Origin of the sequence: Rhodocyclus gracilis (assembly GCF_009617575.1) — a bacterium.
GTDB lineage: Bacteria > Pseudomonadota > Gammaproteobacteria > Burkholderiales > Rhodocyclaceae > Rhodocyclus > Rhodocyclus gracilis.
In genome coordinates, this window is record NZ_WIXJ01000007.1 from 1 (window position 1) to 112,514 (window position 112,514).

General features: G+C 64.9%; 112 protein-coding genes and 1 tRNA gene (1 of these 113 running past the window's edge). 66 read left to right on the forward strand and 47 right to left on the reverse strand.

The window, feature by feature from the left end; translation table 11 throughout:
- Positions 1-75: 75 nt before the first annotated feature.
- From pufA to bchC, 5 genes are all read right to left on the reverse strand, one after another.
- Positions 76-291: a light-harvesting antenna LH1, alpha subunit gene (gene pufA / locus GHK24_RS09990; RefSeq protein ID WP_153472741.1), complete on the reverse strand. Its 216-nt coding sequence runs from the start codon at positions 289-291 to the stop codon at positions 76-78.
- A 32-nt stretch (positions 292-323) separates the two neighbouring features.
- Positions 324-548, reverse strand: a complete 225-nt coding sequence (pufB, locus tag GHK24_RS09995) for a light-harvesting antenna LH1, beta subunit (protein WP_209022638.1) — start codon at positions 546-548, stop codon at positions 324-326.
- 142 nt (positions 549-690) lie between these two features.
- Positions 691-909 carry a light-harvesting protein gene (locus GHK24_RS10000; RefSeq protein WP_153472742.1) on the reverse strand — a complete coding sequence of 73 codons (219 nt, stop codon included), beginning with the start codon at positions 907-909 and terminating at the stop codon, positions 691-693.
- 10 nt (positions 910-919) lie between these two features.
- On the reverse strand, positions 920-1,111 hold the full coding sequence (gene pufB / locus GHK24_RS13820) for a light-harvesting antenna LH1, beta subunit (protein WP_167681969.1): 192 nt from the start codon (positions 1,109-1,111) through the stop codon (positions 920-922).
- Between the two features lie 287 nt (positions 1,112-1,398).
- A complete protein-coding gene (bchC, locus tag GHK24_RS10010) occupies positions 1,399-2,331 on the reverse strand; it encodes a chlorophyll synthesis pathway protein BchC (protein WP_153472743.1) in 933 nt (310 codons plus the stop codon).
- A 269-nt stretch (positions 2,332-2,600) separates the two neighbouring features.
- Here bchC and GHK24_RS10015 point away from each other — a divergent pair.
- From GHK24_RS10015 to GHK24_RS10030, 4 genes are all read left to right on the forward strand, one after another.
- A tRNA-Met gene (locus GHK24_RS10015) sits at positions 2,601-2,677 on the forward strand.
- Between the two features lie 165 nt (positions 2,678-2,842).
- Positions 2,843-4,054, forward strand: a complete 1,212-nt coding sequence (locus tag GHK24_RS10020) for a tyrosine-type recombinase/integrase (RefSeq protein ID WP_153472744.1) — start codon at positions 2,843-2,845, stop codon at positions 4,052-4,054.
- A 588-nt stretch (positions 4,055-4,642) separates the two neighbouring features.
- Positions 4,643-4,831: a hypothetical protein gene (locus GHK24_RS10025; protein WP_153472745.1), complete on the forward strand. Its 189-nt coding sequence runs from the start codon at positions 4,643-4,645 to the stop codon at positions 4,829-4,831.
- Positions 4,824-5,201, forward strand: coding sequence for a hypothetical protein (locus GHK24_RS10030; RefSeq protein ID WP_153472746.1), 378 nt, complete (start codon positions 4,824-4,826; stop codon positions 5,199-5,201). Before GHK24_RS10025 ends, GHK24_RS10030 begins: the two co-directional genes overlap by 8 nt.
- 100 nt (positions 5,202-5,301) lie before the next feature.
- On the opposite strand, the gene GHK24_RS10035 is transcribed toward GHK24_RS10030, so the two are convergent.
- The 8 genes from GHK24_RS10035 to GHK24_RS13985 form a co-directional block, all read right to left on the reverse strand.
- The gene (locus tag GHK24_RS10035; RefSeq protein ID WP_153472747.1) at positions 5,302-5,655 is read right to left on the reverse strand and encodes a hypothetical protein; all 354 of its coding nucleotides are present in this window, start codon (positions 5,653-5,655) and stop codon (positions 5,302-5,304) included.
- Positions 5,656-5,660: 5 nt separating this feature from the next.
- Complete coding sequence (locus GHK24_RS10040; protein WP_153472748.1) at positions 5,661-7,493, reverse strand: phage tail tape measure protein; 1,833 nt, start codon at positions 7,491-7,493, stop codon at positions 5,661-5,663.
- A 237-nt stretch (positions 7,494-7,730) separates the two neighbouring features.
- Positions 7,731-8,054, reverse strand: coding sequence for a hypothetical protein (locus tag GHK24_RS10045; protein WP_153472749.1), 324 nt, complete (start codon positions 8,052-8,054; stop codon positions 7,731-7,733).
- Positions 8,051-8,560, reverse strand: a complete 510-nt coding sequence (locus tag GHK24_RS10050; RefSeq protein WP_153472750.1) for a hypothetical protein — start codon at positions 8,558-8,560, stop codon at positions 8,051-8,053. The genes GHK24_RS10045 and GHK24_RS10050 overlap by 4 nt, the downstream gene beginning before the upstream one ends.
- Before the next feature lie 61 nt (positions 8,561-8,621).
- Positions 8,622-9,224, reverse strand: a complete 603-nt coding sequence (locus tag GHK24_RS10055; protein WP_153472751.1) for a phage scaffolding protein — start codon at positions 9,222-9,224, stop codon at positions 8,622-8,624.
- Positions 9,221-10,627, reverse strand: coding sequence for a replicative DNA helicase (gene dnaB, locus GHK24_RS10060; RefSeq protein ID WP_153472752.1), 1,407 nt, complete (start codon positions 10,625-10,627; stop codon positions 9,221-9,223). The genes GHK24_RS10055 and dnaB overlap by 4 nt, the downstream gene beginning before the upstream one ends.
- Positions 10,624-11,376, reverse strand: a complete 753-nt coding sequence (locus GHK24_RS10065; RefSeq protein ID WP_153472753.1) for a helix-turn-helix domain-containing protein — start codon at positions 11,374-11,376, stop codon at positions 10,624-10,626. Before GHK24_RS10065 ends, dnaB begins: the two co-directional genes overlap by 4 nt.
- A 163-nt stretch (positions 11,377-11,539) precedes the next feature.
- Complete coding sequence (locus tag GHK24_RS13985; RefSeq protein WP_153472754.1) at positions 11,540-11,740, reverse strand: helix-turn-helix transcriptional regulator; 201 nt, start codon at positions 11,738-11,740, stop codon at positions 11,540-11,542.
- Between the two features lie 701 nt (positions 11,741-12,441).
- Here GHK24_RS13985 and GHK24_RS10075 point away from each other — a divergent pair.
- From GHK24_RS10075 to GHK24_RS10085, 3 genes are all read left to right on the forward strand, one after another.
- Positions 12,442-12,747 (forward strand): hypothetical protein, encoded by a 306-nt coding sequence (locus GHK24_RS10075; protein WP_153472755.1) that lies wholly within the window; start codon positions 12,442-12,444, stop codon positions 12,745-12,747.
- 71 nt (positions 12,748-12,818) lie between these two features.
- Complete coding sequence (locus GHK24_RS10080) at positions 12,819-13,394, forward strand: helix-turn-helix transcriptional regulator (RefSeq protein WP_228384656.1); 576 nt, start codon at positions 12,819-12,821, stop codon at positions 13,392-13,394.
- Between the two features lie 604 nt (positions 13,395-13,998).
- Positions 13,999-15,456 carry a glycosyltransferase family protein gene (locus GHK24_RS10085; RefSeq protein ID WP_153472756.1) on the forward strand — a complete coding sequence of 486 codons (1,458 nt, stop codon included), beginning with the start codon at positions 13,999-14,001 and terminating at the stop codon, positions 15,454-15,456.
- A gap of 20 nt (positions 15,457-15,476) precedes the next feature.
- On the opposite strand, the gene GHK24_RS10090 is transcribed toward GHK24_RS10085, so the two are convergent.
- On the reverse strand, positions 15,477-16,433 hold the full coding sequence (locus tag GHK24_RS10090) for a helix-turn-helix transcriptional regulator (RefSeq protein WP_153472757.1): 957 nt from the start codon (positions 16,431-16,433) through the stop codon (positions 15,477-15,479).
- 119 nt (positions 16,434-16,552) lie between these two features.
- On the opposite strand from GHK24_RS10090, the gene GHK24_RS10095 reads away from it, so the two are divergent.
- On the forward strand, positions 16,553-18,001 hold the full coding sequence (locus tag GHK24_RS10095; protein ID WP_153472758.1) for an MFS transporter: 1,449 nt from the start codon (positions 16,553-16,555) through the stop codon (positions 17,999-18,001).
- On the opposite strand, the gene GHK24_RS10100 is transcribed toward GHK24_RS10095, so the two are convergent.
- Positions 17,970-18,437, reverse strand: coding sequence for a hypothetical protein (locus GHK24_RS10100; RefSeq protein ID WP_153472759.1), 468 nt, complete (start codon positions 18,435-18,437; stop codon positions 17,970-17,972). The two genes, GHK24_RS10095 and GHK24_RS10100, sit on opposite strands and share 32 nt — an antisense overlap.
- A gap of 93 nt (positions 18,438-18,530) precedes the next feature.
- Here GHK24_RS10100 and GHK24_RS10105 point away from each other — a divergent pair, with 93 nt between their 5' ends.
- Together GHK24_RS10105 and GHK24_RS10110 are read left to right on the forward strand one after the other, a co-directional pair.
- Positions 18,531-19,715 carry a UbiH/UbiF family hydroxylase gene (locus GHK24_RS10105; protein ID WP_153472760.1) on the forward strand — a complete coding sequence of 395 codons (1,185 nt, stop codon included), beginning with the start codon at positions 18,531-18,533 and terminating at the stop codon, positions 19,713-19,715.
- A gap of 53 nt (positions 19,716-19,768) precedes the next feature.
- Positions 19,769-20,488, forward strand: coding sequence for a DsbC family protein (locus GHK24_RS10110; RefSeq protein ID WP_153472761.1), 720 nt, complete (start codon positions 19,769-19,771; stop codon positions 20,486-20,488).
- A gap of 28 nt (positions 20,489-20,516) precedes the next feature.
- On the opposite strand, the gene GHK24_RS10115 is transcribed toward GHK24_RS10110, so the two are convergent.
- Positions 20,517-21,518 carry an alpha/beta fold hydrolase gene (locus tag GHK24_RS10115; protein WP_153472762.1) on the reverse strand — a complete coding sequence of 334 codons (1,002 nt, stop codon included), beginning with the start codon at positions 21,516-21,518 and terminating at the stop codon, positions 20,517-20,519.
- Between the two features lie 221 nt (positions 21,519-21,739).
- Here GHK24_RS10115 and msrB point away from each other — a divergent pair, with 221 nt between their 5' ends.
- Complete coding sequence (msrB, locus tag GHK24_RS10120; RefSeq protein WP_153472763.1) at positions 21,740-22,288, forward strand: peptide-methionine (R)-S-oxide reductase MsrB; 549 nt, start codon at positions 21,740-21,742, stop codon at positions 22,286-22,288.
- A gap of 30 nt (positions 22,289-22,318) precedes the next feature.
- Here msrB and GHK24_RS10125 read toward each other — a convergent pair whose 3' ends face one another.
- Complete coding sequence (locus GHK24_RS10125) at positions 22,319-22,750, reverse strand: helix-turn-helix domain-containing protein (protein ID WP_153472764.1); 432 nt, start codon at positions 22,748-22,750, stop codon at positions 22,319-22,321.
- Between the two features lie 823 nt (positions 22,751-23,573).
- Between GHK24_RS10125 and GHK24_RS10130 the strand changes: the two genes are divergently transcribed.
- The 4 genes from GHK24_RS10130 to pepN all read left to right on the forward strand — a co-directional run bounded on the left by GHK24_RS10130 (position 23,574) and on the right by pepN (position 33,268).
- On the forward strand, positions 23,574-27,326 hold the full coding sequence (locus tag GHK24_RS10130; protein WP_194286412.1) for a response regulator: 3,753 nt from the start codon (positions 23,574-23,576) through the stop codon (positions 27,324-27,326).
- Positions 27,323-28,375 carry an HD-GYP domain-containing protein gene (locus tag GHK24_RS10135; RefSeq protein WP_153472766.1) on the forward strand — a complete coding sequence of 351 codons (1,053 nt, stop codon included), beginning with the start codon at positions 27,323-27,325 and terminating at the stop codon, positions 28,373-28,375. The genes GHK24_RS10130 and GHK24_RS10135 overlap by 4 nt, the downstream gene beginning before the upstream one ends.
- 57 nt (positions 28,376-28,432) lie before the next feature.
- On the forward strand, positions 28,433-30,334 hold the full coding sequence (locus tag GHK24_RS10140; protein ID WP_153472767.1) for a diguanylate cyclase: 1,902 nt from the start codon (positions 28,433-28,435) through the stop codon (positions 30,332-30,334).
- Between the two features lie 141 nt (positions 30,335-30,475).
- Positions 30,476-33,268 (forward strand): aminopeptidase N, encoded by a 2,793-nt coding sequence (gene pepN / locus GHK24_RS10145; protein ID WP_153472768.1) that lies wholly within the window; start codon positions 30,476-30,478, stop codon positions 33,266-33,268.
- 257 nt (positions 33,269-33,525) lie between these two features.
- On the opposite strand, the gene GHK24_RS10150 is transcribed toward pepN, so the two are convergent.
- Together GHK24_RS10150 and leuA are read right to left on the reverse strand one after the other, a co-directional pair.
- Complete coding sequence (locus GHK24_RS10150; protein WP_153472769.1) at positions 33,526-33,948, reverse strand: YchJ family protein; 423 nt, start codon at positions 33,946-33,948, stop codon at positions 33,526-33,528.
- A 21-nt stretch (positions 33,949-33,969) separates the two neighbouring features.
- Positions 33,970-35,694, reverse strand: coding sequence for a 2-isopropylmalate synthase (gene leuA, locus GHK24_RS10155; RefSeq protein ID WP_153472770.1), 1,725 nt, complete (start codon positions 35,692-35,694; stop codon positions 33,970-33,972).
- Positions 35,695-35,871: 177 nt separating this feature from the next.
- Here leuA and GHK24_RS10160 point away from each other — a divergent pair, with 177 nt between their 5' ends.
- Positions 35,872-36,345, forward strand: coding sequence for an Lrp/AsnC family transcriptional regulator (locus GHK24_RS10160; protein WP_153472771.1), 474 nt, complete (start codon positions 35,872-35,874; stop codon positions 36,343-36,345).
- On the opposite strand, the gene GHK24_RS13825 is transcribed toward GHK24_RS10160, so the two are convergent.
- Positions 36,342-36,971 carry a TetR family transcriptional regulator gene (locus tag GHK24_RS13825; protein WP_153472772.1) on the reverse strand — a complete coding sequence of 210 codons (630 nt, stop codon included), beginning with the start codon at positions 36,969-36,971 and terminating at the stop codon, positions 36,342-36,344. The two genes, GHK24_RS10160 and GHK24_RS13825, sit on opposite strands and share 4 nt — an antisense overlap.
- A gap of 169 nt (positions 36,972-37,140) precedes the next feature.
- Between GHK24_RS13825 and GHK24_RS10170 the strand changes: the two genes are divergently transcribed.
- The 3 genes from GHK24_RS10170 to GHK24_RS10180 are packed head-to-tail and all read left to right on the forward strand — an operon-like array spanning position 37,141 to position 43,184.
- Positions 37,141-38,472, forward strand: coding sequence for an efflux RND transporter periplasmic adaptor subunit (locus GHK24_RS10170; protein WP_153472773.1), 1,332 nt, complete (start codon positions 37,141-37,143; stop codon positions 38,470-38,472).
- Between the two features lie 12 nt (positions 38,473-38,484).
- On the forward strand, positions 38,485-41,634 hold the full coding sequence (locus GHK24_RS10175; protein WP_153472774.1) for an efflux RND transporter permease subunit: 3,150 nt from the start codon (positions 38,485-38,487) through the stop codon (positions 41,632-41,634).
- Positions 41,631-43,184 (forward strand): efflux transporter outer membrane subunit, encoded by a 1,554-nt coding sequence (locus tag GHK24_RS10180; RefSeq protein WP_340666167.1) that lies wholly within the window; start codon positions 41,631-41,633, stop codon positions 43,182-43,184. Before GHK24_RS10175 ends, GHK24_RS10180 begins: the two co-directional genes overlap by 4 nt.
- 174 nt (positions 43,185-43,358) lie before the next feature.
- Here the strand turns inward: GHK24_RS10180 and GHK24_RS10185 are convergent, their stop codons facing one another.
- On the reverse strand, positions 43,359-45,008 hold the full coding sequence (locus tag GHK24_RS10185; protein ID WP_153472775.1) for an ABC-F family ATP-binding cassette domain-containing protein: 1,650 nt from the start codon (positions 45,006-45,008) through the stop codon (positions 43,359-43,361).
- Positions 45,009-45,251: 243 nt separating this feature from the next.
- Between GHK24_RS10185 and GHK24_RS10190 the strand changes: the two genes are divergently transcribed.
- The gene (locus GHK24_RS10190; RefSeq protein WP_153472776.1) at positions 45,252-46,067 is read left to right on the forward strand and encodes a PEP-CTERM sorting domain-containing protein; all 816 of its coding nucleotides are present in this window, start codon (positions 45,252-45,254) and stop codon (positions 46,065-46,067) included.
- Between the two features lie 92 nt (positions 46,068-46,159).
- Here the strand turns inward: GHK24_RS10190 and GHK24_RS10195 are convergent, their stop codons facing one another.
- Complete coding sequence (locus GHK24_RS10195) at positions 46,160-46,528, reverse strand: S4 domain-containing protein (RefSeq protein ID WP_167681999.1); 369 nt, start codon at positions 46,526-46,528, stop codon at positions 46,160-46,162.
- A 143-nt stretch (positions 46,529-46,671) separates the two neighbouring features.
- Between GHK24_RS10195 and GHK24_RS10200 the strand changes: the two genes are divergently transcribed.
- From GHK24_RS10200 to GHK24_RS10220, 5 genes are all read left to right on the forward strand, one after another.
- Positions 46,672-47,118 carry a PGDYG domain-containing protein gene (locus tag GHK24_RS10200; protein WP_153472778.1) on the forward strand — a complete coding sequence of 149 codons (447 nt, stop codon included), beginning with the start codon at positions 46,672-46,674 and terminating at the stop codon, positions 47,116-47,118.
- Between the two features lie 243 nt (positions 47,119-47,361).
- Complete coding sequence (locus GHK24_RS10205) at positions 47,362-47,829, forward strand: MarR family winged helix-turn-helix transcriptional regulator (protein WP_153472779.1); 468 nt, start codon at positions 47,362-47,364, stop codon at positions 47,827-47,829.
- Positions 47,816-48,259: a hypothetical protein gene (locus GHK24_RS10210; protein ID WP_209022639.1), complete on the forward strand. Its 444-nt coding sequence runs from the start codon at positions 47,816-47,818 to the stop codon at positions 48,257-48,259. Before GHK24_RS10205 ends, GHK24_RS10210 begins: the two co-directional genes overlap by 14 nt.
- A 147-nt stretch (positions 48,260-48,406) precedes the next feature.
- A complete protein-coding gene (locus GHK24_RS10215) occupies positions 48,407-48,844 on the forward strand; it encodes a cytochrome c (protein WP_153472780.1) in 438 nt (145 codons plus the stop codon).
- A 5-nt stretch (positions 48,845-48,849) separates the two neighbouring features.
- Positions 48,850-49,500, forward strand: a complete 651-nt coding sequence (locus GHK24_RS10220; protein WP_153472781.1) for a cytochrome b/b6 domain-containing protein — start codon at positions 48,850-48,852, stop codon at positions 49,498-49,500.
- Between the two features lie 302 nt (positions 49,501-49,802).
- Here GHK24_RS10220 and GHK24_RS10225 read toward each other — a convergent pair whose 3' ends face one another.
- The gene (locus GHK24_RS10225; protein WP_153472782.1) at positions 49,803-51,002 is read right to left on the reverse strand and encodes an ammonium transporter; all 1,200 of its coding nucleotides are present in this window, start codon (positions 51,000-51,002) and stop codon (positions 49,803-49,805) included.
- 172 nt (positions 51,003-51,174) lie between these two features.
- A complete protein-coding gene (gene mltA, locus GHK24_RS10230; protein WP_153472783.1) occupies positions 51,175-52,563 on the reverse strand; it encodes a murein transglycosylase A in 1,389 nt (462 codons plus the stop codon).
- A gap of 62 nt (positions 52,564-52,625) precedes the next feature.
- Between mltA and GHK24_RS10235 the strand changes: the two genes are divergently transcribed.
- Together GHK24_RS10235 and GHK24_RS10240 are read left to right on the forward strand one after the other, a co-directional pair.
- Positions 52,626-53,543, forward strand: coding sequence for an ATP-binding protein (locus tag GHK24_RS10235; protein WP_153472883.1), 918 nt, complete (start codon positions 52,626-52,628; stop codon positions 53,541-53,543).
- The gene (locus GHK24_RS10240; RefSeq protein WP_153472784.1) at positions 53,540-54,604 is read left to right on the forward strand and encodes a Nudix family hydrolase; all 1,065 of its coding nucleotides are present in this window, start codon (positions 53,540-53,542) and stop codon (positions 54,602-54,604) included. Before GHK24_RS10235 ends, GHK24_RS10240 begins: the two co-directional genes overlap by 4 nt.
- A gap of 7 nt (positions 54,605-54,611) precedes the next feature.
- Here GHK24_RS10240 and GHK24_RS10245 read toward each other — a convergent pair whose 3' ends face one another.
- Complete coding sequence (locus tag GHK24_RS10245) at positions 54,612-54,827, reverse strand: DNA gyrase inhibitor YacG (protein ID WP_153472785.1); 216 nt, start codon at positions 54,825-54,827, stop codon at positions 54,612-54,614.
- A 371-nt stretch (positions 54,828-55,198) separates the two neighbouring features.
- Between GHK24_RS10245 and nifV the strand changes: the two genes are divergently transcribed.
- The 4 genes from nifV to nifM all read left to right on the forward strand — a co-directional run bounded on the left by nifV (position 55,199) and on the right by nifM (position 58,121).
- Positions 55,199-56,389 carry a homocitrate synthase gene (nifV, locus tag GHK24_RS10250; RefSeq protein ID WP_153472884.1) on the forward strand — a complete coding sequence of 397 codons (1,191 nt, stop codon included), beginning with the start codon at positions 55,199-55,201 and terminating at the stop codon, positions 56,387-56,389.
- A gap of 85 nt (positions 56,390-56,474) precedes the next feature.
- On the forward strand, positions 56,475-56,825 hold the full coding sequence (gene nifW / locus GHK24_RS10255) for a nitrogenase-stabilizing/protective protein NifW (protein ID WP_153472786.1): 351 nt from the start codon (positions 56,475-56,477) through the stop codon (positions 56,823-56,825).
- Positions 56,822-57,289: a nitrogen fixation protein NifZ gene (locus GHK24_RS10260; RefSeq protein ID WP_153472787.1), complete on the forward strand. Its 468-nt coding sequence runs from the start codon at positions 56,822-56,824 to the stop codon at positions 57,287-57,289. Before nifW ends, GHK24_RS10260 begins: the two co-directional genes overlap by 4 nt.
- On the forward strand, positions 57,270-58,121 hold the full coding sequence (gene nifM / locus GHK24_RS10265) for a nitrogen fixation protein NifM (protein WP_153472788.1): 852 nt from the start codon (positions 57,270-57,272) through the stop codon (positions 58,119-58,121). The genes GHK24_RS10260 and nifM overlap by 20 nt, the downstream gene beginning before the upstream one ends.
- 178 nt (positions 58,122-58,299) lie before the next feature.
- Here the strand turns inward: nifM and pntB are convergent, their stop codons facing one another.
- Genes pntB through rsxG form a run of 10 tightly spaced genes read right to left on the reverse strand, consistent with a single transcriptional unit; the run spans position 58,300 to position 67,254 of the window.
- Positions 58,300-59,709: a Re/Si-specific NAD(P)(+) transhydrogenase subunit beta gene (gene pntB, locus GHK24_RS10270; RefSeq protein WP_153472789.1), complete on the reverse strand. Its 1,410-nt coding sequence runs from the start codon at positions 59,707-59,709 to the stop codon at positions 58,300-58,302.
- Positions 59,710-59,721: 12 nt separating this feature from the next.
- Positions 59,722-61,302: a Re/Si-specific NAD(P)(+) transhydrogenase subunit alpha gene (locus GHK24_RS10275; RefSeq protein WP_153472790.1), complete on the reverse strand. Its 1,581-nt coding sequence runs from the start codon at positions 61,300-61,302 to the stop codon at positions 59,722-59,724.
- A gap of 22 nt (positions 61,303-61,324) precedes the next feature.
- Entirely contained in the window at positions 61,325-61,603 is a 279-nt protein-coding gene (locus tag GHK24_RS10280; protein WP_153472791.1) for an RnfH family protein, read from the reverse strand.
- Positions 61,604-62,722 (reverse strand): RnfABCDGE type electron transport complex subunit D, encoded by a 1,119-nt coding sequence (locus GHK24_RS10285; protein WP_153472792.1) that lies wholly within the window; start codon positions 62,720-62,722, stop codon positions 61,604-61,606.
- Entirely contained in the window at positions 62,719-64,212 is a 1,494-nt protein-coding gene (rsxC, locus tag GHK24_RS10290) for an electron transport complex subunit RsxC (RefSeq protein ID WP_153472793.1), read from the reverse strand. The genes GHK24_RS10285 and rsxC overlap by 4 nt, the downstream gene beginning before the upstream one ends.
- 18 nt (positions 64,213-64,230) lie before the next feature.
- Positions 64,231-64,758, reverse strand: coding sequence for an RnfABCDGE type electron transport complex subunit B (locus tag GHK24_RS10295; RefSeq protein ID WP_153472794.1), 528 nt, complete (start codon positions 64,756-64,758; stop codon positions 64,231-64,233).
- Between the two features lie 16 nt (positions 64,759-64,774).
- Positions 64,775-65,356 carry an electron transport complex subunit RsxA gene (rsxA, locus tag GHK24_RS10300; protein ID WP_153472795.1) on the reverse strand — a complete coding sequence of 194 codons (582 nt, stop codon included), beginning with the start codon at positions 65,354-65,356 and terminating at the stop codon, positions 64,775-64,777.
- Between the two features lie 9 nt (positions 65,357-65,365).
- Positions 65,366-65,971 carry a SoxR reducing system RseC family protein gene (locus tag GHK24_RS10305; protein WP_228384657.1) on the reverse strand — a complete coding sequence of 202 codons (606 nt, stop codon included), beginning with the start codon at positions 65,969-65,971 and terminating at the stop codon, positions 65,366-65,368.
- A 4-nt stretch (positions 65,972-65,975) separates the two neighbouring features.
- On the reverse strand, positions 65,976-66,653 hold the full coding sequence (locus tag GHK24_RS10310; RefSeq protein WP_153472796.1) for an electron transport complex subunit E: 678 nt from the start codon (positions 66,651-66,653) through the stop codon (positions 65,976-65,978).
- Position 66,654: 1 nt separating this feature from the next.
- A complete protein-coding gene (gene rsxG / locus GHK24_RS10315; protein ID WP_153472797.1) occupies positions 66,655-67,254 on the reverse strand; it encodes an electron transport complex subunit RsxG in 600 nt (199 codons plus the stop codon).
- A gap of 376 nt (positions 67,255-67,630) precedes the next feature.
- Between rsxG and nifL the strand changes: the two genes are divergently transcribed.
- The 9 genes from nifL (at position 67,631) to GHK24_RS10360 (ending at position 77,991) form a co-directional block, all read left to right on the forward strand.
- Positions 67,631-69,169, forward strand: coding sequence for a nitrogen fixation negative regulator NifL (gene nifL / locus GHK24_RS10320; protein WP_153472798.1), 1,539 nt, complete (start codon positions 67,631-67,633; stop codon positions 69,167-69,169).
- An 11-nt stretch (positions 69,170-69,180) separates the two neighbouring features.
- On the forward strand, positions 69,181-70,788 hold the full coding sequence (nifA, locus tag GHK24_RS10325; protein ID WP_153472799.1) for a nif-specific transcriptional activator NifA: 1,608 nt from the start codon (positions 69,181-69,183) through the stop codon (positions 70,786-70,788).
- Between the two features lie 244 nt (positions 70,789-71,032).
- Positions 71,033-72,598: a nitrogenase cofactor biosynthesis protein NifB gene (nifB, locus tag GHK24_RS10330; protein ID WP_340666168.1), complete on the forward strand. Its 1,566-nt coding sequence runs from the start codon at positions 71,033-71,035 to the stop codon at positions 72,596-72,598.
- Between the two features lie 2 nt (positions 72,599-72,600).
- Positions 72,601-72,954, forward strand: coding sequence for a 4Fe-4S dicluster domain-containing protein (locus GHK24_RS10335; protein WP_153472801.1), 354 nt, complete (start codon positions 72,601-72,603; stop codon positions 72,952-72,954).
- Positions 72,954-73,385 (forward strand): ArsC/Spx/MgsR family protein, encoded by a 432-nt coding sequence (locus GHK24_RS10340; protein ID WP_153472802.1) that lies wholly within the window; start codon positions 72,954-72,956, stop codon positions 73,383-73,385. Before GHK24_RS10335 ends, GHK24_RS10340 begins: the two co-directional genes overlap by 1 nt.
- A gap of 9 nt (positions 73,386-73,394) precedes the next feature.
- The gene (locus GHK24_RS10345) at positions 73,395-74,660 is read left to right on the forward strand and encodes an FprA family A-type flavoprotein (RefSeq protein ID WP_153472803.1); all 1,266 of its coding nucleotides are present in this window, start codon (positions 73,395-73,397) and stop codon (positions 74,658-74,660) included.
- A 14-nt stretch (positions 74,661-74,674) separates the two neighbouring features.
- Complete coding sequence (locus tag GHK24_RS10350; RefSeq protein ID WP_153472804.1) at positions 74,675-74,962, forward strand: 2Fe-2S iron-sulfur cluster-binding protein; 288 nt, start codon at positions 74,675-74,677, stop codon at positions 74,960-74,962.
- A gap of 120 nt (positions 74,963-75,082) precedes the next feature.
- Positions 75,083-76,042: an ADP-ribosyl-[dinitrogen reductase] hydrolase gene (gene draG / locus GHK24_RS10355; protein WP_340666169.1), complete on the forward strand. Its 960-nt coding sequence runs from the start codon at positions 75,083-75,085 to the stop codon at positions 76,040-76,042.
- Positions 76,043-76,350: 308 nt separating this feature from the next.
- Positions 76,351-77,991 (forward strand): methyl-accepting chemotaxis protein, encoded by a 1,641-nt coding sequence (locus GHK24_RS10360; protein WP_153472805.1) that lies wholly within the window; start codon positions 76,351-76,353, stop codon positions 77,989-77,991.
- Here the strand turns inward: GHK24_RS10360 and GHK24_RS10365 are convergent.
- Both GHK24_RS10365 and GHK24_RS10370 read right to left on the reverse strand, forming a co-directional pair.
- Positions 77,988-79,046 carry an SIR2 family protein gene (locus tag GHK24_RS10365; protein ID WP_153472806.1) on the reverse strand — a complete coding sequence of 353 codons (1,059 nt, stop codon included), beginning with the start codon at positions 79,044-79,046 and terminating at the stop codon, positions 77,988-77,990. The two genes, GHK24_RS10360 and GHK24_RS10365, sit on opposite strands and share 4 nt — an antisense overlap.
- A gap of 293 nt (positions 79,047-79,339) precedes the next feature.
- On the reverse strand, positions 79,340-80,320 hold the full coding sequence (locus GHK24_RS10370; protein WP_153472807.1) for an NAD(+)--dinitrogen-reductase ADP-D-ribosyltransferase: 981 nt from the start codon (positions 80,318-80,320) through the stop codon (positions 79,340-79,342).
- A 100-nt stretch (positions 80,321-80,420) separates the two neighbouring features.
- On the opposite strand from GHK24_RS10370, the gene nifH reads away from it, so the two are divergent.
- The 24 genes from nifH to nifS all read left to right on the forward strand — a co-directional run bounded on the left by nifH (position 80,421) and on the right by nifS (position 100,395).
- Complete coding sequence (nifH, locus tag GHK24_RS10375; protein ID WP_153472808.1) at positions 80,421-81,311, forward strand: nitrogenase iron protein; 891 nt, start codon at positions 80,421-80,423, stop codon at positions 81,309-81,311.
- Positions 81,312-81,400: 89 nt separating this feature from the next.
- On the forward strand, positions 81,401-82,873 hold the full coding sequence (nifD, locus tag GHK24_RS10380; RefSeq protein ID WP_153472809.1) for a nitrogenase molybdenum-iron protein alpha chain: 1,473 nt from the start codon (positions 81,401-81,403) through the stop codon (positions 82,871-82,873).
- A gap of 100 nt (positions 82,874-82,973) precedes the next feature.
- Positions 82,974-84,542, forward strand: a complete 1,569-nt coding sequence (nifK, locus tag GHK24_RS10385; RefSeq protein ID WP_153472810.1) for a nitrogenase molybdenum-iron protein subunit beta — start codon at positions 82,974-82,976, stop codon at positions 84,540-84,542.
- Between the two features lie 61 nt (positions 84,543-84,603).
- The gene (nifT, locus tag GHK24_RS10390; protein ID WP_153472811.1) at positions 84,604-84,825 is read left to right on the forward strand and encodes a putative nitrogen fixation protein NifT; all 222 of its coding nucleotides are present in this window, start codon (positions 84,604-84,606) and stop codon (positions 84,823-84,825) included.
- Between the two features lie 20 nt (positions 84,826-84,845).
- Entirely contained in the window at positions 84,846-85,043 is a 198-nt protein-coding gene (locus GHK24_RS10395; protein ID WP_153472812.1) for a 4Fe-4S binding protein, read from the forward strand.
- Between the two features lie 13 nt (positions 85,044-85,056).
- Positions 85,057-85,782, forward strand: coding sequence for a dinitrogenase iron-molybdenum cofactor N-terminal domain-containing protein (locus tag GHK24_RS10400; protein WP_153472813.1), 726 nt, complete (start codon positions 85,057-85,059; stop codon positions 85,780-85,782).
- On the forward strand, positions 85,779-86,063 hold the full coding sequence (locus GHK24_RS10405; protein WP_153472814.1) for a DUF6129 family protein: 285 nt from the start codon (positions 85,779-85,781) through the stop codon (positions 86,061-86,063). Before GHK24_RS10400 ends, GHK24_RS10405 begins: the two co-directional genes overlap by 4 nt.
- Positions 86,064-86,214: 151 nt before the next feature.
- Positions 86,215-87,228 (forward strand): hypothetical protein, encoded by a 1,014-nt coding sequence (locus GHK24_RS10410; protein ID WP_153472815.1) that lies wholly within the window; start codon positions 86,215-86,217, stop codon positions 87,226-87,228.
- A gap of 204 nt (positions 87,229-87,432) precedes the next feature.
- Entirely contained in the window at positions 87,433-88,041 is a 609-nt protein-coding gene (locus tag GHK24_RS10415) for a nitrogen fixation protein NifQ (protein ID WP_228384658.1), read from the forward strand.
- Between the two features lie 20 nt (positions 88,042-88,061).
- Positions 88,062-88,484, forward strand: a complete 423-nt coding sequence (locus GHK24_RS10420; protein ID WP_153472816.1) for a hypothetical protein — start codon at positions 88,062-88,064, stop codon at positions 88,482-88,484.
- 99 nt (positions 88,485-88,583) lie between these two features.
- Complete coding sequence (locus tag GHK24_RS13910) at positions 88,584-89,399, forward strand: TOBE domain-containing protein (protein ID WP_340666170.1); 816 nt, start codon at positions 88,584-88,586, stop codon at positions 89,397-89,399.
- 111 nt (positions 89,400-89,510) lie between these two features.
- Positions 89,511-90,293, forward strand: a complete 783-nt coding sequence (gene modA, locus GHK24_RS10430) for a molybdate ABC transporter substrate-binding protein (RefSeq protein ID WP_228384659.1) — start codon at positions 89,511-89,513, stop codon at positions 90,291-90,293.
- A 78-nt stretch (positions 90,294-90,371) separates the two neighbouring features.
- On the forward strand, positions 90,372-90,755 hold the full coding sequence (locus tag GHK24_RS10435; protein WP_153472817.1) for a NifB/NifX family molybdenum-iron cluster-binding protein: 384 nt from the start codon (positions 90,372-90,374) through the stop codon (positions 90,753-90,755).
- Positions 90,755-91,612 (forward strand): ModD protein, encoded by an 858-nt coding sequence (gene modD, locus GHK24_RS10440; protein ID WP_153472818.1) that lies wholly within the window; start codon positions 90,755-90,757, stop codon positions 91,610-91,612. Before GHK24_RS10435 ends, modD begins: the two co-directional genes overlap by 1 nt.
- Positions 91,606-92,277: a molybdate ABC transporter permease subunit gene (gene modB / locus GHK24_RS10445; protein WP_153472819.1), complete on the forward strand. Its 672-nt coding sequence runs from the start codon at positions 91,606-91,608 to the stop codon at positions 92,275-92,277. Before modD ends, modB begins: the two co-directional genes overlap by 7 nt.
- Positions 92,274-93,344 carry a molybdenum ABC transporter ATP-binding protein gene (gene modC / locus GHK24_RS10450; RefSeq protein WP_153472820.1) on the forward strand — a complete coding sequence of 357 codons (1,071 nt, stop codon included), beginning with the start codon at positions 92,274-92,276 and terminating at the stop codon, positions 93,342-93,344. Before modB ends, modC begins: the two co-directional genes overlap by 4 nt.
- Positions 93,345-93,630: 286 nt before the next feature.
- Positions 93,631-95,040, forward strand: a complete 1,410-nt coding sequence (gene nifE / locus GHK24_RS10455; RefSeq protein WP_153472821.1) for a nitrogenase iron-molybdenum cofactor biosynthesis protein NifE — start codon at positions 93,631-93,633, stop codon at positions 95,038-95,040.
- Positions 95,041-95,241: 201 nt separating this feature from the next.
- Positions 95,242-96,615 carry a nitrogenase iron-molybdenum cofactor biosynthesis protein NifN gene (gene nifN / locus GHK24_RS10460; RefSeq protein ID WP_153472822.1) on the forward strand — a complete coding sequence of 458 codons (1,374 nt, stop codon included), beginning with the start codon at positions 95,242-95,244 and terminating at the stop codon, positions 96,613-96,615.
- Between the two features lie 13 nt (positions 96,616-96,628).
- Positions 96,629-97,126 (forward strand): NifB/NifX family molybdenum-iron cluster-binding protein, encoded by a 498-nt coding sequence (locus GHK24_RS10465; protein ID WP_153472823.1) that lies wholly within the window; start codon positions 96,629-96,631, stop codon positions 97,124-97,126.
- Between the two features lie 92 nt (positions 97,127-97,218).
- Entirely contained in the window at positions 97,219-97,683 is a 465-nt protein-coding gene (locus GHK24_RS10470; RefSeq protein WP_153472824.1) for a NifX-associated nitrogen fixation protein, read from the forward strand.
- Positions 97,684-97,690: 7 nt separating this feature from the next.
- Positions 97,691-97,909 (forward strand): CCE_0567 family metalloprotein, encoded by a 219-nt coding sequence (locus GHK24_RS10475; protein ID WP_153472825.1) that lies wholly within the window; start codon positions 97,691-97,693, stop codon positions 97,907-97,909.
- A gap of 3 nt (positions 97,910-97,912) precedes the next feature.
- Entirely contained in the window at positions 97,913-98,188 is a 276-nt protein-coding gene (fdxB, locus tag GHK24_RS10480) for a ferredoxin III, nif-specific (protein WP_153472826.1), read from the forward strand.
- A 93-nt stretch (positions 98,189-98,281) separates the two neighbouring features.
- Entirely contained in the window at positions 98,282-99,190 is a 909-nt protein-coding gene (nifU, locus tag GHK24_RS10485) for a Fe-S cluster assembly protein NifU (protein WP_153472827.1), read from the forward strand.
- Positions 99,187-100,395 carry a cysteine desulfurase NifS gene (gene nifS / locus GHK24_RS10490; RefSeq protein ID WP_153472828.1) on the forward strand — a complete coding sequence of 403 codons (1,209 nt, stop codon included), beginning with the start codon at positions 99,187-99,189 and terminating at the stop codon, positions 100,393-100,395. Before nifU ends, nifS begins: the two co-directional genes overlap by 4 nt.
- Positions 100,396-100,675: 280 nt before the next feature.
- Here nifS and zapD read toward each other — a convergent pair whose 3' ends face one another.
- The 10 genes from zapD to glnA form a co-directional block, all read right to left on the reverse strand.
- Positions 100,676-101,431: a cell division protein ZapD gene (zapD, locus tag GHK24_RS10495; RefSeq protein WP_167682048.1), complete on the reverse strand. Its 756-nt coding sequence runs from the start codon at positions 101,429-101,431 to the stop codon at positions 100,676-100,678.
- Positions 101,432-101,489: 58 nt separating this feature from the next.
- Positions 101,490-102,113: a dephospho-CoA kinase gene (gene coaE / locus GHK24_RS10500; protein ID WP_153472829.1), complete on the reverse strand. Its 624-nt coding sequence runs from the start codon at positions 102,111-102,113 to the stop codon at positions 101,490-101,492.
- Complete coding sequence (locus tag GHK24_RS10505; RefSeq protein WP_194286413.1) at positions 102,110-103,084, reverse strand: SPOR domain-containing protein; 975 nt, start codon at positions 103,082-103,084, stop codon at positions 102,110-102,112. Before GHK24_RS10505 ends, coaE begins: the two co-directional genes overlap by 4 nt.
- Before the next feature lie 10 nt (positions 103,085-103,094).
- Positions 103,095-104,453: a TrpB-like pyridoxal phosphate-dependent enzyme gene (locus GHK24_RS10510; RefSeq protein WP_153472831.1), complete on the reverse strand. Its 1,359-nt coding sequence runs from the start codon at positions 104,451-104,453 to the stop codon at positions 103,095-103,097.
- A 127-nt stretch (positions 104,454-104,580) separates the two neighbouring features.
- Positions 104,581-105,303 carry a type III pantothenate kinase gene (locus GHK24_RS10515; protein ID WP_153472832.1) on the reverse strand — a complete coding sequence of 241 codons (723 nt, stop codon included), beginning with the start codon at positions 105,301-105,303 and terminating at the stop codon, positions 104,581-104,583.
- The gene (locus GHK24_RS10520) at positions 105,300-106,109 is read right to left on the reverse strand and encodes a biotin--[acetyl-CoA-carboxylase] ligase (protein ID WP_153472833.1); all 810 of its coding nucleotides are present in this window, start codon (positions 106,107-106,109) and stop codon (positions 105,300-105,302) included. Before GHK24_RS10520 ends, GHK24_RS10515 begins: the two co-directional genes overlap by 4 nt.
- Before the next feature lie 197 nt (positions 106,110-106,306).
- Entirely contained in the window at positions 106,307-107,734 is a 1,428-nt protein-coding gene (gene ntrC, locus GHK24_RS10525) for a nitrogen regulation protein NR(I) (protein ID WP_153472834.1), read from the reverse strand.
- Between the two features lie 78 nt (positions 107,735-107,812).
- Positions 107,813-108,886 carry a nitrogen regulation protein NR(II) gene (glnL, locus tag GHK24_RS10530; protein WP_153472835.1) on the reverse strand — a complete coding sequence of 358 codons (1,074 nt, stop codon included), beginning with the start codon at positions 108,884-108,886 and terminating at the stop codon, positions 107,813-107,815.
- Between the two features lie 79 nt (positions 108,887-108,965).
- A complete protein-coding gene (locus tag GHK24_RS10535; RefSeq protein ID WP_153472836.1) occupies positions 108,966-109,445 on the reverse strand; it encodes a DUF4124 domain-containing protein in 480 nt (159 codons plus the stop codon).
- A gap of 127 nt (positions 109,446-109,572) precedes the next feature.
- Entirely contained in the window at positions 109,573-110,988 is a 1,416-nt protein-coding gene (gene glnA / locus GHK24_RS10540; RefSeq protein WP_153472837.1) for a type I glutamate--ammonia ligase, read from the reverse strand.
- A 352-nt stretch (positions 110,989-111,340) separates the two neighbouring features.
- Between glnA and GHK24_RS10545 the strand changes: the two genes are divergently transcribed.
- Together GHK24_RS10545 and nadA are read left to right on the forward strand one after the other, a co-directional pair.
- On the forward strand, positions 111,341-111,790 hold the full coding sequence (locus tag GHK24_RS10545) for a rhodanese-like domain-containing protein (RefSeq protein WP_153472838.1): 450 nt from the start codon (positions 111,341-111,343) through the stop codon (positions 111,788-111,790).
- Positions 111,791-111,953: 163 nt separating this feature from the next.
- Positions 111,954-112,514, forward strand: partial view of a quinolinate synthase NadA gene (gene nadA / locus GHK24_RS10550; protein ID WP_153472839.1) — the 5' portion only. Its footprint extends 549 nt past the window's final position; only the first 561 of its 1,110 coding nucleotides appear in the window; the start codon lies at positions 111,954-111,956; its stop codon lies off the right edge, out of view.

Genomic DNA, 112,514 nt, shown 5'->3' on the forward strand with positions numbered 1-112,514 from the left:
AGCGTCCCCCGGAAACGAACGGGCGCAGGCCAACCACGCCCGCCCCCGCCCGATTCCTTCGGCAAACGACTCTTACTAGGCAACCAGCGAAGCCGGCGCCGGCGTTGCCGGAACCTGTAGAGCAGCGACCTTCTTGTTCGGATTCGGGCCGGTATCGATCCAGTTGAAGCGTTCCGTGCCGAGCAGCAGGAAGTGAATCAGCAGCGCGAGAACGCCCAGCCAAACCGCCGTGCCGATCATTACCGTGCGCGGATCCAGAACCAGCCAAAGTTTCCATTGAGCAGCAGCCATGTCCATACCCCTTTCTGACAGATGTCAAAACCTTATTGAAGCCACGGACGCCACGCCCAGACCAGCGCGTGTGCAAAGATCGCGACCACCGTAACGAACGCGAAACCCTGGGTGTAAAGGGTGCCGAATTCCTGGGCTTCCTGTTCCGTCAAACCGGACAGAGACTTTCTTTCTTCAGCCATTTGTTTAACCTCCTGACGAGCCTTGCGGCCGTTACCGCGCACATCCCGCGCGGCGGGGATTTCCGTGGAAGCCATCCCACGGGAAACTCAACATCGGGCAAAAGCCCAACCAACAACCACTCAAATCTTGTATCCGACTCGCCACAGAGACCGGGCAAAGGGCGAAAAAAAAGGGCGAGGTGGCGATGCCAACCCACCCTTTTTAGGGCTAACGCAATTACTTAACGTCAGCAGCCGGGGCAGCAACCGGGGCCGGAGCAGCTTGAACAGCAACGGCAGCCGGCTTAGCCAGCGGAACTTCACTCCACCAAGCCGTCAGACGGCCATTGGCGAGCAGAGCCGCGTGAATGGCGAGAGCCGTCAGAGCGACCGTGAAAAGGAACACGGGCAGGCCAACAGTGGGCTTAACCACCAGCCAGATTTTTCCATTCGTCATGCTCTATCTCCTAGCTCAGAAACGGCAACACGGACTGGGCGAGGACAGCGCCGCCCTTGCCCCACGGATGCGCCGCGAAAACCAGCACGTGCGCAACAATAGCAATAGCACCGAAAGTGCGGGTGCCATTGATGACATACCCGTGCAGTTCGAGCGCTTCCGCTTCCGTCAGACCCGACGGATAAACTTTAGCATCAGCCACAGTAATACCTCCTGATTTGCCTTTCGGCCGTTACCGCGCACCTCCCGCGCGGCTGGGATTTCGCAAGTTCGACCTTGCGAAGACTGCCATTCAGCATCGCACCCCGACACTGAATGTAACGCTGTTCCACACGATTTGTGTCGTTTGTGTAACAGACGGTGCCAGTCTACTCTTCGACTTACGAAAGTCAAATACTTTTTTCAGACGAAACTCATGCCTCTTTTCGGGCATTGCCGGGGGGGCAAATCAACTGCCCAATCCCTTGATTTACGGGACTTCGAGCCAAATCAGCGGGCACCGCGCCAGTCGAGAACCATCTTCAGGCAGGCGGCGTCGGTGAAGGCGGTGCGGTACGCCTGCTCAGCATCTGGCGCGGCGACGCGGTGCGTAATCAGGCCATCGAGCGAGAGCCGTCCGTCTTCGGCGTAAGCCTTGACGGCGGCAAGGTCCGGATCCTTGAACTCCGCCGCGATCCGCAGGCGGGCCTCGCGCATGAACGCCGGCGGAAAACTGAACGAGAGCGGCTTGTCGTAAAAACCTGCCAGCACCACCTCACCACCGCGCGCCAAGCGGCTAATCAAGGTATCGAGCAAAGTCGGATCGCCGCTGACGTCGCAGATCACGCGGTAGTCGCGCTTCTCATCCTGCGCCGGATCGATGACAGCGTAGCCCTGCGCGCCATCCATTCGTTGCGGGTTACGCTCCCACACCACCGGATGCCCGCCTTCCAACACCGCGAGCCGCGCCAACAGACGCCCCAGCACACCGTGCCCGACGATCAGGTCCGGCAATTCGCCGCCTGTCAGTGCGTGATACGCCGTCGCCGCCAGGGCCAACAGGACGCCCTGCTCTCCCAAGGATTCCGGAAAGGGAATGACGCGAGCACCGGCGACTACGACACGCCCCGCCGCACCACCAAACAGCCCCCGCACCTCCCCGTAACACTTGGCACCCGGCACGAACACATAGTCGCCAACGGCACGCCCTGAGCCTGCTCCCGCCGCCACGATGCGGCCGACCGACTCGTAGCCAGGAACCAGCGGATAGCCCAAACCGGGAAAGGGCGGCATGCGCCCGGTCCACAGGAGCTTCTCGGTGCCGATACTGATACCGCTGAAGTCGATCTCGACGACGATCTCCTCGTCGGTCGGCGGAGTCAGATCAAGGCGGCGCACGGTCAGTTGTTCGGGAGCTTCGAGTACGACAGCAAGGGTATCCATGGAGCCTCTTCTATTAGGTAAAGGAAACAGGGGCACATCGCGCCGAACACGACGCCGCCCAACAATCTTCACCGAGTCTACCGGGCACCCACCCCAAGTCAATCACGACCGACATCTTTCGCCTATAGAACATGGCACTACGCCCCCCCCAGAGCGAGCCGCTGCGCCTTGGCCGGTCTCGCGCGCGCGAACAGAGGCCAGCACTCACGCCACCTCGACGGCGATTGACCCGGGCCACGCTCCCCCACTATAATCTCGCGCCCTACACCGGTGATGTAGCTCAGTTGGTTAGAGCGATGGATTCATAACCCATAGGTCGGCAGTTCAATTCTGCCCATCACCACCAAAGAACAATTTAAAGCAGCTCAAAGAAGGCCGGACACACTAGAAAAAAACTAGTGATCCGGCCTTTTTGTTGTTCAAAGTTGTACGACGGCGTGTATTGAAATCCGGGGGCATGTGGGGGCATGATCTGGGGCATCGCCCATATCGTTCAGATTGGATGCCCCCAATGCCCCTAACTGACACCGCAATCCGTAACGCGAAACCGGCCGAAAAGCCCGTCCGAATGTTCGACGCTGGCGGCCTGTACCTTGAGATTTCGCCAGCTGGGGGCAAGCTCTGGCGCCTGAAATACCGGTTTGGGGGCAAGGAAAAGCGGCTCGCGCTGGGGGCATACCCTGAAGTTGGCCTCAAGGAAGCAAGGGGAAAGCGAGACGACGCCCGCAAGCTCTTGGCGGCCGACATTGATCCAGGCGAACACCGCAAGGCACAGAAGGAGGCCAAGCTGGAGAGGGCGTCCAATTCGTTCGAGATCGTCGCCCGTGAGTTCTTCTCCAAGAATAGGGCAACCTGGGCGGCGAGCCATCACAACAAAATCATCCTGCGCTTCGAAAAAAACGTCTTTCCATGGATAGGCGACAGGCCGATAGCAGAAATATCCGCCCCCGAGATATTGACCATCCTCCGCCGGATTGAAAGCCGGGGCGCGGTCGAGACGGCACACAGAACGCGGGAAAATATTGGACAGGTGATGCGCTACGCCATTGCGACCGGCCGGGCAGAGCGCGACCCTGCCGCCGACCTTAAGGGGGCGCTAGCGCCGATCAAAAGGGAGCACTTCGCGAGCATCACCGATCCCGCCAAGGTGGGCGAGCTCTTGCGGGCACTGGATGCCTTCCAGGGGACGTTCATCGTCAAGTCGGCTCTGTTGCTGGCGCCGCTGCTGTTTGTCCGACCTGGCGAGCTGCGAAAGGCCGAGTGGTCGGGCTTCGATCTGGGAAAGGCCGAATGGCACTATCTGGTGACAAAGACCAAGACGGAACAGGTCGTCCCCTTGTCGAGCCAGGCCGTGGACATTCTCAAGGAGCTGCAGCCGCTGACTGGTCATGGCCAGTACGTTTTTCCGGGCCGCGATCCGCAGAAACCCATGAGCGAGGCCGCGGTGAACGCTGCCCTGCGGCGCATGGGCTACGACACCAAGACCGAGATTACCGGGCACGGCTTCAGAGCCATGGCGCGGACCATCCTGCACGAGGAACTGCACCAGAAACCCGAAGTGATCGAGCACCAGCTTGCGCACAAGGTGCCCGACGCTCTGGGCTCCGCCTATAACCGGACCAAGTTCCTGAAGGAGCGCCGAGCCATGATGCAGCTCTGGTCTGACTACCTAGACAAGCTGAAGGCCGGCGCCGAAGTGATCAGATTGCACCCTGCAGCCTGACCGCTCCCTCGCGCTCCCTTTTTTATAGCCGAAAAAAATAAGGCGGCACCCGCCCAAAACCCTGCGCCCGTAGGCGTTTCGACGAATCGGCGGCTGGCTTATTTTCCCGGAAAGCTGTGCGTGAAGTGTGCCGGGCGCCGCCAAAACCCGCTCCAGCGCATGGGAATCTCCCGCGAAACTCCTTTTTTATAGTCGGGAAAAATACCCGGAACTGCGAAAGGAGGGGCTGAATCGCCCGCGGGAACTGCTTCACAGCCCCGAGAACCATCGGCCCTATCGAGCGCCCGTGATCTACGAGTGCGACCTCGACGCCGACGGGAAGACTGTCCTTGATGTTTGCGTCCGCGAAGGGCGGCAATCTCGAGGTCGCGAAGCCTCGTTGAGAACGTTCAAGGCCTAGCGCTGTCGGAGACTTGAGCAGGACGAAAGATGGCTGCAAAATTGGCCCTGTGGATAACTTTGGCTGGCGTCAAATTGTAACTATCTGAAATCTGTGGATAAGTCGCTTTTTTGTGGGCGGCTTATTTCCTATACTTCGTCCCAACAAAAAGCCGCCCATGGAGCGGCTTTTGTCACGAGGAGAGATTCATGAAATCTCGTCAAGCTAGATCAGTGTTCAGCGAATTCCTGCGCGGCATCGGGAGTTCTCTTGAGGTCGCGCCGCGCGCTTCCTACATCAGGCCGACGGGCGGCTTCAAACGTGATGCCAAAGCGCTGAATGGCGACGTCCGCCAGGTCGGCAACAGCATGCGCCGCGCCTTGGCTTCTCATGGGTAGTCGTCAGACGGCAGGACGGCTCAAACGAGGCGACGGCGAGCTGACATTTCAGCAGCAAGAAACCGACAGCCCGATTTTGCCGGTTCCACACCTGGAGCGGCTGCACGCATTTCGCCCTGACGCGGTCGACCTGGTTCTCGAGCAGACCAAGATTGAGGCAGAGCACCGCCGAGCCCAGAACGCAAGAATCAACGGCTACATCTTCATGGAGCGCATCGTTGGGCAGATTTTTGGCCTGGTGATCGGCGCGGGAGGCATTGCCGGCGGCGTGTACGCTGCGGTTAACGGTCAGCCATGGGCGGGCGCAACGATTGCCTCCGCAGCAATTGGCGGCTTGGCAGTGGCTTTTGTTGTAGGACGCAAGAAGTAGCAACCAACTGACAGTACGGTCAGCACAAACCGCCTTCGGGCGGTTTTTTTCGCCCGAAGGTTGCGCGTCCTCGGCCTTCCGCTGGTGTTCGGCTTCTCCCTCAAAAAAGCAGTGCTACCCCGTTCTTTCTGGCCATTGCCCCCCACTGCTCAGCAGTCATGGAGAGTATCCGGATGACGAACTCCATAGGGTTCTCGCCGGCGGCCGGCCGCTCTCCAAGGAGGTCCATGGTTGCCTTCTGGAATCCTTCGGTGAGGCGTTGGTACTCGGTGGTCATGAAGTCGAAGGCGGTCACCGAAGCAGCGACCGCGCCGTCGAGGTTCCCAGCCTCCACGTTGTGTTGCGTGATGGCCAGGGTGTTCTCGCCGAGGGCCGCGTACTTCGGCGCCAGTGCGACGAGTTCGGAGGCGATCTGCTGGAATGCCTCGAAGTGCTGAAGCGTTGCTGTCCGCATGCCTGTTACCTCCCGGATGCGCCGACCGGCGTCAGTGACATGCGGCCGTCCGGACGAGAGGTGCCGGCCATGGGGCGGCGCAGGTCTTTGTCCATTTCCTGGGTCACCACCGAGTAGAGAACTCGCCCGTCAGGCATGACGATCGTGTTGTTGATCATCTTCGGCTGTTGCTGTGCCTTGCTCCGCACATAGTTGGAGCTTGGCGCTTGTTGGAAATGCAGCGATTCGTCCTGTCCGTACTTGAACCATCCGGTCGATTTTCCAAGCCACGTCTGATCCAGATAGGAACGCAGCGAACCGTGAGCACCACCTGAGCTTTTTTGGACGCTTTGGTCGATCTTGTCCCCGACGACGTCGCCAATCTTCCAGCCGGCGTAGAGCGACATGAAGGCGGCAGCCTGCAAGCCGACCGACTTCAGGCCGCCAGCGACGCTTTTCAGGTTTGCGCCGAGGCCGCCACTCGCTCCCAAGACGAGGCCAAGAGACTTGAAGGCGGTTTTGGTGAGCAAGATCGTGCCACTGATGGCCATTGCTGCGCCCAGACCGACGAAGCCATAGGTCAGCCCCTTTACAAGGAGAGGGAAGCGCTGAAGCGTCTCGAAGAACTTGCTCAAGTCCTTGATTAGCGGGGTCAGCACGGGCAGCACGGTTTTCCCAACAACGAGGCCGAGGTCATCCATTGCGGCGTGGAATTTCTCGATAGCCATCATCGGGCTTTTGGCGTTGTCCCGGTTCGTCTGGGCTATTCCGCGCGCCTTGTCGTAAGCAAGCAATGACTCCTCGATGACAGGCATTTGCTGCATGAGCTTGTTGTAAATCTTCGCGCCAGTGGTGTTGAAGAGGAGCGCGTTTGTCCGCTCTCGGTCTAGCTGGCTGGCAATGCCGTGCGTCTTGTAAATCTCCATCAGCTGCTTGGTGAATTCCACCGTATCGGACTGCATCAGGCGCAACAGCCCGTCCGTCATGCGCACCTGGCCGTGATCGATCTTGCCGATGCCAAGCTCGGCGAGCGTGCTCTGCATCTTCTTCGGTGGCAACGCCATGCCACCGCTCATGCGTGTAAAGGCGGTTCGCAGCCCGGTGGCGACCGTGCTTCCGCCAAATTCGCCGATGATCGGTTCGAGGCCGCCAAAGATCGCGCGCATCGAAAGAGAGTTGGTGGCGCTGCTACCGTAGGCGACGAACTGCTTGAGTTGGCGTTCATCGACCATCTTGCCGCTGGATTGCACTGCCTTGAAAACGCCGTCGGCAATCTCTTCCGCTCGCTTTGGATGGCCAATACCGCCCATGATTTCCACGGTTTTGTTGAGGTTTCGCATCGCCATCTCGTGCATCGCCATATGCGGGCCACCAAGCAGCTTCATGGCCGTTTCGTATTGCGCCATGACCGGCATCATTGTTTTGGCTGCCTCCAGCGCTCGCTCCCCGTCCATGCCGCTTTCACGGAAGGAGCCCTGTGCTTCGGCAAACAGACGCATGCGCTGCTGCATCGAAGTGCCGATGATGGTATTGGCCTGAACGAATTTTTGGGCGTCGCGAATCTGGGCCTCGCCGATGCCCATTTGGCGCAACTTGGCCGCTTCGCGCTCCCACTGCACGGCCTGGTCAAACGGACCTTTGAAGCCCATCAAAATGCCGGCTCCGGCGCCAGTCATCGCTCCACCAATCAACAGGGATCGCTTGATTTGTGCCAGCCGGATCTCCATCGTCATGAGACCGGCGTTTGCCTTGTCGATGTGCTTTTGGGTCGACATCAGGCCCATCGATATGGCCGTCAGCCCGCTGCTCACGTTGTTGATGAGCGAAAGCCGGATGGCGACCTTGTAGGCTTCAAACATGGTCGTTTGCCCTCCTGAAACAGGGATGTGTTGGTTGGCCGCTTGGCGGCCGCATTGAACATAGGGCCACGGCTTGCGCCGTGGCCCTACGCCGCTTTATTTCGACGTGGGTGGGGCGTGAGGTTGTCCGGGGCGATTTCAGGCGCTTGTGGCGCGAACGCTCGTTTCTGCCCATGCCCTACCTACGTGCGATTGGCTGAGCCGGGGGCGACCCCGGCTTCCGGTTGAAATTGACCATCAGATCAAGAAGGAGGACCGCCCGATGCCGGAAAGGCGCCGCCGTGCTTCTTCGTAATCCGCGTCCGACATTTCCTTTGCAGACTTCTTGAAGAGATCGGGGCGACGGCGGCGCAGCTCCTCGACAACCTCGCGGGCGTTCGTGACTTCGCCGCGACCGTCGATCTTGACCAGGCTGGCGTCGATCGCGGTCAGCGATGCCGTGTCGATGATGCCGGCCGCAACGGCGGCAGCTGCGATCAGTCGGGGGATGTCGCCGCGGGCGCTGGCCGCCTCGTTGTCCTCGATGTACTGGCGCTTGAGGGCGGCGGACTCGGTGCTCATACTGCACCTCCTTGTGCGGCGCCGGTCTCGGTGACGGAGAGCATTTCCGCCAGTGTCGGAGCCGGCATCAGGGGGAAGGCGTTCTTGGCTGCGGTGACGAAGCGCTGGGCCGCAGACTTCAACTCCGGCGTGAGAAGGGCCTGGAACGCAGCGCGAGCGGCTTCCAGCTCGTTCGTGTTGGCCGTGCCGACAGCGGATGCATCGCGATGAATGAGGGGGTGTAGTTCGTGGTGATTGCCACTAAAGACGAGAGCCAGCTCCAGATCGATCTCCCGAATCTCTGCTTTGGCGGCGCGGATTTCCTCCGAAAGCTGGCCAGCTCTCCGCGTCGCGTAGTGGGCGCCATCGCGATCCTGCATGCTGCCGCGCTCGTTTGCTTCGCGCTTGGCAGCGATAACGCCATGTTCCTTCTCGGCGACGGCCTGTTCCAACTCGCCACGGCGCTTTGCCAAGCGTTTTTGCAGCTCGTCGCGCTTCTCGAAAAAGCTCTGACGGTATTCGTTCATAGGTACCACTCCTTCATCAAAAAGCCCGGGCGGTTGCTCCGGGCCGGGTTATGAGGGGCGCTCACGCTTTCCCCTCGAAAAGAAAAGGTTTTGCTGCTCGGAGCCGCTCGATCGCGGCGTCTATGCCGCAGAGGTTGCCGGCCTCATCCAGCGTGACGCCCGCCAAGTCGAGGAAAACCGCCCAATCAGGATCAATCGCGCCGGCGGCGATCAGGGCAACCTTCGCCTCTGCCTGGATGACGCGTCGGGTCATTGCGTCGACCTGACTTTCTGCTGCAATCGACGCGAGGCGGCGCTTCTGGCACTCACGGCGCAGCAGTCGCAGCTTTGCCAGCAGCGATCGAGTCCCGGGCAGTTCGGCACCGTCGTCCTGATCGGCCGGAGCGGCGACACGGCGCAACTGCCAAAGGAGGCCGAGGGCGTCGGCCGCGTGCGTGATCTGCAGGGCCTTCACGGCCTCCAGGGCGCCTTCTTCGGCAGACATGCCGAGGGCGGCGTAGCAGTAGGGCGGAACTTCGTCCAAGCGCACCGCCTTCACCTGTTTGCCGGCCTTGACTCGCTTTTCCTCGGATGTTTTCCGCTCGACCATCGCGGCGTGCGAGGCCGTTGCCGCACGGCGCCCCTTCTCGCTCGTGTTGCGCTCTGCCAATGTGCTGACCTTCATTCGTCAAACCCCCTTCGCTGGAATCGTGGTTTCTGGGCTTCCGATGCCCGCGCCGCGGCCTCGGCAAATTCGCGCCGGTCGGCATCGCAGAAGCGGGAGAACTCACCCTGGAACACCAGCGGAATCTCGCCGAGCGGCCCAAGGCGCTGCTTGCGGATCAGGATTTCCGCGTAGCCCTTCAGGTGGGTTTGCGGGTTGTAGTAGTCGTCGCGGTAGCACATCAGCACCACGTCGGCGTCCTGCTCGATGCTTCCGGAGTCGCGCAGGTCGGACATGACCGGGCGCTTGTTCGGGCGCTCCTCAACCTTTCGCGAGAGCTGCGAGAGAAGGACTATCGGGCAGGAAATTTCGCGGGCCAGGAGCTTCAGGGCGCGCGTGATTCCGCCCAGCTCCTCGTTCTTCGTGTTGCCATCGCCACGCATCAGCTGCAGGTAGTCGATGACGATCAGATCGAGGCTGTCGAAGCGCTGGCGAACCTTGCGGGCGGCGAGGCGGACCCGGGAAACGTGCGAGAGATACGGGTCGTCGGAGATGACGAGCCGCTTTTCGTAGAGCTTGGCCAGTGATGCCGAGATTCGGTTGTAGTCCTCATCATCGATCTGGCCGGAGCGCAGTGCCGTCGTGCTGATGCTGCCGAAGCGGGCCATGGAGCGCTCGGCGAGCTGGTCGGCGCCCATCTCCAGGGACGCTACGAAAGCGGTCCCGCCCGCCATCGCCACGTTCTCGGCGATATTCACGGCCATCGTGGTTTTGCCCATGCTCGGGCGCCCGGCGACGATGACCAGATCCCCGGGGTGCAGCCCGTTGGTCAGCTTGTCGAGGTCGCGGAAGCCGGTCGGCAGACCTGAAATCTGGCCACCCTTCTCAGCACGCTGGTCAAGCGCATCAAGGACGCCGGGGAGCAACTCCGATATCGTTTTCGGCTCCTTGCCTGCGTGCTTCGTGTCGGCGAGGCCCATCACCAGGCCGGTGACTTGCTCCAGCAACTCGGCGGTCGTGCTGCCGGCGCTCTCCGCAAGCTCGGCGACTTGGCGCCCCATGGCCAGCACATCGCGCCGGACGCGACGCTCCCGCACGATTTCGGCGTAGCGGCGGATATTGGCGGCGCTGGGCGTGTTGGCCGCCAGATCGCCGAGGTACGCGAGACCTCCGGTCTGTTCGCCCTGGCCGGCTCGCTCAAGCGCCTCGGCGACGGTGACTGCGTCGACCGGCTTGCCGTTCTCGAGAAGCATGCTGATCTGGCGCCAGATACGGCGGTGTTCGTCGCGGTAGAAATCGCCCTCGGAGAGCAGGTCGGCGATGCGATCCCATGCCGAGTTGTCGAGCAGCAGCCCGCCGAGCACCGACTGCTCGGCATCGATCGAATGCGGAGGCAGGCGAAGTTGTTTGGCAGGGGCGTTCATGCTGCGGCCCTCCGCGCTTGCTCGCCGGCCGTGGTCCAGCGGGCCGGCTCTCCTTCCTTGAGATACCAGAGGCTGGCGCGGTTCTGGCGGACAGCATTACGGAACGTGCCCGGCCAGTCCCTTTTCCGGTTCTGGGTCGGCAGCCAGTAGCTCTTGAACTCGCGCCACGCGATGGCCAGCATTTCGGATTCGATGCCGACTTTCTCCGCGTAATCGAAAATCGGGTCGTCGTCAGGTATCGGCTTCATGCCTCTTGCCTGGCATTGCTCGATGAAGCACTTCAGAGTGATGCCTGCCGTTCTCGCTTTCGAGTCTGCCGACTGATCGGGCAGCGCTTGCGCGCCCCCTTTGACGGGTATTGGCGGTTCAATGACGGTTCGGCTCCCATGGGCGGGAGGGGTGGGCTCCCGTCGGCGGGAGGGGGAAGGGACACTGGCGGGAGGGCTCCCGTCGGCGGGAGGGGTGACACTGGCGGGAGGGGTCAGACGGTCGAGGGCGATTTGGTACCGGCGACTCGTGGCGCCGCCCGCCGCGTTCGCGGTCACCTTCAGGTAGCCGGCTTCCTCCAGTGCGTGAACAACTCGCCGGGCCTGCTTCTCGCTCAGCCGGATTTTTGTGGCGATCGAGGCCATGGACGGCCAGCAGCGGCCCTCGTCGTCGGACCAGTCAGCCAGGGCGAGCATGGTCAACAGATCGGACCCGCCCCCCGGAAAACCGCCCCAGACCATGGACCACACGCGGACGGCCATCTCACTGCTCCTTCAGTGCCCGCAGAAGCGCGGCCAAGAAAGCGCGGATCAGCTTCTGCTTGTCAGGGGCGCGACACGTGGGGATGGCTGCCGCCAGCCGGTGGGCGCGAGGCCACAGGGGGCCGGTGCGCCGATTGCGATGCGTGCGCATGGGACCGCCCAACTAGCCTTTGGCGATCAAAGCGCGGATGTCGTCGACCTTCCATGCGGTAGTACGGGGACCGAGCTTTACCGGCTTCGGAAAGCGCCCCGTCTTTACCCCGTTCCACCAAGTAGTGCTGCAGACAGGAATCACGGAAAGGACCTGGCGCAGTCGGCAATAGCCTTCGCTTGGTAGGCTTTGTTTCTGTGTGTTGGTTGTCATTTGTGGCCCTCGCTGAACGAATACGAATAACTGCGAGCGAAGGCTAAAACGCACCAAGAAATCATTCAACACAATGATTTTCTGCGTTTTTTTCCAATTTCATCCGCTGACATCCAAGGCGGTCCGCCGAAGTGTTGCGAATATTTTTTCATTGGAAATCGATTTGCAATAGTCTCTAGCTATAATCTCCGCATCTCATGGCCTGAAATGCTGCGATGGCGCTTATTGGATGTAAGCGGCATATCGCCGGCATGCCTTTGATTCGATTGCATGTCGATTTGTTGGGACATGATCGTTATCCGGCTGCTTATCCTGAATTGCGCGCTGCTCGCCGCATGACCTTCCGATTGCCATAAGAGATTGACCGCGAGGAAGTCACGCTAGATACTTGGCCCGTAGCTGAGACAACAGCGAACGGGCTTGGCGGCCCGAATTACATCGGCGGACAACCGCCGCAAGTGCGGTTTTTTTTTCGTCCGTTGCATGGCCTCGTCTATGGGCGGGCCGTGCGGGAGGGCTTCGGCCCTGCCGGTTCCGATGTACCGGTCCGCCAACCTGTACGGTCTGCCCACCCCCTCTTGGCGGAGGGGCGGCAGGAAAACAGCCGCTTACATCGGAGTCACCATGCAGAAAATCACCACGCCGCCCGGAGCGGCAACCCGGCAGCAACTTCACTCGACCTCCAGAACGGGGGGCGAACAATGAGCACCGGCAAAATCATCGCTACCTTGTGGGAAGCCTGCCAGGACACGCTGACGGACGAGCAGCTGAGTTCCTTGAGTTGCGGCGAGGAGATTGTCGCGAATCTTTCGGCGCTGTCTCAGATCATGGATGGCTTGGCTACGCTCGTGGCAAATGATGAGGACACCGGGAGATTCCGCAGCAGCCCAGAGGTTGCCGACATGCTTTGGGGGTTTTCCTGGGCCGTCAGTGCCGCCGCCCAAGCCGCCCGCGTGGCCAACGAAGCCAGCGCCATCAAAAAACTGAGGGCAGCCGGGGAGTTGTGATGCCTTCAGCTTGCCTGCCATTCCGCGCCCCCCCCGGCCACGCGCCGGGGTTTTTGTTCGACGAGGTAGAAATGGAGCAAACCCAGCCCTTCAATCAGGCGGCCTTGCTCGATGTCGCTTTTCAGGCTGTCCGCATTTACGCCGAGACGCATCCGCGTCCGCTGCACGTCACGCTTGAGCAGGCCGCCGAAATGCTCGGGATCACCGTGGAGTCGTTGATGAAGATGATGAGCAGCAAGAAACTCCGGATCAACGAGTGCGGCCTGATACCGATTGGCGACATTGATCGAGCACTAGCGTCGCGCGCCAGTCGACCGGGCGTCGAGCTGCAGAAGGCCGCAGCGAAGAAGGCCAGCCCTGTCCGCGAGGGAGGAAAAACAGGACTGGATCGCCCCCGCAGCCATTCGCCGGAGCACGTTGTGATTCGTTTGGCGCAGGTCGAGGAATCGGTCGGCCTGAAGAAGTCGGCCATCTACAAGATGATCAAGACCCAAGAGTTCCCGGCGCCGATCAAACTGGGCAAGCATGCTTCCGACTGGCTGGAGTCATCGGTGCAGACCTGGATCAGGAATAAGGCCGAGCGAGATCCGGCGTTTCTCGAAACTAGGGGTGACACCAGCAGAATGGGGGCATTTTTGGGGGCATAATCGAAAACAACATCTGCCCAAAGCTTGCCAATTGGTAGATTTCTGGCGTTGTTTGGTTGTGCCCATCCCACCAAAATTCAAGTAAAAAGCCCAGCCTCCGCGCTGGGCTTTTTACTTTTCAGACGCCGACACGCTGCCAGGCCACGCCAACTGTGCCGACGAGCGACCGCCGATCCGATTACTTCGCGGGGCGCACTCAGAAGCACCGCCGAGCCGCGTTGCGCCGCCGTTGCGCCAACCAGTGTCCGTCATCGCTCTCGCCAGATACCGCCCCTCGACGCACAGCCCCTCCACAGATCCCGTTTCAGCTCGCGGATTGGCAAGGGCGGCGCGCGTAGTCCGCAGTACTCACTCAACCACGGGCGAGGCAGCGACAATGCCCCTTGATCACCCCCCCGTACCGTGACGTTTTCGCTAGACTCATTGCGCCAATATGCAGCGGCCTGAGCGGCGACCCTCTCGACGGGTCGAGCGCCGAGTTACCTCCACTAGAGGCACACTCGGTACTGACGACGCTCTTTATGCAGCAGAATCCCTTACGGAACATCAGGCTGAGCGACCAAGCCAACAGCTGCCGCGAACGCCCTCTGACGCCGAGAGAAATATGTCCGACCAACTGATCCACGCTAACGACACGGTCAATCTCGTACTCATCCAGCCGGAGGGGTACGCGCATAGTGGCGCATTGGCAGAACTGGTGGAAACGCTCATCTACGGTTTGTACGAAGCGGGCGTTGCGCATCACTTCTCGTTTAATGAATTAAACCCGCTGTGCACCAATATCGTTATTGGTGCACATTTGCTGGACGAAAAAAGTCTGCACGACCTGCCGGCCGAGACGATCATTTACAACTCCGAGCAGATCGACGAAAAATCCACCTGGATAAATAGCGACTATCTCGGAGTTTTACGGCGGTGCCGCGTCTGGGATTACAGCGACGCCAATATCGAAAAACTCCGGTCACTCAGCGTTAGCCGCATTCAACTCCTCCCCGTCGGTTACGTGCCGCAACTTACCCGAATCCCCAGGCTCGCTCACCAGGATATCGACGTACTTTTCTATGGCGCCATTAATGAACGGCGAAAAAATATCCTCGAAGCCCTGATTTCGCGAGGCTTACGCATCGAGTTCCTGTCGGGCGTCTATCGTGAAGAGCGTGACCACTACATCGCCCGGGCGAAGCTGGTAATCAACTTGCACTATTACGGCGCCGCCGTCTTTGAAACTGTTCGTGTTTCCTATCTGCTTGCCAACGAAGTCGCCGTCGTCGCCGAACTCGATGATTCCACCAAAATCGATCCCGATCTGCGCGAAGCTGTGTGTGGCGTCCCGTACGAACGGCTCGCGGACGCCTGCGTCGAACTGATTAATGACACGGAAAAACGCGCCGCCCTCGCTCGTCGCGGATTTGAACTATTCTCCCGACACAAAGAAACTGCAATCCTTCGACGCGCACTGGGAATGAGCGATGAGATACCGCCGCATTACATCCCAAAAACCCTCAACCTGAGCAACGAAAAAAACTGGCGCGACGACTGCCTGAATCTCGACCCCACTAAAACCGGCACCCCGGACGCGCTGTTCGATATTACACGACCGCTCGATGAAATCTCGCTGCTCGACAGCGCACGTTTCGGCCCGATTTTTCTCAAGGAAAACACGTTTGACGCCATCATTGCCGATGATGTTTTCGGCAACATCCCCGACCTCGTCACGACGATAGGCAACTGCCTGTATTTACTCAAGGCGGGCGGCTATTTCCATATTCACGTCCGTCACGAGCTTTCGCAGGCCGCCGAGCAATCAGCGGCAACGCACGCCTTCAATGAGCACAGCTGGCGTGCGCTCACCGACGAGCATTGGCACTATGCATGGACGCAAGCGCGCTTCGAGCAAGTCGCCCTTGATTTTCACTTGAGCGAATCCGGGCAGACGCTGCACACGGTAGGCCGACCTCTCGCCGAGATTCTGCGTACGCCGCGCGCCGTCGACGGCATGAGCGTAACCCTGCGTAAGCGCTATCTTCTCGAGTCGGAGATGGCGCAAACCGCTGCGGCATAAACGCCAGCCCACCGCCTGCCTCAGCCCCGCCCGGCATCGACCTTATCGCCGACGCCCGCGCCCTCCGCCGTCATCTTGCCGAGACATCGCAAGGACTCTGCGCTGGCTTCGTCGGCGGGCAGATAGACCAACAGACGGTCGCCATTTTTCGGCGCTGACCACCAGTTCGTTTGTTGCAGGTTGAGCACACCGAGCTGCGGGTGCTGGAAACGCTTGCTCTGGTTTTCAATGCCGCGCACTTCGTTGCGTTGCCACACATGCTGGAACTCGGCCGATATCGCAAAGTAGCGCTGCAGTTGCTCCTGCCAACGCGGATCGTCGGCGTGTTCCGCCATGGCCGCGCGAAACATCGCCACCATGCGCGGCATGACCTCGTCCCAATCGAGAATGCGCGCACGCCAGACAGGATGAGCAAGCGCCAAGTAAAGGCAGTTGCGGTCCTCCTTCTCAAGCGCCGCGATATCGACGCCGACAAGCTGCTGGTACGCCGCATTGAAGCCGATGATGGAAAAGCGCGCGTTCTGAATGACCGCCGGAAAAGGGTTGAGCTGATCGAGGATCGCCTGACTGCTGTCGCTCAGGTGCTCGCACGCCGGCGCCAAGGCAGCGCCCGAGGCTCGCTCGATACCGGCGAGGGTGAACAGATGCCGGGTTTCAGCCGCGCTGCATTGGAGCGCCGCCGCAATCGCATCAAGCACCTTGCTCGACGCGCGCGGCGAGCGCCCTTGTTCGAGGCGCGTGTACCAGGTGACGCTGATGCCCGCGAGCTGCGCGACATCATCGCGCCGCAGGCCCGGCGTCCGCCGCCGGCCAAGGCGTGACACGCCGACGCGGGCGGGATCAAGGCTTTCCCGCCGGGCTCGCAGAAACGCGCCCAAGGCTTGCGCACGTCCCGGATTGCCCGATGTCGTATCGCTTGAGCTCGTTGAGCTGATTGAGCCAGGCGCCGGTAATTGGCGCGCGTCACCCCCGTTCATGGCATTCCCCCGAAACGAGACAGGCAGCCTTTATACCAGGATAAGCAGATTCTGGTACCCGTCTAAAGAAGAGGACATCCTAGCGCCGCTCCCGCCCATTTGATAGTGAAAGCAGCCTCATGACGACTCCGACGGCACCCGCGCGCTTAGGTAACGCTGGCTTGTACGTATTGCTGGCCGGGCAACTGCTCCCGCTGATCGATTTCTCCATTGTCAATGTCGCGCTGGCAACCATTGCCGAATCGTTTGCCGCCAGCGCCAGCGAGCTTGCGCTACTGGTGGCAGCGTATGGCGTCGCCTTCGCGGTCTGCCTGGCGCTGGGCGGCCGTCTCGGCGACCGACTCGGGCGCCGCCATGTCTTTCGCCTCGGCATCGCGCTCTTCGGCGTGTCTTCGCTGATGTGTGGACTGGCCGATTCACTGACCATGCTACTGGGCGCGCGAACCTTGCAGGGCGTTGCAGCCGCACTGATCGTGCCGCAGGTGCTGGCAACGATCCACGCCGGCTTGACGGGGGCGGCGCATTCACGCGCCATCGGCTTCTTTGGCGCCATCGGCGGCCTCGCCTTTGTTATTGGTCAAGTCCTTGGCGGCTATCTTGTTTCTGCCGATATCGCGGGGAGCGGCTGGCGCAGCGTCTTTTTGATCAATCCACCGCTCTGCCTTCTTGTTCTCGCCGGAACGACCCGCTTTTTGCCGGAAAGCCCGCGCACGCAGGCTATCCACATCGACGTACCGGGCACGCTACTGCTGACGGCCACTGTCCTCTGCCTGTTGCTGCCGCTGGCGCTCGGACCGGCAGCGCATTGGTCATGGCCCTATATCGCCCTGCTGACGGCGGTTCCGCCCCTGCTCGCCGCCCTGTGGATCGCCGAGCGCCGGCAGGAACAACGTGGCCTCATGCCGCTGCTGCCCCCGGCCTTGCTGCGTCTGCCGAGTATCCGCTTCGGCATCTGGCTCGGCCTCGTGTTTTTTTCGTGCTGGAGCGGCTTCATGTTCGTACTCGCTCTGGCGCTGCAAGCCGGCGCGGGACTGGAGCCACGGCAATCCGGTGACGTCTTCATTGCGCTGGGGGCGGCCTATTTTGTCGCGTCGCTCCGTAGCGCCTGGCTCGTCGGGCGAATCGGCGTTCTACCGACGCTGCTCGTCGGCTGCCTGATCCAGATGTCCGGTCTGCTCGCCCTGATGACGACACTGCATGGCGTCTGGCCGCATCCGGGCGTGCTCAACCTGATGCCATCGACGATCATCATCGGTATCGGTCAAGCGTTCATCGTCAGCAGCTTTTTGCGTATCGGGCTGGCCGACGTCGCCATCGAGCACGCCGGTGCTGGCAGCTCACTCTTGAGCACCGTGCAACAAACCGCGTTCGGCCTGGGCTCCGCCCTCCTTGGTGCGCTATTCGCCCATCAATTGCAGCTCGCTGGCAGCCACCTTGACGCCCTACTCGCTGGGCTCACCGGCGAGCTTTGCCTGATGCTGCTGCTAAGTGCTGGCACGCTGCTGTATTACCGGCGACACCAGCGGCTACGGCGACTCACACGGCATCGCCGAGTGTGTACCGAATAACAGCGGGGGCGTCGAGGCGAACCACGCAGCCCCGGCGCGGCCCCTTGAGCAGGCGCTGCAAGTAATGCTCGGCCGCGAGCCGGCTGTGGCAGGGCGGCTCCGGAAACGCATTGCAGGCCAGCCAACGCCCGCCATCGCTGGCCGCCGCAGCGACACAGCGCCCGCCATCGATGCGTGCCAGAATGAGATCGCTGCCAAGCCCCCACGACGCCACGACCAGATCGAGCGCCTCATCGCGGGGCACCGTCAGCGCGACGAGCGCATCAACCGGCGAGTCATATTCGGCGCGGATAATCAGCGGCAGATAGCGACACGAGGATGCGGGCGGCGCGTCGGCCACAGCCATTGGCACGGGCGCATCCTCGACGCGCGACGAGCCGTCACCGCCCTCAGAAGAAGAAGCGAGAAAGCCGTCTGCGAGGCCCGAAGGAGTCACGAAAATCGCCATGCGGGCGATAAAAGCACACACGGCGGCGCTTGTAAAAGGAAGTTGGCGCGAGGCACAATCGCCGCTTGCCGGAGTAAGTGAATGCAATTTGACGTTCTCATCGTCGGCGGCGGACTGGCCGGACTCTCTCTTGCCTGTGCCCTGCGCGACTCGCGGCTGAAGATCGCCCTGATCGAAGGCCGCCCTGCCACCCCTCGCAGTTCCGCCTCTGCCGCCTCGGCAGACGACTGGGATGCGCGCATCTATGCCTTAAGCCCGGCGAACGCTGCCTTTCTCGACCGCATCGGCGCCTGGAAGCATCTCGAGCGAACGCGGCTGGCGCGCGTTCGCGAAATGGAAATCTTCGGCGACGGCGACGGGCGTCTCGATTTCTCCGCCGCAGACGCCGGTATCGACGAACTGTGCTGGATTCTCGAGTCATCGCAGCTTTCCGGAGAGCTTTGGGAAAACGTCAAACGGCAAGCCAACGTCAGCGTCTTTCGTCCTGCACATCCCGCCGCGCTGCACTGTACGGACGAGGGGGTGGAGCTGACGCTCACGGATGGCGAGACTCTCTCGGCGCGGCTTGTGGTCGGCGCCGATGGCCGCGATTCCTGGGTCCGCCAACGCGCCGGTCTCAGCGCGGAGGAAACGCCCTACGGCGAATTGGGCGTCGTCGCCAACTATGCTTGCGAACGGCCGCACCGCAGTGTCGCGCGCCAGTGGTTCCGCGCCGACGGCGTGCTGGCCTGGCTGCCCCTGCCCGGCAACCGCATCTCGATCGTCTGGTCCACCGATGTCGCGCATGCGAACACCCTGCTCGCCTTGCCGGACAACGAACTGGCGCTGCGCGTTGCCGGGGCCGGCAACAAGGTCCTGGGGCAACTGCGAACGATCACATCCGCCCAGGCATTCCCGCTCAGCCTGCTGCGCGTTCCGACCACCATCGCGCCGCGTGTGGCGCTGATTGGCGACGCCGCGCATGGCGTGCATCCCCTGTCGGGACACGGCATCAATCTGGGCTTTCAGGATGCCGCCGTACTGAGCGAACTGCTCGGCAGTAGCGCCAGTTGGCAAGACATCGGCGATGACCGGCTGCTACGCCGTTACCAACGCGCCCGGCGCGAAGAAATCCTCCTCCTGCAAAACGTCACCGATGGCCTGCACCGGCTTTTCGCTGCCCGCACGCCGGGCGTCACGACGCTACGCAATGCCGGCCTGAAGCTCACCCAACGCACTCCCCGCGTCAAGAATCTCCTGATGCGCTACGCCCTCGGCGCGCTCTGAGTCCGACGCCGATTGCCGCCGTCGCCACACTTTTCCCCTTTAGAAAGCCCTCTATGATCCGGAAGCTCTTGCCACTGACGCTCATCGGCCTGCTTGCCGCCGCCATGACGAGCACCTCCTTTGCCGACGAAGCGAGCGTCAAAAAAGCGATCGAAGCCAAGCTCGGCAACAAGGTCGACAGCGTGACGAAGATGCCCTACCTCGGTCTTTACGAGGTCTACACCGACGGACAGATCGTCTACACCGACGAAAAGCAGACCACGCTGCTGATCGGCACGCTGATCGACGGCAAGACGATGAAAAACGTCACCGCCGAGCGCATGCAAAAGCTGACGGCGATCCGCTTCAACGACCTGCCGATCGAGCGCGCCGTCAAGATCGTGCGGGGAGACGGCAAACGCGTCTTCGCCACCTTCGAAGACCCCAACTGCGGCTACTGTAAGCGTCTGGCCAAGGAAACCGCGAAGCTGGATAACGCCACCATCTACGTCTTCCTCTTCCCGATCCTGTCGCCCGACTCGCTCGAAAAATCCAAGCAGATCTGGTGCTCGGCGGATCGCGGCAAGGCGTGGACGGAGTGGATGGTCGACGGCAAGGCGCCGGTTGCCAAGGGAGACTGTGACGTCTCGGCGATCCAGAAGAACCTCGAACTCGGCCACAAACTCGCCATCAATGGCACGCCGACGATCTTCTTCACCGACGGCGAACGCATTCCCGGTGCCGTCCCCATCGCCAAGATCGAGCAGAAGCTCGGACAAACCGCGCCGCGTTAAGTCGCGTCGCCCATCGCTACGCCGCCCCTCAGCGGGCGGCGGCGAGGAACTGGTCGTAGCGCCGGTGGAATTCCTCCGGCACTTCAAAATGCGGCAAAGCGCCCGTCGGCAAGGTCTGCAGCGTCCAGTGGCGCTTGCTGGCAAATGCCGCGGCACCACGATAGTCGACAAAATCGCCGCGCACGCCGTGCACCAGCCACACCGGCGGCGTCAGCGCCTGATAGAAGCGGTGGATATCGCGACTGAAGAGATAGCCGCTGACAAAATCGTAGGGCGCAAAGCGCGCCCCCGGCTGATGCGTCGTCAGCCAGGCGTAGTCGAGAACCCCCTCGTCGATCTCGGGCGAACCCCAGGTTTTTTCGAGGAAGAAGCGGATGCTCGTGCGACTGGTGAGCAAGGCGAAGACCGCACGACTCCAGATCGGCAAGGAGAACATGCCGCGTAGCAAAGGCATGCCACGCGTACTGCCGGGCGGCCCCGACTGCGGCGAGCGCACATCGAAGCCGGTCGGGCTGACGAGCGCCAGAGAGGCAAACGAGGCGGGAGACTCCACCGCCGCGCGGGCGAGAAATTCGCACGCCAGCGACAAGGCCAGCGCATCCGCCACGGCATGATGGCGCGCAGCCTGCCCGCGATCCCGCGTGATTTCGTTCAGCATCGCCAGAATGGCGTCGGTCATCAAGCGCGGCGAGTAGCGGCGATCACCCCGTTCGGAGAAACCGAAACCCGGCAATTCCAGTGCGTACACCGGGCGTAGGCGACGATAGTGCTCATAGATCGGCTTCACTTCGTAGGCCGAACCCGCCGCATTGACGCTGTGGATGAGCAATAACGGCAAGGCATCGGCCGCCGCGCCGCCGCTCTCCGGCGCTGCGTAGTAATACGACAGTCGGCCAGCGATGCTGGCGAACTCGCGCCGTTCACCGGGAAGCGCCGGCGGTAGAGGCTGCCGACCGTGCCCGTGGGCGCCAACCCGCTCACCCGCGGCAGCGGGAGAATGCGGCCGTGAGGCCAAAGGCGTCGTACTCATGCGACAAACCCTCCTGCTAGTCGATCTTCAATCGTCGAACTTATAAAAACCCCGCGCTACGCACGCATCATCGCAGATCGGCGCCTGCAAAGGTGTGCACTGCGAACAATTATGGATGCTATTCGCATTGCAGTCATCTACTGCACGACGCTAGGGCGCAAGGAGCGAACTCGCCGCCCTAGCGCCGCTCCAACTAAAACATAACCATTAGAGGAATCGACATGGGAGCAGGCATCTGGAAATCGCTGTGGCAGGGAATTCTTGGCGGAGGTACCGCAACGACGCGCAGCATCGTCGAGGGCGAGTCGGGCAGCGGTGGCGCTTGCGGTGCAGGCGGCACGGGAGCGGCCTCGGCAGAAAGCCGCGTCGCGTGGAAGCGACTGCTACCACCCGACAGCTTCCGCGTTCTGTTCGACGAAGGAACGGAGCCGCCGCACAGTCATCCACTGAACCGGGAAAAAGGCGACGGCACCTTCGTCTGCGCCGCCTGCCATCATCCGCTTTTCGACAGCCGCCAGAAATACGACAGCGGCACCGGCTGGCCAAGCTTTCACGGCGCACTGCCTGACGCCCTCGGCTTCAAACGTGATTATCTGCTCGTAGTGCCGCGCACCGAGTACCACTGCGTCGCGTGTGGCGGGCACCAGGGACACGTCTTCACTGACGGGCCGCCGCCGTCCGGCAAGCGGTATTGCAACAATGGCCTGGCGTTGAAATTCATTCCGCGAGGCGAGGCGCTGCCGTCACGTCGCGACGCTGGCGCGCACTAGCAGGAACAAAGCCCCCTCACGCCACCGCCTTCACTCTGCGCGGGGTTCGGCGGGGGTCGGCGTCAGAGACGCCGGGAGATGGAAAGCTGGATCGGTGGCCGCCAATTCGTTCAGCGCCGTTGCCAGCAGCGCAAACTGAGACAGTGTGTGCGCCGTCAACGAGATCACCTTGGCGCGCGTGTCGTCGGGGCTGGGGGTGACATCGATCCAGCCCTTCTCACGCAGACGCTGCAAGCGGCGATAGACCGTCGCGGACGAGCCAGCCGCGCGCAGCGCCATCGCCGTCGTTACCGACAGGCGGGTTTCCAGATGCTCGGCCACCCCCACGAATTCGAGCAGGCGCTGATCAACGGCATCCAACTCGGCGAGCGCGCTTTGCTGGCGAAGGATCTGGCTAATGCTGAGCAAACGGAAATACGCATCAAGCGTATGACAGTCACTATTCGGCGAGTCATTACTCATATATCACTAAAGCCATAGCAAAACGAAGACCGCGCGAGAAGGAAAATTCTCTTGGAATATCCCGTTTTCCACCCTGAACGTGCTCGACCAGGCGCTCACATACTTGTCATTTTGATGAAATAAACTTCATTCCTGACAAACAGTTACATCAACACGCCGCGCTACAAAACCCGGCTAAAAACCACACTTGCGTATGACCGCGATTGTAGGAGCAAATGCCAACAAAAGCGTAAAAAATTGTCTATTACTTTAGTAATAGCGTTCCGCCACCGCAACCGGTTCCGCGCGCCGACTCTCCCCATCCATGCGCCGCCCGAAGAGCACCTCGCAGAGCTATCGCCACACCATCGCCGCAGCGACGCCGCCAACGTCATCAACGCCTGCCGACGCTTGATAATCATCATTTTGACGAGCAATATCGCAACTCCCATCCGTCACCCACCGCGCCCGCCGCCCCACTCTCGGCGATCCCCACGATGCCGCGTTCCACGCAACACCGCTGCCCGTCGTCCGGTTCCGGTCACTGGATTTCGCCGCCGTTTCAGACTGAACCGTTTCCGTCGTGATTTCTGATCAGGCCCGCCACGCGATAAGCCCCCGCCGGAGGCGCCCGCCCCGTACCGATCAAGCCTCTGGCATGCGCAATGTCTTGACGCTCTGCGCGGCGGGACGGATGATCGCCGCTCCTCGGCAATTGTGTTTTCTGCCACCGATCCTTGAGTTGTCCTCGTGCGCCCCGATCATCGTCAACCGCCGCTTTCCGGACCCGCGCTGGCGTCCAGCCAATGAAGGAAAACGGGGCGTCCGAACCACCAGCCTGCCCATGCCATCCCCTGCTGCTCACGCCTCTTCGCGCCCGCCCACCGAGGCCGCCCCCCCGCCCAGCGCTGCTCCCGGCGCAAGCGCAGAGACGCGTGGCATCTACACGATCCAGCCGCACGGCGCACTGATCGCATTCGACAGTGCGGGCATCATCCGCATGGTCAGCGCCAATCTTGCAGAGCTCTTTGGCATCGACGCCGAGGCAGTCATCGGAGAAGACGGCAGCACCGTCTTCGGGCAGGCGTGGGAAACCCTGCAGGAATCTCTCCAGCTCGCCGATCAGGCGCAGAGCGCGCGTACCTTCTCCGCCTCCATTCAGGGGCGTGACTGTCATGTCATGCATCACCGCGCCGATGGCCTTGTCGTCGCCGAACTGCTGCCGGCCACGGACGATGACGACAAGGCCTTCGCCCGCCTGCATCTCGCCCTGCGCGACGCGCTGCAGCATTTCGACAAAGACGAAGAGATCGACGAATACAGCCGCTTCGTCGCCCACGAGGTGCGCCGCATCACGCACTTCGACCGGGTCGTCATCGGTCGCTACAACAGCCACGGCGACTACGAAATCATTGCCGAAAGCCGCAATGACGCGCTCCCCTCGCTCGACGGCTTCCGCTTCCCGTCCTCCGATCTGGCGGCGCACGACCGCGAGTACCTCGAAAACAACCCGATCCGCGTACTCGACGACTGCGACGCGGAAGACGTACCGCTGATCCCTGCCGACAACCCGCTGACCGGCCGCCCTCTCGACCTCTGCCGCGCCGCACTGCGCGGCCGCACGCCACGCTACGTCACGGCCATGCGCCAGATGGGCGCACGCACCTCGCTCGCCCTCTCGCTGAAAAAGGGCCCGCGCCTGTGGGGCGTCATCGTCTGCCACAGCGTCACGCAGCGCAGCGTCGCCGTGCCGATGCGCGAACTCGCTGCCTTCATCGGCAAAACCATCTCCTTCAAGCTCACCAACATCGAGCACCTGCGCACCAAGCGCTACATGGAACGCGTGCGCGAGGCCCTGCTCTCGCTCTCGCAGCACATCCGTGACACCGGCGACATCGACCACTCCCTGCGCGCCATCGCTGACGTCTACCTGCGCCTGATCGGCGCCAGCGGCGGCGTCATCAGTTTCGGCGATCACACCTACACCCTCGGTCTGACGCCGAATGCCACGCAACTCGCGCAACTCACCGAGTGGCTGAAGACCCACCACGCCAACGAACTCGTCTTCCGCACCGACAGCCTCGGCGAACTCTTCCCGCCGGCGCTGGCCTTTGCCGAAATCGGCTCCGGCCTCCTGGCGGTGGCGCTCGACCGCAACTTCGACGCGCGTATTCTCTGGTTCCGCGCCGAACACGTCCGCACCGTCACCTGGTCCGGCAATCCGCAGGACGTCCTCACCGACACCAATACGGTCAGCGCGCCGCACTACGCCGTCTGGACGCGAACCGAGCGCGGCCGCTCGCTCCCCTGGCGGGCGATTGAAGTCGACGCGATGAAAATCCTCTCGCTGTCGGTCTTGCAGATGCTGATGCAGCAGGTGCTGCGCGCCAAGGAAGCCGCCGACCTCGCCAACCGCGCGAAAAGCGACTTCCTCGCCAACATGAGCCACGAAGTGCGCACGCCGATGAACGCCATCATCGGCCTGACCCACCTCTGCCTGCAGACGCCCGAACTCAGCCCGCGCCAGTCCGACTATCTCAGCAAGTCGATGAACGCCGCGCAATCACTGCTGCGCATCCTCAACGACATCCTCGACTTCTCGAAAATCGAGGCGAACAAGATGGAAATGGAGGAAGCGCGCTTCAATCTCGACGAGACGCTCGAACACGTCGGCACGATCGCTGCCATCGACGCACGGCAGAAAGGCCTTGAACTCGTCATCGAAGCGGCGACCGACCTGCCTGAAGAAGTCATCGGTGACGCCCTGCGTCTGCAACAATCGCTGATCAACCTCGCCAGCAACGCCATCAAATTCACCGAACGCGGAGAAGTCCGCATCTCCGCCGAAGTCATCGAACGCGACGAAGCGCGCACCCGCCTGCGCTTTGCCGTCAGCGATACCGGCATCGGCATGGCGCCGGCTCAGATCGAGCGCATGTTCGAGGCGTTTACGCAGGCCGACAGCTCGACCTCCCGCCGCTACGGAGGCACCGGCCTCGGCCTGTCGATCACCCGCCGCCTGATCGGCATGATGGGCGGTGAAATTTCCGTGCAAAGCGCGCCCGGCGAAGGCACCAGCTTTTCGTTCGCCCTCGACTTCCGCCGCGCAGAAAAAGCGCCCATGCGCATTCCGGCGCACATCAAAGGCCTGCGCGCTGTCGTGCTCGATCCCCACACGCCCACCCGCCGGATGCTCGTCGCCCAGCTACGCGCCTTCGGCATGAGCGCACACGAAGCCGACGAGCAGACCGACCTTGCGCAACTGGCCGACCGCACGCATACCGACATCGTCGTCATCGATGCGCAGATGCGCCGGCAATGCGATGCCATCGCCCAGTACACCTCGACGCTGCCGCGCCGGCCGGCGATCCTGCTCACCTCATCGATCGCCGAAGAAGCCATCGGCTCCGATTTCAAGCTGCAATCCGACGCCTTCCTGCACAAACCCTTCACCCGCAAGCGTTTGCTGCAAGCCCTGCAACGCGCGCTCAGCGCCACACCGCAGCCGGTGGCGCCGAGCCGGCCGGCAATCAGCGCGCGCTTTCCCGGCGCGACGATCCTCGTCGCCGAAGACGACGAACTCAACCAGCAGGTCATCCGGCAATTGCTCGAAGCGATGGACGTCGTCGTGCACATCGCCCGCGACGGCGAAGCGGCAATTGCCCAACTGCTCAGCGCCGACTTCCACTGCGACGCGCTCCTGCTCGACATCCAGATGCCGCATCTCGACGGCTACGGCACCGCCCAGCGCATTCGCCGTCACCCGTCGTTGCAACGACTGCCGATCATCGCCCTGACCGCGAATGCGCTCGGCGAAGACCGCACCCGCTGCATCGCCGCCGGCATGAACGACCATCTGTCGAAGCCAATCGATCCGACGGCGCTCGCCACGACGCTGGCACGCTGGCTGCGGCCCCCGTCCCGCCACGGCGCCAGCGCCGCGGAACGCGCGCGGCAACGGCAAGCGCTGCCGGAAATTCCCGGTCTTGACGTCGAAGACGGCCTCAGCCGCACCGGCGGCGATGTCGCCGCCTACCTGCGCATCCTGCGTAAATTCGCCTTCCATCGTCGCGACATCGGCCACCAGTTGCGGGAACGCGTGCTCGCGCACGATCGCGAAGGCGCCGAACGCCTGACGCACGCGCTGCGTGGCGTCGCCGGCTCGCTCGGCGCCGAGGCATTGCAAAGCGCCACGCAAGACCTCGAAACCGCCCTGCGCGCCCACGCCCCCGACAGCGAACTGCCGCCGCTGCTTGATCGCCTTGAAGAAGCGCTTGGCGAAGTCATCCGCGCCATCGACGCGCTGCCGACCAGCCAGCCCATCCTGCCGGCGACCCCGTCCCTCGCCCCGGAACGGGCGACGACGCCTGCGGCGCCCCCCGAGGACGGCATTGACGCCCTCTTCGCCACCGCCTGCGGGCAATTCGAGCGACTCGACTGCGCCGTCGAGGAAACCCTCGCCGAACTCGCCAAAAAAATGCCCGGCAACGGCGCGCTCGCCGACATCTGCCGCCTGACCGCCGTCTATGATTACGAAGCGGCACTCGCCGCGCTGCTGGCGCTGATGTCCAGCCGCCCCCTTCGAGAACCTGCATGAACGCCCCGATTCCCCGCGCCGAAATCCTGATCGTCGACGACGCACCCGAAATCATCGACATCCTGCGCCGTGTGCTGTCGCCGGAATACGCCATCCGCGTCGCCGGCAACGCCCGTCTGGCGCTGCGCGCGGCCTTCTCGGCCAGCCCGCCGTCGCTCATCCTGCTCGACGTGACGATGCCAGAGATGGACGGTTACGAAGTCTGCCGAACGCTCAAGGCCGACGACGCGACGCGGGCGATCCCGGTCATCTTCATCACCGCGCGCGCCTCGACCGACGACGAAGCCTATGGTTTTTCCATCGGCGCCGCCGACTACCTCGTCAAACCGATCAGCCCGCCGGTCGTGCTCGCCCGCGTGCGCACGCATCTGGCGCTCTATGCGCACCAGCGCGACCTCGAACAGCGCGTCGCCGAGCGCACGGCCGATCTCCTCGCGCGTACCCGCGAGCTCGAAGAAACCCGTCTCGAAGTCATCCGCCGCCTCGGACGCGCCGGAGAATTTCGCGACAACGAAACGGGACTGCACCTCATCCGCCTCGGCCATTACGCGCGCCTGCTCGGGCTGGCGGTCGGCTTTTCCGACGCCGAGGCCGACCAGCTGATGCACGCCTCCGTGCTGCACGACATCGGCAAGATCGGCATACCTGACCGCATCCTGCTCAAGCCCGACCGCCTCACCAGCGAAGAATTCGACGTCATCAAGACGCACTGTCAGATCGGCGCCGAGATCATCGGTGAACACGCCGAGGGCCTGCTTGCCGTCGCCCGAACGATTGCCCTGACGCACCACGAGAAATGGAATGGCAGCGGCTACCCCGCCGGACTGATCGGCGAGGACATCCCGCTCGTCGGCCGCATCACCGCCATCGCCGACACCTTCGACGCGCTCACCTCGCGCCGCCCCTACAAGGCGCCCTGGCCGCTGAACGATGCGCTGTCCTGGATCGGCGAACGCGCCGGTCTGTGCTTCCAGCCGCAACTGGTCGAGCGCTTCCTCGCCATGCGCCCCGAAATCGAAGCCATCCGACACTCCTTCGAGGACCGATGAACGTCGTCCGGCAGTACGCCCATCTCCCAGAGGAAGCGCCATTGCGCGACACCGCCCATGAGTGACACCGCCCCGAGCAAGGCCACTGCCATCGCCGAACACCCGCCCGACGCCGCACAGGAAATCGCCGCGCTGCGTGCCCAACTGGCCGACGCCGAGCGCCAGCGCGATGAACTGCAAGCGGCTCTAGAGGCGCAAGAAGCACTCGCGACGGCGCAAGCCTCGCATTGCGACCGCGTACCCTCCGGCTGCCTGAGCATCGACCGCAAGGGCCGCCTGCTGTTTGGCAACGCACGCGCCCTCACCCTGCTCGGCATCCGCTCCGGCAAAGTGCCGCAACGCACGCTCGGCAGCTTCTTCGCCGACGACGCCGCGCTGACGCTGACGCGCTTTCTGGCTCAGATGTTCACCGGCGCCAGCTCGCCGCAATGCGAACTCACCCTTCCCGGCAACCGCCGACGATCGCCGCGCGTGCTGCTCGCACAAGGCCACGCCGGCCCCAGCAGCAAGATTGCCCACCTCTCGCTGATCGACATCAGCGACGCCAAACGCCTGCAACAACGTGAGCGGCTGCGCAGCGACGCACTGGAACTGCTGGCCAACGGCTCATCCCTGAAACGCATCCTCGAAACCATCACGCTCGGCATCGAAGCCGGCGACATCGACGCGCGCGCCTGCGTCATGCTGCTCGACCCACGCGGCGAACACCTCTCCGTCGCCGCCGCACCGCGCCTGCCAGCGGAATTCCTCGCCGCCATCGACGGCCTTGAAGTCGGTGTCGGGCAAGGCTGCTGCGGGACGGCGGCATTCACCGGCAAATGCGTCGTCGTCGAAAGCGTGCAGCAACACCCCTACTGCCGGCGCTGGCGCGAGGTAGCGGCCGCCGCCGGCATTGCCGCCAGCTGCGCGCAACCCATCACCGGCAGCAACGGCCAGATGCTGGGTGCCTTCGCCGTCTACCACGACACCGTCAGGCGCCCGTCCGCCGACGATCTCCTGCGCATGGAAGAAGCCGCGCAACTGATCAGCATTGCCATCGAGCGGCATCGCGCCCGCGAGGCGCTGCGCGAAAGCGAAGAGCGCTGGAAATTCGCCGTCGAAGGCGCCGGCGACGGTATCTGGGATTGGGACGCGCGCAGTGGCAACATCGTCGTCTCCTCGCGCTGGTACGAGATTTTCGGCCTGCCGGCCGGCAGTTTCACGAACGTCCTCGCCGAATGGCGGCGGCGCGTGCATCGTCAGGATCTTCGCCAGATCATGGCGACACTGCAGTCGTGCCTCGACGGACGCACCAACAGCCACGCCATCGAATACCGGCTGCGCGCCAACGACGGTTGCTGGCGCTGGGCGCTGGCGCGCGGATTGGTCGTCAGCCGCGACGAGAACGGGCGCCCCTTGCGCATGATCGGAACGCAAACCGACATCAGCCAGCGGCGCCGCATGGAAGAAGAACTGCGCGCACTGGCGACGACCGACGATCTCAGCGGCCTCGCCAACCGGCGCCGCTTCATGGAGCGGCTGGAAGAAGAACACGCGCGGCTGCAACGCGACGCGACGCTGGCGGCGGCCGTGCTGATGATCGATATCGACCACTTCAAGAAGGTCAATGACCGCTTTGGCCACGCCACCGGCGACGCCATGATCTGCCACTTCGCCGATCTGCTGCGCAGCCAGCTGCGCCGCCTCGATACGGCGGGCCGACTGGGCGGCGAAGAATTCGCTGTCCTCCTTTCCGGCGCCACTCTCGCCTCGGCGCACAGCTTCGCCAAGCGTCTGCGCCGGGTCGTCGAAGACGCGCCACTCGGCGTCAAGGGCGAAAAAGTGCCGCTCACCATCAGCATCGGCCTGACGGTACTCTCGGCGGAGCACACTCACCCCGAAAACGCGCTGGCGCGTGCCGATCAGGCGCTCTATCAGGCCAAGGCTGGCGGCCGCAACCGCGTCGTCATTGCCCCCTGACACAGCGGCGATGACGCTCGCCTGCGCCTGGAGCCCCCTCGCTTGCGTGAGCGCCCCGCACGACTGCCAGACTCCGGCAGAGCAGCAGTGGGAGCGCCACGGACGACTGCGGCGGGGCTGGGCGGCGCGTTAGAATGAGGCATGACTACGCCTACGACTACCACCACGACTGCGACGGCACCTGAGGGCGCCGCCTCCCCGCAAACCCCGCCCGCCGGCGCCCCGCTCATCCGACTGTGCGACTACGCGCCGCCCGCGTTTCTTGTTGACCGCGTCGATCTGGAGATCGACTTCGCGGAGCAGGGCGCCATCGTCAGCGCAACGCTCGCCCTGCACCGCAATCCGCAGAGCAGCGACACCAGCGCGCCGCTCCTGCTCGACGGTGCCGAACTGGAGACGCTGTCGCTGGCGCTCGACGGCGTTGAGCTGCCGCCCGCGCGCCATCGCCTGACGGCGGACTCGCTGACGATCACGGACCTCCCCGATGCCTGCACGCTGACGACGCGGGTGCGCATCCAGCCCGACAGCAACACCCATCTCTCCGGCCTCTACCGCTCGGCCGACGGCTATTTCACGCAGTGCGAAGCGCAGGGCTTCCGCCGCATCACCTGGTTCCCCGACCGCCCCGACGTGATGTCGCGCTTTACCGTGACGCTGCACGCCGAGCGCGAACGCCTGCCGGTCCTGCTCGCCAACGGCAACCCGGTCGCTGCGGGCGACGACGGCAACGGCCGCCACTGGGCGCGCTGGGAAGACCCGTTCCCCAAACCCTGCTACCTGTTCGCCGTCGTCGCGGCGAAGCTTGACGTGCTGCGCGACGAATTCACCACCGGCTCCGGCCGCCGCGTGCAACTGGCGATCTACGTCGAACCCGGCAAGCTCGACCAGTGCGCTCACGCCATGGCCGCGCTGAAGCAGGCGATGCGCTGGGACGAGGAACGCTTCGGCCTCGAATGCGACCTCGACCACTACATGATCGTTGCCGTCGGCGACTTCAACATGGGCGCGATGGAGAACAAGGGGCTCAACATCTTCAACACGAAGTACGTGCTCGCCCGCCCCGACCTCGCCACCGACCACGACTACGAAGGCATCGACCGCGTCGTCGCGCACGAGTATTTCCACAACTGGACCGGCAACCGCGTCACCTGCCGCGACTGGTTCCAGCTGTCGCTGAAGGAAGGGCTCACCGTCTTCCGCGACCAGGAGTTCGGCGCCGACGTGCACCAGCGCTCGGTGGCGCGCATCCGCGAAGTGCGCACGCTGCGCGCCGCGCAGTTTCCCGAGGACGCCGGGCCGATGCGCCATCCGGTGCGCCCGTCGGCTTACGTCGAGATCAACAACTTCTATACGGCGACGGTGTATGAAAAGGGCGCCGAAGTCGTACGCATGATCCATACGCTGCTCGGCGAGGACGCCTTCCTCGCCGGCATGGATCTCTACTTCGCGCGCCACGACGGGCAGGCCGTCACCTGCGAGGATTTCGTCTCGGCGATGGCCGACGCGTCGAACGTCGACCTCGCGCAGTTCATGCGCTGGTACGAGCGTGCCGGCACGCCGCGGCTGGTCGCGCGCGGCCGGCACGACCCGGCAACGCAACGCTACACGCTGACGCTGACGCAACTGCCGCCGGCACCGGTGGCCGGTGAAGCCGAGAGCAGCACCGATGCCGCGACAGACGCCCCGACGCCGCTGCACATCCCGGTGACGCTCGGACTGCTCGGCGCCGACGGCGCCGATCTGCCGCTGCGCCTCGCCGGCGAAGACGCCGGCGCAAGCGCGCCGACGACGCGTACGCTGTCGCTCACCGCGTCGACGCAGGAGTTTGTCTTCGAGGGCATCGCCGCGGCACCGGTGCCTTCGCTGCTGCGCAATTTTTCCGCGCCGGTGCGGCTTGACCTGCCGGCCAGCGACGACGAACTGGCGCTACGCATGGCGCACGACAGCGACGCCTTCAACCGCTGGGAAGCCGGCCAGCAGCTCGCCAGCCGGCTGATTCTCGGCGCTGCGGCACGTCTGTCAGCGCTGCCCGCCAACGCCGATGAGTCGGTGGCAGCCCGAGAAGTCGCCGCGAACGAGTGGCCCGAAAGCTTCGCCAACGCCGCCGCGCGCATTCTCGACGCGGTGATCGACGGCCACAGCGCCGACCCGGCGTTTGCCGCCGAAGCGCTGGCGCTGCCCTCGGAGGCAACGCTGGCCGAAGAAATGACCGTGGTCGATCCCGACGCGCTGTTCGCCGCGCGCATGGGACTGCGCCGCTTCCTCGGCACGCGCCTCAGTGAGCGCCTGCAAACGCTGTACGATGCGCTGGCGCCGAGCGGCTCCTATCTGCCGACTTCGGCCGACGCCGGCCGGCGCGCCTTGCGCCACCTGTGCCTCGACCTGATCGCCGCTGCTGACGCGGAAGCCGGCTGCGCGCTCGCCGCGCGCCAGTTCGCCGCCGCCGACAACATGAGCGACCAGTACGCGGCGCTGGTGCTGCTCGCGCATCACGGCGGCGCCGCGGCCGAGCAGGCGCTCGCTGACTTCCACGCGCGCTGGCGGCACGAGGCGCTGGCGCTCGACAAGTGGCTGCTGGCGCAGGCGACCAGTCGTCGCCCGGACACGCTGGCGGTCGTCCGTCGTCTGCTCGCGCACGCCGACTTCGACCTGCGCAATCCGAACAAGGTGTATGCGCTACTGCGCGGCTTCGGCGCCAACCATGTGCGCTTCCACGCCGCCGACGGCGCCGGTTACCGCTTCCTCGCCGAACAGACGCTGGCGCTCGACGCGATCAACCCGCAGGTGGCAGCGCGGCTGGCGCGCTGTTTCGACCGCTGGCGGCGTTTCGACGCCGGCCGTCAGGCGCAGGCGCGCGCCGCGCTGGAACGCCTGGCCGCCCACGCCGGGCTGTCGCGCGACGTCGCCGAGATCGTCAGCCGCGCCCTCGGTTGAAGAGAAGTCAAGAGAAGACTACGCGGGCCGCGGGCCCGCGCGGATTGCGAGGAACCGGTTGGCTTGGGCTTGGGGGCCGGCCGGCGTGAAGCCAGGCTGCGAGCGAGCTAAACCGGGTCGCGGTGCGTTGAAGCCGGCTGGCGGTCGGATTGGAACAGGCCGGACGGAAACCGGGTAGATCCTGGGAAGTTGGGTGAGACCCGATTGCGTCCGAGCAAAGCAAAAGCCAGAAAAGTTCTTCGCCCGCCTCCCGACGCTCAGGCAGCCGGCGCATCCACGTCGCCGTCGACGTAGTACCAGCGCCCTGCTTCGCAGACGAAGCGGCTGGTTTCGTGCAGGCGGTGCGCCCGTCCGCCGACGCGACAGCGGGCGATGAACTCAACCTCGGCCGTCGCTTCGCCCGTCTGTGCGTGGCGACGGATGTCGAGGCCGATCCATTTTTGCGGCGGATCGTTTTCCCAGTCGAGCGACGCGGGCCGCGTCGACTCGTGCCAGGTCGCCAGAACGTAATCGGCGAGACGCAGCGAATAAGCCGCGTAGCGCGAGCGCATCAGACGCTCGGCATCGGCGGCGGCAGCGCCGGCATGGAGAGGCCCGCAACACTCCGCGTAGGGACGCGCGGAGTGGCAGGGGCAAGGGAGGGAAGAGGTGGGGGAGAGAGTAGGGGCGGCCTTTTTCATGCCGCGATTCTACCTCCCTCCTCAGGCGGTCTGCGCCTCGGCAACGGGCGTGGCCGCCGTGCGCACGGTCTCGCAGGCAGGGGCCGGCCGGCCGATGCGATTGACCGCGCTGACCAGCGCCTTGATCGACGCCGTGACGATATTGGCGTCGATCCCCACACCGTAATGCGGCGCCGCGCCTTCGGCGACAACCTCCATGAACGAGCAGGCGCGTGCGTTACCGCCATCGCCGCTGCTTTCCAGCGAGCGCTCTTCGTAGCTGCGCACCTGCAAGGCGATCCCGGCGCTGCGCAGGGCAATCACCGCCGCGTCGATCGGGCCATTGCCTTCGCCCGTCAGGCAGCGCTCTTCGCCGGCAATACGCAGACGCAGACGGATGCCCTGCGCGCTGCCCTCGCCGAAGAGTTGGTGATCGAGGTACGCCACCGGCGTCGACGGCTCGAGATACGTCCGCGAGAAGAGGCCGAAGATCGCCTCGGCGTCGACTTCGCCGCCCTGCCGATCAGCCAGCGCCTGCACGACCGCCGAAAACTCGACCTGCAAACGACGTGGCAGAACGATGCCGTAGCCGGTCTCGAGGAGCCAGGCGACGCCGCCCTTGCCCGACTGGCTATTCACCCGAATGACCGAGGCGTAGCTGCGGCCGAGATCGGCCGGATCGATCGGCAGATACGGCACGCTCCACACCGATTCGGGCTTCTGCACGCTGAAGCCCTTGCGGATGGCGTCCTGGTGGGAGCCGGAGAAAGCCGTGAACACAAGGTCGCCGACGTAGGGGTGGCGCGGATGGATCGGCAACTGGTTGCAATCCTCGATGACGCGCGCGACGGCGTTGATGTCGGAGAAGTCGAGGTTCGGCGAGACGCCCTGCGTATACAGGTTGAGCGCCAGCGTCACCAGATCGACGTTGCCGGTGCGCTCGCCGTTGCCGAAGAGGCAGCCCTCGACGCGGTCGGCGCCGGCCATCAGGCCCAGTTCGGCGGCGGCAATGGCAGTACCGCGGTCGTTATGCGGATGCAGGCTGAGGATGATGCTGTCGCGACGCGCGAGGTGGCGATGCATCCATTCGATCTGGTCGGCGTAGACGTTCGGCGTCGTCACCTCGACGGTCGTCGGCAGGTTGAGGATGATTTTTTTGTCCGGCGTCGCGCCCCAGGCGGCGGTGACGGCGTCGCACACTTCGAGCGCGAAATCGAGCTCGGTGGCGGTGAAGGTTTCCGGGCTGTATTCGAGCACCCACTCGGTGTCCGGCTGCGCTTCGGCGAGTTCGCGGACAAGACGAACGGACGACACCGCCATGTCAATCACTTCCTGGCGGCTCATGCCGAAGACGAATTCGCGGAACGGCTTCGAGGTGGCGTTGTAGATGTGCACGATGGCGCGACGCGCACCGCGCAGCGATTCCATGGTGCGATGGATCAGATGCTCGCGCGCCTGCGTCAGCACTTCGATGCTGACGTCGTCGGGGATGTGGCCGTCTTCGATCAGGCTACGCACAAAATCGAAATCGGTCTGCGACGCCGACGGGAAAGCGACTTCGATTTCCTTGAAGCCGATCTGACAGAGCATGGCGAAGAGGCGCAGCTTGCGCTCGGCGTCCATCGGCTCGAAGAGCGACTGGTTGCCGTCGCGCAGGTCGGTACTCATCCAGATCGGCGCGCGATCGATGACGCGATTCGGCCATTGCCGGTCAGGCAGGCTGACCGGCGGGAAGGGAAGGTACTTGCTGGCGGGTTCGTGCAACATGATGACGGCCTCCGGAATGCGATTTGAGAATGACGACAGACCGGCAAATCATAGTGCGGAAGCGCCCGCAGGTGCTTGCGTATTCGATGCAAAAATTACCCTGAATCAGCAGATAATTGCCACGTTAAAATCTATATCAACATAAAATAGCCGCTAAAAAGAAAACGGGGCAATCACATGCAACTCGACCGCTACGACTTACAGATTCTGCATATCCTTCAGGAGGACGGCCGGATCAGCAATCAGGATCTCGCCGACCGCATCGGCCTGTCGCCGTCGCCGTGCCTGCGGCGGGTGCGCGCGCTGGAAGAGGCCGGCATCATTGCCGGCTACCGGGCGCAGATCAACGCCAAGGCACTCGGCCTGTCGCTGACGGCGCTAATCCATATTTCCATGGACCAGCACACGCCGGAGCGCTTCGCCTCCTTCGAGGCCGCCATCAGCACGATGCCCGAAGTGCTCGAATGCCTGCTGATCACCGGCCAGGACGCCGATTACCAGTTGAAGGTCGTCGTCCGTGACATGGAGGCGTACCAGGAACTGCTGCTCAACCGCATCAACCGCGCGCCCGGCGTGACGGGTGTGCATTCGAGCTTCGTCTTGCGGCGCGTCGTGCAGCAGCGTCGACTGCCGCTCGGCACTGCGTCTTAGGCGCGGGGAGGCGTAATGCGGCGCAGCGCGACGTGCGTGTGAATCATGTCTTCGACCTGATCGCGCCACTCCGTGCCCGGCGACGACGCCAGCCAGTTATTGAACAGACCGCGCACGAAAGAAACGCTGTCGAGCGCCATCGCATCGGGGTCAAGCTCGGGACGCATGATGCCCAGCGCCAGGGCCTGCTGATAGGCGGTCGTCAGTTTCGCCTGAAACTCGACGCAAGGCCTGTTGACCTCCTGTAGCACCGAAGCGAACTCGTCGACGTACTCGCAGCGGAACGACATGATCTCGTAAGTCTCGCGAGCCGCCGGACAGGTGCTCATGGTGCGGAAGAAATAGACCATCGACTGTTCGATGGCATCGAGCGGGTCGCCGCTCTCGTCGCCGAAGAGGAAAGCGTCGGCCCTGTCGATCACCGCCAGCGAGGTTTCGCGCATGGCAAAAAACAAGGCTGCCTTATCGGCAAAATGCCAATAGACTGCACCCCGTGTCACCCCCGCCGCCGCCGCGACCTTTTCCAGCGAAGTCCGGCTGACGCCGCATTGATGAAATGTTTTTCGCGCAGCCTCAATGATCTGCAGACGCGTCCGCTCCGCGTCTTCCTTCGTTCTCCTGACCATGGGTCTAGCCTCCTGCGACCACCGAATGCATTTTGTTACCCCTTTCACCGTACGCCGATGCGAACCGATGCCAACATGGCAGGTCTGCGTTACGCAATATGGCCGACTATTTACATACATTGTTGATTGTATATAATTCACCCCAGAAATGCCACCCAAGGAATTCTCCATGCCCCTTCGCACGCCCGCCCCGTCTGCACTTCGTGCCGATTCCCGCCCGTCTCTGACGCCTGACATGCCCGGACGTTTGCGTCCGCTGGCGCTCGCCGGTGCCGCCCTGATCGCGGCGCTGACCGCCGCCTGCTCAGGATCGAAAGCACCGGAGCAAAGCGGCCCGCCGCCCGCCATGCCGGTAACGGTTCTCGAAGCACAGCCGCAGCAACTGCCGGCCGTCATCGAACTGATGGCGCAAACCGAAGGCGCCAAGGAAACCGAAGTGCGCGCCCGTGTCGGCGGCATCCTGATCAAGCGCCTGTATCAGGAAGGCGCACTGGTCAAAGCCGGCCAGCCGCTCTTCCAGATCGACCCGGTGCCGTACCAGATCGCTCTCGCCGACGCGACCGCCAAGGCCGAGCAAACGGCGCGCGAAGAAGCCCGTCTCAAGGGCCTGTTGGCGCAACAAGCCGTCAGCCGCAAGGAATACGACGACGCCACCTCAAATAACGCCGTCGCACAGGCAGCGCTGCGTCAGGCGCAGCTCAATCTGTCGTGGACGACGGTAACGGCGCCGGTTTCCGGCGTCTCCGGCCGCGCCGCCAAGTCTGAAGGCAACCTCATCGCCGCCGGCGAAGGCGGTCTGCTGACCTCCGTCTATCAGTCCAACCCGATGTGGGTGAGCTTCGGCCTCTCGGAAAGCGACAGCGCCAAGCTGCCCGGTGGCGTGCTCAAGCCCGGCATGGTCTCGGGCGTCGAACTCATCCTGCCGGACGGCTCGACCTACACGCAGACCGGCAAGATCAACTTCCTCGCCAGCACCATCGACACCACCCTCGGCACGCAGCAACTGCGCGCCGAATTCCCGAACCCCGATGGCCGCCTGCTGCCGGGACAATTCGTGCGCGTCCGGCTGCTGAGCGGCATGCGCAACAACGTTTATCTCGTACCGCAAGCCGCCGTCGTGCAGACCGAACAGGGCAACCTCGTCATGGTCGCCGACGCCAACAACAAGGTCACGCCGCATCCGGTGCAGACCGCCGAATGGCGCGGCAAGGACTGGGTCGTCACCGGCGGCCTGCAACCGGGCGACAAGGTCATCGTCGACAACCTGATGAAGCTGCGTCCGGGCGCTGCCGTCCTGCCGCACCCGCCGCAAGCCCCCGGCGCACCGGGCGCACCCGGCGCCGCGCCGGCAGGCAAGGACACGCCGCCCGCCAAGGACGCCGCTCCAGCCAAAGAGGCTGCCAGCAAGGACGCCGCCGCCGAAAAGCCCGCGGCCGGCGACAAAGCCGCGCCGTCCGCTCCCGCCGCACAACCCGCCGCCACCCCGCCGGCCAAGGGCTAAGCGGAGGCTGCCATGTCACGATTCTTCATCAGCCGACCGATCTTCGCATCGGTCATCTCGATCGTCATCGTCATCGCCGGGCTGGTTGCCTCGCGTGTGCTGCCGATCGCCCAATACCCGCAGATCGCGCCGCCGACGGTGCTGATCACCGCCACCTATCCGGGCGCCTCAGCCGAAACGCTGGCCAAAACCGTCGCTGCGCCGATTGAGGAACAACTCAACGGCGTCGAAGGCCTGCTCTACTTCAACTCGTCGGCCTCCGCCAACGGCAGCGTGACGATCACCGCCACCTTCGAGGTCGGCACCAATGTCGACATGGCGTCGGTAAACGTCAACAACCGCGTCAAGGCGGCCGAACCGCGCCTGCCGGAGGAAGTGCGGCGTAACGGCGTCATCGTCCAGAAGCGCTCGACCGACATTCTGCAAGTGGTCTCGCTGCAATCGACCAACACGAAGTTCGGCACGCTCTTCCTATCCAACTACGCGAGCCTCAACATCGTCGATGAGTTGAAGCGGCTGAAGGGTGTCGGCGACGTCACCATCTTCGGCGCGCAAGACTACTCGATGCGCGTCTGGCTGCGCCCTGACCGCATGGCGCAACTGGGGATCACGACCACCGATATCGCCAATGCGATCAGCGCGCAAAACGCGCAGAACGCCGCCGGCAAGGTCGGCCAGGCACCGTCCTCCTCCGACCAGATGCTGGTCTACACCGTCACCGCCAAGGGCCGCCTGCTAACGCCGGAAGAATTCGGCAACATCGTCATCCGCAGCAGCGCCGACGGCGGCAAGTACGGCGGCGTGCTGCGCCTGAAGGATGTGGCGCGCGTCGAACTGGGCGCCTACAGCTACGACCAGACCGCCTCGCTCGACGGCAAGCCGACCATCGCCATGGGCGTCTTCCTGCAAACCGGCGCCAACGCGCTGGAGGTAGCCGAACTGGTGAAGTCGCGCATGAACGAGCTGCAAGGCAAGTTCCCCGAAGGCGTCAGCTACGTCATCCCCTTCGACACGACGCACTTCGTCTCGGCGTCGATTGAAGAAGTCGTGAAGACCCTCATCGAAGCGATGCTGATGGTGCTGCTCGTCGTCTTCGTCTTCCTGCAAAACTGGCGGGCGACGCTGATCCCGATGATCGCCGTGCCGATCTCGCTGATCGGCACCTTCGCCGGCCTCTATGTCTTCGGCTTCTCGATCAACACGCTGACGCTCTTCGCGCTGGTCCTGGCCATCGGCATCGTCGTCGATGACGCGATCATCATTCTCGAAAACGTCGAACGTCTGATGTCCGAGAAGAAACTCTCGCCCTTCGACGCCGCCGTCGAGGCCATGCGCGAAGTCACCGGCGCCATCGTCGCCATCGTTCTCGTGCTCTGCGCGGTGTTTGTCCCGGTCGCCTTCCTCGGCGGCATCGCCGGCAAGCTCTACCAGCAGTTCGCCGTCACCGTCGCCATCGCCGTCGTCATCTCCGGCACGGTTGCGCTGACGCTGACGCCGGCCCTGTGCGCGCTGCTGCTCAAGCCGACGCATACCGAGAGCAAGCTCTTTGCCCCGTTCAACCGCCTCTTCGGCGCCTTCACCCGCTCGTACACCCGTACAGTTGGTCGCGTGCTGCGCTTTGACCTCATCGGCGTCGTCGTTTTCGCCGGCATGGTCGGGCTGGGTGGCTACCTCATCAAAACCATCCCCGGCAGCTTCGTGCCGTCGGAAGACCAGGGCTACCTGATTTCCGCCCTGATGCTGCCGGACGGCGCGACGCTCAAGCGCACGCAGGACACCGGCGATCTGATGCGGCAAATGGTCAGCAAGAACAACGGCGTCGACCACACCATCATCATCTCCGGCTTCGACCTGATCGGTGGCGGCAACAAGACCAACGCCGGCACGATCTTCATGCCGCTGAAAGACTGGAGCGAACGTAAGGACGCCCCGGCGGAATCGCTCGCCAAGCAGTTCTCCGGCGCCGGCTTCATGCTGCCGGACGGCCTCGCCCTCGTCTTCAACCCGCCGCCCATCATGGGTCTCGGTAGCGCGGGCGGTTTCGAGGTCTACGTGCAGAACCGCGTCGATGGCGACGCCAAGAAGCTCAACGAAGTGGTGCAGGGTCTCATCGCCGCGCTCAAGGAGCGCAAGGAACTGACCGGCATCAATACGTTCTTCCGGCCGACCATCCCGCAACTCTTCGTCGAAGTCGACGAGCCGAAGGCGCTGTCGCTCGGCGTCAGCCTGTCCGACGTCTATACGACGCTGCAAAGCACGATGGGTGCGCTCTACGTCAATGACTTCAACAAGGCCGGTCGCGTCTATCGCGTGCAGTTGCAGGCCGAACCGCGCTTCCGTCAGACGCCGGACGACATCGGCAAGGTTTACGTGCGCAGCGCGACGACCAACGCGATGATCCCGATCTCGGCCTTTGCACGCGTCAAGAACGTCGTCGGCCCGGAACAGGTGGAACGCTTCAACGGCTTCATCGCCGCCAAGATCCTCGGCAATACCGCGCCCGGCATCAGCTCCGGCGACGCCATCCGCATCGTCGAAGAAACCGCCAAGGCGACGCTGCCGAGCGGCTACGACATTGCCTGGACCGGTCAGGCGTATCAGGAAAAGCGCTCGTCCGGCTCCTCGGCACAAGCCTTCGGTTTCGCCATCATCATGGTCTTCCTGATCCTCGCCGCGCAGTACGAGAAGTGGACGCTGCCAATCGCCGTCATCATGGCCGTGCCTTTCGCGCTCTTTGGCGCGCTGGCGGCGATCTGGATTCGTGGCATGCCGAACGACATCTACTTCCAGATCGGTCTGGTGGTGCTGATCGGGCTAGCCTCAAAGAACGCCATCCTGATCGTCGAATTCGCCGCGCAGAAATACGCGGAAGGGATGAGCAGCATCGACGCGGCCATCGAAGCGGCACGCCTGCGCTTCCGCCCCATTGTCATGACCTCGCTGGCCTTCGCCTTCGGCGTCTTCCCGCTGGTCAAGGCCAGCGGTGCCGGCGCCGCGGCGCGGCAATCGATGGGCACCGGCGTCTTCGGCGGCATGCTCGCGGCCACCTTCATCGCCACCCTGTTCATCCCGCTCTTCTTCAAGTGGCTCGAACGCGGCAAGCGCAACCTGCCCGCCGGCCACACCCATCACAGCGACGCCGAAACGGAGAAGCACGCGTGAACGCCCGGATCACTCCCACCCCCACCCTGCTGGCTTCCCTGATCGCGCTGGCGCTCGCCGGCTGCGCGGTCGGCCCGGACTACCACCGCCCGTCCGCCACGCTGCCGGAATCCTTCGGCGAGGCCGGCGCGACGGCAGCGGCGAACGACGGCAACGCCAGCGCCGCAACCGCACCCGCCGCAAGCACTGCCAACCCGGCCAGCAGCACCGCGGAGAGCAGCAAAGCCACGGCGGCCACCGCCGCCCCGGCCGCCGACAACACCGCCGCCGCCAGCCAGAGCATTCGCAAGGACTGGTGGACGCTGTTTGGTGACGACACGCTCAACCAGCTCGTCACACAGGCGCAAGCAAGCAATCAGGACCTGCGACTCGCCGTCGCCCGCGTCGAGGAGGCCGAGGGCCTGCTGCGCGAAGTCGGCGCGGCGCAGTTTCCGTCGGTCAACGCGCAGGCCGGCAGCAGCCGCACGCAGGTCAGCAACGCCGATTACACGGTCATGCCGCCGCGCCAGCGCGATCTGCGCACGGCAGGCCTCAGCACCTCCTTCGAGATCGACCTCTGGGGCCGGCTGCGCCGCGCCACCGAGGCCGCCCGCGCGCAGGCGCTGTCGTCCCGTTACGCACGCGACACCGTCGAGCTGTCGGTCGCCGGTCTGGTCAGCACGGCCTACCTGTCGCTGCGCGCTTACGATGCGGAAATCATCGCCACCGACGAGAGCCGGACGAGCCGCAAGGACTCGCTGCGCATCGCCAACAGCCGCTTTGAAGGCGGTCTCGCCTCGGCGCTCGACGTCGCGCAAGCCGAAGGCGCACTGGCCGCTGCCGACGCGCAACTGGCCAGCCTGCGCCAGCAGCGCGCCCTGATGCAAAACCAGCTGGCGCTGCTCACCGGCCAACCGGGCCTCACCATCGCGCCGGGCGACCTGCGACAACTGCCGCTGCCGCCGCTGCCGCCAGCCGGCTTGCCGTCGTCGCTGATCGAGGGCCGGCCGGATGTGCGTCAGGCCGAAGAAACGCTCGTCGCCGCCAACGCCAAGATCGGCGTCGCCAAAGCCGCTTTCTTCCCGCAACTGGACCTGACCGGCACGCTCGGCAGCGAAAGCTCGGCGATGAAGAAGCTCTTCACCTCGCCCGCTGGCGTCTGGTCGCTCGGTCTGAACGCCAGCATGCCGGTCTTCGACATGGGCGCCACTGCGGCGCGGGTCGATCAAGCCAGCGCGCAGCAGAAGCAGGCGCTCGCCAGCTACCAGAAAGCCGTGCAGACGGCCTTCAAGGAGGTCATGGACGCGCTCGTCACCCTGCGTGAAACCGGCGAAAGCGAACGCGCCCAGGCACAGCGTGTCGATGCGACGACGCGGGCGCAGCGCATCGCGCAGGCGCGTTACGAAGCCGGCTACTCGGGCTTCCTCGACGTGCTCGACGCGCAGCGCAGCGCCAACGACGCGCTGGTCAGCTACGTCGACACGCGTCAGGCGCGTCTGGCAGCGGTCGTCGCCCTCTTCAAGGCACTCGGCGGCGGCTGGCAGGACAACTCGCCGCGCGCGAAGGACTGAGCAACCTCCGGGCAGGCGCAGTCACTCGATCCCAGTCCCTTCTGCCCAAAACGCGAAGGCGACGCAGCGGCGAGAGCGACGCACCGAAAAAGGCGGCAATCCAATCCCGCCCAAAGATGCACCAGCCGCAGGCCGGCGCCCGACATCGGACGCCGGCCTTTTTTTATCGGTGCCTTATTCGCGCGCGCGACGGGCTTCGTCGAGCAGGAAGCGCTGATAGTCGTCGAGGTCGCCGTCGAACGGCGCGACGCTGCCGTGCGCCACCAGCCAGAACTCGTCGCAGACGGCACGCAGCAGCGCGCGGTCGTGGCTGACCAGCATGACCGTTCCCTCGAATTCGTTGAGGGCAACGCCCAGCGCCTCGCGGGTGGCGAGGTCGAGGTGGTTGGTCGGCTCATCGAGCAGCAGGAGGTTCGGGCGCTGCCAGACGATCATGCACAGCACCAGACGCGCCTTCTCGCCGCCGCTCATCGTGCCGACCGGCTGCTTGACCATCTCGCCGCTGAAATTGAAGGTGCCGAGGAAGTTGCGCAGATCCTGCTCACGCCCCGCCACGTAGCCGCTCTTGCCAGCCGCGATGACTTCCTTGGCGAGCCGGATCATGTGTTCGAGCGGCGTGTCGTGCGGACGCAGCACGTCGAGTTCCTGCTGCGCGAAGTAGCCGATGTTAAGGCCGCGCCCTTCGGTGAACTCGCCAGCAAGCGGCGCCAGATCGCGGGCGATGGTCTTCACCAGCGTCGACTTGCCCTGCCCGTTGGCGCCGAGGATGCCAATGCGCTGGCCGGCGTGCACCGAGCGATGGATGTGGCGCACGATCACCGCCGGCGCCGTCCCGGCGGGCGACTCTTCCGGCGGCGGATAGCCGATGCTGACATCGCTCAGGGAGAGCATCGGGTTGGGCAGATTGAGTGGCTCCTGAAACTCGAAGGTGAATTCCGCATCGGCCAGTACCGGCGCGATCTTCTCCATGCGCTCCAGCGCCTTGACCCGGCTTTGCGCCTGCTTCGCCTTGCTCGCCTTGGCCTTGAAGCGGTCGATGAACTTCTGCAAATGGGCGATCTTTTCCTGCTGCCGCGCCAGCGCCGACTGTTGCAGCAGCATCTGCTCGGCGCGCATGTCTTCAAAAGCGCTGTAGTTGCCGCCGTAGCGCACGACCTTGGCGTTATCGATATGCAGCGTCACCTGCGTCACCGCGTCGAGAAACTCGCGGTCGTGGCTGATGATGATCAGCGTGCCGGCGTAACGCTTGAGCCAGGCTTCCAGCCACACCAGTGCGTCGAGGTCGAGGTGGTTGGTCGGCTCATCGAGCAGCAACAGGTCGGACGGACACATCAGCGCCCGCGCCAGCTGCAGGCGCATGCGCCAGCCGCCGGAAAAGCTGTTGACCGGCTGCGTCAGCTGATCGACGCGAAAGCCCAGCCCAAGGATCAAGGCCTGCGCCCGCGCCTCGGCGTCATGCGCGCCAGCGTCGCTCAAGGCCATGTAGGCGTGCGCCATGCGCATGCCGTCGTCGCTGGCTTCGGCTGCCGTCACTTCCTCTTGCGCCGCCTGCAGCACGGTATCGCCTTCGATGACGAACTCGGTCGCGCTCTGGCTGGTTTCCGGCATGTCCTGCGCCACCTGCGCCATGCGCCATTGGCGAGGGATCGAACACTCGCCGGCGTCTTCGTGCAGGCTGCCGTTGAGCAGCGCGAACAGGGTCGATTTACCGGCGCCATTGCGGCCGACCAGCCCGACTTTTTCGCCGGGATTGAGGGAAACGGAGGCGTTGTCCAGCAGCACCTTGGCGCTGCGGCGCAAGGTGACATTCTTGAGCGTAATCATGGGGCGCAATCGGGGAGCGGTGGCGCATGATAGCCAAGCCGGCGCCGCGCCGAGGATTATTTGCATCGACAGCCACCCGCGCCGGCCGTTTCGATGGCCGCGCCAAGGCGGCTGGCACGTTCAGACTATGCCGAAGGCGCTCGGCCTACGCCCCGCAACCGCACTCGATGCGCGCCATGCAACACGCCGCCGCGATGATGCCGATGGCAAATCTTCCATCCCTCTTTTCGCGGAGCCCTCCCGATGCGTATTGCCCGACACCTGCCTCTCGCGCTCCTGCTGAGCTTCGGCAGCGCCTGCGCCAGCGCTGCCTTGAACGTCGACAGCAGCCACTACGCCTACAGCACCACCTTCGACAGCCTGAGCGCCAGCGGCAGCAGCACATGGACGAACGACCGCACCCTCGCCGGCTGGTCGCTCTTCGACAAAAACCTCGCCGCCATTGGCAGCTACGCGGCGGGCGACGGCAGCAGCAACGCCGGCAGCTTCTACAGCTACGGCAGCATCGGATTGAGCGACCGTGCCCTCGGCGGCCTCGGCTCGGGCAGCGCCTACTTCGGCGCCCCCGCCAGCGGCGAAGTGGCGGGCTGGATCGCCGTCGCCTTCAACAATGCCAGTGGCGGCGCCCTGAGCGGCTTCACGCTGCGCTTTGACGGCGAGCAATGGCGGAATGGCGGCAACCGCAGCGGGCAGACGATGAAGCTGGAGTACGGCTTTGGCAGCCGTTTCGATCGCGTCGACCAATGGATCGCGCCGGGAGCCCGCTTCGACTGGACATCCCCCGTCACCGGCTCGACGGCGGCGAGCGTCGACGGCAACACGCGGGGCCGCGTCGCCGATCTGGGCGGCACGATCACTACCGCGTGGGCGGCCGACGAGACGCTGTGGATTCGCTGGACCGAACGCAACGATGTCGGCAACGACCACGGCCTCGCCATCGATAATGTTCGCCTGAGCGTCACCTCGCCGGTGCCGGAACCCGACACCTACGCCCTGCTGCTGGCGGGTCTTGGCCTGCTCGGCAGCATCACCCTACGCCGGCAGGCTCCGGCGAACTAAGCCGCGAAGCCGCGCCGTCGCGCGTAGCGCTGCGCCCACGCTCTCGGTCGCGGGTGCAGCGATCGCCCCCGCCCCGCCCGCCGTGCGCCCCCTCAACCCTCGCGGAAGCGGCTCAGCTGACGGCGGTCGCGCTTGGTCGGCCGGCCTTTGGCTTCTGCCAGCGGCTGCGGGTCGAGTGCCCGCAGCGCGGCGGCCTCGGCACGCCGGCGTGCGCTCTCCGGGGTTTCTGCGTACAGCAGTCGCGCTTCGGAGGCCGGGCGCCGCTGCTCGTTGAAACCCGCCACCACGACCTCGATGGCGGATTCTTCGAGGCGAATATGCAGCAGATCGCCAACCTTGAGCGCCTTCGCCGGCTTGACGGCGATGCCGCCGACTTTCACCTTGCCCCCGTCAACCGCGTCGCTCGCCAGGCGACGCGTCTTGAAAAACCGGGCACACCACAACCATTTATCCAGACGCACTGATTCCTCACTCCATTCGCCAACGCGCACGGGCAGCTAACGCTCGCGCTGCCAACTCGCGCCACGCCGATTAGACTAGCACCTCACGCCGCGCCATGCCGACGACGGCGACACGCCCATTCGACTTCCGCTCAGGAACCCGCATGCTCCACTTCTCTCGCATCGATCTCTCCTGCGACCCACTGGCCGGGCGCTATGTCAAAGAAGAAATCGTCAGCGTCGCCTTCGCCCGCGAAGCCGGTGAGCTGATCAGCCTCGAAGGGCCGAACCGCTACGCCCCCGGCGACGCGATCATCACCGGCTCGACCGGCAGCCGCTGGGTCGTCTCGCACGACCGCTTCGTCCTGAAATACGACCCCGTCGCGCCGCTACAGGCCGGCAAAGACGGCGCCTACCGGGCGAAGCCCGTTCCCGTCTTTGCCCGGCAAATTCACGAGCCGTTCAGCATCGCCCGCTCGGCCGGAGGCGACGTGCTGCAAGGCAAGGCGCAGGACTGGCTGCTGCAATACGCCCCCGGCGACTACGGCCTCGCCGAAAACCAGCGCTTCGTGCAGGTTTACCGGCGGCTTCCGGAGAGTGATGGGGTGTAAAACGCCACGCCGCTATGTCAATCTGCGCTCGGAATTGGAGAAGGAAGAGATAGGCGGACGGCAGAACAGCCATTCGAGTGGTGACGGGCTGCAATCGGCATCATAGGGGGCGTTCATATGCTTACCGTTCTCGCTTGCCTAGCATCGGTACATCTAAGAAGTTGCCTAGCCAAAAGAACGTTGACAACCAGTTACCAATATTGGAAACTGGTTGTCAGTTAATTCCTTGGCGAGATACTTTCGATGCAAACAGAAATTTCCCGGCTCGTGTCACAGACCGTTGTCGCGCTTTTCCAGGCAAACGGCAAAATGCTGGAATGGGGTGACGCATTCACCACACCCTACGGCCTGACCAGCGCACGCTGGCAGATCCTTGGTGCAATTGCGTGGGCTGGACAAAAACAGACTGCACCACAAATTGCCGAGCAAATGGGTGTTTCGCGGCAAGGCGCTCAGAAGCAGCTCAATCTTCTTGCCGAAGCTGGGATGATTGAGAAGTTCCCCAACCCTTCCCATCAACGCTCACCGCATTACTGCCTGACCGAGAAAGGCTGCGCGCTTTTCGAGCGCGTTAACCAAGCGTGGCAGTTACACGCAGCCAAGACCGGGGAAGCATTCTCCGCCCAGGACCTGGAAACCACGCTTCGTACCTTGGACCTGATTTCTCAGCTTCACGGGGTGTCTGTGCAAGGAGAGCATGATGAAACGTAATGTTCACGCTGTTGCGGGCGTATTTTCCTTCCTCTTCATCGCGACGTTCTGGACATCGACCGTGGTTGCCGAACTGTTCCTCGACCATAGCGCGGTAACCAGCGTAAAAGTTGCGATTACCTATGCATTTATCGCATTCGTTCCCTGCATGGCCATTACCGGTGCAACCGGATTTTTCATGGGCGGAAAGAGCACTTTCCCTACCCTGATCGCTAAACGTCGTCGTATGCCCATCATCGGCGCCAATGGCCTATTGGTGCTAATTCCGGCGGCCATCTTTCTCAGCATCAAGGCTCAGTCGGGGGAGTTCGACGGCTCATTCTACACCGTACAGGTTGTGGAGTTGCTTGCTGGCGCAACAAATCTCACGCTGATAGGGATGAATATTCATGATGGACGTCAGATGAGCAGGCGACATCAAAATATCTAGCCCATAACTTTCGAGGCTTATAACTCAGCATAAGCCTCTCTAATCCCTTCCGACAGAGAATTCATATCGAAAACGCCTTCGGCGTTTTCGATAGGCAACTCGCGCCTAAAATTTTCGATATGAAATCTTTATTCAATCGAGGCAATCATGACCCAAAATCATCTAATCGCCCTAGTACTCAGCGGCTTCATCATCTCAACGGCGGGCGCCAGCGACGTTATCTCCGAGCGAGAGCAAGGCTTCAAAGGTAGTAAGCGGGCAGTTGCAAATATCAAAGACGCTCTTGCCGAGGGTGACATGATCACCATCGCCACTTCGGCTAAGTCGGTGGCTGATTTTGCTGTGCGTATTCCGGCCCTCTTTCCAGCGGGGAGTAAGGGCGGATTTTTTTCTGCCGCCAAGGAGGACATCTGGCGCAACTTCCCGGACTTCGTCCAGAAGTCGAAGAGTTTTCAAGCAGACGCACAGGCACTTGCAGCGCTGGCTGCAGCTCCGTCTCCTGACAAGGCAGCGGTGAACGCAGCTTTTGCCAAAGTAACGGATGATTGCAAGACCTGCCATCAGACTTACAAGAAGGGTTGGTAAGCGCAATGAGTCAGGCCAAGCACCTCATTCGCATTTGGGATTTGCCGACACGGCTTTTCCATTGGGGTTTAGTGCTTCTCGTTGGCCTCGTGTTTTTGAGTGCTTCACTTGGAGCACTCGACATCCATGAAATTGCTGGAGAGGGTGTTTTGGCCTTGGTGCTCTTCCGTCTGGCTTGGGGCGTGCACGGAAGTCAAACGGCGCGATTTAGTGATTTTCTTGGTGGCTTCGCCGCCATACAGAAATACCTTGTGCATCGGGAATCAAAGTCGGCCGGCCATAACCCGTTGGGCGGATGGATGGCAGTTGCGATGCTGGCGATACTTCTAGTTCAGGCCATTACCGGACTGATAGCGAACGATGGCATTTTTTTCCAAGGGCCACTAGCTCATCGGACTAGTGGAATTATTTCAGATGCAGCCACTGCTGTTCATCATCAGCTGGCGAACCTGCTGGCTACCCTAATTGTTATCCATGTCACCGCAATTTTGCTTTATTTTTTCGTCGGCAAAGAAAACCTGCTGATGCCGATGCTTAGCGGCAAAAAACTGGTGACAACTTCGGTGAATTCAATTCATTTTAGTAGTTCGATTTCGGCAGCAAAAATTTTGTGCGTCGTTATTTTGGCAATCGTAATACTGCTAGCAGTTTTGTGACACCGGAGCCCCCCATCTCTAAATTGCGCAGCTATTTTTTGAGGGGATGCCGTGGTAAGGAAGGCTGCCTGATTAAACCTACAAGGTGAAGGTCTGCTTACGGTCGAAAACAGACCTTCCGCCCACTCGGCCTTGAAGCAGCGGATGATTACGCATGCCGGCCAAAACCGACTGGTAAGCCAACGACAGCGCCGAGCGAGCTGCGCAAGGCAAAAAAAGCCCGGCAATCGCCGGGCTTTGTCATCCAGTATCCGCAAGACGCTATTCCCGCCCGCCAGAGCTTAGTCGTTCCGCACACCAAACTACCAACTCGTCTCCCGCTCCGCCGTGGCGCCGATTTTGTGGATGGAGAGGTCGGCCCCCTCGAATTCCTGCTCCTGATCGAGGCGCAGGCCAACGAGCGTCTTGATCAGGCCATAGACGGCGGCGCCGCCCGCGAGCGCGACGACGATGGCGAGGCCGGTGAGGAGGAGTTGCGAGATGAGCGACACGCCGCCCGCGCCGCCAAGCCGCGGATCGCCGAAGATGCCGGCGGCGACACCGCCCCAGGCGCCGCAGAGTCCGTGCAGCGGCCAGACGCCGAGCACGTCGTCGATCTTCCAGCGGTTTTGCGTCTGCGTGAACATGTAGACGAAGAGGCCGCCGGCGACGCCGCCGACGATCAGGGCGCCAATCGGGTGCATGACGTCCGAGCCAGCACAGACGGCGACCAGCCCGGCGAGCGGGCCGTTGTGCACGAAGCCGGGGTCGTTTCGGCCAACGAAGAGGGCGACAAGCGTGCCGCCGACCATCGCCATCAGCGAGTTGAGCGCGACAAGGCCCGATATCTTGTCGAGCGTCTGCGCGCTCATGACGTTAAAGCCGAACCAACCGACCGTGAGAATCCACGCACCAAGGGCGAGAAAAGGGATCGATGACGGCGGATGCGCCGAGATGCCGTTGCGCGTGTAGCGCCCGTGCCGCGCACCGAGCAGCAGCACCGCCGCCAGCGCGATCCAGCCGCCCATCGCGTGCACCACCACCGAGCCGGCGAAATCATGGAATTCGGCGCCAAAGCTCGCCTTCAGCCAGGCCTGAATGCCGAAGGCCTGATTCCAGGCGATGCTCTCGAAGAAGGGATAGACGAAGCCGACGAGCAGGAAGGTCGCCGCCAGCTGCGGATGAAAGCGCGCACGCTCGGCGATGCCGCCGGAGATGATCGCCGGGATGGCCGCGGCGAAGGTGAGCAGGAAGAAGAACTTGGTCAGCTCGTAACCGTTCTTCGCCATCAGCGTTTCGGCGCCGGAGAAGAAATTGATACCGTACGCGACGCTGTAGCCGATGAAAAAATAGGCAATCGTCGAGACAGAGAAATCGGCGAGGATTTTGACGAGCGCGTTGACCTGATTCTTCTTGCGCACGGTGCCGAGTTCGAGAAAGGCGAAGCCGGCGTGCATGGCCAGCACCATGATGCCGCCGAGCAGGATGAAGAGGACGTCGCCGCTAGTGTTCAGCGCTTCCATGGCGCCTCCGGGTAAAAAGTTGGGAGGCGTTTAGCAAAACGCGTTCCCGCCCGTTTCCCCCAGCACAACAATGACTTGCCTTTGGCATCGGGTGCGGCGCGCACCAAGAAGCAGCTTTTTCATGCACCACAGCACTGCTTTGGTGCGACGCGCACCGAAATGTCGAGCCGACCTATTTTGGGGCGATCCCCGGCGGCAGGAGCACCCACAGGCGACCACTCTGCTTCATGCGCCCCGCCAGCGTGCCCGCCTCGGCGCCGAAGCCCCAGAAGAAATCCGCCCGCGCCGGCCCGCGAATGGCGCCGCCGGTATCCTGCGCCATGACCAGACGGTTCATCGGCGCCGACGAGTTCGGCTGCGTCGTCGCCACGAAAACGGGGGCGCCGAGCGCGGTGAAGCGCGGGTCGATGGCGATGCTGCGCCCCGGCGTCAGCGGCACGCCGAGCGCCCCCGGCGGGCCTTCGTCGGCGTTGCTGCTGCGCGGCAACTCGCGGAAGAAGACGTAGCTCGGGTTGTTGTTGAGCAACTCCGTCACTTTGTCCGGGTGCGCCCGCGCCCAGGCCTGAATGCCCTGCATCGACGCCTGTTCGAGCTTGAGTTCGCCGCGCTCGACCAGGAGGCGGCCAATCGACTGGTACGGGTAGCCGTTCTGGTCGGCGTAGCCAACGCGCATCAGCGTGCCATCCGGCAGGCGCACGCGCCCCGATCCCTGAATCTGCAGGAAGAAAAGCTCGACCGGGTCATCCACCCACACCAGCACGCGGTCGGCGTATTCCTCTTCGCGCGCGGTGATTTCAGCGCGCGAGTAATACGGCACCAGCCGCTTGCCAACGAGACGGCCGCGCAGGCGCAGGTTTTTCACCTCCGGCACGACATCGCCGAGATCGACGGTGATCAGATCATCCGGCGGCGCGAGCACCGGGAAGCGGATTTTTTTCTTGCCACGCGTACGGCCGCCGGTCAGCAGCGGCTCGTAGTAGCCGGTGATCAGCGCATTGGTGCCGCCATCGGGATTCGTCAGCAGATACGGCTCGAAGCGCGATTCAAAAAAACGCCGCAAGCTCGCCGCATCGTGCCGGGTGAGCGCCTGCGCTTCGTCGCACGCCGGCCGCCACAGCGGCCACTGCGCCGCTGCCCCCTTCGCCGCCAAGGCGCGGCAGGAGGCGAGAAAGCCCGGCCAGGCGGCGCTCACGTCGTCATCCTTCCAGCCCGGCAGATCGGCCCAGCGTGCCAGCTGAAGTGGCTTTGCCGCCGGAGAAGGCGCCGTGGGTGCCGCCGGTGCAGCGGTGCACACCGGACAGACGGGGCAAGCCGCCGCAGCCGTACACGCAGCGGGCGACTCGCCGCCCAGCCGCATCGCTGATGTCGCCACTCCGCCCGGAGCGGACGAGGAAGATGGCAGCGTCGGCTGCGGCCCGACACAGGCGCCCAGCAGCAGCGTGGCCGCCAGCACTGCCTGCGCAGCACTCAGGCGGGACGCGCCGTGCACGCCGGCTGAGCACACGGCGGGTGCAGCGTCGCAGGCGCGTCGCCGCGGTGTCGGCGTTTGGAAATTGACCATGGTTTGGCTAGAGTGGCGAGTCTTCATTCGTCCGAGTATACCGTCTCCCCATGAGCGATCCGATGCAGCAACTGGCGAGCCTGCTCGCCCGCGCCGAGCAATTGCTGGTCCGCCTGGAACCCCTGCTGCCCGCCGCCGCGCCGGCGCCGGACTGGGAAAATGCCGTCGCCTTCCGCTGGCGGCGCGATCCGGGCAAGGCCGTCGGCGCCTTGCGTGCCGTGCATCAGGCGCCATCGATCCGGCTCGCCGACCTGTGCGACATCGACGAACAAAAAGCCCGTCTCGATGCCAACACCCGGCAATTCCTCGCCGGCCGCCCCGCCAATAACGTCCTCCTCACCGGCGCACGCGGCTGCGGCAAATCTTCGCTGATCAAGGCGCTACTCAACGCCTACGCGGCGCAAGGGCTGCGCCTGATCGAAGTCGACAAGAGCGACCTGACCGACCTGCCGGATATCGTCGAGCAGATCGCCGGTCGCCCCGAACATTTCATCGTCTTTTGTGACGACCTCTCGTTCGACGAAGGTGACGCCGGCTACAAGGCGCTCAAGGTCGCCCTCGACGGCTCACTGGCTGCGCCGCCGGAAAACGTGCTGATCTACGCCACCTCCAACCGCCGCCACCTGATGCCGGAGTACCACGCGGAAAACCTCGAAAACCTGCGCGTCGGCGACGAAATTCACCCCGGCGAAGCCATCGAGGAAAAAGTCTCGCTCTCCGACCGCTTCGGCATCTGGCTCTCCTTCTACCCCTTCGATCAGGACGCCTACCTCGATATCGTCGCCCACTGGCTGCGCCACTTCGGCTGCGACGCGCAGGAAATCGCCCGCGCCGAACGGCCGGCACTCAACTGGTCGCTGAGCCGGGGCGCCCGCAGCGGCCGGGTCGCCTGGCAATTCGCCCGCGACTGGGCCGGGCAAAAGGCGCCCGAAGCCTCGCCAAAACCCGCGCAACGCGCCAGCAAGGGCAAAAAACGATGAGTACCGAAAACCGCGACAGCGCCGCTGCCGGCGCGACAGTTCCCCCCGTCGTCGAAGTCGCCGCCGCCGTCATTCTGGAGAACCTCGCGAGCGCCCCCGGCGGGCAACGTTTCATGCTCGCGCAACGTCCTCCCGGCAAGGTTTTCGCGGGCTATTGGGAATTCCCCGGCGGCAAGGTCGAGGCCGGCGAAACGGCGCGGCAGGCGCTCGACCGCGAATTGACTGAAGAGCTTGGTGTCAGCGTCACGGCCGCAACGCCCTGGCTCTGCCGCGAATTCGTCTATCCGCACGCGACGGTGCGCCTGCATTTTTTCCGGGTGACGGCCTGGGCGGGCGAGATTCGCCCGATTGAACACAGCGGCTTTGCCTGGCTCACACCGGGCGAGCCGTCGCCGGTCAGCCCGATCCTGCCGGCCAACGGCCCGATCCTGCGCGCGCTGGAGCTACCGACGCACTGCTTCATCACCCACGCCGAAGCAAGCGGCGCCGACGCCGAACTGGCGCGGCTGGCGCGGGCATTAGCGGCTTACGCCATTCCGCTCACTCCTCTCACCCCGGCCGCTGACTCTCCCGCAGCAGCTTCGCCCAGCGAGCGCCGGCTGCTGATTCAGGTGCGCGACAAATCTCTGCCCGCCGCCGAACGGCAGCGCTTCGCGGCAGCGGTCGTGGCACTGGCCCGCCGTTACGCCCATGTGATCGTCCTCGTCAACGACGATGTCGAGCTGGCGCGCACGGTCGCCGCCGATGGCGTGCATCTGCCCGCCGCACGCCTTGCGCAGAGCGAGGCGCGTCCTGATCTAGCCTGGGTCGGCGCCTCCTGCCACAACGCCGAAGAACTGGCGCGTGCAGCCACGCTGGGCTGCGATTTCGTCATGCTCGGCCCGGTGTTGGCGACACCGAGCCACCCCGAGCAAGGAGGAATCGGTTGGGAAGGTTTCGCCCGGCTGGCCGCCACCTCTGCGCTACCGGTATTCGCCTTGGGCGGCATGCGCCCGGAACTCGCCGCGACGGCGACGGCACACGGCGCGCACGGTATCGCGCTCTTGCGCGGCTGGCCCTAAACGGTCATCAGTCGGCGGACGGCGGCGTGAGTTCGCCGTCCGGGCCGTCGACCTCCTGCACGGGAACGCGATACGACTCCGACGCCCAGGCGCCCAAGTCGACCATCCGGCAACGCTCACTGCAAAAAGGCCGGAAGCGGTTCGCCAGGCTCCACTCGGCCTCCTCGCCGCACTGCGGACAGCGCACGCGGCGCACGCTGGACGTCGGCTCCGGCGCGCTCATCGTGCCATGCCCCACGTGGAGGCGCTGGCGGAGAGGCCGGAGCGCGAAGGGAAAAATGTAGTCATGCGCGTCGTCATGCGAAAAAACTCCCTGAAGCGAATGAAGAGTGGCGGCGGCGGCCCGACTCGGGGCACATAAGACACCGGGCATCCGGTGCCGGATGCGCAGCACAGCGCACAACATACGCCCAGCCGTTCGCCCAAAGGGCGTCGATTATGCGACCCCGGCACGGGCGCAGCAAGCTGCCGACAAGGCCAGCGCCACGCCGCCCGAGCGTCTGTCGGGTTCACGACAAGCGCCACTGAACGACAGCGCGCAGCCCCGAGAAATCAAGCACATGCCACGGGCACGAGAATTGCGTCGTGAGCGGCATGGAAAACGCGCCCGACCTCCCTCCTGCCCACGGCTCCGCTGCCGCTGGCCGGATCACCGTCAACGACACCACGCTGCGCGATGGTGAGCAGTCGGCGGGCGTCGCTTTTCTGCTCGAAGAAAAGCTCGCCATCGCACAAGAACTCGACGCGCTCGGCGTGCCGGAAATGGAAGTCGGCATTCCGGCGATGGGCGAGCACGAGCGGGCGAGCGTGCGCGCCGTCGCCAGCCTGGGGCTGAACGCGCAGCTGATGGTCTGGAGCCGTCTGACGGCGGCCGACATCGACGCCTGCGCCGGCCTTGGCGCGCAGATGATCGATATTTCGGTGCCCGCCTCCGACCAGCATTTGCGGCACAAGGTGCACCGCGACCGCGACTGGCTGCTCGCCACACTGCCGGCGCACATCGCCCGTGCGCAAGGGCTGGGCTTGCGCGTCTGCGTCGGCGCCGAAGACGCCTCGCGGGCCGACCCGGATTTCCTCTGGCGCATCGCCGACACCGCCCAGCGCGCCGGTGCGGTGCGCTTCCGCTACGCCGATACGCTCGGCATTCTGGAGCCGTTTGGCGTCTGTGAGCGCATCGCCGCCTTGCGCGCGCGCTGCGATCTCGCCATTGAAATGCATGCCCATGACGATCTGGGGCTGGCCACGGCGAACACGCTCGCCGCCGTGCGGGCGGGCGCGACGCATCTGAACACAACGGTCAACGGCCTCGGCGAGCGTGCCGGCAACGCCCCGCTCGAAGAGGTGGTGCTGGCGCTGCAACGCTGTCACGGCGTCGACACCGGCATCGATCTGCGACGCTTTCCGCCTCTCTCGCAGCGCGTCGCCCGCGCCGCCGGACGGCCGGTGCACTGGCAGAAGAGCATCGTCGGCGATGGCGCCTTCACGCACGAAGCGGGAATCCACGTCGACGGCCTGCTGAAGCATCCAGCCAACTACGAAGGCTTCGACCCGGCGCTGGTCGGGCGCAGCCATCGCCTCGTTCTCGGCAAGCACTCCGGGCCGCGCGCCGTACAGGCGATCATGCGCCGCCTGGGGCATGAACTCGATACAGCAGCGGCGCAGAGCATGCTCGACGCCGTCGGCGCCTTCGTCCTGCGCGAGAAGCGCCCGCCCGACGACGACGAACTGCACGCGCTCTGGCAGGCAATGCAGGAGTGCCGCCCCGCCTCGGCGGCGCATGGCTGAGCCGCCGCCGTGAGCCTGCTCCGAATACGCCAACACGCCACCAACGCGCAAGCACACAAACGCCAAAACACTCCGGGAGACCTCGATGACACGCAACGATAGCAACGAGCGCGACGCGAGCCGCCGTTTCGCGGAAGACCTCGCCGAACTCGAATCGGCCGAGGACTTCCTTGCCTATTTCGGTATCGACTACGAGCCGGGCCGCGTGCACATCTGCCGGCTGCATATCCTGCAACGCTTTCACGATTATCTGGAGGGGCACCGCCAGCGCAACGGCGAGCCGACGCGTGAGGATTACCGGGCCTTGCTGCAACACGCCTACGCCGACTTCGTCGATTCCGACGCGCAGACGGAGAAAGTCTTTCGCGTCTTCAAGAAAGCCGCCGGCATCGCCACGGTGCCCGTGTCGGCCATCACGCGTGCGGGGCCGCGATGAACCACCGTTGGCAGCAGGGCGACGCCGTGCGCCTGATACGCAATGTGCGCAATGACGGCACCTATCCGGGCAAGGACACCGGTGATCTGCTGGTTCGCCGCGGCAGCGTCGGCGTCGTCGTCGATGTCGGCACCTTTCTCATGGATCAGATCATCTATTCGGTCAACTTCCTCGATAACCAGCGCATCGTCGGCTGCCGCGAAGAAGAGTTGCAGGGCGCCGAAGAGGAGTGGACGCCCAGTCGCTTCGAGACACGCGAACGCGTCACCAGCCTGCGCGCGCTGGCGAGCCAGGGCGAGGTGCTCGTCCCGCCGGGCGCGGCGGGCGAGATCATGACTATCGAGCGCGACGGCGGCGAACTGCGCTATCACGTGCATTTCGCCTGCCGGCCGGGGCGCGTTTTCGCCGTCCCCGAAGACTGTCTGCGCGCTGGCGGAGGAAGTGATGAACGCACGTCCTGTTGATGCTGCGCCCTATCTGACGCTCAAACTGGCGCACGCGCTCTTCAAGAAGGCCCCCTCGGCCCTCAGTGACGAAGAACGCCTGCGTGTCGCCGACGTCGCCGAGCGGCAGTGCATCATCGAAATGCGCCTTCTGGGCACGCCGGAGGCGGCGGGCGTCATCCTGCGCGAAGACGCCATCGCCCACGCGCTCGCCGAGATCCGCGCGCGCTTTACCAGCGACGCCGAGTATCACGCCGACCTCGCCCTGAACGGCCTGGTGCACGAAACCCTGCGCGAGGCGATCATCCGCGATCTGAAGGTCGAAGTCGTCCTCGAAAAGGTCGGCAGCCGCGCCGCGCCGGTCGACGACACCGAGGTCGAGATTTTTTACCTGATGCACCCGGAACGCTTCACCGCGCCGGAGACGCGCACGCTGCGCCATATCCTGCTCACCATCAACGACGAGATGGCCAACAGCGACCGGGCATCCGTGTGGACGCGCATCAACGACATCCGCGAACGCCTGCTCCGCGCGCCTGAGCGCTTCAACGAACAGGCGCTCAAGCACTCGGAATGCCCGACGGCAATGAACGGTGGCCTGCTCGGCGAACTGCCGCGCGGCAAGCTCTTCCCGGAAATCGATCAGGTCGCCTTTGCGCTGGCCGAAGGCGAACTCTCGGCCATCGTCGAATCGCCAATGGGCTTTCATCTGCTGCGCTGCGACGCCATCAAGGGGGGCAGCGGACTGATACCGCTCGCCAGCGTGCGCGAACGTATCCGTCAGCACATCAGCGACGGCCGTCGCCGGACAGCGCAAAAGGCATGGCTGGCCGCCCTGCTGCGCACGCGCTGAACGACCGGCGGGCAACGCGGACAGCGCCGGACAGCGCAATAAAAACGGGAGACGACGCATCGTCTCCCGTCTGGGTAGCGCCTGCACGCCAGCCAGGAAGCGTGGCGTGGAGGGCCGCTTGCCGCGGGGGCGCCACGTGCGGCCTGCAAGCCGCCGTGCGCCCGCCGTCTGCCGTCGATCAAGCCTTCAGGCCGGCCAGCACTTCGTTCAGCATCGCCTTCGCGTCGCCGAAGAGCATGCGGTTGTTTTCCTTGTAGAACAGCGGGTTGTCGACACCGGCGTAGCCAGAGGCCATGGAGCGCTTCATGACGATCGAGGTCTTCGCCTTCCACACTTCGAGCACCGGCATGTTGGCAATCGGCGAGGTCGGGTCTTCTTGCGCCGCCGGATTGACGATGTCGTTGGCGCCGATGACCATCGTCACGTCGGTTTCGGGGAAATCGTCATTGATTTCGTCCATTTCCATCACGATGTCGTACGGCACCTTGGCTTCGGCCAGCAGCACGTTCATGTGACCCGGCATCCGACCAGCCACCGGGTGAATGCCGAAGCGCACGTTGACACCCTGCGCACGCAACTGCTGGGTGATCTCGGACACCGCGTGCTGCGCCTGCGCGACAGCCATGCCGTAGCCGGGAACGATGATGACGCTCTTCGCCGTTTTCAGCAGATCCGCCGTTTCTTGCGCGCTGATCGGCGTCACCTCGCCTTGCGGTTCGCCGCTGGCCTTGGCCGGGGAACCGCTGGCCGCACCGAAGCCACCGGCAATGACGCTGAAGAAATTTCGGTTCATCGCGCGGCACATGATGTACGAGAGGATCGCGCCCGACGAACCGACCAGCGCACCAGTGACGATCAAGAGGTCGTTGGAGAGCATGAAGCCCGTCGCCGCGGCCGCCCAACCCGAGTAGCTGTTGAGCATGGAGATCACCACCGGCATGTCGGCACCGCCGATGGCCATGACCATATGCACGCCGAAGAGTAGCGCGACGACGGTCATCACCGCCAGCGGCAGCATGCCGTCGGCGACGGTCGGCGCATGCAGGAAAGCGTAGCCGAAACCGACGACGATGAGCAGACCGAGCAGGTTGATGAAGTGCCGGCCGGGCAGCAGGACCGGCTTGCCGCCGATGCGCCCGGAGAGCTTGCCAAAGGCGATCAGCGAACCGGAGAAGGTGATCGCGCCGATGAAGATGCCGACGTAGATTTCGACTTCGTGGATGGTCTTTTCGGCTTCGCTGGCAAAACTCAGCGAGGTGTCGATATCGCTGGCGAAGCCGACCAGACAGGCAGCGAGACCGACCAGCGCGTGCATCAGGGCGACGAGTTCGGGCATTTGCGTCATCTGCACGCGGCGCGCCGCATACAGACCGATACTGCCGCCGACGGCCATGGCGGCCATGATCCACGGCACACCGGCCAGCGTGACACGCGGCCCGACGACGGTCGCCAGCACCGCCAGCGCCATGCCGAGCATGCCGTAGAGGTTGCCGCGCCGCGACGTCTCGGCAGCCGACAGGCCGCCAAGGCTGAGGATGAAGAGGACGATTGCTGCGATGTAGGAAACAGTGACGAGATTGGATGACATAGCGCGCGAGCCTTACTTGCGGAACATCGCCAGCATGCGGCGGGTAACGGCGAAACCGCCGAACATGTTGATGCTGGTGAGCACGATACCGAGCACAGCCAGCCAGCGAATCCAGTCGTCCGGACGTAGCACCTCGGCGCCGGCGAGCGGCGGCGCGATCTGCACCAGAGCACCAATGGCGATGATGCTGGAAACGGCGTTGGTGACGCTCATCAGCGGCGTGTGCAGCGCGGCCTTGACGTTCCACACCACCATGTAGCCGACAAAACAGGCCAACACGAAAACCGTGAAGTGTCCGAGGAAGGCCGTCGGCGCATAAGCGCCAATCAGCCAGAACAGCGCCGCGCCGACACCGAAGACGCCGGCCAGCGCATTGGCGCTCATCGGCCCGCTGGCTTCTTCCTTCTTGGCGGCGACCGGTACGGCGGCCGCCGGCTTGGCTTGCGCTGGCGCGGCGGAGAGCTTCGGCGGCGGGGGCGGCCAGGTGATCTCGCCGCTCTTGATGACGGTGGCGCCACGGATGACTTCGTCGTCCATGTTGACGTCGAGGTTGCCGTCCTTGGCCTTGCACAACTCTTCGGTCAGCCGCAGCAGGTTGGTCGCGTAGAGCGTCGAGGACTGCTTGGCGAGGCGGCTCGGCAAATCGGTGTAGCCGATGATGGTGACGCCGTGACGCACGACGACTTCGCCGGGGACCGTCAGCTCACAGTTGCCGCCCTGCTCGGCGGCAAGGTCGACGATGACGCTGCCCGCCCGCATGCTCTGCACCATTTCGGTGGTGATCAGCTTCGGCGCCGGCTTGCCGGGGATGAGTGCGGTGGTGATGATGATGTCGACGTCTTTCGCCTGCTTGGCGAAGGTCGCCTTCTGCGCTTTCTGGAAGCCTTCGCTCATCACCTTGGCGTAACCGCCGACGCCGCTGCCTTCTTCTTCGTACTCGACGGGGACGAATTCCGCGCCGAGCGACTTGATCTGGTCGGCAACTTCGGGACGCGTGTCGTTGGCGCGCACGATGGCACCGAGACCGACCGCGGCGCCGAGAGCCGCCAGGCCGGCGACACCGGCACCGATGACGAAGACCTTGGCCGGCGGCACCTTGCCGGCGGCGGTAATCTGGCCGGTGAAGAAGCGGCCGAAGTGATGTGCTGCCTCGATCACGGCGCGATAGCCGGCGATATTGGCCATCGAACTCAGGGCATCCATCTTCTGCGCGCGCGACATGCGCGGCACGCTGTCCATCGCCAGCACCGTGACCTTGCGGGCGGCCAGAGCCTGCATCAACTCGGGGTTCTGCGCCGGCCAGATGAAGCTGACGAGGGTGGCGCCCTCCTTGAGCAGCGGCACCTCGTCCATGCTCGGGGCGCGCACTTTGAAGATAACGTCGGCGCTGCTCCAGACTTCGGCAGCGGTGGCGGCGATACGCGCACCGGCGGCAACGTAGCTCGCGTCGTCGAAGTTGGCCAGAGCGCCAGCATCACGCTCGACGACAACGGTAAAACCCAGTTTGATCAGTTTCTCGACAAGGTCGGGAACCGTGGCGACACGCTTTTCGGCAGCGTAAGTCTCCTTCGGGATTCCGATACACAGTGGCATGGCAGGACTTTCAGCAAAAACGTTAATCGTCGTCAGACTCGCCCGCGCGCCGAGGCACACTTTGCGGGTCGCAGGTGATGCTTCGGTGGATTTCGACTCGATCACCGGCTTTGAGTTCAGTATCGAGTTTTACGAGCCGCCCGAAGATTCCCACTTTCTGGCTGTCGAGATCAATAGCGGGGAACAATTTCAGCACCCCGGATTTCTCGATGGCGCCCGCCACGGTGGTGCCCTCGGCGACTTCGAGGGTGAGCCAGACCTGCTGCTGCGACGCGTCCGAGTAGGCCACTCCGATCTGCATTTAATACTCCCGTCCGACGATGGGGCGCGCGGCCATGGCCGGCGCGTCGAGTGCGACGCCCTGCCGGTCGCGGCCATACACGCGCGGTTTTACATAGCGGTCGATGATCGGTGTCAGCGAATTCATCAACAGCACGGCGAAGGCGACGCCTTCGGGATAGCCGGCCCAGGTACGGATGACGTACGTCAGCACACCGCAACCGGCGCCGAAGATCAACTGACCACGCGCCGTATTCGGCGAAGTCACGTAGTCGGTGGCGATGAAAAACGCGCCGAGCATGGCGCCGCCCGACAGGAGATGCGTCGTCGCGTCGAGATAGCGCGCCGGATCGACCAGATGCAGCAGCGCGGCCGGCACGGCGATGCCCGCCAGCATGGCGACCGGAATGTGCCAGCTGATGACGCGACGAACGATCAGCAGCAACCCGCCGGCGGCGATCAGCCAGGACGCCGTCTCGCCGAGGCTGCCGGGGCGACTGCCAAGCCAGGAGAGCGACGGCGCGTGCGGCAACGACTGCAGGAGATCGACGCCGCGCGACATTTCGGTTTTGGCAAAGCCGAGCAAGGAGGCGCTGGACACCGCATCAAGCCCCTGAGGAATGCCCTTGAGCGTCACCAGGAGCCCGCTGATCGGCCCCGGCGCCGCCGCCATGTCGATGGGCAGGGGCGCCACCCACGCCGTCATCTGCACCGGGAAGGAGATCAGCAAGGCAACGCGTGCCACCATCGCCGGGTTGAAAAGATTCTGCCCGAGACCGCCGAAGGCCTGCTTGCACAGCATGGTCGCGAACAGCCCGCCCAGGGCGCCGATCCACCAGGGTGCCCAGGGCGGCAGCGAGACGGCCAGCAACCAGCCGGTGAGCATGGCCGAGCCGTCGAAGAGCACCGGCACGGCGCGACGCTCCATCAGGCGCAGACAGACCGCCTCGCCGAGCATGGCGAAGGCCACGGTGATCAGCCACAGATAGATCGACGGCCAGCCGTACAGCCAGAAGCCGTAGAGCGTCGCCGGAGTCAGCGCCAGCATGACCGTCGCCATGACGGCCGTCACGCTGCCCGACGTACTCGCGTGCGGCGCCGCCACCGGTGCGGCGGCAGACGTTCTCGACAGTGCGCTCATACCGTTTCTCCCGGAGTTTCCTGACGTTCGGCGGCGGCCTTGGCGGCGGCACGCTCGGCCTTGCGGCGCAGCGCCGCTTCGGCTTTTTCGCGGGCCTCGCGTTCGAGACGCAGCACGCGGGCTTCTGCCAGACGCCGACTGGCGTCGTTACGCAAACGGGTACGCTCGCGCGCCGACAACTCGCCTTTGGCGTGGCTGAAGTACTGCACCAGCGGAATGTGCGACGGGCACACCCAGGCGCAGCAGCCGCAGGAGATGCAGTCGCCCAGCATCAGGGCGGCGGCTTCGTCGAACTTGTCGTGGCGGATGCGCGCTGCCATTTCCAGGGGCAGGAGCCCCATCGGGCAGGCGCGCGTGCAACTGCCGCAGCGGATGCATGGCCCGGCCGGCGGGATCGTCGCCTCGCGGGCGTCGAAGGCGAGGATGCCGGAGGCCCCCTTCACCAGCGGAATCTTGCCATGCGCCAGCGGCGAACCCATCATCGGGCCACCCAGAATGAGGCGGGACGGCGCTTCATGCAGCCCGCAAAACGCCAGCAGCTCGTCGACCAGCGTGCCGAGCGGCGCGAAGACATTGCCCGGTTCGCGCACGGCACCGCCGTTGACGGTGACGATGCGCTCGACCAGCGGGCGACCAAGCCGCACCGCCTGATGCACGGCGGCGCAGGTCGACACGTTATGCACCAGCACGCCGACTTCGGCGGCACGCGCGTCGGCCGGCACCTCACGCCCCGTCAGCGTCTGGATCAACTGCTTGTCGGAACCCATCGGGTAACGCGCCGGCACCGGGCAGATGTTCACTTCCGCGAACGGCGCCGCTGCCAACTGCATGGCGGCGATGGCTTCCGGCTTGTTGTTCTCGATGCCCACCAGCACCTGCGTCGCGCCGATGGCGTGCATGACGATGCGCGCACCATCGACGACCTCGCTGGCGCGGTCGCGCATCAGGCGGTCGTCGGACGACAGATACGGCTCGCATTCGCCGCCGTTTACGATCAGCGTCGCCACCTTGAGGCGCTGCCCCAGAACGAATTTGACGGCGGACGGGAAGGTCGCCCCGCCAAGGCCGACGACGCCCGCCGCCGCCGTGCGGCGGGTAATCTCTTCGGGAGCCAGGGAAAACGGGTCGGCGACGGCGTCAGCGTCGATCCAGCGCTCGGCAAAATCCGACTCCAGCGTGATTGCGGTAAAGCCCAGGCCCGACGGATGCGGCGCCGTCACCTCGCCGATGGCGACGACCTGCCCCGATACCGGCGAGTGCACCGGCGCCGAGATGTTGCCCTGCGCCGCCGCCAGCAACTGCCCCTTCAACACCTTCTCGCCGACCTGCACCACCGGCCGCGCCGCGCCGCCGACGTGCTGCTGCAAGGGCATATAGAGACGCGCCGGTGGCGGCAGCACGCGCAACGGCTGGTCGGCCGCCGGACGCTTGTGGTCGTCGGGATGCACGCCCCAGGCGGGGTCCTTGAATAAACGATCGATCAGTCCCATGGCCTTCTCTCTTGGTACTTACGCAATGGCCGGCTTCGGCCAGATCCAGTGCTGCAAGGTGACGGGCACCGGCACCAGCGCCATCGCCTCGGTCGGGCAGCGTTCGATGCAGGCGCCGCAGCCGGTGCAGGCATCGCGGATGACGTTGTGGATCTGCTTGGGCGCGCCGATCACGGCGTCGGTCGGGCATACCTTGATGCAGCGGCAGCAGCCGATACAGATGTCCTCGCTGACTTGCGCGAGCTTTGGCCCGTCATCCACCACCTGCGACAGATCGGCCTTGACGCCGAGCCTGGCGGCCAGCGCCTCGGCCAGCGCCCGTCCGCCGGGCGGGCAGAGCGTCACCGGCGCCTCGTGGCGCGCCAGCGCCGCCGCCGCCTGCGCGCAGCCGACGTAGCCGCATTGACCGCACTGCGAGCCGGGCAGCATCGACTGCAACTCGGCTTCAATCGGGTTTTCTTCCACCGCCAGATACCGCGCGGCCACACCGAGCAAGGCGCCGAGCGCCAGGCCCATCAAGGTCAGACTGCCAATCGCCACCCACATGAGGTTTCCTCCCCGCTCAACCGGTACTGATGCCGGAAAAGCCCATGAATGCCATCGCCAACAGGCTGGCAACGATGAAACCGATCGGCGGGCCGGCGAAGAGGCGCGGCACCTGAGCCAGCGCCAGCCGTTCGCGCAGTCCGGCGAAGATGATCATGACAAGGCTGTAACCAGCCGCCGAGGCAAAGGCGAACAGCGTCGAGGCGAGGAAACTCAGCTTGCCCTCGACGAGCAGCAAGGCGACGCCGAGCACCGCGCAGTTGGTCGTGATCAGCGGCAGATAGATGCCGAGCATCTGAAACAGCGACGGCGATACCTTGCGGATCGTCATCTCGGTGAATTGCACGGCGCTGGCGATGACGAGGATGAAGGTCACCGTACGCAGAAACCCGAGGCCGTAGGCATCCAGCAGGTAGTGCTGGACGGCCCAGTCGGCCATCGAAGAGACGGTGATGACGAAGGTCGTCGCCATGCCCATGCCGGCCGCCGTATCGATGCGCGTCGTCACTCCCATGAACGAGCACAGGCCAAGAAAGCGGGCGAGGATCACGTTATTGACCAGCGCCGCGCCGACCATCATCAGGGCGAGTTCTTTCATCTTCGATCCTTAACCTGTCGAGTCGGTGGAGCAGGATTCATCGGCTCTGGCCCGGCGCAGATAGCGCGGCGCCAGCTCGCCGCGCGCCGACAGGCGGCGGGCAACGCCGCCCGCCAGAAGCAAGCCGGCGCCAAGGCCGCCGAGCATGGCGAACATCGTCACCGCGTCGCTGCCGACGAGGCCTTCGGCGACACCGCCCGCCGCGAAAGCCGTCAGCAGCGGGATCGCGTAGGCGGTGAGCGAAGCGCGCACCAGCGAGCGTTCTTCGACACCGATGACGACGCGTTCGCCGATCCGCAAGGGCGGCGAGGCCACGTTCGCCGACAAGGGAAAGCGGCGGGCTTCGAGGCGGCTGGCCAGCGTGCCGACGCCCTTGGCGCCGCAGCGTGAGGCCGCCGCACAGCCGCCGCAACTCGTCGTCTGCTCCGGTTCGAGCCAGACACGCTCGCCATCGACGCAATCGACGGCGACGACGCGGGCGATGCCTTCGACGCGCGGCCGCTGCGGCGAGACCGGGGAGGCCAACGCGGTCGATGAAAGCGGAGCCGTCGCAGTCGAGGCCCGCGAAGCAGGGGGCGGCGAAACGATGGGAATCATGCTGAGAGAGGTTTTCATGGACTCAGGCCGGCGCACTGTGCGCGCCCCCCATCTGGATTTCGCGGCCTGCCCGTAGATCGAAGAGGCGTTTGACGACGACCATCAGCCCGGTGATGAGGAAGCCGCCGGGCGGCAGGATCATCATCAGCACGCCCATGTCGGCGGGCAGGATGCGCATCTCGATCGCCTTGAAGGCCGGGCCGAGCAACAGCGAGGCGTCGGCAAACAAGGTGCCGGAGCCGAGAATCTCGCGCACGGCGCCGACCGAGGTCAGCGCCAGCGTGAAGCCGATGCCCATGAACAGGCCGTCGACCAGCGCCGCCAGCGGTGGCTGCTTGGCGGCAAAGGCTTCCAGGCGCGCCAGCGGCAGACAGTTGGAAACGATCAGCGGGATGAACAGGCCAAGCACCTTGTACAGCTCGTGCATCCACGCGTTCATCGCCAGATCGACGAGCGTCACCATCGAAGCGACGATGAGGATGAACACCGGAATGCGGATCTCCTGCGTGATGCGCTGACGGAACAGCGCCACCAGAAGACTCGATGCCGCCATGACGACGGCGGTCGCCAGCCCCATGCCGAAGCCGTTGGTGGCGCTGGTCGTCATCGCCATCGCCGGGCACAGGCCAAGCAGCATGCTGAGTACGCCGTTGTTACTCCACAGCCCGTCGCTGACGATGGTCTTGTAGTCGGTCTTCATCTCAATTCGCCTCCAGCAGGGCGGCCTTGTTCGCCGCGAAGAAGTCGAGACCGCCGTGAATGGCGCGGACGACGCCGCGCGGCGTGATCGTCGCGCCGGCAAACTGGTCGAAATCGCCGCTGTCTTTTTTCACCTTCCAGCGCTCGGGCGCCGGGTTGCCGAGGGAAAGGCCAGTGAAACGCAGGATCCAGTCGCCCTTCTTGACCTCGATCTTGTCGCCCAGCCCCGGCGTTTCCTTGTGCGCGAGCACGCGCACGCCAAGGACGCGGCCATCGGCATCGACGCCGAGCATGAGACGGATTTCGCCGGAGTAGCCGGTGCCGAAAATCTCGTAGGCGACGCCCGTCACCCGCCCCTGCCGCCGCGCCCGATAGATGGTGATTTCGCGTCCCTCGTCGTTTTTCAGGGTGAGGGTGTCGGTGACCGGCTGGTTGTCGTGCAGCTCGTCCGGCAGCACCTGCGACAGCGAATTCTGTTTGTCGTCGAGCGCGCGGGCGGCGATGTCGTCGCTCGTCATGCGGTCGGTGACGGCGAGCACGGCACCGAAGCCGAGACAGAAGGTGCCGAGAATCACACCGTGAATCATGGAAGATCGCTTCATGAGGTCGCCTGCCTTGTGCGCGGGACGCGAACACCGTTGCCGGAGCCAGAGTGCCGCGTGTCGTTCTGAGCGTTCATGTCAAACCTGTCGATGCGGATGAGCGTCTCAGCGCACATTCCGTGCCAACGGCCGGCAAGCGCGGGCGAATTCGGGGCGCCGTGCGCTAAGCCCGCACCAGAATAGAGATTTCCGCGCGCACGCCGCCGCCGCGTCGAAGAACCTCGCCGGCAGGCCGCGCCGCCTTGTGTCGCAAGTCCTACACGCTGCAACAAATCCCACAAAGGCGGCATGCCAACATCACCCATGGCCGTGGCACGGAATATGCAAAGATGCTGATGATCGGTGCGCCTCCTGCACCCGCCCTCAGGACACGTTCATGGCTCACGACACCCATATCGCCGCCGACACCGTTCAGCCGGCCGGCATCCTGCCGGAAGTCTTTCGCGAAGCCGTCGCCCAGGCCGACGTGGCGATCTCGATCACCGACACGGCAGCGACGATCCTTTACGTCAATCCGGGTTTCGAGCGGGTCACCGGTTATTCGCTCGCAGAAGCGCGCGGCCAGAACCAGTCGCTGCTCTCCGCCAAGACAACGCCGCCGGCGGTCTATACGCAGCTCTGGGAGACCATCGGCAAAGGTGAGCCGTGGAGCGGCCGGCTGGTCAACCGCCGCCGCGATGGCAGCGAATATCTGGCGGATCTGATGATCACGCCGGTGCGTGATGGCGACGGGCGTGTCGCCAACTATCTGGGCATCCACCGCGACATCACCGAACTGCACCGGCTGGAATGTCAGGTGTGCAATCAGAAGGCACTGATCGAGTCGGTCGTCGACTCGGCACCGCTCGCCATGGCGCTGCTCGACGGCGAACGGCGCGTCGTCCTCGACAACCTGCAATACAAGAAGCTGACGAGCGAACTGGGCGTCGGCGAGGCGGCGAAGATCATTCTCGACGCCGTCCGCGCCGAACACGGCGACACCCTCGGCGTGCCGCGCGACGGAGCACAGGCCTTCGCCGACCGCGAAATCCGCATTGATCGCGAAGGCGGCAAGGCGCCGCGCTGGTTCTCGTGTACCGGCACCTGGGTACGTAGCGTGAACGCCGCGACCTACGCCTTTTTTGGCGCGCGCGACAGCATTTATCTGCTGCTTATCGCCAAGGAAATCACCCAGCAGCGCGCCCAGCAGGAGCAGGCGCGCATGGCGGCCCTGCAAGCGATGATGGCCGAAGAAAACCGCGTCAGCGGCCTGCGCGAAAGCCTTTCCGCCGCCCTCTTTCACATGGAAGGGCCGATGAACGTGCTGGCGTCGGTCGTCGCCATGCAGGGACGGCGCGGCCAGCACGATCCGACGGCCGCCGCTCTCGGCGAAGCCCTGCGCGCCGGCCAGCAGGCGCTCGACACGCTGCGCCGCGCGACGCCCGATCTCATCGGCGAAAGCGTCTCGGCAGCCAACATCAATGAACTGCTGCGCGACGTACTCGATCTGGCGACCGTCCGCCTGCTGCGCGCCGGCATCATGGTCACCTGGAAGCCGCAGGCGACGCTGCCGGTGATCTACGGCCGACCGGTGCGCCTGCGCTCGATGTTCAAGGCGCTCGTCGACAACGCCATCGACGCCATGAACACCAAAGGCTGGCAGCGGCGCGAACTGACCGTCGTCACCCGCAGCCGGGCCGGCAGCGTCGAAGTGCTGATCGAGGACAGCGGGCCGGGCATCCCGCCCGCCCTGCACCTGAAAGCCTTCGAGCCCTTCTTCACGACCAATCCGGGCGGCGTGCGCCACGCCGGCACCGGCCTGTCGATGGCCCAGCAAGTCGTTGCCGACCACGAGGGCATCATCGAAATCGACGCCGACTACGACAGTGGTTGCCGCATGCGCGTCGCCCTGCCCTGTCAGCGCGAAACCTTCTGAGGATACGGCCGATGGTTCATACACCACCTTCCGCGCCGCGCTTTGCCTCGCAGATCGAGGAGGAACGCGGCCAATGCCGTCTCGACGTCGACACGATCTACCGCGTCAGCGAAATCCTCTCGCGCTCGCTCGACTACCGGCAGACGATGCGCGATGTCCTCGCCGCGCTCGCCGACGCCGGTCTCGGACGCGGTCTCATCATCGTCATTGACGCCGAAAGCGGCGACTTGATGGTCAACGCCGTGCACGGCTTCGACGCCAGCGCCTTCACGCCGGTGCGCTACCAGTCCGGCGAAGGCGTACTCGGCATGGTATTCGAGGCCGGCGAGACGATCATCGTCGATGCGCCGGGGCGCGATCCGCGCTTCCTCAACCGTCTCGGCATCTACGATTCGACGCTGCCCTTCATCGCCGCGCCGATTGCCGCCGGCGAACGGCAACTGGGCGTGCTCGGCGTGCAACCCGATGTCGCGGGCGCCGGCATCCTCGCCGAATGTGCGCGCTTCGTCGAAATGATCGCCAACCTGATCGGCCAGAGCGTGCGGCTCGCGCTCAAGGTCGACGAAGAAAAGAAAAGTCTCGCCGAAGAGCGCGACAGCCTGCGCCGGACGGTGCGCGGGCGTTACGGCTTCGACAACATCGTCGGCCGCTCGGCGGCGATGCGCCGCATCTTCGATCAGGTCCGCCTCGTTGCGAAGTGGAACACGACCGTGCTCATCCGTGGCGAAACGGGCACCGGCAAGGAGCTGATCGCCAACGCGATTCACTACAACTCGCCACGCGCGCGGGCGCCTTACGTGCGCCTCAACTGTGCGACGCTGCCGGAAAGTCTGCTCGAATCGGAGCTTTTCGGCCACGAGAAAGGCTCGTTTACCGGCGCCGTTGGCGCGCGCAAGGGGCGTTTCGAGTCGGCCGACGGCGGCAGCCTCTTCCTCGACGAAATCGGTGAAATCTCACCCGCCTTCCAGGCCAAGCTGCTGCGCGTTCTGCAGGAGGGCGAATTCGAGCGCGTCGGCGGCAACCGGACGCTGAAGGTTGACGTGCGTGTCATCGCCGCGACGCACCGCGACCTCGAAGCTGCGGTCGATGCCGGCGATTTCCGCGAAGACTTGTATTACCGGCTCAACGTCATGCCCATCCTGTTGCCGGCGCTGCGCGAGCGTAGCGAAGACATTCCCGATCTGGCGCGACACCTGATCGTCCGCATCGGCGAACAGCAAGGACGCGCGCTGACCCTGCAGGAATCGGCCGTGCGGCGCCTGACGCAATACAGCTGGCCGGGCAATGTGCGCGAACTCGAAAACTGCCTTGAACGCGCGGCGGTGATGTCGGAAAACGGCGTCATCGACGCCGAGCTGATTCGCCTCGACCGCTTCCGTCAGGCGGTGAGCCCCGGCGGACGCAGCAGCCAACACAGCGCACCGAGCGTCGCCGAAGCAGCGCCAGGCGAGCGCCACGAGAGCTACGACGCGGGCGAACCGAGCGAGCGCGACCGCGTCATTGCCGCGCTCGAACAGGCCGGCTGGGTACAAGCCAAAGCCGCCCGCCTGCTCGGCATGACGCCACGGCAGATCGCCTACCGCATTCAGACGCTCGCCATCGAAGTAAAGCAGTTTTAGACCAGCGAGCGGCGGCGCCCCCGAACGCGCCCCAACTCTCTAAACGCGCCCCAACGCGCAACGAGACGCCACCACGATTCGCCGCCGCCCGCCACACCACAAGGCGGGCCGGCGGCGACGCAGGCTGTGACATTTGCGACAAGGCCGAAACGGCCGCCTTGAAAATCAATGCCTTAAACGCTGGCACAGCCGTTGCTCAGGACTCTGCGGACCCCCAACGCGGAGAAACATCGTGGAGCTTCCTGTGACTGCCCCCCCGACGCCCACGGGCGGCTGTAGCGCCCAGGGCTGTGGTTCGAGCGAACGGCAACAGGCCGGCCTGCCGGACGATATCCGGCGACGCGTGCAGGATCACCCCTGCTATTCCGAAGAGGCGCACCACCACTTCGCGCGCATGCACGCCGCCGTCGCGCCGGCCTGCAACATCCAGTGTCACTACTGCAATCGCAAGTACGACTGTGCCAACGAATCGCGGCCGGGCGTGGTTTCCGAAGTGCTGACGCCCGAGCAGGCGGTGCGCAAGACCCTCGTCGTCGCGGCGGCGATCCCGCAGATGTCGGTACTCGGCATCGCCGGCCCCGGCGATCCTCTGGCCAATCCGGAGCGCGTCTTCGCCACCTTCCGCGATCTCGCGGCAAAGGCGCCGGACATCAAGCTGTGCGTATCGACCAACGGTCTGGCGCTGCCTGAACACGTCGATGAACTGGCGCGGCACAACATCGAACACGTCACCATCACCATCAACTGCGTCGATCCCGACATCGGCGCTCAGATCTATCCGTGGATTTTCTGGCAACACCGCCGCGTCTTTGGCCGCGAGGCGGCCGCCATCCTCATCGAACAGCAGCAGAAGGGGCTGGAGATGCTGGTGGCGCGCGGCATTCTGGTAAAGGTCAATTCGGTGCTGATTCCCGGCGTCAACGACCGGCACCTGCGCGACGTATCGCGCATTGTCAAAGCCAAGGGCGCCTTCCTGCATAACGTCATGCCGCTGATTTCGGCGCCCGAGCACGGCACCTTTTACGGTCTGAGCGGGCAACGCGGCCCGACGCCCGCCGAACTGCAAGCCGTGCAGGACGACTGCGAAGGCAACATGAACATGATGCGGCACTGTCGCCAATGCCGCGCCGACGCCGTCGGCCTTCTCGGCGAGGATCGCGGCGCCGAATTCACGCGCGAAAAAATCGACGCCATGCTCATCGACGAAGAATTCACCCGCGCCGCGCTGGCCCGCCGGGTGGAGATGCGCCAACGTATCGACGCCGAACGGCAGGCGCGCGCGCAGGAACGCAGCGCGCAAGCGACCGGGAAAGCCGGCGGCATCGTCTCGCCCTGCGGCACGGCCACGCCCGCCAGCAGCCAACACGTCATCACCCTGCACCGCCCGGCGAGGAGCTGCGTCGTCGCGCCGCCGCCCGGCCGCCCGGTGCGGATGGCGGTGGCCGCCAAAGGCGGACGCGTCGCCGTGCACTTCGGCCATGCGCGGGAGTTTCTGGTCTACGAAGCGAGCGCTGACGGCGCCCGGCTGATCGGCCATCGCCAGACCGACCTCTACTGTTCGGGCGACGATAGCTGTGGCGATGCGGCGAGCGTACTGAGCCGCACCATCGCCGCGCTTGCCGGCTGCGAAGTGGTGCTGTGCGCGAAGATCGGCTTCGAGCCCTGGAGCAAGCTGGAAGCCGCCGGCATCACGCCGAACGGCGAACACGCGCTGGAAGACGCCGCAGCGGCCGTCATGGCGGTCTGGCACGAGATGCTCGCCGCCGGTCGGCTCGCCGCCTCCGCCGACGACACACGCCGGAGCGCCTGACGATGGCGCTTGCGATTGTCGATAGCTGCGTGAACTGCTGGGCCTGTCTGCCTGTGTGCCCGAACCAGGCGATCCAGGCGGCGGCACCGCCCGATCTGCCGCACTTCAGCATCGACGCGATGGCCTGTAGCGAATGCCTCGGCGATTACGCGCGACCGCAATGCGCCGAGATCTGCCCGGTCGAGGGCGCCATCGTCGACGAACTGGGCGACGCGCTCAATCCGCCCGGCTCCCTGCTCGGCCTGTCGCCGGCGCAATGGCAGGACGTCCAGCAGCGCTGCGTTCAACAAGGCAACCCGCAGCAAGACACGACCCAACGCGCAAACACGTCGGCAGCGCGCGGGGAGACGCCCTGATGGCGCACATCACCTTCTACGAAAAATCCGGCTGCTCCGGCAACGCGCGCCAGAAGGCACTGCTGATCGCCGCCGGCCACGAAGTGCTCGCCCGCGACCTGCGCAAGGAAGCGTGGTCACGTGAGCGCTTGCTCGCCTTCTTCGGCACGCGGCCGGTGGCGCAGTGGTTCAACCGCAACGCGCCGGCCGTGAAATCCGGCGAGATCGTTCCCGAGACGCTGACGGCAGAGGCGGCGATGGCACTGCTGCTGCGCGAGCCTCTCCTGATCCGCCGGCCTCTGCTCGAAGTCGGTGAAACCCGCCAGGTCGGCTTCGACCCGGTCGCCATCGATGCCTGGATCGGTCTCGGTGAAGCCTGCCCGGCCGATATCGACACCTGCCGCCACGGCGACGAGACGGCGGCGCGCTGCCGCGACCCCTTGGCGGAGTGAGGCGACGCCATGGCCGTCCTGACTCCGGACACTCCCGTCCCCCACGCGGCGGCGCGCGTCATCGCCCGCGACGTCCACTGGATCGGCGCGCTCGACCCGGAGTTACGCCGCTTCGACCTCTTGCTCGACAGCGCGCACGGCACGACCTACAACGCCTATTGCGTGCGCGGCAGCGCCGGCGTCTCCATCGTCGATACGGTCAAGGAGACCTTCGCCGATGAGTTTTTCCGGCGGCTGGAAAGCGTCGCCGATTACGACGAAATCCGCGCCATCGTCCTCAACCATCTCGAACCGGACCATTCCGGCGCCCTGCCCGAACTGCGGCGACGGGCGCCAAAGGCGCGCCTGTACGTCTCGTCGCGCGCGCAGATGATGCTCAAGGGCGTGCTGCACGGCACGGCCGGCGAATTCACCGCCGTGCAGACCGGCGATCACCTCGACCTCGGCGACCGGCGCCTGCGCTTCCTGCAAACGCCATATCTGCATTGGCCCGACACGCAGTGCACCTATCTCGAAGGCGACGCCCTGCTTTTCTCCGGCGACATCTTTGGCAGTCACTACTGCGACGCGCGCCTGTTCAATGACGCGGTCGGCAGCTTTCGCGCCGCCTTCGAGCAGTACTACGCGTGCATCATGCGGCCCTTCGCGCGCGAGGTGCGGCAGGCGCTGGCGCTGATCGAACCGCTGCCGCTGCGGCTGATTGCGCCTGCCCACGGCCCGATCCTGCGCGACGCGCCGGCCTATTACCTGTCGCGTTACCGCGAACTGTCGACGCCGTCGCCGGCCACAGGTGAGCACACGCTACTGGTCTTTTACCTGTCGGCGTATGGCAACACGCGGCGCATGGCCGAGGAGTTGGCAAGGGCTGCCGCCAGCGACGAAGTGCGCGTCGAACTGATCGACCTCGACGGCGCCGCCATCGCCCCGCTGCTCGAGCGCATCGAACGCGCCGACGCCATCGCCTGCGGCAGCCCGACGATCAACGGCGACGCCGTCAAGGCGGTCTGGGACCTGCTCTCCTCGCTGACCTGCATCGACGTGCGCGGCAAGATCGGCGCCGCCTTCGGCTCCTACGGCTGGAGCGGCGAAGCGGTGCGCATGATCGAGGAGCGTCTGCGCGGCTTGAAGCTGCGCACGCCGCTGCCGGGCGTCCGCGCACGCCTGACGCCCGGCAGCGACGAACTCGCCGCCTGCCGCAGCCTCGGCCACGATCTGGCGCTGCATCTGTGCGGCCGCGCCGAACACCGCACCATCGACATGGCCTCGCTGGCCTGAAAGGAAAAAAACTCATGCCCAAAGCCAAGGTCACCTTTGAGGATGTCGGCGTCACCGTCACGGTACCTGCCGGCACGCGCCTCATCGAAGTCTCCGAAAAGGTCGGCGCCGGCATCACCTACGGCTGCCGCGAAGGCGAGTGCTGCACCTGCCTGACGAAGATCGTCGCCGGCGGCGAACACCTGACGCTGCCGAGCATTCTCGAAGCGCAGGTGCTCAAGGACAACCTCGCTCCGCGGCAGCATCGTCTGGCCTGTCAGGCGCAGGTGCTGTGTGGCGAAATCGTCGTTGCGCCGGCGTAAACGGCCGACACCCGCCGCCCGCCGGTGTGGCGGCAGCGCTTGCCGGGCATCACTCCCCGCGCCTTGCCGCGACGCGCCGGTGGCGCAGCAAACTCAGGCCAGCGAGCCGAAGGGCGTTCCGTGATACGACTGCCGTCTCCGAGAAACCCCGCACCGGGCGTACTGACGCGCGCCGAAGCCGCCTACCTGGGTCTGGCGCTGGGCGACGCCCTCGGCGCGACGGTGGAATTCATGACACCGCGCGAAATCCGCGCCCAGTACGGCGTGCACGACAGCATTCGCGGCGGCGGCTGGCTGCGCCTGAAAGCCGGCAAAGTCACCGACGACACGACGATGAGTCTGGCACTGGGCCACGCCATCGTCGCCGGCAAGGGCACGGTCGACGCGCTCGCCTGCGCGCAGGCGCTCGACGGCTGGATGCGCAGCAAACCGGTCGACATCGGCAACACGGTGCGGCGCAATCTCGTCGAATTCCGCCGCACCGGCACGCCCTGCGCGCCGCCGTCGGAGCTGGATGCCGGCAACGGTGCCGCCATGCGCGTGCTGCCGGTGGCGCTCGCCACGTTCGGTGCCGATGACGCGACGGTGCAGGCCGCCGTACGCGCGCAGGCGCATGTCACCCACAATAACCCCGACTCCGACGCCGCAACGGAGCTGGTCGCCTTCCTCGTACAGGAAGGCTTGCGCGGCGCGAGCCGGCAGGCGATGTACCGGCGCCGCATCGCGCCCTTTCTGCGCGAACATCCGCAATTCGCCTTTCGCCCGAAGCGCCGCGACAACCCAAGCGGCTGGATCGTCGAGACCATGCAGGCCGTCCTGCAAGCCCTGCTCGACACGGCGAACTTCGAGGACTGCCTGATCGATGTGGTCAATCGCGGCGGCGACGCCGACACCACCGGCGCCATCGCCGGCATGCTCGCCGGCGCGCTGTATCAACCGGCGGCGCTGCCGGCGCGCTGGCTGAACGCGCTCGACCCGGAGATCGCCAAAGCCACGCGCGCGCAGGCGTCGGCCCTCATCGATCTCGCCTGCGCCCGCTCGACAAACGGCGAGTCGGACGGCGCCCCGCGCCACGACTGAGGGCGGCCGCAGAAGCGGCCAATCCGGCGTGCGCGCCGAGGCACGCCATCGCATTCCCGCGCCATAAAACCCCTTCTCGCCATGTATCAAAAAATAACGGTTCGCATATTGCAATTCATCGCAATATCGCTTCTACTCGCGGCGCTTGATGAGAGCCTGTAGCAACACGCGGGAATTGCGCCCTGTCGCCGGAAAATCCTATCCGGGCGGAATACCAATACCCGCACGTCGTCAATACGCAAACCAGTAAGGCCGGCCCGGAACGACATCACCGACGGCCCACTGGCGGGTAACAAGGGAGAAGATCAATGATTGATCGGCTAAGCTTAAAAACGAAAATAACACTGCTGGTGCTGTCGGCGGTCTTCGGACTCCTCTGCCTGACGGCCTATGCGGCTTATCAGGCACGCGAGGATCTTCTCGACGGGCGCAAGGAGACCATCCAGTCCGTCCTCGAAGGCACCTACGCGACGCTGGCAGCCTTCCAGGCGGAAGAAGCCGCCGGCAAACTCACTCGCGAGCAGGCGCAGCGCGCCGCCGCCGAAGCGATTTCGCGCATCCGTTACGGCGGCAACGACGGTAAATCGGAATATGTTTATTCCTTCACCACCGAAGGGGTCTGCATATATCACGTGATCAAGGATCGCATCGGCAAGAACATGCTCGAAAAGATCCGCGACGCGCAGGGCAATTACACCTGGAAGGATATCCTGAGCGTCGTACAGAAAAACCCTGATGGCGATTTTCTGAAAACCCTGACCGCGCGCCCCGGCGAAAAAGAAACCCTCGAAAAACTCGGTTACGTCAAACTCTTTACGCCGTGGTCATGGGTAATCGGCACGGGCGTATATATCGATGACATCAACGCCGAATTCCGTCTGCGCCTGACGGTTATCCTGAGCATTGCCGGAGTACTGCTGCTCGTGATCGCCGGCTTCGGCTTTGTCGTGGCGCGCGGCGTGCTGCGGCAAGTGGGCGGCGAGCCGTCACTGGCCATCGATGTCATGTCACGCGTTGCCGGTGGTGATCTTTCCGGCACGCTGCCGCCGGCGCCCAAGGGTAGCCTGATGGATTCGATGGCGAACATGGTGACGGCGCTGCGCCACATGGTCGCCGAAATCACCCAGAGCGCCGTGCGCCTGGCCGGCGACGCCGAGCGCATCAGCGGCGCCTCGAACGAAGTGTCGACGGCGGTGCACGCGCAGAGCGACGCGACGCAATCGATGGCGGCCGCCATCGAAGAGATGACCGTCAGCGTCCAGCAAATCTCCGGCAGCGCGCACGGCACGGAAGAAGAGTCGTCCCGCTCGGCCGAACTCGCCGAAGAAGGCGTGCAGCGCATTCATGCCGCGAGCCACGAAATCGACGGCATCGCCAGCTCCGTGACGGCGGCCTCGGAACGCATCCGGCAACTGGAACAGCGGGCCGCCCAGATTTCGACGGTGGCGGGCGTCATCAAGGAAATCGCCGGGCAGACCAACCTGCTGGCGCTCAATGCGGCCATCGAGGCCGCGCGCGCCGGCGAGCAGGGGCGCGGTTTTGCCGTCGTTGCCGACGAAGTCCGCAAACTCGCCGAGCGCACCTCGCTGGCCACGGTCGAGATCGAGGAAATGCTCGTCGGCGTTCAGTCCGATACCGGCGACGTGGTCGGCGTCATGGACGCCGCGCTACCGCAGGTGGAAGCCGGCGTGCGCGCCGCCGACGGCGCCGCCGACTCGCTGCAGAAGATCAAGGAGAGCGCGCACGCGACGCTCGCCCGCATCCGCGAAGTCGCCAGCGCCACCAAGGAGCAAGGCATCGCCAGCGAGAGCATCGCGCAACGGATCGAGCAGATTTCGCAGATGGCGGAAGAAACCAATGCCAGCATGCGAACCACCGCCGAGACGGCCGCCGATCTGGAGCGGCTCGCCGCCGACCTGAATCAGCTGGTCAGCCGCTTCCGCTGCTAGCCCGCAGGGGCGGCCGGCACTCCACCGGCCGCCCGCATGAGATCGCCAACATCGGCGTCGATGACGCTAAAGCCCAGCTGCGCGCAGAAGCGGCGTTCCTTGGCACTGGCCTGCGGTAGCAAGGCCCAGCCTGCCGGGCCCTCGGCGGCGCCGTGACAGATGTCGCGCAACAGCATGCGCTCGGTATCGCGCGTCAGGCGCAGGCCCAGCAGCAGATAGCGTTTCTGCTCGCGCCGCCGCTTGAGAAAGGCCGGCACACCAAAGCCGCCCATCAGCTCGGTCAGGTAATCGACGAAATCGGCGTCCGACGCGATGTAGGACGATTCCGGACGCAGCGCGCCCACTCCACCCACTCCACCCACTCCACCCACGGCGCCAGCGCCGCCAAGGCCAGCGACTCCAGCCCCGCCACCAACTGTAGCCCCCCCACCCACTCCTCGCACGCCGCCCGGCAAGGGCGCGCCGAGCGGTTTGAAGAGTGTCGGCAGCGACGGATCGGCCAACTCCGGCTCGATGGCGACATAGCCCTCACCGTCGTAGCGAAACAACCGGAAGCGATACGCTGTCCCGCCGAGACGCGCGCAGCCGAGGACGACCTGATGCAGCGCCGGGCGCCGACTGGCGTAGCCATCGAGTAGCTGGCGGTCGCGGTTGAAGTCGATGACGTAAGGCGGCGCGATCTCGCGCAGCCAGTCGTGTGCCGCCGCGCGCGTCCACTCGTCGCTGTCGTACGTAGTATCGAGAAAGCGTTTGATCGCCGCGCGACCGCGTTTCAGCTCGATATTCATCGCCGCCCGCGAAAACTCGAACATCAGCTTCGGCGCCATCGGCCGCCCCCCGTTCATGGCGATGATCATCGCCTCGGAAGTGACCGGCAAAGCGCGACCGTCGCGCTGCGAGACGACATCGGCGAGCACGCCGGGCCCCAGGCAGGGAATGATCCGACCATCGCCGAGACCGGCCCGGAGGTGCTGCGCCAGCTCAGCCGACAAGGGCAATGGAGCAGACAGGGAGGCGGCGGCTGGCGCAGCGGCAGAGACGCTAACGGGTGACATGGTTTTCCTCGCGGCAAGCTAATGGACACCGGGCGAGCGCTGCGTGGTGACTGCGTGGTGAACCTCTCCGCGCGCAACGCCCCCCGCCGCATCGCGCGTGTGGCAGGCGATGCGCTCACCTCTCCGCAAGAAACGCGCCGGGGGGGTGTAAGGCGCTGCGATGCGCCGCAACGCCCGAAGTCCCGGCGCCGAGCCGCCCTGCCGCACGGAAAAACCACACGTCCCGCCGCCGGGAAATCGCCCCGCGAACGCCGTCGACACGGCGTTTGTCGTCTTTACGACAGAGCGGGGCGTCAGAAGGTCGACTGCGTCACGGCGTAGGCGCCGCCAATGACGACGCACTCGTCTTCGCCCTGCAAGGCGCCGGGCAGCAGGGCCGAGTGCACGAAGATTTTCGCCTGCGGCACGCGGGCGCACAGGATGTGATCGCCGAATTCGCCCGCCCGCTCACGCGAGCGAGAAAACGAGCACAGGCTGTTGAGCCAGACGATCTGATGCCCGCCCGGCAGACTCTGCAAGACCTCGTGCTCGGCGAGCCGGTTCACGCCGCGATAAAGCAGGCAACTGGCGGTGCCGCGACGGCCCGCCTCATCCTCGGCACGCCGCCGGAATTCATACTGGCAATAGGCGTACACGAGGTCGAGCTGCGCCTCCAGCGCGTTGGCGCCGTACAGCGCCTGCGCGCGCATCTCCTGATAGCGCATGGACGCGGGGGAGGACGGATCGCGCAACCGCTCGCCATGAAAGCGCGGCAGCAAGCCAAAGCGCGACTCGACCCAGCCTTTCAGCGCCGCCCCTTCGCGGCTGTCGGCATTGAAGCTCCAGCCACGCAACAGGCGCAGCCAGTTGGCCTTGGCGCGACTGCTCGCCGCTTCCGTCAGACCGGCCTCGTCGAGCTGTTCCAGACAGAAACGCACGCTCATGTAGTCACGAAAGGCCGCCGCACGGGCGGGGGCAGCGTCGAGCAGATCGAGACGGCGAAAGAGATCGCGGTGAAAGACGGCGACGCCGTCGATTTCCAGCGCCGCCGGATGCTTCTGGAAGGTGAGTCCCGCCAATACGGAAGCCGGCAGATTGCAGCGATTGATCGGCAGACAGCTGTGTGCCGGCAGCGGCGCGCGGGAAGCGCTGGCGACGGGCGCAGAGACGAGGGAAGGAGCGCCCTGGCGATTGTCGTCTGCCCGACAGGCGGCGCCGTGATTGTCGACTTCGGCCCCCTCGGGCGATTCGTCACGCCCCGACAGAAATTCGCTTTCTTCTTTTATATCAGGCATCTGGAGTCGCCGGACAAGGGTGGCATGGTCTTTGCGAAACGCATGTCGAAGCCGCCTTAGCCTTCGGCTCAGAAGCTTCATTAATCAAAGGAGATGCATCATGGCAAAACTGCGTCAAGCCGCCATCTACGGTAAAGGTGGCATCGGCAAGTCTACCACCACGCAAAACCTCGTCGCCGCCCTCGCCGAGGCCGGCAAGAAGGTCATGATCGTCGGCTGCGACCCGAAGGCCGACTCCACGCGTCTGATCCTGCACAGCAAGGCGCAGACCTCGGTCATGTCGCTCGCCGCCGAAGCCGGCAGCGTCGAGGATCTCGAACTCGAAGACGTCATGTCCATCGGTTTTGGCGGCGTCAAATGCGTCGAATCCGGCGGCCCGGAACCCGGCGTCGGCTGCGCCGGCCGTGGCGTCATCACCGCCATCAACTTCCTTGAGGAAGAAGGCGCCTACGACGAAGACCTCGACTTCGTCTTCTACGACGTGCTCGGCGACGTCGTCTGCGGCGGCTTCGCCATGCCGATCCGCGAAAACAAGGCGCAGGAAATCTACATCGTCTGCTCCGGCGAAATGATGGCCATGTACGCGGCGAACAACATCGCCAAGGGCATCGTCAAGTACGCCAACTCGGGCAGCGTGCGTCTGGCCGGCCTGATCTGCAACAGCCGCAAGACCGACCGCGAAGACGAACTGATCATGGCGCTGGCGGCCAAGCTGGGCACGCAGATGATCCACTTCGTGCCACGCGACAACGCCGTGCAGCACGCCGAAATCCGCCGCATGACGGTGATCGAGTTCGATCCGACGCACAAGCAGGCCGACGAGTACCGCGCCCTGGCTCGCAAGATCGTCGACAACAAGCTCTTCGTCATCCCGACGCCGCTCGAAATGGAAGAGCTGGAAGACCTGCTGATGGAGTTCGGGATCATGGAAGTCGAAGACGAGTCGATCGTCGGCAAGACGGCGGCCGAACTGGCAGCGACTGCCGCCTGATCCGGCGCGATTCGCTTGCTGCTGCTACGCACCCACCCCGTTGAGCGCCGTGCACAGATAGCTGCCGGCGTGAGGAAAGGAACAGCATTATGGCTGCGCTAACCCGCGAAGAAACCGAAGCCCTCATCCAGGAGGTGCTTGAGGTTTATCCCGAAAAGGCGAGAAAAGACCGTGCCAAGCACATCATGGTCAACGACGTCTCGCTGGAATCGTCCAAGAAGTGCATTACTTCCAACCGCAAGTCGCTGCCGGGCGTGATGACCATGCGCGGCTGCGCCTACGCCGGCTCGAAGGGCGTCGTCTGGGGGCCGATCAAGGACATGATCTCGATCTCCCACGGCCCCATCGGCTGCGGCCAGTACGCCCGTGGCGGACGCCGCAACTACTATGTCGGCACCACCGGCATCGACTCCTTCTGCGAGATCAATTTCACGTCCGACTTTCAGGAAAAGGACATCGTCTTCGGCGGCGACAAGAAACTCGCCAAGCTGATCAGCGAAATCGAGATGCTATTCCCGCTCAACAAGGGCATCTCGATCCAGTCCGAATGCCCGGTCGGGCTGATCGGCGACGACATCGAAGCCGTCGCCAAGAAAGCCGCCGTCGAGATCGGCAAGCCGGTCGTGCCGGTGCGCTGCGAGGGCTTCCGTGGCGTTTCGCAATCGCTCGGCCACCACATCGCCAATGACTCGGTGCGCGACTGGATCCTCTCCAACCGCGACGGTCAGGCCTTTGAAAAGACGCCGTACGACGTCGCCATCCTTGGCGACTACAACATCGGCGGCGACGCCTGGGCGTCGCGCATTCTGCTCGAAGAAATGGGCCTGCGCGTCGTCGCCCAGTGGTCCGGCGACGGCACGCTCGCCGAGATGGAGAACACCCCGAACGTCAAGCTGAACCTGCTGCACTGCTACCGTTCGATGAACTACATCTCGCGCCACATGGAAGAGAAGTACGGCATTCCGTGGATGGAATACAACTTCTTCGGCCCGACCAAGATCGCCGAAAGTCTGCGTGCCATCGCCGCGCACTTCGACGACCACATCAAGGAAGGCGCCGAGCGCGTCATCGCCAAGTACACGCCGCTGATGAACGAGGTGATCGCCAAGTACAAGCCGCGCCTGCAGGGCAAGAAGGTGATGCTGTACGTCGGTGGCCTGCGCCCGCGTCACGTCGTCGGCGCCTACGAAGATCTCGGCATGGAAGTGGTCGGCACGGGCTACGAATTCGCCCACAACGACGACTACGACCGGACGATCAAGGAAATGGGCGATGCCACGCTGATTTACGACGACGCGACCGGCCACGAACTCGACGAGTTCGTCAAAGCCATGAAGCCCGATCTGATCGGTTCCGGCATCAAGGAAAAGTACGTCTTCCACAAGATGGGCGTGCCCTTCCGCCAGCTCCACTCGTGGGACTACTCGGGGCCGTACCACGGCTACGACGGCTTCGCCATCTTCGCCCGCGACATGGACCTGACGCTGAACAACCCCTGCTGGGGCCTGCTCAAGGCGCCGTGGAGCAAGGCCGCGCAGGAAGAACAGAAGCTGGTGGCGTAAGACAACGAGCAGGTGGGCGCGGCGTCAGTGCCGTCGCCGCCCACCGGTCAAGTGACACGCCCGCTGTCCACAGATTGGTGGCCGGGCCAAGGAGATGACGATGCAAACCATAGACAAGATCAAGCCGTGCTACCCGCTGTTCCGGGCGGACGACTATCAGGACATGATCGCCCGCAAGCGCGGCACCTTCGAAGAGGCGCCGGGCAAGGACAAGGTCGCCGAGACCTTCGCCTGGACGACGACGCAGGAGTATCAGGATCTCAACTTCAAGCGCGAAGCGCTGACCATCAACCCGGCCAAGACCTGTCAGCCGCTTGGTTCCGCCCTGTGCGGTCTGGGCTTCAAGAAGACCATGGTCTACATCCACGGCTCGCAAGGCTGCGTCGCCTACTTCCGCACCTACTTCAACCGTCACTTCAAGGAGCCGATTGCCTTCATCGCCGACTCGATGACGGAAGACGCCGCTGTCTTCGGCGGGCAGAAGAACATCCACGAAGGCCTCGCCAACGCCTCCAAGCTCTATGGCGCCGAGATGATCGCCGTGTCGACGACCTGCATCGCCGAGGTGATCGGCGACGACCTGAACGCCTTCATCAACAACGCCAAGAACGAAGGCTACATCGCCAAGGACTTCCCCGTTCCCTTTGCCCACACGCCGAGCTTTGTCGGCTCGCACGTGACCGGCTGGGACAACATGGAAGAAGGCATTCTCCGGTACTTCACGCTGAACACGATGGAAGGCAAGGCGCCGGGCAAGAACGGCAAGATCAACATCGTTCCCGGTTTCGAGACCTACCTCGGCAACTACCGCGTCATCAAGCGCATGCTGCGCGAGATGGGCGTCGAGTACACGATGCTCTCCGATCCGGAAGAGGTCCTCGACACACCGGCCGACGGTGAATTCCGCATGTACGCGGGCGGCACGACGATGGACGAGGTGAAGGATGCGCCGAACGCCATCACCACCGTTCTGCTGCAACCGCTCGGCCTCGACAAGACCAAGAAGTTCGTCGAGACGACGTGGAACCACGAGGTGCCGAAGCTCAACATCCCGATGGGCGTTGCCTGGACAGACGAATGGCTGATGAAGATCGCCGAGCTGACGGGCAAGGAAATTCCGCCCTCGCTGACGCTCGAACGCGGCCGTCTGCTCGACATGATGACCGACTCGCACGCCTGGCTGCACGGCAAGAAGATGGCGGTCTACGGCGACCCCGACTTCACCCTCGGCATGGTCAAGGTGCTGCTCGAATTCGGCATCGAGCCGACACACATCGTCAGCACCAACGGTGGCAAGCGCTGGGACAAGGCGATGAAGAAGCTGCTCGAAAGCTCGCCCTACGGCGCCTCCGCCAAGACCTATCCGGGCGCCGACCTGTGGCACCTGCGCAGCCTGTGCTTCACCGACAAGCCGGACTTCATCATCGGCAGCAGCTACGGCAAGTACATCCAGCGCGACACGCTGCACAAGGGCCGCGAGTTCGAGGTGCCGCTGATCCGCATCGGCTTCCCGATCTTCGACCGTCACCACCTGCACCGCATGACGACGCTGGGCTACGAGGGCGCGATGTACATCCTCACCACGCTGACCAACGCCGTGCTGGAACGGCTCGACGACGAAACGCGCGGCATGGGCACCACCGACTACAACCACGACCTCGTCCGCTGACGAAAGGGGCGGCGCGGATTTCCCCCGCGCCGCCTCGCCAGGAAAAGGCAGGAGAAAGCGCATGGCGAACATCATGATTCGCAGGAACGACAAGGGCTACGTCTTCTACATGCCCAAGCGCGACATCGAGGACAGCATCCTCTCGATGGAATTCGATACCCCCGAAAAATGGGGCGGCGAAATCCGTCTCGGCAACGGCGGCGTCTATTTCATCGAACCGCAGGCCGCTCCGGCGCGCCTGCCCATTTCCGTCCGGGCCAAACGGCTCGACGGCGTTGAGTAACCCGGCATAGGAGAACCATCATGGCCATGAAAATCGTACAAGCGGAATGCACCTCCTGCGGCGACTGCGCGACGGTCTGCCCGACCCAGTCGATCACCGAAAAGAGCGGCATCTTCAAGATCAACAAGGACACGTGCACCGAATGCGAAGGCGATGCCGATACGCCGCGCTGTGTCGACACCTGCCCGTCCGGCGACACCTGCATCGTCTATCTCTGAGCGGGAGAGCATCATGAGCCCGTCCATGACACGCGAAGCGGCCCTGCGCATCGCCCTGGCCGCCCGCGAACTGCCGGCCGTCGGCGCCGCCTCGCTGGTCACCGCCATCGTCGGACGCCTTGGCCTGCCGCTGACGGAACTACGGCTGACGGCGATGACGGTGGACGATCTGCGCGAAATCCTCGCCGGTGACCACGCCGACGAAAACTGTGTCGTCGGCGTCAGCGCCGATGCCCTGAAGCGCGCCGTGCGCTGTCTGTGGGGCGAAGGCGTCAGCGGCAGCGACCTGCCGCCGCTCGACGGGCTCGCCGGCGACGCTGCGCCGGGCTCCATCCGCGTCGCCTGCGCCTCCAACCATGACGAGCTGCTCGACGGGCATTTCGGCTCCTGCGAACGCTTCCTGATCTATCAGGTATCGCCGTCGGATATCCGCCTGATCGCCGTCCGCCCCACGCTCGAAGCCGACGCCGCCGAGGACCGCAACCTGTCGCGCGCCGCCCTGATCGGCGACTGCCAGCTCGGCTACTTCCAGTCGATTGGTGGCCCCGCCGCCGCCAAGGTAGTGCGCGCCGGCGTGCATCCGGTGAAGGTGGCGCAAGGCGGCGAAGCGCGCGCCGTGCTTGGCCGCCTGCAACAGGCGCTGCAAACGCCGCCGCCCTGGCTGGCGAAGGTCATGGGCGTCACCGCCGCCTCGCTCACTCCCTTCCGCGAACTGCTCGAACACGGAGAAGCATCATGATCGACGATGCCGTCCTGCACGGCGTCCTCGCGACAGTCGCCGGCGCGCGTGGCCCGGCCGCCTGTGGCGACGGGCTCGCCCACCTCCTGCGCGAACGCTTTCCCGGCCTCCACAACATCACCGTCTGCGCCGACGACGACACGCCCGCCCGCCTGTCGCCGGCCGCCAGCAATGAGGTCTGCTCGCTCTACTTCGTCAGCGCCGGCGAACACTGCCTGTCGCTCACCACCGACCCCGCCAGCGCCAGCGGCCTCGTCGTCGCCCTGCATGATGAAGACTGAGCCGACCCTCCTTCGCGCTGCCGCACGGCCGGGCGCTGCGGGCGCGTCAGTGGCAGCGCATGCAAGGGACGCAACAGCCGCCGCGAGCGCCGCACGCACGCTTTTCCGCAGCCCGGCAACGCCCCGTTTTTTTCTCCGGAAGTAAAACACCATGCCTGCTCTTCTCGACACGCCCGACCTGCGCACACTTGCCGACGCCATCGACGACAGCTGCGTCATGCTCTCCGCGCAGCAAGGCGGCCTACCGACGCCGGGAGCCTCGCAGACGCTGGCACGTCAGCTCGCCGAAACGCTGGCGCGACTGGTGCCCGGCGTGCGCTTTCGCGAGGCTCTGACACGTGGCGGCTGGTACCGGCTGGGCAGCGTCATCGATGGCAACGGCGAGCGCGTGGCGGCACAACTCGGACGCTGGGCCGAGGACGCACTGGCAAGCCACGGCGGCGACCTGCACGCCCTCGCCGACGATTGCGCGGCGCGCGGCCTGCGCGCGACATGCCTGAACGGCAAGACGCACTACTGGGTCGCACAGATCGGCCCGGCGGCCACCGACATGCTGCAACTGGAAATCGAAGAATTGCAGGAAGTGGTCAGCCATGTGCTGGTCGACGACGACGCCCCGTCGCAGCCGACCAGCCTCGAAGAGCTGATCGATCCCGGCGAAGACACGGCGCGCCTCAATCTGCCCATCGGCGCACCGTTCTACTCGCTGCGCCGGCTCGCCCATGTCGGCGACTTTCTCGCCACCCTGCGCGCGCAAAAGCCGCAGCCTCAGGCTGTGCATCGCTTCATCGACGACTGGCAGCGTTCGAGTGCCGGCGCCAGCACGCTCTTCTCGACTCACTGGCTGCTGGCGCTGCGCGAGTACGTCGACCGCTACCATCAGACGATCTACCAGGCCCGTCCTCTGGCCGCCGCCGGAAAGGGCGCCCCCACCTTCGCCAGCTGCGTCGGCATGCGCGGACGCGCGCTACAGGAGGCGCTGACCGCCTTCGACCGGCAGGCCGGTTACCCGATGGCCTGGTTTTTTCACACCCTGACGAGCAAGGCCGTGCCTCTCGCAGTCACCGTCGCTGTCGTCGAAGACATGCACGCCGGCTTCCACTACCTGCCGCAGCGCGATCTCGACGTCGTCACCGACAGCCTGCACCGCCCCTACAGCTTCTAGCGAGGAGGCCCCGTGGCGTACTCACTCCACTCCCCACGACACGCGCCGCGATCCGCGTCGCTCCGCGCTGCGCCTATTCTCGCTGCGCCACTTCTCCCCGCACCGCTTGTCGCGACATCCATTCACGCAGTCCCTCCCGCCTCGCCCGCGCGCGCAGCGACGCAGCCCCCCCACCGCCACGCCAGCGAGCCGCTGCCGAAGACGTTGCCGGAGCAGCAGCCAGAAACACTGCCGGAATCACTACGTCACGCACTCATCGGTGTCATTCGCGCCGGCATCGCCGCGCAGCGCACGCCGCCGATCCGCGGCCTCGCCCCGGCGAGTTGGCACCGCCTGCTGCAAGCACTGGCGCTCGACGAGGCATCGCTGGCACGCCCGCCGTCGGCGGACGCGGCAACCCCGGCGGCGAGTCCCCTCGCCCCCGATGAAACGACGCGCCTCCGTGCCGCAACGCGCGCGATCGAAGCGGCGGAAAAATTCAACGAATGCGATGAATTCGACGAACTGCTCGAACTGCTCCTCGCGCAAGGCCAATCGCCCAGCGAGGCGCAGGCTTGGCTCGCCTATGCGATGGCCTCGGCGGCGATGGGCGAAAACCACCTCTGGCAGGACATGGGGCTCCCCAGCCGCGATGCGCTGTCGGCGCTGATGGCCGAATACTTCCCGGCGCTCTACGCCGCCAACAGCGGCAACATGAAATGGAAGAAGTTTTTTTACCGCCAGCTCTGCGCCCGTGCCGGCATCCCGATCTGCAAGTCGCCGCACTGCGCCGACTGCCACGACTATTCCCTCTGTTTCGCGCCGGAAAACTGAAGCCCGCGCGCCGCCACGCCATGGACAAGACCCCCATACACCACACGCAGGACGCGGTCTGGCACAGCCACTTCCGGGCGCCGCGACGTCCGGCGCGCGACACACAGGACGTGCGCTGGCAGGACGACCTGCCGCCGGCGTACAAGGATCTGGTAATCGTCCCCCTGCGCTTCGAGATCCTGCACGAGTACGAAATTCTGGCGAACCGCACCAACGGCTACGACGAGAACGAGCAGGCGTGCTACTGCGCCTATCGCTTCGTTCTGACGAGCCTGCGCTCGGACGACGACGAAATGTTCTACGAAGAGCCGACCTACGCCGAAACGACCGTCGCCTGGCGCATGCGCGACGAGCGCTGGCTGATCTACCGGCAGATCGTCGGCAATTACGCGCTCGGCGTCGCCCATCGCTTCTACTCCCTGAGCAATACGATGCCGCGCTGAACGAGCGCGGAAAATAAAAAGATTCCGCTTTACCCGCTACCCCGTCGGGTTATAAATTCACCCATCCGTTATATAGAAAACACTACAAAGGAATACGCGGTGACGACATCGTCCTCGTCGAAACTCGTCGGCAAACTCGCCGTCGAGACCGAGTTTGGCAACTTCCTTGGCGATACCCGCATCCGTCTGCTCGAAGCCATCGGCCAGCATGGCTCGATCACGCAGGCCGCGAAGACCGTGCCGATCTCCTACAAAGCCGCCTGGGACGCCGTCGACGCCATGAACAACCTCGCCGAACAGCCGCTCGTCGAACGCTCGGCCGGCGGCCGCCACGGCGGCGGCACCCGGCTGACCGACTACGGACGCCGCTTGGTGGCGCTCTATCGGGCGATGGAAGTCGAATATCAGGACACCCTCGACCGCCTCTCCGAAAAACTCGGCGAAGGCGGCGATGTGGCGCAATTTCGCACTCTGCTGCGCCGCATGCAGATGAAGACCAGCGCGCGCAACCAGTTCGTCGGCCCGGTCTCGGCACTGCGCGAAGGCGCCGTCAACTTCGAAGTCTCGCTGCGTTTTGACGGCAATCAGGAAATCACCGCCATGATCACCCGCGAGAGCGCCGAAAACCTCGGACTCGCCATCGGCCGCGAAGTCCACGCCTTCGTCAAGGCGCAGTCGGTGATCCTGATGACGGAGCCGGCGGCGCGCACCTCGGCGCGCAACCATCTCTGGGGAACGGTCGCGCGTATCCACGAAGGCGCCGTGAATTCAGAAATCACGCTGGCCCTCCCCGGCGGCCGCAACGTCACCGCCATCGTCACCCGCGACAGCGTCGCCGCGCTGGCCCTGCACGAAGGCGCCGACGCCTGCGCCGTCATCAACGCCGCCAGCGTCCTGCTCGCCACCTTTGACTAAGGGACTTCGATCACGCCACTGCGACAACGCCATGCAACGCTGATGGCCGCCCCACACCACGAATCGCCCTGCCCCCGCATTCCACTCACCTCAGAAGGAAGCGCTTCCACCATGCCCTCCACGATGAACTCCCCTCGCTTTTTCCGTCTCCTTGGCAGCGTGCTGGCCGGCGCGGCCCTGTCGGCCATCGCGGTCGGCGCCCGCGCCGATGAAGTCTCGGTCGCCGTCGCCGCCAATTTCACCGCGCCGATGAAGCAGATCGCCAGCGACTTCGAGAAAGATACGGGCCACAAGGTGGTGCCGTCGTTCGGCTCGACTGGCAAGTTCTACGCGCAGATCAAGGCCGGCGCGCCGTTTGAAATCCTCCTCGCCGCCGACGACGAAACGCCGATCAAGCTCGAAAAGGAAGGCGACGCGGTGCGCGGCAGCCGCTTCACCTACGCCATCGGCAAGCTCGTCCTGTGGAGCAAGAAAGACGGCTACGTCGACGACAAGGGCGAAGTGCTCAAAAAGAACGAATTCCAGCACCTCTCGCTGGCCAATCCGAAACTCGCCCCCTACGGCGAAGCCGGCCTCGAAACCCTGAAGGCGCTCGGCCTCCTCGACGCCGTTCAGGCGAAGTTCGTCACCGCCGAAAACATCACCCAGGCCTACCAGTTCGTCGCCTCCGGCAATGCCGAACTCGGCTTCGTCGCGCTCTCGCAGGTCTATAAAGACGGCAAGATCAGCGAAGGCTCCGCCTGGATCGTCCCAGCCCACCTCTACCAGCCGATCCGGCAGGACGCCGTGATCCTCGCCAAAGGACGCGACAAAGCCGCCGCCGAGTCCCTGATGAAATATCTGCGCGGCGACAAGGCACGCGCCGTCCTGCGCGCCTACGGCTACGATTTTTAAACGCTGCCAACACCACTGAACGACGGCAAAGGCGCCGGGGGCACCCGCCCGGCGTCCCTGCCGCCCTAGGGTTTCCCCATGAAGATCGCTATCGCCACCCGCCATTTCGCGACGATTGCCCGCCACGCCGGGCAGACGCGCGAATGGCTGCTCTACGACTGCCTGCCAACGCAGGCGCCGCCCGCTCCCGAACGCATCGAACTGGCGCGCGAGCAGGTGATTCACCATTTCAGCGGAGAAGGCCCGCACCCGCTGGATGGCGCCGAACTCATCATCGCCGCCAGCGCCGGCGACGGCTTCGTACGCCACATGGCCAAACGCGGCGCCCGCGTCCTGCTGACCGCCGAAAGCGATCCCCTGCACGCCGTGACGAAGGTGCTGGCCGGCGAAGAACTCGCCGCGCCGCGTGCCGACGTCACGCGGGTGCTGTGCGCACTGCACGACGTTTTTTCCCGCCACTGATGAGCATCCTCTCCGACGACGCCCTGCACCGCCTGCTCTCCGACGACGCACCCTACGGTGACCTCAGCACCGCGACGCTCGGCATCGGTGCTGTCACGGGGCGCTGCGAATTCCGCGCCCGGCAAGCCATGCGCCTGTGCGGCAGCGAAGAAGCAGCACGCCTGTGCGAGCTGGCCGGGCTACAGGTTTCCGAACCCGCCCGCTCCGGCACCCCCTTGGCGGCAGACGACCTCATTTTCGTCGCCACGGGCACGGCAGCCGCCCTGCACCATGCGTGGAAGACGGCGCAGGTACTGATCGAATGGAGCAGCGGCATCGCCAGCCGCGCAGCGCGGATCGTCGCCGCCGCCAACGGCGTGACGGTGGCCTGTACGCGCAAGAGCGCGCCAGGAACGAAGGCCCTCTCGGTCAAGGCGGTACGCGCCGGCGGCGCACGCATGCACCGTCTGGGCCTCTCGGAAACCCTGCTGATCTTCGCCGAGCACCGCGCCTTCCTCAGCGAGACGCCGGGAGAGACCATCGCCCGCCTGCGCCAGCAGGAGCCGGAAAAACAGATCATGGTCGAAGTCAGCGACATCGCTACCGCCGTGCGCTGGGCAAGGGCGGGCGCGGATGCCTTGCAGCTTGAGAAATTCACGCCGGCGGCCGTCGCCGAGTGTCGTGCCGCCCTATCGGCGAATGCAGCAAATGCAGCGCATTCAACGCGTGCAACGCGTCCGCTGCTGCTGGCCGCCGCCGGCGGCGTCGATGCCGACAATGCTGCGGCCTATGTAGCAGCGGGCGCTGGCCTGCTGGTTACCTCCGCCCCTTTCTACGCCCCGCCCTGCGACGTCGCCGTCGCGCTGTGTGCATGCTGAGTCCGGACGACCTCGCCGCCATCGGCCTGACCCTGCGTCTGGCCGGACTGACCACCCTGCTGCTGCTGCTCGTCGGCACGCCCATCGCCTGGTGGCTGGCGCGCAGCCAGCACTGGCTGAAAGGCCCCATCGGCGCCGTCGTCACCCTGCCGCTGGTCCTGCCGCCGGCCGTGCTCGGTTTCTATCTGCTGGTACTGCTCGGCCCGGAGGGGCCTCTCGGCCAACTGACGCAAGCACTGGGGCTGGGCCTGCTGCCGTTCACCTTCCCCGGACTGGTGCTGGCCTCGGCGATCTACTCGATGCCTTTCGTCATTCAGCCCCTGCAACAGGCCTTCGCCGCCATCGGCGACGGGCCGCTGGAAGCGGCAGCGACGCTACGCGCCTCGCCGCTCGACACGTTTCTCAGCGTCGCCCTGCCGCTCGCCAGACCGGGCTTCATTACCGCCGCTATTCTGGGATTTGCCCACACCGTCGGCGAATTCGGCGTCGTGCTGATGATCGGCGGCAATATTCCGGGCAAGACACAGGTACTGTCGATGGCCATCTACAACCACGTCGAGGCACTCGAATACGGTCAGGCGCACTGGCTCGCCGGCGGCATGCTGCTGTTCTCCTTCGTCGTTCTGCTCGCGCTCAATCTGCGCGGCTGGCAGCGCAGCGTATGAGCATCGCCGCCCGCTTTGCCATCCGCTACGCCGGGTTTTCGCTGACGGCGGAATTCGATCTGCCGGGGCACGGCATCACCGCGCTGTTCGGTCCCTCCGGCTCGGGCAAAAGCACGCTGCTACGCGCCATCGCCGGACTCGAACGCTGGCCGGCAAGCCACCTGCGGGTCAACGACAGCGTCTGGCAAGACGCCACCAGCTTTCTGCCGACGCATCGGCGACCGCTCGGCTACGTCTTTCAGCACGCCAATCTCTTCCCGCACCTGTCGGTCGGGCGCAATCTCGACTACGGCGCGCGGCGTGCCGGCGCCGCCGCCCGCCGCGTCGTGCGGGACGACATCATCGAACTGCTCGGCATCGGCGCGCTGCTCGAACGCATGCCGGCGCGCCTCTCCGGCGGCGAACAACAGCGCGTTGCCATCGCCCGCGCACTGCTCACCGGCCCGGAACTGCTGCTGATGGACGAACCGCTGGCCGCACTCGATCTGGCGCGCAAGAACGAAATCCTGCCCTACCTCGAAACCCTGCACGACACGCTCGACATTCCCGTGCTCTACGTCAGCCACGCGCCGGACGAAGTGGCGCGCCTGGCCGACCATCTGCTCGTCCTCGACGCCGGCGCCATCGTCGCCCAAGGTCCGCTGGCCGAAACGCTGGCGCGCACCGACCTGCCGATTCCGCTCGGCGAGGATGCCGGCGTGGTCCTCGACGCCTACGTGCGCGAACGCGACGCCCGGTGGCATCTGGCACGCGTCGAGTTCCCCGGAGGCGAGCTGTGGGTGCGCGACGGCGGACAGGCCATCGGCAGCCGCGTGCGCCTGCGCATCCTCGCCCGCGACGTCAGCATCGCCCTCGAACGCCCGGAAGGCAGCAGCATCATGAACGCGCTGCCGGCGACGGTCGACGAGATCGCCGGCGAACCGCATCCGGCGCTCGCCCTGGTACGACTGAATGCCGGCAACTCGCCGCTGCTGGCGCGACTGACCCGACGCTCCGCCGATCTCCTCGCGCTGACACCGGGCGCGTCGGTGTGGGCACAGATCAAGGCCGTCGCGCTGATCGGCTGAGCGCTGCGGCGCTGCCGCCCCACTTCTCGGCGCCTCTGCTCCGCGCCTCCTCTCGGTGCCGTTTTTCCGCCGGCCTCTCAGCTTTTTTTTCGGCATTTCCGCTCGGCCCTGCCGCGCGCGCCTTCCCGCTCGCACCTCTACCGTCACGGCGATGCGCCACGCCGCCGCCCCGGATTGTCGTCTTTGCGACATCTTATCGCGCGCCACATCTCCACTAAATCATGGGCTTAGCGATGGCACGGCCCTTGCAAAACGGCAGGAGACAACGGAGAGCGGAGACAACGCCATGAAAACCTCGCACCTCGCCGAACTGCAGAACGAACCGGCGTGCGCGCACAACGCCAAGGAGAAATCCGGCTGCGCGCGCCCCAAGCCGGGCGCCACCGCCGGCGGCTGCTCCTTCGACGGCGCGCAGATCGCCCTGCTGCCGATTGCCGATGTCGCGCACATCGTGCACGGGCCGATTGCCTGCGCCGGCGCCTCCTGGGATAACCGTGGCAGCCGCTCCTCCGGGCCGACGCTCTACAAGATCGGCATGACCACCGACCTCTCCGAGCAGGATGTGATCATGGGGCGCGGCGAAAAACGCCTCTTTCACGCCATCGCCCAGGCGGTGACGACCTATTCGCCGGCGGCGGTCTTCGTCTACGTCACCTGCGTCACCGCGCTGATCGGCGACGATGTCGAAGCCGTCTGCAAGGCCGCGCAGCAGCATTGCGGCGTCCCCGTCATCCCGGTCGACTGTGCGGGCTTTTACGGCACCAAGAACCTCGGCAACCGGATCGCCGGCGAAGCGATGCTGACGCACGTCATCGGCACGCGCGAGCCGCCGCCGGTGCCGGAACACGCCCAGCGGGCGGGCATTCGCGTGCACGACATCAGCCTGATCGGCGAATACAACATCGCCGGCGAGTTCTGGCATGTCGCGCCGCTCTTTGACGAACTCGGGCTGCGCATTCTCTCCACGCTCTCCGGCGACGCACGCTTTCACGAAGTGCAGACCATGCACCGCGCCGAGGCCAGCATGGTCGTCTGCGCCAAGGCGCTGCTCAACGTGGCACGCGGCATCGAGGAGCGCTTCGGCGTGCCGTACTTCGAAGGCAGCTTCTACGGCGTCGCCGACATGTCGCAGGCGCTGCGCGCCTTCGCCGACCTCATCGACGACGACGATCTGCGCGCGCGCACGGACATCCTCATCGCCCGCGAGGAGGCGCGTGCCAACGCCGCCCTGGCGCCCTGGCGCGAACGCCTGCGGGGCCGGCGGGTGCTGCTCTACACCGGCGGCGTGAAATCCTGGTCCATCGTCTCCGCCTTGCAGGATCTCGGCATGGAAGTCGTCGCCACCGGCACCAAGAAGTCGACGGAAGAAGACAAGGCGCGCATCCGCGAGCTGATGGGCGAAAACGCCCGCATGATCGACGACGGCAGCCCGAAAGCGCTGCTCACGGCCTACAAGGACTACCGCGCCGACGTTCTCATCGCCGGCGGCCGCAACCTGTACACGGCGCTGAAAGCGCGCATTCCCTTCCTCGACATCAACCAGGAACGCGAATTCGGCTACGCCGGCTACGCCGGTATGAGCGAACTGGCGCGACAACTGGCGCTGACCATCGACAGCCCGGTCTGGCCTGCCGTCCGCAAAGCGCCGCCCTGGGCCGCCGCGACGGTGCACAACACGCCGCGCGCGCTCGGCTAGGAAAGCACGCGGCGAAGGCTCGCGGCGCCGAGGACGCGATGGCACGCGGGAACGACACGGCGTCCCAGCGTCACCCTGATACCGGCAATGTCGCATTCCCGACAGTACGACGAAACGCCAAGCCGCTGATTTAAAGGCACTAAACCCCTGGCATGGTGCTTGCGAAAGCACTAGCAACCCACCCTTGTGTGACGAACAACCATGGCCGAGATCGTAAAGAAAGCAAAGCCGCTGACGGTCAACCCGCTGAAGGCCAGCCAGCCGATGGGGGCCGCGCTGGCGTTTCTCGGGCTACGCGATGCCATCCCGCTATTGCACGGATCGCAAGGGTGTACGGCCTTCGGCAAGGTCTTCTTCGTTCGCCATTTCCGCGAACCGATCCCGCTACAGACGACGGCGATGGACCTCGTCAGCACGATCATGAACGCCGACGAGAACGTACTCGCCGGACTGAAAGCACTGTGCGAAAAAAGCCAGCCGCAGGTGATCGGCCTGGCGACGACCGGCCTGTCTGAAACGCAAGGCACCGATATTCACTCGCTGGTGACGCGCTTTCGCACGACCTGCCCGCAGTTCGCGCACGTCGCCATCGTGCCGGTCAACACGCCCGACTACGTCGGCTCGCTCGAAAGCGGCTTCGCGCTAGCGGTGGAAGCGATGATCGACACGCTGGTGCCCGCCTCGAACAGCGTCGGGCGCCGCCGGCAGGTCAACGTGCTGGCCTCGTCGATGCTGACGCCCGGCGATCTCGAGCAGATCCGCGAGTGGATCGAGTCCTTCGGTCTGCGCGCCGTGCTGCTGCCCGACCTTGGCGACTCGCTCGACGGACATCTCGTCGACGCCGAGAACACGCCCCTGACACTCGGCGGCACCCCGCGCGGCGACATTGACAGCCTGGGCGAATCGCTCGCCACGCTCGTCATCGGTCGTTCGCTCGCTCGGGCCGCCGACCTGCTGCGCGAACGCACGGGCGTCCCCGACCTGCGCTTTGACCACCTGCTCGGACTCGATGCCTGCGACGCCTTCACCGACGCGCTGGCGACGCTCGCCGGCATCGCCGTCCCCGAACGGATCGAACGGCAACGGACGCAATTGCAGGACGCCATGGTCGATACCCACTTCATGACCGGCTTCACGCGCATTGCACTGGCACTCGACCCCGACGCGCTGCTCGCCTTTGGCGGATTTCTCAGCGGCGTCGGCGCCGAGATCGTCGCCGCCGTGGCGCCCACCCGCGCCGACGGCCTGGCGCAGATGCCCTGCGCGAGCGTGCGCATTGGCGATCTTGCCGACCTCGAAGAGGCCGCCCGGCAGGCCAACGCGCAGATCCTCATCGCCAGCTCGCACGCCGCCGCGACCGCGCAGTCGCTGGGCATTCCGCTGTGGCGAGCCGGTTTCCCGCAATACGACTTCGTCGGTGGCTACGCCCGCGTCTGGGTCGGCTACCGCGGCGCGCGGCAAGCCTTGTTTGACCTCGCGAACCTTGTCCTGGGGCACCACCATGAGATTCCCGTCTACCGCTCGATCTACCGTGACGACGGCGCGCAAGATCCAGCTCGCCTGGTCTGCCACTGAGGCCGTGCCGAGCATGCTGAAGGTCGCCTTCGCCACTTCCGACCGTGCCTCGGCCAACGAGCACTTCGGCGCCGCCAGCGGCTTTGCCGTGTACGCCATCGACGGCGAACACGCACGGCTCGTCGAAGTCGCCGAGTTTTCCGAATCGGCAGAGCCACTTACCTCCGCGTGCCCGGCACCGGTGGGCGAGGAGGCACCGCAGGCTGGCCATGACAACAATGGCCGTGGCGGCAGCGGACATAGCGAGAGCCGTCTCGCCACCAAAATCGCCGCCCTCGAAGGCTGCGCCGCCGTTTACTGCCTCGCCGTCGGCGGCTCGGCCGCGCGGCAGCTGCTGGCGCGCGGCATCCACCCCGTCCGCCTCGACGCTGCAGAAAGCATCGACGCCCTGCTCATAAAGCTGCGCGCCGCCATCCGCGAAGGCAGCGTGCCCTGGCTCACGACGGCAGTGCACCGCGCCCGCGACAGCGCCCGCTTTGAGCGCATGGCCGCCGAGAGATGGGAGGAATGATGCCACGCCGCGCCCGACACTCTCGCCACGCTATGCGCCACCTGCCCTGACCACTTCCCACCCGACGCCCCGCTTACCTCCGGAGAACATCGATGAGCACCCTCACCCGCGAACGCGACCCCATTCTGGATACCGACTTCATCAAGGAGATGATCCGGCAGATGCGGGCGCTCGACAGCTACGGCACCTACGACGGCCAGCCGGTCGAGAAACTTCTGGAGCCGCTGATCCTGACGCGCGAACGCAAGGCGCAGATTCCGCTGATCGGCGATCCGGATGAACAGACCGTCGCCAGCCTCAAGGCCTTCTACAACGCCATCGCCACGCTGATCGAAAAGGAATGCGGCCTGATGGCGGTGCCGCTGGTGCATCTGTCGCACGAAGGTTTCGGTCGCGCCCTGATCACCGTCGGCAAGCTCGTCGTCAGCGACCGCACGCTGCGCGACGTACACCGCTTCGGCTTCGAAAGCCTGTCGAAGATGAAAACCGAGGCCGACAAGATTCTCGCCGTCGCCCTGTCGGTCGTCAGCGAACACGCCGACGTCGCCGGCATGTGAGTCCGCCATGAGCGACGACGAACTCCGCGCGCGCGAGCAGGACGTGAAACGCCTCAAGCGCATCGCCTCCGAGTGGGCCGGACAACTGCACGATCTGGTCGAAGACCGACTGCCGGCGGCCTACGCCGAGCTTCCCGAGATTTCCCGCGCCACCTACGACGCCTGCAAGGCCTGGGCTGACGCGGTCGCAACCCTCAATGCACTCCATACCTCCGAGAAAGGATAAGACATGGCAAACGCAGTGACGCGGGGCGGCACCCCCTGGACCCCTCTCTACGTAGATGCAATCAACCCGAAGAACTGCATCGGCTGCGGCCGCTGCTACAAGGTTTGCCCACGCGACGTGCTGACGCTCGTCGATCGTGGCGACGACGACATGGACGACGACTGGGACGACGAAGACGCCAAGGCGCTGATGAGCGTCAAGGATGCGCAAGACTGCATCGGCTGCGGCGCCTGCGGACGTACCTGTCCGAAGAGTTGCTTCACCTTCGTCGCCGCCTGAGCGCGGCCACGTCACGCGGCGGGCGAAGGCAGGAAACGCCGGCAGGCGCGGCGCTGACCCGCCGGCCGCCTTTCGCGATTCAAGGAGATCATCATGTGGGATTACTCGGACAAGGTTCGCGAACACTTCTTCAACCCGCGCAATGCCGGTCTGCTCGACGGTGCCAATGCGGTCGGCGATGTCGGCTCGATCAAGTGCGGTGACGCACTGCGCCTGATGCTCAAGGTCGACCCGGCGAGCGAACGCATTCTCGACGCCAGCTTCCAGACCTTCGGCTGCGGCTCGGCCATCGCCTCCTCGTCGGCGCTGACCGAAATGGTCAAGGGCAAGACGCTCGACGAAGCCCTGACCGTCAGCAATCAGGACATTGCCGACTTTCTCGATGGTTTGCCGCCAGAGAAAATGCACTGTTCGGTGATGGGCCGCGAAGCCCTGCAAGCCGCCGTCGCCAACTATCGCGGCGAGGCCTGGCAAGACGCCCACGCCGAGGGCGCGCTGGTCTGCAAGTGCTTTGCCGTCGACTCGGTCCTGATCGAGGACGTGGTGCGCGCCAACGGCCTGACGACCGTCGAACAGGTGTCCAATTACACCAAGGCCGGCGGCGGCTGCGCCTCCTGCCACGAAGGCATCGAAGAGATCCTCGCCAAGGTCGCGGCCGAACGCTGCACGGCGCCCACCGCCGAAACCAAACGCTGCGAGCCGGCGCCGGTCGCCGCCAGCGCGGCGAGCCCGGCTCCAACGGCCCGCCTGACCAACTTTCAGCGCATGCGCAAGATCGAGGAAACCGTCGAGTCGATCCGCCCGATGCTGCAACGCGATCACGGCGACATCGAGATCGTCGAAGTCGACGGCAAGAACATCTACGTCAATCTGAAAGGCGCCTGCCAGGGCTGCATGCTCGAAGCGTCGACGCTGAACGGCATCCAGACCCGTCTGGTCGAGGAGCTCGGCGAATTCGTCCGCCTCCTGCCGGCCAGCATGCTCGGACGGGCGCTGTCATGACACCGATCTATCTCGACAACAACGCGACGACCGCCTGCGATCCGGCGGTCGTCGCGGCCATGCTGCCGTATTTCACCGAGCAGTTCGGCAACCCCTCGTCGATGCACAGTTTTGGCAACAAGGTCGGCCTGGCCATCAAGGGCGCGCGCGAAAGCGTGCAGGCGCTGCTTGGCGCCGAACACGACTCGGAAATCATCTTCACCTCGTGCGGCACCGAATCCGACTCGACGGCCATCCTGTCGGCACTGCGCGCGCAGCCGGAGCGCAACCAGATCATCACCACCGTCGTCGAGCACCCGGCGATCCTCGCCCTCTGCGAACAGCTGGAAAAAGACGGCTACGTCGTCACGCGTCTCGGCGTCGACAAGCGCGGCCGCCTCGACCTCGACGCATACCGCGCCGCGCTCGGTCCGCGCACCGCCATCGTCTCGGTGATGTGGGCGAACAACGAGACGGGAACGCTGTTCCCGGTCGAGGCCATGGCCGAACTGGCACACGCGGCCGGCGCCCAGTTTCACACCGACGCCGTGCAGGCCGTCGGCAAACTGCCGATGGATCTCAAGCGCACGCAGATCGACATGCTGTCGCTCTCCGGCCACAAGCTGCACGCACCGAAAGGCATCGGCGTGCTCTATCTGCGCCGCGGCACGCGCTTTCGCCCCTTCCTGCGCGGCGGGCACCAGGAACGTGGCCGACGCGCCGGCACCGAAAACACCGCCTCGATCGTCGGTCTCGGCGTCGCCGCCGCGCTGGCAAAAAACGCGATTGCTACCGAAAACAGCACGGTGCGCCGCCTGCGCGACCGTCTGGAAGCGGGCATTCTGGCGCAGGTGTCGAACGCCTTCGTCACCGGCGACATCAGCAACCGGCTCCCCAACACCAGCAACATCGCCTTCGAATTCATCGAAGGCGAAGCCATCCTGCTGCTGCTGAATAAACTCGGGATCGCCGCCTCGTCCGGCTCGGCCTGCACCTCCGGCTCGCTCGAACCGTCGCACGTCATGCGCGCCATGGGCATTCCCTACACCGCCGCGCACGGCACGACGCGCTTCTCGCTTTCGCGCTTCACGACGGAAGCCGAAATCGACCGCGTCATCGCCGCCATCCCGCCGATCATCGCCCAACTGCGCAAGATTTCGCCCTACTGGGGCGAACAGGGCCCGCTTGCCAACGCCGACGAAAGCTTCGCGCCGCAATACTCGTAACTGCGCTGCACACCGCGGCAAGCCCTACCCGCCCGGTCATCGCTGACGGGCGGGAGGTAGCGGCAGGCAAGATACGAGGAAGAAGGGGCGAGAGGAAGGCGCGGGGGAATACCCGGCGCGAGTTGGCGACTGCTGGCGTGCAGCGGGGCAAAGCGGAACCGGGAAGGAAAACCGAGTTAGAAGAAACGGGGCGGAGAATCGGCGCGCAGATGCAGCGGAAACCTCACCAACAGTGCGTAGCAGGCGCCTCGACAGCTAGGGCGGCGGCCACGCTGCCTGATTACAGGTTACAGAAGGTCAGATCGAAGTCGACATCGCTGTCGCAGGGGCGCGGACGATGGTCGCCGTCGGCGCGGGCGAAGCGGATGTTCAGCGCGTATTTGTTGGCGCTGATTTCCGGCACATAGGCGTCGCTGAGCTTCACCGAGACACGCACCATCTGCGTCGTGCTGCCGCCCAGCATCAACTGAAAGGCGCCGCCCTTGGCGACGTTTTCTTCCGGATGGCCGCTGGCACGCAGCAGGCGCAAAACGATCACCAGACCGTCGCGCAAAGGCAAGAGCGGCTTGATCCAGGCATCGAGCGCACGACGCCGCTGCTCGGCCGTCTGGTTCAACCAGAAGTGGTAAGACGGCAAATCGAATTCGCAGACACCGCCGGGAATCGCCGCCCGGCTGCGAATGCTCATCAGCCAGTCGTTCTCGCGCAGATGCTGACCGATCTTGCCGGTCATCGACAGGAGCGCCGCCGATGCCTGCTCGATCTCGTACAAGGCGCCGGACAGGGCTTCCTCGGAGATGTCGGGATTGTTGCGATAAGCGATCAGGGTCTGACGCTGCCGCTCCAGCTCCTGAATCAGATCGAGCTTGAGATCGGCGCGACCGGCAACTTCGAGGATTTCAAACAAGGTCACCAGCGCAACGTGGTGCTCCAGGGCACCGTCGTTCTGCATGAAATGCGCAGACTTGTCGAACAAATCCTCCAGACGCAGCAATGTGCGTATGCGTTCGTTGAAAGGATATTCGTAAGTAATCACGCAGCCGTCGCCAGTCTCGCGGAAAGTGCCCGAATTCTGAACTGTTTACGCGAAAAGCTCAACGCTGCGCTGCAAGTTTCGCGCCCGCAACCTCGAGAAAGCGCTGATGCAGAGTTTCGACGCGCGGATCGATCTCGGCCAGGTCACCGTCGTTATGTAAAACGTCATCGGCCGCCGCCAGCCGCCGCGCCCGCGACGCCTGCGCGGCGATGATCGCGCGCACTTCGTCGGGCGACAGATGGCTGCGCGCGACGACACGGCGGATTTGCGTCACCTCCTCGCAATCGACGAGCAGAACGCGATCCACCCGACGTTGCCAGACACCTGATTCGACGAGCAGCGGCACGACGACTATGAGATAGGGCGCCTGCGTTTCGGCGGCGCAGCGAGCGTCGCTCTCGGCACGAATCAACGGATGCAGGATCGCCTCAAGACGCGCCCGCGCCGCGCGATCGGCGAAGACGAGCGCCCGCATCGCCGGCCGGTCGAGCGCGCCGTCGGCACGCACCACCGATTCGCCAAACGCCCGCACGATTGCCGGCATCGCCGCGCCATTGGCCGCCGTCAGCGCATGCGCGATGAGGTCGGTGTCGATGATCGGCACTCCGCGTGCGGCGAAGCAATCGGCCACCGCGCTCTTGCCACTGCCGATACCCCCCGTCAGTCCAACAATGAAGCTCATCGCGCCACCTGACACGGGCCCGGATGCGCCGCAGGAAGCCACTGCGCCGCCGCCTGCCGCAAGGCGCCGGCCTGCGCGTCGGCCACCTGCACCTGTAGCGTCGCCGGGCGCACCAGCGCCCCGCGCTCGCCGACACGCGCCGTACGCACGCCTTTGGCACGCAAGGCGTTCAGGCGATCATTGGCCGCCTCTTCGCTGGAGAACAAGCCAAGCGAGATGGCATAGCGATTGGGGCCGGGATCGAGAATGACGAAAAGCTCCGGAGCTTCGAGGCGTTTCAACTCGTTCGCCTTGCGCTCAGCTTCCGCACGGCTGGCAAGCGGCGGGATGTAAACCCACCAGCCCGCCGGCACGCTCGCGCCGGCCGTCCGCTTGATCTGCGCACTGGGGAAACGCTCGCCGGCCAGACGTTCGAGGCGCTCGGCGTCGCTGGCCGCGAGTTCGCCCCAGCGCAGGCAACGCCCTGCTGCCTTGGCCGCGTCCGCCACCGGCGGCGCAGCAGCAACATTGGCCGCCGCCGCGACTGGCGCCTTGCTAACCGTGCGGGAGGCGTCCTTGTCGGACTCAGGCGCCGCTTTTTCGGGGGCTTTCATCGGCGTCTTGTCGGCGACGGGCTTTGCCGCCTCGCTCTTCGCCGGGGCAGTCACGACAGCGCCCGGCGCGATGACTTCGGGGCGCTTGTCGGCGGCTTTGTCGCTAGCCTTCTCCACGGCGGAGGGACGGGCGTCGGCCTTTCCGGCGTCGCCTGCAGCCGTCGGTTCGGCCTTCTCCGCCGATGCGGAAGGCGAAGGCGACGTTGCTTCAGCGCTGGCGGTGGCCGACGCGTCGCGCGGCACAATCGACAGTTTCTCGGCATTCAACTGCTGTTGCAGACGCCGGCCATCGGGCGATTCGGGCGTGCCGAAGTAACCCTGCGCCCAGGCAAACAGCAGCAGATTGGCAAAAACGAGAACGAAGACCAGTGCGCGCATGGCGTCTCTCTTAGCCGACCTTCGGCAAATGTGCCAGCGACGCGGCAATTGCCTCGGCCGGGTAGTCATAGTTTTCCAGCTGGCCGGAGAGATAGCGGTCGTAGGACGCCATGTCGAAGTGGCCGTGGCCGGTGAGATTGAAGAAGAGCGTCTTGGCCTCGCCCGTTTCCTTGCAGCGCAAGGCCTCGTCGATGGTTGCACGCACGGCGTGGCTCGATTCCGGCGCCGGAATGATGCCTTCGGCGCGCGCGAACATGACGCCCGCCTCAAACGTACCGACTTGCGGCACCGCCAGCGCTTCGATCAATCCCTCGTGATAAAGCTGCGAAACGAGCGGCGAAGCACCGTGGTAGCGCAAACCGCCAGCATGAATCCCCGGCGGCATGAAATCGTGGCCGAGCGTGTACATCTTCATGATGGGCGTGAAGCCCGACGCGTCGCCAAAGTCGTAGGCATAGGCGCCACGCGTCAGCGACGGGCAGGAAGCCGGCTCGACGGCGACGAGGCGCAGGTTCGGCGTCTTGCCGGCAGCCTTGTCGGCGAGGAAGGGGAAGGCGATGCCGCCGAAGGACGAACCGCCGCCACAGGGGCCGAACACCATGTCGGGCCAGTCGCCGGCCTTCTCGAACTGCTTCTTGGCCTCAAGGCCGATGATCGTCTGGTGCAGCAGCACGTGATTCAGAACCGAGCCGAGCGCGTAATTGGTATCGGCGCGGCCGGCGGCCTCCTCGACGGCTTCCGAGATCGCCAGACCGAGCGAGCCGTTGCTCTGCGGATCGTGCGCCAGCGCATCGCGGCCGGTCTGCGTCAGCGCCGACGGGCTGGCCAGCACTTCGGCGCCCCAGGTCTGCATCATCGAGCGGCGGAAGGGCTTCTGGTCGTAGCTGACCTTGACCATGAAGACGCGCACGTCGATGCCGAACATCTGCCCGGCAAAGGCGATCGACGAGCCCCACTGGCCGGCGCCGGTTTCGGTGGTCAGCCGGCGAATCCCCGCCTGCCGGTTGTAGAAGGCCTGCGGCACCGCCGAATTGGGCTTGTGCGACCCGGCCGGCGAGACGCCTTCGTTCTTGTAGTAGATGCGCGCCGGCGTACCGAGCGCTTCTTCAAGGCGCCGCGCGCGACAGAGCGGCGACGGCCGCCACAGGCGGTAGATCTCGCGCACTTCCTGCGGGATCGGAATCCAGCGCTCGGCCGACATCTCCTGCTCGAGAATATTCATCGGGAAGATCGCCGCCATTTGCTCGACCGGCACCGGCAAGCCATTCGGCCCCAGGGGCGGCGCCGGCGGCGTCGGCATGTCGGCGACGACGTTGTACCAGTGCGTCGGGATTTCCGACGCGTCGAGAACAAAACGCAGCGATTCCATTCAATCTCCCTGAATTCTCAGTTTTTATAGAAAAACAGCGGCAACTTCCGGCAAACGCACGGTATCGCGCCGGCCAACACTCCACGCTTCGCCCCACAGCAACGATACCAACGGCGGCCACGACTCCCTAGACCGCCACATCCTCAGCGGCAAAGCGCAACAAACCTTCGAGCACCAGATTGTCGATCCGCCACACCGGCAGCGCAAGACGTGCCGCCAGCGCCGGCGCCGAACCGCCGGAGAGCAGGCACGGCGAACCTTCCGGCAACTGCCGGTAAAGGCGCTCGACGGCGCCCGCCTGCGCGTGCAGACAGCCGGAGACGATCGCATCCTCCGTGCGCCGCGGCTGTTCGCAGAATTCGCCGTCGGCGAAGGGCAGCAAGGCGGTGGCATCGGCGAGCGAACGCCGCATCAGATCGAGGCCAGGCAGAATCAGCCCGCCCTGAAACACGCCCTCGGCATCCAGAAGATCAACCGTCGTCGCCGTACCGGCGCAGACGACGAGACATGCGCCCGTGACACGCGCCCGCGCGCCGATCAGCGCCGCCCAACGGTCGGCGCCGAGACGTTCCGGCGACTGGTAGCGATTGACGACGCCGCACTGCCGCGCGCCCGGGCGCAGCCAGCGCGCTTGCGCCAGCCGCTCGCCCAATGCGAGGCGCAGGCTCGCATCGACGGCAGCTCCGGCGACGTTGCAGATGACGATGCGGGAAGGTGCCGGCCACGGCTCGATCAGCTCGGCAAGAGACGCTGCCTCAGCAAGCGCGAGCGCGCCCTGCGCCTGCCAGGCGTCGTCATGCCAGACGCCCCATTTGATGCGGCTGTTGCCCGCGTCGATGGCGAGAATCATGCGGCGCGCAGCGACACGTCGCCGACCAGATAGCGCTCGATGCGGCCGTCCGGCAGGGCCAGCAGCAAGGCGCCGTCGCTGTCGGCGCCAAGGCAGCGCCCTTCGACCACCGCCGAGTCGGTTGTCGTGCTATCGCCCAGCAAACGTACCGGCCTCTCCTGCCAGACGTGGCGCGACTGCCAGTCATCGCGTACGGCCGCGAAGCCGCCGGCGACAAAGCGGTCAAGCGTGCACGCCAGCGCATCCAGCAAAGCCGCCAGCAAGACATGCCGTTCCGGCACCGGCCCGGCGGCGTCGAGCGCCGCGGCCGGCAGGCCGAAGCCGTCCGCCGCGGGTGGCTGATGCAGATTGAGGCCGATGCCGATGATGGCGGCGGTGGCAGCACGGTCGCTCGCCAACTCGATCAGGATGCCGCCCAGCTTGCCGGCGCCCGACGCACCGAGCAGCACGTCGTTCGGCCACTTGAGAGCAACGCCCGCGACACCGCAGTGCTCCAGCGCCTGCGCCACAGCCACACCGACCGCCAGCGACAGACCGGCGATGCGCGCCGGCTCGTTGGCCAAACGCCAGAGCAGCGAAAACGTCAGGGTATCGGCGGGAGCGCTATGCCAGACCCGCCCGCGCCGGCCGCGACCGGCAGTCTGCCGGTCGGCGACGATGACTCGTCCGGAAGGCGCGCTGGCCGATTGCTGGAGCAGCACGGCGTTGGTCGAATCGCATTCGGGCAGCGCCACGACGTCGAAGCGTCCACGCCCCGCGCCAAGCAGTGCGGACAGACGAACGGGGTCGATCAGGCAATCGCTCATGACAGCGGAAGGGGTCAGATCCAGAATCGGGGACGATCCGGCAGCGCCGGGGCGAAGTTCAAACGGCGGCCATTATCCCCGATATTGGCGCGTTCGCGCCCGGATTCGTATGCCAGACGTGCGCCGACCGCAGCGCATGGCGAAAACCGCCGTTGCTGCCCCACCACGGGCTGATAAAACCGCCCGCCGCCGCGAACTCAGGCCTCGCCGGCGGTTTCCGTGTCGGTGGCGCGCGAGGTGTCGAGCTTGAGTTCCTGAATCTTGCGCGTGATGGTGTTGCGACCGATACCAAGCGCCTGCGCCGCCTCGATGCGCCGACCACCGGTCGACATCAGGGCACGGGCGATCAACAGGCGCTCAAAGCGCTGCGTCAGTTTTTCGTGCACATCGCCACCACCGTTTGCCAGCATGCGGTCGACTTCCTGCGACAAGGCCGACTCCCAGTCCGTCGCGGAAGGCTCCGTCACGCAATCGCGCAACTCTGGCGGCAGATCGGCGACCTCGACGGTCTGCCCCGGCGCCATGACGGTCAGCCAGTGGCAGAGGTTTTCCAGCTGCCGCACGTTGCCGGGGAAATCGAGCGCACACAGATGGCGCAACGCGGCTTCCGACAGGCGCTTGCTGTCGCCGCCCAACTCCTGCGCGCTCTTTTGCAAAAAGTGGCGGGCGAGAATCGGAATATCCTCACGCCGCTCACGCAGGCTCGGCAGACGCACGCGAATGACGTTGATCCGGTGAAACAGATCCTCGCGGAACAGTCCGTCGCGCACGCGCGCTTCGAGGTTCTGGTGCGTGGCGGCAATGACGCGCACGCTGGCCTTCAGGGGCGAATGACCACCGACGCGATAGTAGTGGCCGTCGGAGAGGACGCGCAGCAGACGCGTCTGCAACTCGGCAGGCATGTCGCCGATTTCGTCGAGGAAGAGCGTGCCGCCCTCGGCCTGCTCGAAACGCCCGCGCCGCTGTACGGCGGCGCCGGTGAACGCACCCCGCTCGTGACCGAACAGCTCGGATTCGAGCAATTCCTTGGGGATCGCTGCCGTGTTGATGGCGATGAAGGGATGCTGCGCGCGCGGGCTGTGGCGGTGCAGGGCACGCGCGACGAGTTCCTTGCCGGAGCCCGACTCGCCGGTAATCAGCACCGTCGCATGCGACTGCGAGAGGCGACCGATGGCGCGAAACACTTCCTGCATGGCCGGTGCCTGACCGAGGATTTCGGGCGTCAGGCTGATTTCTTCGGGGCTGCCGCTTTGCCGCGAACTTTCGGTGATGGCGCGGCGAATCAGTTCGAGCGCCTGATCGACATCGAAAGGCTTCGGCAGATATTCAAACGCCCCGCCCTGGAAGGCGGCGACAGCGCTCTCCAGATCGGAATACGCAGTCATGATGATGACCGGCAGCGCCGGGAAGCGCTCCTTGACCTGTTGCAGGAGATCGAGTCCGGAACGGCCGGGCATGCGGATGTCCGACACCAGCACCTGCGGCGGCTCGTGCCCCGTATCGAGGCGCGTCAGCGCTTCGCTCGCCGAGGCAAAGCTGAGAAAGGGGATCTGTTCGCGCGACAGCGTTTTTTCGAGTACCCAACGGATCGACCTATCGTCGTCAACGATCCAGACCGGTTTCATTGCTTCCTCTCGCCACATGAATGGAGTTGCCGAAGCCTAGCAATTAGCACGCCATGTACTGAATGGCCGGCCAGGCGCTTACGCATTGCTGCCCGCCAGCGGCAGACGGATCGTGAAACAGGTAAAGCCGGGGCGACTCTCGCAGTCGATGGTACCCAGATGTTGCTGGATGAAGCTCTGCGCCAGCGTCAGCCCCAACCCGCTGCCACCTTCCCGCCCGGAAACGAGCGGGTAGAACATGCGCTCGCGGATATCGACCGGAATCCCCGGACCGTTGTCGAGCACCTGAATCTCCAGCGCCAGGCGGTGACGGCGCTTGACCAGCGTCACCTGTCGCGCCGCGCGCGTGCGCAGGATGATTTCGCCGTCGCTGCGCCCGGTACTGATGACGGCTTGCGCGGCGTTACGCGCCACATTGAGCACCACCTGAATCAGCTGTTCGCGGTCGGCCACCAGCTCCGGCAGACTCGTATCGTAATCGCGACGCACCGTCAGCGTTTGCGGAAATTCGGCGGTGAGGAGGCTGCGCACCCGTTCGAGGATCTCGTGAATGTTGATCGGCGACGGCTGCATTGTGCGTTGCGGCGAGAGCAGTCGCTGCATCAGATCCTGCAAGCGGTCGGCTTCCTTGATGATGATCTGCGTGTACTCGCGCAACGCCGGATTATTGAGTTCGTGCTCCAGCAATTGCGCCGCGCCGCGCAAGCCACCGAGCGGATTCTTGATCTCGTGCGCCAGATTGCGGATCAGTTCGCGATTGGCCTGCTGCTGCTGGATCAGCTGTTCTTCGCGGCTGGCTTTCAGCTGCTGCTCGATCGGCCACAACTCCAGCAGCAGGCGCGCTCCATGCACTTCCGTCGGCGTCACCGTGCAATTGACGCGCATCGGCTCGCCGTCAGCGCGGCGCAGCTCGATGCTCTGCCCGGTATAGCTCCAGCCGCGTTGCAGGGCGCTGTCGAGCGCCTGCTGCAGGGTGGGCGACCAGGCCGCGATGTCGGTCAGCGAACGCCCGACAAGCGCCTTGCTGCTGGCGGCAAAGAAGTGTTCGGCCGCCGGATTGAGAAAGAGGATCGACAAGCGGTCGTCGAGCACGAGGACCGACGAAGACAACAGATCCAGACCACCAAAGGGATTGCCAGAAAACTCATTCATGCCGTCATGCGTACCTGATCATTAAGAGGGAACGCGCGGTGTGCGCGAACCCGGAAGAAAGCGCCTCTGCGCCCGGGCCTCAGCGCAATTTCGCCAGTTCCTTGCGCAGCGCTTCGATGTTGCGCTCGTGCAGCGCGACGCGTTCGCGCACGGCTTGCGCGCGCTCGTTCGCACGCCCCGCGCCAGCTTCGCCCACTCCGCGCAGCGGCAGGTCGGCCAGGTCTTTTTGCGCCTGCTGGAGATTTTTCTGCTCGGCGAGCAGTTCGCTGTCGAGAATGTGGCGACGGTCGGCATCGCGCGCACGCTGCGCGTCGGCATCGACGCGCGGGAAGTTGGCGGGCGTCGGTGTGCGGGGCGCCACACGCGCCGGAGCAGCGGCAGCGGCGGGCGCGGCGGCGGGCGCGGCCTGTGATTCGAGATTGAGTTTTTTGCAGTGGCGCGACTGGACGTTGGAGTACGTCACATACTGGTCGTCGTCGATGCACCTGTAGATATCGGCGTGGGCCGGCAGGGTCGCAAGGGCAAGCAAGGGCAGCAGTGCGCGCAGGGTCATCGTCATCACGTTGGAATTCTGACAGGCAGATATTGCACCACCCTGACAGCCGCAACCACTCGCCGCGACCAAGGAGGGGCAAAAAAAAGGACGGGCAAGCCCGTCCTTTTTTATCGTGCCGGCTGCGAACGACTTAGCAGCTGTAGTACATATCGAACTCGACCGGGTGAGTCGTCATGCGGAAGCGGGTTACTTCTTCCATCTTCAGGGCGATGTAGGCATCGATCCATTCGTTGGAGAAGACACCGCCGCGCGTCAGGAACTCACGGTCTTTGTCGAGGTATTCCAGCGCCTGTTCGAGGCTGGAGCAGACGGTCGGGATCTTCGCGTCTTCTTCCGGCGGCAGGTCGTACAGATTCTTGTCGGCAGCGTCGCCGGGGTGAATCTTGTTCTGGATGCCGTCGAGGCCGGCCATCATCATGGCCGAGAAGGCCAGATACGGGTTGGCGATGGGATCCGGGAAGCGGACTTCGATACGACGCGCCTTGTCGGACGTAACGTACGGAACGCGGATCGAAGCGGAGCGGTTCTTCGCCGAGTAGGCGAGCTTGACCGGCGCTTCGAAGCCGGGAACCAGACGCTTGTAGGAGTTGGTGCCCGGGTTGGTGATGGCGTTCAGCGCACGAGCGTGCTTGATGATGCCGCCAATGTAGTACAGCGCGTACTCGGACAGACCGGCGTAGCCGTTGCCTGCGAACAGGTTCTTGCCGTCCTTCCAGATCGACTGGTGCACGTGCATGCCCGAACCGTTGTCGCCAACGATCGGCTTCGGCATGAAGGTTGCCGTCTTGCCGTATTGGTGTGCGACATTGTGCACGATGTACTTCAGCACTTGCGTCCAGTCAGCGCGGCGAACCAGCGAAGCGAACTTGGTGCCGATTTCGCACTGACCCGCGGTCGCGACTTCGTGGTGATGCACTTCAACCGGCACGCCACAGGCTTCCAGAGCCAGACACATGGCAGAACGGACGTCATGCAGCGAATCGACCGGCGGGACGGGGAAGTAGCCGCCCTTGACCGTCGGACGGTGACCGGTGTTGCCGTTGTCGAACTTTTCGCCAGACGACCAGGCTGCTTCTTCGGAGAAGATCTTGGAGTAGGCGCCGGACATGTCGACATTCCACTCGACGGAGTCGAAGATGAAGAATTCGGGTTCCGGGCCGAAGAAAGCCGTGTCGCCGATACCCGTGGACTTCAGGTAGGCTTCAGCGCGCTTGGCGATCGAGCGCGGGTCGCGATCGTAACCACGGCCGTCTGCCGGATCGACGACGTCACAGGAGATGACCAGCGTCGTTTCGTCCATGAACGGATCGATGAACGCGGTTTCAGGATCAGGCATCAGCAGCATGTCGGAGGCTTGAATACCCTTCCAGCCGGCGATCGACGAACCGTCGAAAGCGTGGCCCGACTCGAACTTGTCCTCGTCGAAAGCGCTGACCGGCACGGAGACATGCTGCTCCTTGCCGCGAGTGTCGGTAAAACGGAAATCGACGAACTTGACGTCGTTTTCCTTGACCAGATTGATAACGTCTTGCGGGCTTGCTGCCATGTGCGAAATCTCCTGAGCAGGTACCGGTCGCCCCGGCGAGTAGTCAAAAGCGATTGTTTGTTGAACCAGCGCGGAACTTGTTAGCAGAAAACATGCCAGTCCTTAGCAGCTGATCAGCCATTGTGCCATAAAGTCATTGCCAGACGGGCAGTACTACCGCGCACCAAAAAGCGGCGCCGTTACACGCAAACGCACCATATCGGTGCGTTATTAACAAAGACCGCTCCCCTTCCTGGTGCGCGACTGCCGCAGGTGGCCGCCGCCTTGGCGCGCCAATCGCCGCCCCGGCGACGAATTCAGCGAATTCATCCGGGTTTATACTCGCCTATCCGACGACGGAGGAGACACCACCATGGGAACACTGACCGACATCCTCAATCTGGCCGAAACCCGCCGCGCTGAATACGATTTGCCTTACGCCGGCGCGCTGACGCCAGCGGAAGCCTATGCGCTGTGGACGAGTGCGCCCGGCGCCAAGCTGATCGACGTGCGCACGCGCGCCGAACGCGACTGGGTCGGCCGCATCCCCGGCGCCATCGACATCGAATGGCTGAGCTACCCGGACAGCGCGCTCAATCCCTACTTCCTCCAGCAACTGCGCCAGCAGGCCGAAGCCGGCGACCTGCTGCTTTTCATCTGCCGCAGCGGCGCCCGCTCGCACAAAGCGGCGATAGCCGCCACGCAGGCCGGTTTCAACAACTCCTACAATGTGCTCGAAGGCTTCGAGGGCGATGTCGATGCACGCGGCCAGCGCGGCAAGGTCGGCGGCTGGCGGCTGGCCGGCCTGCCTTGGAGCAGCTAGCCGCGCCAGTTCCGAGCCCTTCGAGTAAACGCCGACGCCCTCGCTGACGACGCCGTTCTCTCGCCCGAAGTCCTGATGACGCGATCACTCGCGCTCATCCTCGCTCATTTATACCCAACCACCGCCCCACTTTTCGCCCGCTTTCGCTCCTACCCCCGACGACATGCACACTGCCATCCTCTCCCCCGCCCACGGCTTCGACGAATTCAACCAACTCGACGACGCCGCGGCGCACGCCCGTATTCGCGCCGCACGGGCGCGGCTCGGCAAGCGTGCCGCGCTGCTCTGTCACCACTACCAGCGCGCCGACATCTACCAGTACGCCGACCTCACCGGCGATTCGCTCAAGCTCTCACGCCTCGCCGCGCAGACCGACGCCGAGTACATCGTCTTCTGCGGCGTGCATTTCATGGCCGAAGTCGCCGACATCATGTCGCGTCCCGAGCAGATCGCCATCCTCCCCGACCTCGCCGCCGGCTGCTCGATGGCCGACATGGCCAATCTGGCCAAGGTAGAGCGCTGCTGGCGCGAACTGGCGAGCGTGATCGACGTCGGCGCCGAAGTAACGCCGGTCACTTACATCAATTCGGCGGCCGATCTGAAGGCCTTCTGCGGCGAACGTGGCGGCATCGTGTGCACCTCGTCGAACGCCGGCAAGATCGCCGAGTGGGCCTTCGCGCAACGGCCGAAGGTGCTGTTCTTCCCCGACCAGCACCTCGGACGC

Bases quoted from the DNA above. Each gene is read 5' to 3' on its own strand.
- pufA (WP_153472741.1), bottom strand. From the start codon at position 291: ATGGCTGCTGCTCAATGGAAACTTTGGCTGGTTCTGGATCCGCGCACG.
- pufB (WP_209022638.1), bottom strand. From the start codon at position 548: ATGGCTTCCACGGAAATCCCCGCCGCGCGGGATGTGCGCGGTAACGGC.
- GHK24_RS10000 (WP_153472742.1), bottom strand. From the start codon at position 909: ATGACGAATGGAAAAATCTGGCTGGTGGTTAAGCCCACTGTTGGCCTG.
- bchC (WP_153472743.1), bottom strand. From the start codon at position 2,331: ATGGATACCCTTGCTGTCGTACTCGAAGCTCCCGAACAACTGACCGTG.
- GHK24_RS10020 (WP_153472744.1), top strand. From the start codon at position 2,843: ATGCCCCTAACTGACACCGCAATCCGTAACGCGAAACCGGCCGAAAAG.
- GHK24_RS10025 (WP_153472745.1), top strand. From the start codon at position 4,643: ATGAAATCTCGTCAAGCTAGATCAGTGTTCAGCGAATTCCTGCGCGGC.
- GHK24_RS10030 (WP_153472746.1), top strand. From the start codon at position 4,824: ATGGGTAGTCGTCAGACGGCAGGACGGCTCAAACGAGGCGACGGCGAG.
- GHK24_RS10035 (WP_153472747.1), bottom strand. From the start codon at position 5,655: ATGCGGACAGCAACGCTTCAGCACTTCGAGGCATTCCAGCAGATCGCC.
- GHK24_RS10040 (WP_153472748.1), bottom strand. From the start codon at position 7,493: ATGTTTGAAGCCTACAAGGTCGCCATCCGGCTTTCGCTCATCAACAAC.
- GHK24_RS10045 (WP_153472749.1), bottom strand. From the start codon at position 8,054: ATGAGCACCGAGTCCGCCGCCCTCAAGCGCCAGTACATCGAGGACAAC.
- GHK24_RS10050 (WP_153472750.1), bottom strand. From the start codon at position 8,560: ATGAACGAATACCGTCAGAGCTTTTTCGAGAAGCGCGACGAGCTGCAA.
- GHK24_RS10055 (WP_153472751.1), bottom strand. From the start codon at position 9,224: ATGAAGGTCAGCACATTGGCAGAGCGCAACACGAGCGAGAAGGGGCGC.
- dnaB (WP_153472752.1), bottom strand. From the start codon at position 10,627: ATGAACGCCCCTGCCAAACAACTTCGCCTGCCTCCGCATTCGATCGAT.
- GHK24_RS10065 (WP_153472753.1), bottom strand. From the start codon at position 11,376: ATGGCCGTCCGCGTGTGGTCCATGGTCTGGGGCGGTTTTCCGGGGGGC.
- GHK24_RS13985 (WP_153472754.1), bottom strand. From the start codon at position 11,740: ATGACAACCAACACACAGAAACAAAGCCTACCAAGCGAAGGCTATTGC.
- GHK24_RS10075 (WP_153472755.1), top strand. From the start codon at position 12,442: ATGAGCACCGGCAAAATCATCGCTACCTTGTGGGAAGCCTGCCAGGAC.
- GHK24_RS10080 (WP_228384656.1), top strand. From the start codon at position 12,819: ATGGAGCAAACCCAGCCCTTCAATCAGGCGGCCTTGCTCGATGTCGCT.
- GHK24_RS10085 (WP_153472756.1), top strand. From the start codon at position 13,999: ATGTCCGACCAACTGATCCACGCTAACGACACGGTCAATCTCGTACTC.
- GHK24_RS10090 (WP_153472757.1), bottom strand. From the start codon at position 16,433: ATGAACGGGGGTGACGCGCGCCAATTACCGGCGCCTGGCTCAATCAGC.
- GHK24_RS10095 (WP_153472758.1), top strand. From the start codon at position 16,553: ATGACGACTCCGACGGCACCCGCGCGCTTAGGTAACGCTGGCTTGTAC.
- GHK24_RS10105 (WP_153472760.1), top strand. From the start codon at position 18,531: ATGCAATTTGACGTTCTCATCGTCGGCGGCGGACTGGCCGGACTCTCT.
- GHK24_RS10110 (WP_153472761.1), top strand. From the start codon at position 19,769: ATGATCCGGAAGCTCTTGCCACTGACGCTCATCGGCCTGCTTGCCGCC.
- GHK24_RS10115 (WP_153472762.1), bottom strand. From the start codon at position 21,518: ATGAGTACGACGCCTTTGGCCTCACGGCCGCATTCTCCCGCTGCCGCG.
- msrB (WP_153472763.1), top strand. From the start codon at position 21,740: ATGGGAGCAGGCATCTGGAAATCGCTGTGGCAGGGAATTCTTGGCGGA.
- GHK24_RS10125 (WP_153472764.1), bottom strand. From the start codon at position 22,750: ATGAGTAATGACTCGCCGAATAGTGACTGTCATACGCTTGATGCGTAT.
- GHK24_RS10130 (WP_194286412.1), top strand. From the start codon at position 23,574: ATGCCATCCCCTGCTGCTCACGCCTCTTCGCGCCCGCCCACCGAGGCC.
- GHK24_RS10135 (WP_153472766.1), top strand. From the start codon at position 27,323: ATGAACGCCCCGATTCCCCGCGCCGAAATCCTGATCGTCGACGACGCA.
- GHK24_RS10140 (WP_153472767.1), top strand. From the start codon at position 28,433: ATGAGTGACACCGCCCCGAGCAAGGCCACTGCCATCGCCGAACACCCG.
- pepN (WP_153472768.1), top strand. From the start codon at position 30,476: ATGACTACGCCTACGACTACCACCACGACTGCGACGGCACCTGAGGGC.
- GHK24_RS10150 (WP_153472769.1), bottom strand. From the start codon at position 33,948: ATGAAAAAGGCCGCCCCTACTCTCTCCCCCACCTCTTCCCTCCCTTGC.
- leuA (WP_153472770.1), bottom strand. From the start codon at position 35,694: ATGTTGCACGAACCCGCCAGCAAGTACCTTCCCTTCCCGCCGGTCAGC.
- GHK24_RS10160 (WP_153472771.1), top strand. From the start codon at position 35,872: ATGCAACTCGACCGCTACGACTTACAGATTCTGCATATCCTTCAGGAG.
- GHK24_RS13825 (WP_153472772.1), bottom strand. From the start codon at position 36,971: ATGGTCAGGAGAACGAAGGAAGACGCGGAGCGGACGCGTCTGCAGATC.
- GHK24_RS10170 (WP_153472773.1), top strand. From the start codon at position 37,141: ATGCCCCTTCGCACGCCCGCCCCGTCTGCACTTCGTGCCGATTCCCGC.
- GHK24_RS10175 (WP_153472774.1), top strand. From the start codon at position 38,485: ATGTCACGATTCTTCATCAGCCGACCGATCTTCGCATCGGTCATCTCG.
- GHK24_RS10185 (WP_153472775.1), bottom strand. From the start codon at position 45,008: ATGATTACGCTCAAGAATGTCACCTTGCGCCGCAGCGCCAAGGTGCTG.
- GHK24_RS10190 (WP_153472776.1), top strand. From the start codon at position 45,252: ATGCGTATTGCCCGACACCTGCCTCTCGCGCTCCTGCTGAGCTTCGGC.
- GHK24_RS10200 (WP_153472778.1), top strand. From the start codon at position 46,672: ATGCTCCACTTCTCTCGCATCGATCTCTCCTGCGACCCACTGGCCGGG.
- GHK24_RS10205 (WP_153472779.1), top strand. From the start codon at position 47,362: ATGCAAACAGAAATTTCCCGGCTCGTGTCACAGACCGTTGTCGCGCTT.
- GHK24_RS10210 (WP_209022639.1), top strand. From the start codon at position 47,816: ATGATGAAACGTAATGTTCACGCTGTTGCGGGCGTATTTTCCTTCCTC.
- GHK24_RS10215 (WP_153472780.1), top strand. From the start codon at position 48,407: ATGACCCAAAATCATCTAATCGCCCTAGTACTCAGCGGCTTCATCATC.
- GHK24_RS10220 (WP_153472781.1), top strand. From the start codon at position 48,850: ATGAGTCAGGCCAAGCACCTCATTCGCATTTGGGATTTGCCGACACGG.
- GHK24_RS10225 (WP_153472782.1), bottom strand. From the start codon at position 51,002: ATGGAAGCGCTGAACACTAGCGGCGACGTCCTCTTCATCCTGCTCGGC.
- mltA (WP_153472783.1), bottom strand. From the start codon at position 52,563: ATGGTCAATTTCCAAACGCCGACACCGCGGCGACGCGCCTGCGACGCT.
- GHK24_RS10235 (WP_153472883.1), top strand. From the start codon at position 52,626: ATGCAGCAACTGGCGAGCCTGCTCGCCCGCGCCGAGCAATTGCTGGTC.
- GHK24_RS10240 (WP_153472784.1), top strand. From the start codon at position 53,540: ATGAGTACCGAAAACCGCGACAGCGCCGCTGCCGGCGCGACAGTTCCC.
- GHK24_RS10245 (WP_153472785.1), bottom strand. From the start codon at position 54,827: ATGAGCGCGCCGGAGCCGACGTCCAGCGTGCGCCGCGTGCGCTGTCCG.
- nifV (WP_153472884.1), top strand. From the start codon at position 55,199: ATGGAAAACGCGCCCGACCTCCCTCCTGCCCACGGCTCCGCTGCCGCT.
- nifW (WP_153472786.1), top strand. From the start codon at position 56,475: ATGACACGCAACGATAGCAACGAGCGCGACGCGAGCCGCCGTTTCGCG.
- GHK24_RS10260 (WP_153472787.1), top strand. From the start codon at position 56,822: ATGAACCACCGTTGGCAGCAGGGCGACGCCGTGCGCCTGATACGCAAT.
- nifM (WP_153472788.1), top strand. From the start codon at position 57,270: ATGAACGCACGTCCTGTTGATGCTGCGCCCTATCTGACGCTCAAACTG.
- pntB (WP_153472789.1), bottom strand. From the start codon at position 59,709: ATGTCATCCAATCTCGTCACTGTTTCCTACATCGCAGCAATCGTCCTC.
- GHK24_RS10275 (WP_153472790.1), bottom strand. From the start codon at position 61,302: ATGCCACTGTGTATCGGAATCCCGAAGGAGACTTACGCTGCCGAAAAG.
- GHK24_RS10280 (WP_153472791.1), bottom strand. From the start codon at position 61,603: ATGCAGATCGGAGTGGCCTACTCGGACGCGTCGCAGCAGCAGGTCTGG.
- GHK24_RS10285 (WP_153472792.1), bottom strand. From the start codon at position 62,722: ATGAGCGCACTGTCGAGAACGTCTGCCGCCGCACCGGTGGCGGCGCCG.
- rsxC (WP_153472793.1), bottom strand. From the start codon at position 64,212: ATGGGACTGATCGATCGTTTATTCAAGGACCCCGCCTGGGGCGTGCAT.
- GHK24_RS10295 (WP_153472794.1), bottom strand. From the start codon at position 64,758: ATGTGGGTGGCGATTGGCAGTCTGACCTTGATGGGCCTGGCGCTCGGC.
- rsxA (WP_153472795.1), bottom strand. From the start codon at position 65,356: ATGAAAGAACTCGCCCTGATGATGGTCGGCGCGGCGCTGGTCAATAAC.
- GHK24_RS10305 (WP_228384657.1), bottom strand. From the start codon at position 65,971: ATGAAAACCTCTCTCAGCATGATTCCCATCGTTTCGCCGCCCCCTGCT.
- GHK24_RS10310 (WP_153472796.1), bottom strand. From the start codon at position 66,653: ATGAAGACCGACTACAAGACCATCGTCAGCGACGGGCTGTGGAGTAAC.
- rsxG (WP_153472797.1), bottom strand. From the start codon at position 67,254: ATGAAGCGATCTTCCATGATTCACGGTGTGATTCTCGGCACCTTCTGT.
- nifL (WP_153472798.1), top strand. From the start codon at position 67,631: ATGGCTCACGACACCCATATCGCCGCCGACACCGTTCAGCCGGCCGGC.
- nifA (WP_153472799.1), top strand. From the start codon at position 69,181: ATGGTTCATACACCACCTTCCGCGCCGCGCTTTGCCTCGCAGATCGAG.
- GHK24_RS10335 (WP_153472801.1), top strand. From the start codon at position 72,601: ATGGCGCTTGCGATTGTCGATAGCTGCGTGAACTGCTGGGCCTGTCTG.
- GHK24_RS10340 (WP_153472802.1), top strand. From the start codon at position 72,954: ATGGCGCACATCACCTTCTACGAAAAATCCGGCTGCTCCGGCAACGCG.
- GHK24_RS10345 (WP_153472803.1), top strand. From the start codon at position 73,395: ATGGCCGTCCTGACTCCGGACACTCCCGTCCCCCACGCGGCGGCGCGC.
- GHK24_RS10350 (WP_153472804.1), top strand. From the start codon at position 74,675: ATGCCCAAAGCCAAGGTCACCTTTGAGGATGTCGGCGTCACCGTCACG.
- GHK24_RS10360 (WP_153472805.1), top strand. From the start codon at position 76,351: ATGATTGATCGGCTAAGCTTAAAAACGAAAATAACACTGCTGGTGCTG.
- GHK24_RS10365 (WP_153472806.1), bottom strand. From the start codon at position 79,046: ATGTCACCCGTTAGCGTCTCTGCCGCTGCGCCAGCCGCCGCCTCCCTG.
- GHK24_RS10370 (WP_153472807.1), bottom strand. From the start codon at position 80,320: ATGCCTGATATAAAAGAAGAAAGCGAATTTCTGTCGGGGCGTGACGAA.
- nifH (WP_153472808.1), top strand. From the start codon at position 80,421: ATGGCAAAACTGCGTCAAGCCGCCATCTACGGTAAAGGTGGCATCGGC.
- nifD (WP_153472809.1), top strand. From the start codon at position 81,401: ATGGCTGCGCTAACCCGCGAAGAAACCGAAGCCCTCATCCAGGAGGTG.
- nifK (WP_153472810.1), top strand. From the start codon at position 82,974: ATGCAAACCATAGACAAGATCAAGCCGTGCTACCCGCTGTTCCGGGCG.
- nifT (WP_153472811.1), top strand. From the start codon at position 84,604: ATGGCGAACATCATGATTCGCAGGAACGACAAGGGCTACGTCTTCTAC.
- GHK24_RS10395 (WP_153472812.1), top strand. From the start codon at position 84,846: ATGGCCATGAAAATCGTACAAGCGGAATGCACCTCCTGCGGCGACTGC.
- GHK24_RS10400 (WP_153472813.1), top strand. From the start codon at position 85,057: ATGAGCCCGTCCATGACACGCGAAGCGGCCCTGCGCATCGCCCTGGCC.
- GHK24_RS10405 (WP_153472814.1), top strand. From the start codon at position 85,779: ATGATCGACGATGCCGTCCTGCACGGCGTCCTCGCGACAGTCGCCGGC.
- GHK24_RS10410 (WP_153472815.1), top strand. From the start codon at position 86,215: ATGCCTGCTCTTCTCGACACGCCCGACCTGCGCACACTTGCCGACGCC.
- GHK24_RS10420 (WP_153472816.1), top strand. From the start codon at position 88,062: ATGGACAAGACCCCCATACACCACACGCAGGACGCGGTCTGGCACAGC.
- modA (WP_228384659.1), top strand. From the start codon at position 89,511: ATGCCCTCCACGATGAACTCCCCTCGCTTTTTCCGTCTCCTTGGCAGC.
- GHK24_RS10435 (WP_153472817.1), top strand. From the start codon at position 90,372: ATGAAGATCGCTATCGCCACCCGCCATTTCGCGACGATTGCCCGCCAC.
- modD (WP_153472818.1), top strand. From the start codon at position 90,755: ATGAGCATCCTCTCCGACGACGCCCTGCACCGCCTGCTCTCCGACGAC.
- modB (WP_153472819.1), top strand. From the start codon at position 91,606: ATGCTGAGTCCGGACGACCTCGCCGCCATCGGCCTGACCCTGCGTCTG.
- modC (WP_153472820.1), top strand. From the start codon at position 92,274: ATGAGCATCGCCGCCCGCTTTGCCATCCGCTACGCCGGGTTTTCGCTG.
- nifE (WP_153472821.1), top strand. From the start codon at position 93,631: ATGAAAACCTCGCACCTCGCCGAACTGCAGAACGAACCGGCGTGCGCG.
- nifN (WP_153472822.1), top strand. From the start codon at position 95,242: ATGGCCGAGATCGTAAAGAAAGCAAAGCCGCTGACGGTCAACCCGCTG.
- GHK24_RS10465 (WP_153472823.1), top strand. From the start codon at position 96,629: ATGCTGAAGGTCGCCTTCGCCACTTCCGACCGTGCCTCGGCCAACGAG.
- GHK24_RS10470 (WP_153472824.1), top strand. From the start codon at position 97,219: ATGAGCACCCTCACCCGCGAACGCGACCCCATTCTGGATACCGACTTC.
- GHK24_RS10475 (WP_153472825.1), top strand. From the start codon at position 97,691: ATGAGCGACGACGAACTCCGCGCGCGCGAGCAGGACGTGAAACGCCTC.
- fdxB (WP_153472826.1), top strand. From the start codon at position 97,913: ATGGCAAACGCAGTGACGCGGGGCGGCACCCCCTGGACCCCTCTCTAC.
- nifU (WP_153472827.1), top strand. From the start codon at position 98,282: ATGTGGGATTACTCGGACAAGGTTCGCGAACACTTCTTCAACCCGCGC.
- nifS (WP_153472828.1), top strand. From the start codon at position 99,187: ATGACACCGATCTATCTCGACAACAACGCGACGACCGCCTGCGATCCG.
- coaE (WP_153472829.1), bottom strand. From the start codon at position 102,113: ATGAGCTTCATTGTTGGACTGACGGGGGGTATCGGCAGTGGCAAGAGC.
- GHK24_RS10505 (WP_194286413.1), bottom strand. From the start codon at position 103,084: ATGCGCGCACTGGTCTTCGTTCTCGTTTTTGCCAATCTGCTGCTGTTT.
- GHK24_RS10510 (WP_153472831.1), bottom strand. From the start codon at position 104,453: ATGGAATCGCTGCGTTTTGTTCTCGACGCGTCGGAAATCCCGACGCAC.
- GHK24_RS10515 (WP_153472832.1), bottom strand. From the start codon at position 105,303: ATGATTCTCGCCATCGACGCGGGCAACAGCCGCATCAAATGGGGCGTC.
- GHK24_RS10520 (WP_153472833.1), bottom strand. From the start codon at position 106,109: ATGAGCGATTGCCTGATCGACCCCGTTCGTCTGTCCGCACTGCTTGGC.
- ntrC (WP_153472834.1), bottom strand. From the start codon at position 107,734: ATGAAACCGGTCTGGATCGTTGACGACGATAGGTCGATCCGTTGGGTA.
- glnL (WP_153472835.1), bottom strand. From the start codon at position 108,886: ATGAATGAGTTTTCTGGCAATCCCTTTGGTGGTCTGGATCTGTTGTCT.
- GHK24_RS10535 (WP_153472836.1), bottom strand. From the start codon at position 109,445: ATGACGATGACCCTGCGCGCACTGCTGCCCTTGCTTGCCCTTGCGACC.
- glnA (WP_153472837.1), bottom strand. From the start codon at position 110,988: ATGGCAGCAAGCCCGCAAGACGTTATCAATCTGGTCAAGGAAAACGAC.
- GHK24_RS10545 (WP_153472838.1), top strand. From the start codon at position 111,341: ATGGGAACACTGACCGACATCCTCAATCTGGCCGAAACCCGCCGCGCT.